This window comes from Sphingobium sp. BS19 (assembly GCF_027925545.1).
GTDB lineage: Bacteria > Pseudomonadota > Alphaproteobacteria > Sphingomonadales > Sphingomonadaceae > Sphingobium.
The window spans coordinates 1-112,584 of record NZ_BSEF01000014.1; the positions used below are offsets into that span (position 1 = coordinate 1).

Here is a 112,584-nt window from a genome sequence, read left to right on the forward strand (position 1 = left end):
GCTTTATAGACACTACCGTTACCAAGTCGTCGAGCACCGGGTGACCGAGGCAAGGACGCGCCGACCGTCAACTTTCTGCATGTGCACCGCACAAAGCGCTCCCGCGCGCCCGTTGGAGAAAATCCAACACAACCCCCCTTACACTACCGTCACCCCGGACTTGATCCGGGGTCCCGCTTCCCTTGAGGCGCGGACGAAGAAAGCAGGATTCCGGGTCAAGCCCGGGATGACGAAAGAGCGAATCGTCGGCACCTAAACCCAACCAGTGCCGATGCATATTGCCTGACCACGGCAATGTCCTCTACGCCTCGGAAATGGATGATCCCAATGATGCCGACCCAGCCACCCTGACACGCTGGGTGCGTGAACGCTTCGCGGTGCTGATGGGGGTCGTCGCCCTGTTCGCTTGGCTCGCCTTGCTGTGGTTCATGTTCGGCGACGTGCTGTAAGCGTTACCCGCCCCGCACAGCATCCATAATCTGCCGGATCGGCGACAGGTCATATCCCGCCGCCGCCGCTTGTCCCGCCAGCGCATCGGCGTCATCCCCCGCCCGCGCACGGGTCAGCGCCCACAGCAAAGTGCTGCGCGTACCGGATCGGCAGAAGGCCAGCACCTTGCCGTCCCCCGCCTGTTCCAGCGCCGCATCCATCCCGTCCAGTTGCCAAGGCGCAAAACCCGCGTGGGTCACCGGCACCGCAGCATAGCTCAGCCCCGCTGCCGTCGCCGCTGCTTCGATCTCTGCGCCGGTCGGCTGGCCGGGTTCCTCGCCTTCGGGGCGGTTGTTGACCACCATCGTCACGCCCAGCGCCTTCGCTTCGACTATGTCCGCCACGCTGATTTGCGGCGCGACATAGAGCGTTTCGGTGACCTGACGGAACATAAGCGGCGTGTCCTTCTGCAATGCTCCCCGCGCCATGCCCAATATGCCGCCCGCTTTCAAGGGATCAGCCGAAGCGGCGCAGCACCGTCAGGAACGCATCGCCATAGGCTTCCAGCTTGCGCGTCCCCAAGCCACTGACGGTGCCCAGCGCCGAAAGGCTGTCGGGCCGATACTGCGCCATTTCCCGCAGCGTCGAATCGTGGAAGATCACATAAGGCGGCACCCCCGCCTCCAGCGCCAGTTCACGGCGGCAGGCGCGCAGCGCATCGAACAGCGGATCGTCGCTGGGGTTCGCGGCGCTGCCATCGCGGGCATTGCGCCGCCGCGCACGCTTGGGCGGCAGCACCAGCGGCACAGCCTCCTCCCCCCGCAGGATAGGCCGCGCATTGGGGCCAAGCATCAGCCCGCCATGCTCGTTCGTCTCCAGCGCATCGCGGATCAGCAGCGCGCGGGACACCGGACGCAACAGCGCAACCTCATCCCCCGACACGATACCGGAAACGGAGAGCTTGTCATGCCCCCGCTGCCGCACCTTGTCATTCGCTGCGCCAGTCAGCACCGCTTCGATATGCTGCACGCCAAAGCTCTGCCCGGTGCGATAGACAGCGGACAGGAACTTGCGCGCCGTCTCGGTCGCGTCGATGCTGGCGGGCGGCGTGATGCAATTGTCGCAATTGCCGCAGGTCGCAGGCGGGTCTTCGCCAAAGTGCCGCAGCAGCACCGCCCGGCGGCATCCGCCCGTTTCGACCAAGGCGCCCAGCGCCGATATCCGCACCCGCTCGCCTTGCTGCCGCGCCGCTTCCACTTCCATCACCCGCTGTCGAGCGCGCGCAAAATCCTCCGCGCCCCAGAACAGATGCGCCTCCGCCGGCTCGCCATCGCGCCCAGCACGGCCCGATTCCTGATAATAGCCTTCAATCGATTTCGGCAGCCCCGCATGGGCCACAAAGCGCACGTCCGGCTTGTCGATCCCCATGCCGAACGCAACCGTCGCCACCATCACCATATCCTCGCTGGCGATGAAGGCGGCCTGATTGGCGCTGCGCACCTTGGGGTCCAGCCCGGCATGATAAGCGCGCACCTGCCGCCCGCCGACCGACAGGCTCGCCGCCATCTTCTCGGTCGCGGCGCGGGTCTGCGCATAGATAATCCCCGGCCCCGGCTGCACCGCCAGCAAGTCGGCGATCTGCTTACTCAGGCCATCGCGCGGATGCACGGCATAGCGGATATTGGGCCGGTCGAAGCCCGATATAATCATCCCCTCAGCCGGAATGCCCAACTGCTTGAGGATATCCGCCCGCGTATGCGCATCCGCCGTCGCCGTCAGCGCAAGCCGCGGGACATCGGGAAACTCGTCGAGCAAGGGCCGCAGCAGGCGATAGTCCGGGCGGAAATCATGCCCCCATTCAGACACGCAATGCGCTTCGTCGATGGCGAACAGCGCGATGTTGGCGGAGCGCAATAGCGACCGGAAGCCTTCGCCACTCGCCCGCTCCGGCGCGACATACAGCAGGTCGAGATCGCCACCGCGCAACCGGTCCTGCGTCTCCCGCCAGTCCGCATCGACGCTGGTCAGGCTGGCAGCACGGATGCCCACCGCCTGCGCCGCCCGCAACTGATCGTGCATCAGCGCGATCAGCGGCGAGACCACCACGCAGCATCCATCGAACGCGACGGCCGGAAGCTGATAGCAAAGCGACTTGCCTGCCCCGGTCGGCATGATCGCCAGTGTCCGCTGCCCCGCCATGACCCGCGCAACGACATCCGCCTGCACCCCGCGAAAAGCCGGAAAGCCGAAAATGTCGTGCAGAAGCTGGCGGGGATCGCGGGGCATTAGGACAGGATGACTTTACTGTGAGGCATTAACTTGCCGCCGTTCGTGTCGAGCGTAGTCGAGACACCTCGCGCACCGCGCGCCACCTGTCCCTCGACTGCGCTCGGGACGAACGGATCGGTTAGTGGTGCCGCTTTAGATAGGGCAGGACGTAGGCGCAACCGTGGTCAAGCCTCCACCACCTCACCCGTCTCGCGCTCCTGCGCCTGCCGCGCCCACATCGACGCATACAGATCGCCGGCCCGCAGCAATTGCGCATGTGTCCCGCGCTCCCGCACGCTCCCGGCATCCAGCACAATGATCTCGTCCGCCTCCACCACCGTCGACAGCCGATGCGCGACAATAATGGTAGTGCGCCGCCGCGAAATCTCGCCCAGCACGCCCTGAATCGCTTCCTCGGTCCGGCTGTCGAGTGCACTGGTCGCTTCGTCCAGCACCAGAATCGGCGGGTTCTTCACCAGCGTCCGGGCAATCGCCACGCGCTGCTTCTCGCCCCCCGACAGCTTGAGCCCTCGCTCACCGACCCGCGTGTCATATCCTTCCGGCAGCGACAGCACGAATTCATGGATCGACGCGCCCTTCGCCGCTGCCTCGATCTCCTCGCGGCTCGCCCCGGCACGTCCGTAGCCGATGTTATAGCCGACCGTGTCGTTGAACAGCACCATGTCCTGCGGCACGATACCGATGGCGGCGCGCAGGCTGTCCTGCTGCACCTTGGCGATATCCTGCCCGTCGATCAGGATGCGGCCCGACTGAATATCGTAGAAACGGAACAGCAACCGCGCGATGGTCGATTTGCCCGCGCCCGACGGCCCCACAATGGCCAGCGTCTTGCCCGCCGGGATCGTAAAGCTGATCCCGTGCAGGATTTCGCGTTCCTTGTCATAGCCGAACACCACATTATCGAACCGCACTTCACCTTGCGCCACATTCAGCGGCGGGGCGGTGGGCACGTCGACAATCTCCTGCGGCGTATCGACCAAGGCGAACATCGCTTCCATGTCGATCAGCCCCTGCCGGATCGTGCGATACACCATGCCCAGCAAATCGAGCGGCCGGAAAAGCTGCGTGAGCAGACCATTGACCAGCACCACGTCGCCCGTGCTGAACGTGCCCCGGCTCCAGCCCCACACGGTATAGCCCATCGCGCCTGCCATCATCAGATTGGTGATCAGCGACTGACCGATGTTGAGCCACGCCAGGCTGTTCTCCGACTTGACCGCCGCCGCCGCATAGAGCCGCATGGCACTGCCATAGCGATCCGCCTCGCGCCGCTCCGCCCCGAAATATTTGACCGTTTCGAAATTGAGCAGGCTGTCGACGGCATGGGCCACGGCGCCGGTATCCAGGTCCACCATGTCGCGCCGCAACTGATTGCGCCATTCGGTCACGGTCCGCGTGAACCAGATATAGAGGCCGACCATCGCCAACGTAGCGGCGACCATGCCAAAGCCGAACTTGATCTGAAAATAGATGCACACCGCCGCCAGCTCCAGCACCGTCGGCGCAATGTTGAACAGCAGGAAATACAGCATCGTGTCGATGCTCTTGGTCCCGCGCTCGACGATCTTGGTCACTGCGCCGGTCTTGCGATCCAGATGGAAGCGCAATGACAAGCGATGCAGATGCCCGAACACATGTTCGGCCAGCCGCCGGGTCGCTTCCTGCCCCACCCGTTCGAACACGACATTGCGGACATTGTCGAACACCACCGATACGAAGCGCGCAAACGCATAGGCACCGACCAGCGCAATGGCGAGGCCTGCTACCGGCTCCAGCCCCGGCGTCATCCGGTCGATAACGGCCTTGTACAGGAACGGCATCGCGAACGCGGTCGCCTTCGCCGCCACCACCAACAGCATCGCCAGCACCACCCGCACCCGCAGGGCGCGCGAATCCTTCGGCCACAGATAAATGAAGAACCGGCGGAGCGTCGTCCAGGCGGGAGGCGCGTCGGCGCGGGGCACCAATGTGGCTGCATAATCGGGAGGCATGGCGTCCCTGTAGGCGAGATCGGGCCTGAAACCAACTGCGCCGCATAGAAACCTGCGGTGCGGGGCTCATCCATAAAAACAGCCCGGATCGAACATGGGGAGGGTGGGGATCCTCCATATTCGATCCGGGCGGCAGGTGCGTCGCCACCGGTTTTCCTCGCGGTCCACCGCTAACGGCATGCATCAACGATGTCGGTTTGCCGAGCTTGCCGAGGTGTGGGGACACAGCAAGACGATCGAAGCCGCGCATCGCCGCTGTACGTTGAAACGTACAGCGCTGAACATGCAGACTTCGCTGTATCGCGCGCCCTTTGCTGAACAAGTCACATCAAATGATGTAACGGTAACATGTCCTGATCCGGATCAACCTCAATCTTCTGGAAACACATGGTAATGTGGTGCTATGACAAGGGCATTCAGCCGAAATCGAAATTACCATATTGGGAAGAGCGTGGCACAGGTCGACGAGCCAACCAACGCGGATGCTGCCATTACATCGAGTGACGTAGTATACCATGCCGAAGTCGAACGCATCTGTGCGAGCGCGGCATTTCAGCGTGCGCCGGTCATGCGCCGGCTTTTGCGCTTTCTGGTAGCGGAAACTTTCGCAGGACGCGGCGACAATCTCAAGGCCTATGGCGTAGCTGTCGATGGGCTGGGAAAGGACAGCGGTTTCGATCCGCAGTCGGACAGCTATCCTCGTGTCCAGGTAGGACGCCTGCGTCGCATGATCGCGGAATTTTATGAGCATGCTGGCGATGGCCCCGATGGGATCCGCGTCGCCATCCCCAATGGCAGTTACAAGGTACATTGGCTGATCGGCACGCTCACTTCTCCCTGCCCAGACACGATATCGCCGGAGCTGCCTTCTCCCGTCCCCATACCCCTGTATCGCAGGCCGGCCGTCGCTTTCGCCACGGCGGCAGTCGCCATCCTCTTGCTCGTGACCGCCTGGGCGATCGTCGACAGATCGAAAGGCACGCCAGGTCGTCCACCTGCCGTTGCCGTGCAAACTGCTTCGCTTGCCCCTTCGCCTGTAATGGATATCGCGCCTGTCGATGCGGTCGATGGCGCCGACCCACTCCTCGCGGAGCGTATCGATCGTGTGTTGGGCGATGCCCTGCATCGCTCCTGGTCGCTTTCGGTACGACCGCTTGCGACGCGCGGGAAAGGAAGCACTCGACCCGCGAGCGATTATCGGCTGACAGGAACGCTGGTCGGTGCAGAGCGGAAACTGCTGTATCTCACCTTGTCGAACAGCCGCGACGGGACGCAATTTTGGTCCCAGCGCTTGGAAATGGCCGATGTCGGGTCGTTGCGCGAAGCACTCAGCCCCACCATTGCAACGATCATGTCGCCATTCGGCGTCATCGGCGCGCGTGAGCGGAACATCCTTTCCGGGGACTTCTCACCCGGTTTTCCGTGCATGATGCGCTACACCGAATACTATACTGCCAATGCCGTGGAACTTCAGGCGCCGGTGCACCGGTGCCTGCAGGAGACATTGACGCGCGACCCTGGCTACAGCCCTGCCTTGTCCGCTGAAATCGTGATGCGCTTCAGGGATGCGACTCAGCAGCCGGAAAATAGCGAGACGATCCGGCGTGAGGCGTTGCCGCTGGCACGGCAGGCTATCGATGCCAACCCGCATTCCGCCGAGGCTGCTATGGCCATGGCCCTTGCGGCCTATGCCAACGGCATGTGCGAACTGGGCCGGGCAAATGCCCTCCGTGCACTGGAGCGCAACCCCTTCGACAGTCTTGCCTACGCCCAGACCGGGCTGTTCATGTATCAGTGCGGGGACAAGGATTATGAGGAGACGTTGAAGCGGGCATGGTTGCTCGACCCGTCCTTACCTGCGTTCATGGCCATGCCGATCCTGGTCAGCATGGGCAATCGAGGCGAAGGCGAAGCGGCGTTGCGCTTTGCGCTCGGCCTGCCGATGGGCCAGGAATATCGCAAGCCTGCCTATGATGTAACTCTGGCGGTCGCCTATGCCGCTGCAGGCGACCGCGCAATGGCACGAACGAAATGGCAGTCCGCAGCGCGCGCCGTTAACGCCGCCCCGGACGCCGCGCCCGAGGCGGTACTGCAAAAGATCGTACTCACGCCGCAACTGGCCGATCGGATGGTGCGGTATTTGCGCGACCGCGGCGTATTTGGCTGACGCGGACTGCGCTTAGTCGCGCAGCAGTTCGTTGATCGCCGTCTTCGACCGCGTCTGCGCGTCCACCCGCTTGACGATGACGCAGCAAGCCAGGTTCGGGCCGGGCGTCCCATCGGGCAGGGGATTGCCGGGCAGCGAACCGGGAACGACCACGGAATAAGGCGGTACTTCGCCGATGAACACTTCGCCTGTGCTGCGGTCCACGATCTTGGTCGTCTTGGTAATGAACACACCCATAGACAGCACCGATCCCTTGCCGATCCGCACGCCCTCAACCACTTCGGACCGCGCACCGATGAAGCAATCGTCCTCGATGATGACCGGATCGGCCTGCAACGGCTCCAGCACGCCGCCGATACCCACGCCGCCCGACAGATGCACGTTCTTGCCAATCTGCGCGCAGCTACCCACCGTTACCCAGGTGTCGACCATCGTTCCCTCGTCCACAAACGCGCCGATGTTGACGAAGCTGGGCATCAGCACGACATTCTTGGCTACATAGGCCCCCGCCCGAACGATTGATCCCGGCACGGCGCGGAAGCCCGCAGCGCGGAACCGCGCTTCGTCCCAGCCGTCGAACTTGCTCGGCACCTTGTCCCACCAGAAGCTGCCACCGGGACCGCCGGGGATCAGCGCGTTGTCGTTTAGCCGGAACGACAGCAGCACCGCTTTCTTCAGCCATTGATTGACCTGCCAGCCGCCCTCGACCGGCTCCGCCACCCGTGCTTCGCCTGCATCGACCATCCGCAGCGCGGTGGTGACAGCGTCGCGCACTTCGCCGGTGGTGGTCACACCGATGTCGGCGCGTGCCTCCCAGGCGGCATCAATCGTGGCAATCAGTGCGTCGTGCATGTCAGTCCCCATGGATATCCGCCAGAAACGGCGTCAGATGTTCGATTTCATAATCGATATGGTCGGCATGGGCATCGACATTGCCCGCTTCCGATCCGTTGTTCACCCACACCGTTGTCATCCCCAGCGCCTTGGCGGGGATCAGGTTGCGGGCCATATCCTCAAAGAAGATACTGCGTGTCGGGTTGATACCGTGGATGTCGCACAGCATGGCATAACCCGAAGGATCGGGCTTCGGCACATAGGCGCAGGCATGGATGTCGTGAATAAGTTCAAATGCGTCGCTCAGGCCCAGCTTCGCCAGCACCCGCGCCGCATAGGCCGCGTCGCCATTGGTGAAGATCAACCGCCGTCCGGGGAGCTTTGCGATATGGTCGATCAGATCATGATCCGCGACGATCCGGTCCAGCGATATGTCATGCACATAGTCCAGAAACTCACGCGGATCGGTATCATGGTCGCGCATCAACCCGGCCAGCGTGGTGCCGTGCGCCATGAAGTAGCCCTTCTGCACCCGCCGCGCCTCAACCGGGTCGCATCCCAGCAGCGTCTGGATAAACTCGCCCATCTTTATGTCGATCAGGCCGAACAGGTCCGCCTTCGCCGGATACAGCGTGTTGTCCAGATCGAAGATCCAGCTGTCGATATGAGCGAAGTCCGCGCGCATGGCGGCTGATTAGGCGGGCAAAGCAATCCGGGCAAGCCGCGTTTAAATTAATGTTCATCGCTTGCGGTGCAGAGTAAAGATCGAGGCAGCAGGGGAACATGGAAATGACATTACTGCGTCAGCGTGCCGCGCTCTTCGCGTTGCTCCTTGCCGGAAGCGCCCTTTCGGCCTGCGGAGGCGGCGGTGGCGGGGGCGGAGGGATTGCATCCACTCCTGCACCTCCAGCCACACCGACGCCGACACCTGCGCCGGCTCCAGCCCCTACGCCCACGCCCACGCCCACCAACTACGATACGACTGAATATCGCGGCTCGGATGGTCCGGCGCAGCATGGCGCGATAGTGGCGTACCAAGCAGGCGCCAGCGGCAAGGACGTGACCGTCGGCGTGATCGACAGCGGCATCGCCACCGCCAACGCTGAATTTTCCGGCCGGATCAGCCGCGCCTCGCGCGATTTTGCCGGCAATGGCTCCATTGAGGATACCGGCGGGCATGGCACAGCCGTCACCACCGTGCTGGCGGCGGCACGCAACAACAGCAAGACGCTGGGCATGGCATGGGACGCAACGATCCTTGCCTTGCGCACCGATACCCCCGGAAGCTGCGCGACCGAAAGCCCCAGCGACCCGAAAAGCGGATGTCAGCACAGCACCACCGCCATCACGCAAGCGCTCGATCATGCGCGCGTCAGCGGTGCGCGCGTGGTCAACATCTCGCTTGGCGGGGGCGCAGTGCCCTCCAACCTCGCCGCAGCGGTCGATCGCGCCACCGCCGCCGGGGTCATCATCGTCGTGGCATCGGGCAATGACGGCGTGGCCGCACCCGATTCCTTCGCAACCTCCATTGTCGATGCAGGAGGGGGACGCGGTCTCGTCATCATCGCCGGTTCGGTCGATGCGAGCGGCACGCACAGCAGCTTCTCGGACGGCGCCCTGGGCTATGAGCAATCGACACTGAACGCCTTGGGGGAGCGCGTACTGTCGCAGGACAATAAGGGTGTGCAGTATCTCTACACTGGGACGTCCTTTTCCGCGCCCCAGATTGCGGGCGCAGCGGCATTGCTGGCGCAGGCTTTCCCCAATCTTACGAGCCAGCAGATCGTCTCGCTCCTTCTCAGCAGCGCCAACGACGCAGGCGCTCCGGGCGCGGACGCGGTCTACGGACGCGGCGTGCTGAACATCGCGCGTGCCTTTGCGCCATCGGGATCGACCAACCTTGCGGGCAGCGCTCTTTCAGTTTCGCTCACCAGCAACGGCACATTGTCCCCCGCTATGGGTGACGCCACCGGCACGGGCACATCCCAGACGATAGCCCTCGACAGTCTGGGTCGCGCCTATAGTATCGACATCGCCCCGACCGTCGCCGCCGCAACGCCCAGCCTCAGCCTCGCCCCCGCGCTGCAAGGCCGCACCCGCAGCTTCGCCAGTTCCACCGGCCCGGTCAGCATCGCCTTGTCGATCGCACCTGGCCGGGATGGCGCCATCACCAGCCAGCGGCTCATGCTCTCGCAGCAGGACGCCGACCGCGCGCATGTGCTGTCCAGCGCGATCCTGACGCGCATCGGGCCGGACACGACGCTGGCGCTCGGCTTCGCACAAAGCGCCGCCAGCCTCACCGCACGGATGGGCGACATAGCGCAGCCGCCTTTCCTCATCGCCAACGGCGCGAACACCAGCACCGGCTTCGAGGGAGCGACCGGGACAAGCATGGCCCTGCAGCATCGCATCGGCGCACGCTTGACCCTGACCGCCTCCGCAGAAAACGGGCGCGTATGGCAGCAGTTCGACGATACGCTGGCTTTCGAGCGCCTGCGCAACGACCGTCAGCGTTATGCCAGTTTCAGCGTCGCCGCGACGCGCGACGCCGGCCCCGTGCAACTGTCCACTGGTTTCACCTACCTGCGCGAGAACGGCACCTTGCTGGGCGCGCGTTTTGCTCCCGTGATCGGCGCGCTGGCCGGACGCAGCCTGTTCCTGGATGCCTCGGCGCGCTTCGATGCTGGCGAAGGCTGGAATGTCGGTGCATCATACCGGCAAGGCTGGACCCAAGCCGGGTCGCAAGCTCACCTCACCACCAACGCCTGGGCGCTGGATGCCGAACGGCGCAGCCTGTTTCGTCGAGCCGATCGCTTCGCCCTGCGCCTTTCACAACCATTGCGCGTGGAAACGGGCGGCCTGAGGCTGTTGCTACCCACGGCTTATGACTATGCAACGCAGTCCGCGACGATGGGGCGTGTCGATCTCAATCTCGCACCGACGGGGCGGCAGATCGATCAGGAAATGGTCTATGCGCTACCGTTAGGTAGCGGCTGGCTGACATCGAACCTGTATCGCCGCCAGCAACGCGGCAACCTCGTCTGGTTCCCTGACGAGATCGGCGGCGCGATGCGGTTCAATATGGAATTTTAAATCGTAAAGCTCTCGCCGCAGCCGCAGCTTCCCTTGGCATTGGGGTTGGCGAACACGAACCCTGCCGTGAAATCGTCCTCGACCCAGTCCATCGTCGATCCGATCAGGTACAGCACCGACCCACCATCAATGTAGAAGGTGCCGCCCGGCGTTTCGATCTTCTCGTCGAACTTGGCTTCCTCGCTGACATAATCGACCGAGTAAGCCAGCCCCGAGCAACCGCGCCGCGGCGTCGACAGCTTCACACCAATGGTGCCTTCAGGTGCCTTGCCCATCAAATCGGCAATCCGCTTCTCTGCGCTTTGCGTCAGGATCACGGCAGCAGGGCGGACCCGTGTTTTGGTCTGAACGTCAGTCATCTGGTTTTCCTATTTATCCGTTCAACATGACCGCAACTAAGAGCCACGCAGACGGCAAATCCCAACTCGTTCAAAGTACCACTTTGAACGAAACCTATAGCATTCCCAGTTCGAGCTTGGCTTCGTCGCTCATCTTGCCCGGATCCCACGGCGGATCCCAAACCAGATTGACTTCGACATCGCCCACGCCGGGCACCGCGCCGACGCGCAGTTCGACTTCTGCGGGCATCGTTTCAGCGACCGGGCAATGTGGGGTCGTCAGTGTCATAGATACCACCGCATGACCATCGTCGGTCACTTCGACGCCGTAAATCAGGCCGAGATCGTAGATGTTCACTGGAATTTCGGGATCGAATATGTCCTTCAGCGCCTCGATGATCCCATCATAGAGGGAACTACCTGGCTCCCCGACGGCAGCCTCGGTCGGCTTGGCGTTCAGGAATCCGTCCAGATAATCGCGCGTGCGCTCCGGGCTCTCCCCCGGAGACTCGATATCCTCCACCCGCGCCTTGGGCGGTGCATCGACTGCCGAAACTTCCTCGATGGCTATTTTCGTTTCTTCGTTCATCCGAAGATTTTCCTCACTCGTTCGATCCCGCGCACCAGCGCCGCGACATCGCTTTCATCGTTGTAAATGCCAAAGCTGGCCCGCGCGGTCGCTTCGACGCCCAGATGACGCATCAGCGGTTGCGCGCAATGATGCCCGGCGCGGATCGCCACGCCTTCCTCGTCCAATATGGTGCCGACGTCGTGCGGATGCACCCCCTCGACTTCGAAACTGAGAATGCCTGCGCTGTTATCCGGCCCGAATACACGCACGGAATTCAACCCCTGCAACGCTTCCCGCGCCTGCGCGACTAACCCGCATTCATGCGCATGGATCACGTCCAGCCCGATGCCCTGTACATAATCGATGGCCGCCGCCAGCCCCACGACGCCCACAATATGCGGCGTCCCCGCTTCGAACCGGGTCGGTGCGGGCGCATAAGTGGTCTTTTCAAACGTCACCTTGTCGATCATCGACCCGCCCCCCTGCCACGGCGGCATCGCATCGAGAATATCCTGCCGCGCCCACAGCGCGCCGATCCCGGTGGGGCCATAAAGCTTGTGCGCGGACATGACGTAGAAATCGCAATCCAGCGCCTGCACATCGACCGCCAGTCGCGGCACAGCCTGACAGCCATCGAGCAAGATCTTCGCACCGACACTATGCGCAATGCCGGCGGCGCGACGCGCATCCAGCACCGATCCCAGCACGTTCGACACATGCGCCAGCGCCACCATCTTGTGCGCCGGCGTGATCATCGCCGCCATCGCGTCCAGATCAATCTGTCCGTCGGCGGTCAGCGGAACAACATCGATATGCGCGCCGACTTTCTCGGCAATCAACTGCCACGGCACGATATTGCTGTGATGTTCCAGCATCGACAGCAGAATGCGATCACCAGACTGAAGGCTCGCCCCGCCCCAGCTTTGCGCGACCAGATTGATCCCCTCGGTCGCGCCCCGCACGAACACGATCTCGCTGTCCGACGCCGCGCCAAGGAACGCCGCAACCTTCCGCCGCGCTGCTTCATAGGCCAGCGTCATATTGGCGGATCGCGCATAAACGCCGCGATGGACAGTGGCGTAATCCTCGCCATAGGCCCGCGCGATAGCATCGATCACAGCTTGCGGCTTCTGCGCAGTGGCAGCGGTATCGAGATAGTGCCAGTCGAGTACACCGGGGAAGTCGTGGCGATATCCTCCGTTCGTCCCGAGCGGGAGGGTTGTACCGATATTCACGACAACGCCTCCAGCTTCGCCAACGCCGCCGTTTCCAGCATCGCCCGCACATCCTCGTCCGCCACAGTGTCGAACACACCCGCAATGAACGACTGCAACAACAATGTCCGCGCCGTCACCGGGTCCATGCCGCGCGAAGCCATGTAAAACAACGCCGCCTTGTCCAGCTCGCCAACCGTCGCGCCATGCGCGCACTTCACGTCGTCAGCATAGATTTCCAGCTCCGGCTTGGCGTTCGCGGTCGCTGTCCGGTCGAGCAACATGGCCTTTACCGACTGCGCCGCGTCGGTCTTTTGCGCGCCGCGCGCCACCGCGATCTTGCCCAGATAGCTGCCTGTCGAATGCCCCGCCAGAATCGACCGGATCGTCTGCTGGCTGGTCGCATTCGGCAGAGCGTGGTTCAGCGTCGTGACGATCTCCAGCGTCTGATGCCCGCCACCGATGATCGCCCCGCCCAGCTCAAAATGCGCGCCTTCACCCAGCGTCACGTCCAGCGTCACGCGGCCCAGCGCACCACCGATGTTGAGCACATGGAAATGGCACGCCGCACCATCGGCAATGTCGATCACATAATCATGGATCGCCGTCGCGCCGTCGGCAGCATCCTGCACCAAATGCCGATGCGTCGTCTCACCCGCACCAACGGCGATATGCGTTGGCGCTGCAACCGGCCAAACGCTTTTGACCGCCTCCAAGTCACTATACCGCCACGCTTCGTCACGCCACGTAGGAAGGGCTAGCGCCGTCATCGAAGCAAACCCTTCTCCGCGTCTCCGCGTCTCCGCGCGATAATATTGTGTTCGCGCGGAGACGCGGAGACGCGGAGGAATAAGGTGCCTGCGGCGCTCATGCAGCCAACTCTGTGCCGACCACATCGGCATAGCCTTCGCGCTCCAGCTCCAGCGCCAGTTCCGGCCCGCCGGATTTCACGATGCGGCCACCGGCCAGCACATGTACGAAATCAGGCTCCACATAATCCAGCAAACGCTGATAATGGGTAATCAGCAGCACTGCCTTGTCCGGCTTGCGCATGATCGCATTGATCCCAGCACCTACGATCTTGAGCGCGTCGATATCGAGGCCGCTGTCTGTCTCATCGAGAATCGCGACTTTCGGATCGAGGATGCCCATCTGCACCATCTCGTTCCGCTTCTTCTCGCCACCCGAAAAGCCGACATTCACGGGCCGCTTGAGCATTTCCATGTCGAGGCCAAGCAGCGCCGCCTTTTCCTTGGCCAGCTTGATGAACTCACCACCGGTCAGGTCTTTCTCCCCGCGTGCGCGCCGCTGACTGTTCAGGCTCTCACGCAGGAATTGCAGGTTGGAAACGCCCGGAATTTCGACCGGATACTGGAAGCCGAGGAACAGCCCTGCAGCGGCCCGCTCATGGGGGTCCATCGCGAACAGATTCGCCCCGTCGAAGGTCGCGGAGCCGCCCGTAACCTCATAACCGGGGCGCCCGCCCAGCGTATAGGCCAAGGTAGACTTCCCCGCCCCGTTCGGCCCCATGATCGCATGGATCTCGCCCGCGTTGAGGGTGAGGGACAGGCCCTTGAGGATAGCCTTGCCGTCGATGGCGTTAGTTAAGTTGTTTATCTGGAGCATTGTCATTCCGTTATCTCGGCCAAGAAGGCCCATCTCTGTTCGTCGCCCCGGACTTGATCCGGGGTCCCGCTGCCTTCACGCACAAACGACGGAGAAGCGGGATGCCGGATCAAGTCCGGCATGACGGAGTAAAAGTGCGCCGCAATCACCCCACCGACCCCTCAAGGCTGATCCCCAGCAGCTTCTGCGCCTCGACCGCAAATTCCATCGGCAGTTGCTGCAGCACTTCCTTCGCAAAGCCATTCACGATCAGCGACACCGCGCTTTCCGCGTCCAGCCCGCGCTGCATCGCGTAAAACAACTGATCGTCCGAAATCTTGGACGTCGTCGCCTCATGCTCGATCTGCGCGCTCGGGTTCTTCACCTCGATGTACGGCACGGTATGCGCGCCGCACTGGTCGCCCAGCAGCAGGCTGTCGCACTGCGTGAAGTTGCGCACGCCCTCCGCAGTCGCCGCCACGCGCACCAACCCGCGATAGGTGTTGTTAGACCGCCCCGCGCTGATCCCTTTGGACACAATGGTCGATCGCGACCCTTTGCCCAGATGGATCATCTTGGTCCCGGTATCGGCCTGCTGCATATTATTGGTCAGTGCGACGGAATAGAATTCCCCAACGCTGTTCTCGCCCGCCAGCACGCAGCTTGGATATTTCCATGTGATCGCAGAGCCGGTTTCCACCTGCGTCCAGCTAATCTTGCTGTTCTTGCCTTGGCACAGCCCGCGCTTGGTCACGAAATTGTAGATACCGCCCTTGCCGTCCGCATCGCCCGGATACCAGTTCTGCACCGTCGAATATTTAATCTCCGCGTCGTCCATCGCGACCAGTTCGACCACAGCGGCGTGCAACTGGTTCTCGTCACGCATCGGCGCGGTGCAGCCTTCGAGGTAGGAGACATAGCTGCCCTTCTCCGCGACGATCAGCGTCCGCTCGAACTGGCCGGTATTCTCCGCGTTGATACGGAAATAGGTGGACAGCTCCATCGGGCAACGCACGCCCTCCGGAATGTAGACGAACGTACCGTCCGAAAAGACCGCGCAATTCAATGTCGCGAAGTAATTGTCATGCATCGGCACGATCTTGCCGAGCCACTTGCGCACCAGATCGGGATATTCCTTCACCGCTTCGCTGATCGAGCGAAAGATGACGCCTGCTTCCTCCAGCTCCTTGCGAAAGGTGGTGGCGACGCTCACGCTGTCGAACACAGCATCGACCGCGATCTTGCGACTGCCCTTCACCCCGGCGAGCATTTCCTGCTCAGCAATCGGAATACCCAGCTTTTCATAGGTGCGCAGGATTTCGGGATCGACCTGATCCAGCGAATCGATTTCCGCGCGCGGCTTCGGCGCGGCATAGTAATAGGCGTCCTGATAGTCGATCGGCGGCACATTCAGCTTCGCCCAATCCGGCGCTTCCATCTTCTGCCACATGGCGAAGGCTTTGAGCCGCCAGTCCAGCATCCACTGCGGCTCGCTCTTCTTCGCGCTGATGAACCGAACGGTGTCCTCGTTCAGCCCCTTGGGCGCGAAGTCCTGCTCGATGTCGCTCGCCCAGCCGAATTCATAGGTGGAGGCGCGATCGACGGCCTCCTGCGCTTCGGCATTACGAACAGTGGTTTCAGTGTCGGTCATACGGCTTCTCTCGAAAGGCTGGTCAGCGACACACCGGCAAGCGCACCGCGAATGGCACCGTTGACGGCACTCCAATGCGGACGGACGCGGCACGTGGTTTCCAGCGCGCAATCATGGCGATCCGCACCTTCCTCGACACAGGCGGTCATGGCGATCGGGCCTTCGACCGCTTCGACGATATCCGCTAGGCTGATGGTTTCGGCTGTGCGAGCCAATGCAAATCCCCCGCCCGTGCCGCGTGCGGATTCGAGCAGTCCCGCCGCGGCGAGCCGCCCCAGTAATTTCTGGGCCGTCGGCAACGGCACCCCGGTTTGCACCGCAATGTCGGTTGCCGACAGGCGCACGTCGCCATCCGCACGCGCGGCGGCGGACATTACGACAATGGCATAGTCGGCAAGGCTGGACAGTCGCATGGCGAATCCCAATCGGAGTAAATCGTTCCGATTGGCATGTGGTCCCAAAAGGGCGCGAAATCAACCCTTGCGGGTCAACTGATCCGATTGATCTCCGCCATGGCCATGCCCATGTCGCGCCGCTGCAGGGTCAGGCGCGCGACTTCGGTAGGGTCGGTCATCAGCTGATGCGGGGTCAGACCGACGAAATGTTTGATCTCGCGAATGAAATGCGACTGATCGTAGAATGTCGATGAATCGCACAGTTCCTGCCAAGGCGTATGATCGACCGCGATCCTCACGGCGCACCTTAACGCGCGATACTTACGGGCCAGCAGCTTTGGCGGACCGCCATATAGCCGGTTGGTGATTCGCGCGACCTGCCGATCGGAAAGCCCGGTCGCTGTGACCAGATCGGCGACGCGCGGCGAATGTTCGTCACTCAGCCACGCATCGACGCTTTCGATGACTCCCTGCCTGGTCGAAGAGACTGGCTGCAACCGCGATCCCAAAAAGGCCCAGATGCGGGCAGCACTTTCGACATTATCCGTTCTGATATCGCGCAACTGCTCGAGCAATGTCGCATAGTCGGGACCATGCTCCACCGTCATGTCGGCCAAACCATCCACCATGCGGCTAACATCGCCGCCATCCAGCGCGAACCACCCAAGAGGCAATAGCGAAACGCCCCATACATCCGAGGGGCTGTCCAGACAGAAACTCGTTGCCCCCATTGTAGGGCCCAGCAAGCACACCTCCGGCGTCGCCACATCGCGTCCGTCGTGAAAGGTGTAGTGGCCATCACCCGACATCATGAAGCGCAACTGCCCGGCATCCGCCCGCGTAACGTCGCGATAGGACGGCAAAGTTACGGTGAAACGGTACAAGGATCCGAAATAGCTGCGCAGCGCCACAGGAGGCGCAAAATAGTGAAGATCGACGGGCGCAAGGTCCGGGGCAGGTGCCGGGTTAGGATGCGTAGCCATGGGCTTCAAAGCCGAACAGGGGACCGGAGGAAAACGCAGGGCAGCAAAATTATCCCTTCACGGACTGCTGCAATTGCCATGCTCCCATCCATGCGCATCTCTACCCCCCCCATTTATGCAATACGCTCCGTTGCATCCTAAGCAATGTCTTTGTGATTGTCGGCAACATTCGAGCACCGATACTCGTTCCGCAAACCCCCCAGATGAATCCAGAAAACATACTAAAAAAGGCCCGGACGGTTTTCCGTCCGGGCCTAGGAAAAGGTCTCTTTGTCAATGACTAGAGTCCTTCGGGTCGCAGGAGCCCTGTAAGTTATTATTGCTGCAATTTTATTGTATGGATTCGACATTTGACGCATCTAAACATCACGGCCGTACAACTTTCCGTGTTCAGATGTTGCGCACTTGTCACAGGTAACACGGCCATAGTCGCGCTTTGACGCACAACCGGTCGGCTGGCATAGGGCAAGGATGATTTACCCCCTCCTTCGCCCATTTCTTTTTCGTATCGATTCAGAAACAGCGCATGGTCTGACGCTCAAGTTGTTGCATATGCTGCCCCTCGGGGCGCGCCAAAAGCCCGAACCGATGTTAATCAGCCAAGTCGCCGGCCTCACCTTTCCCGGCCCGGTGGGTCTGGCCGCTGGCTTCGACAAGGACGGCATGGTCGCGCACAAGATGCACGGGCTAGGCTTCGGCTTCGCGGAACTTGGGACGCTGACGCCTCTGCCCCAGGGTGGCAACCCTGCCCCGCGGCTTTTCCGACTGGTCGAGGATCGGGCAGTCATCAATCGCATGGGCTTCAACAATGGTGGGCAGGCCGCAGCGGCAGCGCGCATTTCCAGGCGCCCCAAGGGTTCGGGAATCGTCGGCATCAATATCGGCGCGAACAAGGACGCGACCGATCGCATCGCCGATTATGCGACGGGCGTGCGGGCAATGGCTCCGCTTGCCGATTATCTGACCGTCAACATATCCTCCCCCAATACACCGGGCCTGCGCGCCTTGCAGGATAAGGCTGCTCTGGACGCCTTGCTGGCTGCGGTCATGGATGCCCGTGGCGCCGACAGAACGCCGATCTTCCTGAAGGTCGCGCCAGATCTCGAACCTGCCGACATCGCCGATATAGCGGATGCATGTATCACCCACCGGATCGACGCGCTCATTATATCCAACACTACGATATCGCGCCCATCTTTAACCTCTGCGCATGCTGCCGAGAGCGGCGGCTTGTCAGGCGCGCCGCTTCACGACCTGTCGCTGCAACGGCTGCGCGATTTTCGCCAGGTCGTCGGCACGACCCTTCCGCTGATCGGGGTCGGTGGCATATCGACCGCCGAGCAAGCCTATGCGCGCATCCGGGCAGGCGCGTCGCTCGTCCAGATATACAGTGCGATGGTGTATGAAGGGCCAATGCTGGCGCGCAGCATCCATAAAGGTCTCAAAAGCCTGATGGCGCGCGATGGCTTCACCAACATCGCACAAGCGGTCGGGATCGACGCCTGATTGCCAAGCGCCACAAAAGACTTGCCGGACCACCGCCAGCCGATAGTCTGGCGCGCATGATCCAACGCCTCTTCGTTTCGCTCGCCCTTCTCATCCTCCCGGTGCCCGCCCTTGCCCAAGGGGTTGTTACATCTGCCGATCCGCGCGCCAGCGACGCGGGCATGGAAATTCTGCACAAAGGCGGCAGCGCCACCGACGCCGCTATGGCGATGATGCTCGCGCTGACCGTTGTGGAACCGCAATCCAGCGGCATCGGCGGCGGCGGGTTCCTCGTCCATCATCAGGCGTCCACTGGCCTGATCGACACTATCGACGGACGCGAGACGGCACCCGCCGCTGCGACGCCGACACGCTTTGTCGGCGCGGACGGCGCACCACTCTCTTTCATCGACGCCTGGCCGGGCGGCTATTCGGTCGGCGTACCGGGCAATGTCTCACTAATGGCGAAGGCGCATGCCAAATGGGGGAAGCTGCCCTGGGCGGACCTCTTCGGTCCCGCTATCAAGCTGGCGGAAGGCGGCTATGACGTAACGCCCCGACTGTTCAACTCGCTGACCGCCGTCCAGAAAATCCATGCCGATTTCCCCGAGGTGCAAAAGTTATACTGGAAGGACGGCGCGCCAGTTCCGGTCGGCACGCACATCCGCAATCCGGCGCTGGCCGCGATCTTGAAGGATGTTGCCGCGAAAGGGCCGGAGGCGTTCTACAGCGGCGCTAACGCAGAAGCGATCAGCGCAGCGGTTTCCGGCGCGCCAAAAAACCCCGTCCCGCTGACTGTTGCCGATCTTGCAGGCTATCAGGCGAAGGAGCGCGCTGCCGTATGCGGCCATTATCGCGTCTATACCATTTGCGGCATGGGTCCGCCGTCTTCTGGCGCTACCACTGTGCTGCAGATTCTCGGCATGGTCGAACGGTTCGACATGAAGGCATTGGGCAAGGACAATCCTGTCGCCTGGCACCTTATCGCCGAGGCCATGCAACTGGCCTATGCCGACCGTGAGACCTATCTGGCCGACCGCGACTTCGTGGACGTGCCGGTCGCGGGGCTGATCGATCCAGCCTATCTGACGTCCCGGTCGCGGCTTCTGTCCGAAAAGAAGAGCTTGCCCGCTTATGAAGCCGGTACGCCTCCCGGCGCCAAACCCCGGACGGCTGCGATTTCTTCCGAAGTCCACGGGACAACCCATTTCATCGCCATAGACCGCGCAGGCGACATCGCCACCATGACCTCCACCGTCGAAAGCCCCTTCGGCAGCCAGTTGGTAGCCAACGGCTATATGCTGAACAACGAACTGACCGACTTTACCTTCGCCCCGGAAAAGAACGGCGCGCCGGTCGCCAACCGTGTCGAGGCCGGCAAACGTCCGCTTTCTTCGATGTCCCCTACAATCGTCTACGACGAAACGGGCAAGGCGATATTCACCGTAGGCGCGGCGGGCGGCAAGACGATCATCATGCAAGTCGCCAAGGCGCTTATCGCGCGGCTCGACTGGGGGTTGTCGGCAATGGATTCGATTGGGCTTGGCCTCGTCTACTTCAATAAGAACGGCATCATTCTGGAGCAAGGCACCACGCTGGAGCCGATGAAAACCGCGATGGAAGCGCTGGGCCACAAGGTGACGGTCGCGAAACTGGGCCTTAAGGCCAACTCCGCCGCCTTTGAAAACGGTCACTGGGTAGGTGCCGCCGATCCACGCGGTCCGGGCGAATCGCGAACCGAATAACAACCAAGCACAACTGGCTCTTACGACACGCCGACATTATACATCAACGGATCGGCAACCCTTCCGGCAGGATGGGCGTATAAGCCGCAGGAGATCAGATGCGCACGATTGAACGCTTTCCCAGCCTGACCGCCATGTTCTTTGCCCGCGCACAAGCAGGCGGCGACGCGCCGTTCCTGTCGCGCAAACGTGATGGAATGTGGCAGTCGCTAAGCTGGCGAGATGTCGCGCAACAGGTCGCTTCCCTGGCGGCAGCGTTAAAGGCGGAAGGTTTGCGGCCCGGCGACCGTGTGATGCTGGTCAGCGAAAACCGACCGGAATTCTGCATCGCAGATCTGGCAATCATGGCGGCGGGCTGCGTCACCGTGCCGACCTACACCACAAACACCATACGCGATCATGCGCATATTCTGACCGACAGCGGCGCGACAGCCGTCATCGTGTCCACCGCCAAGCTCGCCAAGACCTTGCTCCCCGCCGTCCTGCGTTCGCAGGCCCGTCTGGTCATCGGGATGGAACCGATCCGGGGGATGCAGGGCGATTCGGTACGCTGCGCGCTGTGGGACACGCTGATCGCCGCGCATCCCGCAGACGTCGCCGCCTGCGCCGCCGCGCAGACGGCAACGCGCGACGACCTCGCGTGCATCATCTACACCAGCGGCACGGGCGGCGCCCCGCGCGGGGTGATGCAGCATCACGGGTCCATTCTGTGCAATGTCGAAGGCGCGCTCAAGCTGCTGATCGAGGATTTCGGCGGTTGGGAAGACGAGATTTTCTTATCGTTCCTCCCCTTAAGCCATGCTTATGAGCATAGCGGTGGTCAGTTCCTTCCGATCATTTCCGGCGCACAAATCTATTATGCCGAAAGCCTGGAGAAACTGGCCGGGAATATCGAGGAAGTTCGTCCGACCCTCATGGTTGTCGTCCCCCGCCTGTTCGAAGTGCTGCGCGCCCGCGTACTCAAGGGCATAGAGAAGCAGGGCAAGGTGCCGATGATGCTCCTCAACCAGGCGCTGCGCGTTGGTGAGAAGCGCCTGACCGGGCGATCCAGTCTGCTCGACTTACCCATGCGTCTTTTGGTCGATCGCACCATCCGGCCAAAAGTGCAGCAGCGCTTCGGCGGGCGAATCAAGGCGATGGTGTCAGGCGGCGCGCCGCTCAATCCCGATGTCGGCATATTCTTCCATTCGCTCGGTATCACCATGCTGCAAGGCTATGGCCAGACGGAGGCAGGTCCGGTCATCAGTTGCAACCGACCTAAAGTCGGCATCGCTATGGACACAGTCGGGCCACCGCTCGACGGCGTAGAAGTCAGGATCGCCGAAGATGGCGAATTGCTGGTGCGCGGCGAACTGGTCATGCACGGATACTGGCGCAACCCGGCGGAAAGTGAGCGCGTACTGATCGACGGATGGCTCCATACCGGCGACATCGGCGAGATCGACGCCAAAGGTCGCATCAAGATCACAGACCGCAAGAAAGATCTGATAGTCAACGACAAGGGCGACAATGTGGCACCTCAGAAAATCGAAGGTATGCTGACGCTGCAACCGGAAATCGGGCAGGTGATGGTGTCGGGCGACAAGCGGCCCTACATCGTCGGCCTTATCGTGCCGGATGCCGAGTGGGTCCGCGACTGGGCCAAGGCAAAAGGCGTGGCAAGCGATCTGCCCAGCCTGAGCCAGAACACAGACTTCATCGCAGCCATACGCGAAGCCGTGGACAAGGTGAATGCCGACCTGTCCGTCACCGAGCGCGTGAGGCGCTTCGTTTTGGCCGACGAGCCGTTTAGCGTCGACAATGAAGAAATGACGCCGTCGATGAAAATCCGCCGCCACGTGATCCGCACGCGCTATCAGCAGCGAATGGACGCCTTGTATAAAGCGTAACGCTAGAAAGCGTCCTTCGCGGCGCGCAATTGCCCGAGATGCTCGGCATCCTTCGCGCGCAGAAACACGTTGGTCGCGCGTTCCAGGCCGATGGTGGTGGGCACCGTGCCCTCTCCTTGCGCACGGGCGGCATCGACATGCACCATTCGCGTACGGATCGCCTCATTGTCAGGCTCGGCGACCAGCGCAAATCGCCCGTTCGACTGCGTATACTCATGCGCGCAATAAACCGTCGTCTCATCGGACAGCGTGGTGAGCCATTGCATGTTGGCAAACATCTGCGCCGCCGTCCCTTCGAACAGACGCCCGCAACCCATCGCAAACAAGGTATCGCCGATGAACAGAATGTCGTCGCCTTCCATGTGGTAAGCAATATGACCCGCCGTATGCGCTGGCACCGCTTTCACCATCGCGCTATGCGCACCGATCCGAACGACATCGCCTTCGGTTACGGTGCGGTCCAGCGTCGCGATCTTGTCTGCCTCCGCCGCCGGCCCGGTTATGCGACAGCCCGTGGCATCCCTTATCGCCGCATTGCCGCCAACATGATCGCCGTGCCAATGTGTGTTCCAAATCTGGGTGATGGTCCAGCCGCGCTCCGCCGCTACGTTCAGGACCGGATCGGCGACAGCGGGGTCGACCACCACCGTCTCCCCGCTCACATCATCGTGCATCAGCCAGACATAGTTGTCCGACAGTACCGGTATCCGAACGACTTCCAGCGCCATGGTGCTCACCATATCCCGGTGTTGGGCATGGACGCCCAAGGTTCGGCAGGCTCCAGATGTCCGTCCTGCAGCAATTCTATCGAGATATTGTCCGGCGTGCGCACGAACGCCATATGTCCGTCGCGCGGCGGACGGTTGATCGTCACCCCTGCGTCCATCAACCGCTGGCACGTGTCGTAGATATTCTCGACTCGGTACGCCAAATGCCCGAAATTGCGCCCCCCATCATATTCCTGGGGATCCCAGTTATACGTCAACTCGACCTGCGCGTCCTCGTCACCGGGCGCTGCAAGAAAGACTAACGTAAAGCGCCCTTGCGCATTGTCGAAACGCTTTTGCTCATCCAAGCCAAGCAATTTGAAGAAACGCACGGTAGCTTCGATGTCCGTCACGCGGATCATGGTGTGCAGGTATTTGGGCATTAGAACTCCATTCGCCGTCATCAAGCAACGGTTCATCTCTCTGATGGCAGTAGCTGCCAAGGCTTACCGAGGACATAGGGTTCTCATGGCCCATGATGAAGAGCGGGAGAGAGATAAATGACCGGCGTATTGGAAAAGCGCAACCTGATGCTGCTGGCGAGCGCTGCAGTGCTTAGCGTAGGCGTTGTCGTGGGCGGATACTTGCTGGGCGACGGCCTGACCCGCGCCAAGGCGGCCGACCGCTCCGTCACGGTCCGCGGCCTTGCCGAAAAGGATGTGACCGCCGATCTTGCCACCTGGACCATCGCTTACTCTGCGACCGGGTTCGATCTGCCCACGGTCCGCGCGGAGATCGATGCGAACAGCAAGGCGCTGCAGGACTATTTCCGTGGCCTCGGATTCAAAGTCGAAGAGCTTCGCCCCAGCGGCGTCAACGTCAATCAGTTCTACAATAACGGCGTGAACACCATCACGATCAACCAGCGTATGCAACTGCGCACCAATGACATTGCCCGCGCGCAAAAGGCTGTTGCCGGACAGTTCGATCTCGTCCGTCGCGGCGTCGTGCTGCAGGAAGGATCGGGCATGGTATACAGCTTCACCAAGCTAAACGACGTCAAGCCAACCATGGTCGCCGAAGCCACCCGCGATGCCCGCAAGGCCGCCGAACAATTCGCCAAGGACAGCGGCACAGGCGTCGGCGGCATCAAGAGCGCCACGCAAGGCTATTTCTCCATCGACGCACGCGACGGCGAACAATCGGGCAGCGGCAGCGACACACCCTACAAAAAGGTACGCGTCGTCACGACCGTCGACTTCTATCTGGACTGAGGGGTCGTTTTCACCGGCGCGGCGGGGGCTGGCTTCGCATCAAGCCGCGTAAGGCTGTCCGCCGCCGCCTTGCCCGCAATACTCTGCGGCGCGAGGCGGACGGCGCGCTGCCATGCCGACCGGGCGACATCGGCATGATCGCTAAGCACAGCGATATTGCCTTCCTCCAGCGCGACGGAGGCATCGTCCGGCGACATTTGCACGGCACGCGCAATATGCTGCTGCGCCAGACCTATCTGCCCTGCCCGGCGCGCCAGCGTTGCGGATAGCAGCCAGGCGAGCGGATCCTTGGGCGCCTGATCCAGCGCCACGTCCAGATCGGCCCGTGCCGGGCCCAGTTCGCCCAGCGCCACAAGCGTCCGCGCCCGATCGAGATAGGCTTCCCCCTTTTCCATGCCATCGGGCAGACCGCGTGCCAGCGCCGCATCGAAATAGGTGCGCGCCTTGGCGGCGTCGCCGCTGGCCAGCGCGGCATTGCCTGCCTGCGCCCACAACCGTGCACCACTGGGAATGTCGCCCGCGCGCTCGGCCTCGTCCGCCGACTGTTCGAACGCGACCATCGCAGGCGCCCATCGCTCCGCATTGGCATAGGCAAAACCCAGACATTGCCGCGCATGGAAGGTGCCGCCATCCAGACGCCACGCATTGGCAAAACGAATGCCTGCCTCAGGGTCGCCGGTGGCCGTATCGACGCAGGCTTGAAACTTCGCCGCCATTTCTGGCGTCATGGGCAATTTAGGCTGCGGCGCGACTGGCGCAGAATTGGAAGTGCGGGCGGCAGCCGCTTCGCGTTTTGATCGATCCATGACGGCATTGGTTTCAGGACTGAAGCCCTGGAGCAAAAGGAGAGTAGCGAGGATCATGAAGTCTCCGGCAGGCTGGCAACGGCGCGAATGAGGAGCGCAATATCGCTCTCACGCGACAGGCGATGGTCGCCGTCCTTAATCAGCAGCGTCTGCACATCCGATGAACGCAGTGCAGAGGCAATATCCAATGCTGTCGACCACGGCACATCGGGATCGACTTGCCCTTGCAACAGGCGCACCGGGCAATCGATCGCAATCGGCGCGCGCAGCAACAGGTTCGCCTGCCCCGATTCCCAAAAGGCGCGCGTAGTCACATAAGGCTGATCGCCATAAGGCGTTGGTTCGACGATCTGCCCTTCATCGCGCAACTGCGTCTTCTGCGCCTCGGTGAAACCCCATTCCGTAAAGTCCGGCGCGGCGGCAATGCCGACCAGTCCGACAACACGTTCGGGAATCGTCAGAGCGACCAGCAGCGCTAGCCATCCTCCCATGGACGATCCCACCAACACCACCGGCCCCTCGATCAGCCGATCGATCAACAACAGCACGTCGTCCCGCCAGATTGCCAGCGTACCATCGGTAAAGGCACCATCGCTCGCGCCATTGCCCGAATAATCGAGCCGCAGCATCGCCCGTCCGCACGCACCGGCCCACGCATCGAGCGCGATCGCCTTCCCGCCTTCCATGTCGGACATATAGCCGGGCAGGAACACGATCGTCGGTCCGGAACCTTGCCGATGACGATAGGCAAGACGCAAGCCATCGGGCCGGGCGAGAAAATGGAATGGCGCAAGATCTGTCATAGGGTCGCTATGCACCCACACTGATGTTTTTTCGACCCCCCCGATGCACTTAACCCATTGGCAAGGAAGCCGAACTAAGCCGGACATAGGGAGGATCACGATGTATAGCATTACTGTAGATACAACGAACAAACTTCTGCGCGTAAAGCTATCGGGCTTTTTGATGGCTGACGAGGTCAAAGCCTTCGGTAACGAAGTCCAGGTCATGGTGGCAAATCTAGGCTATCGCTCCGGCGAGCACAGCATGCTGGTCGACACCAGCGAATGCACATTGCAGGCGCAGGAGGTGGTTGCCTGCTTTCAGCATGTTATCGCAAGCGCCCCGATCAAGTCCCGCCGAATTGCCGTCGTCACCGGCAGCTCGCTCTCGCGCATGCAGACGCGGCGCATATTGGTCCGCGATCAGGCGATGATGTTCGACAGCGCTATCGACGCCGAACATTGGGTACTGACGGGCAACGCCGGAGAAATAGCCGCCTAACGTTGCCAGCCCCAGCCCGATTTCACGGTCGGGTCGCTCTTGCACATTGTTCTTAAGGCCTGCCATTCGCGTGGCGAAAGCGCGGGCGCATATCGATGCCCTTTGACCGCGCTGCCCGCGAACAGCGCGCGCCGTTTGGTCGACAGGGGATGCGAAGAGAGCCAGGTCATCGCTTGCGCCATGCGCCCAGCTTCCGGTTCGCCTTTACTCATGCGCGCGAAAAATTGCGCGGTATCGGCGGGCGATATGTTCGCAGCCTTCATCGTCGCAATCGACGCCACATCGGCGCGCGCCTCGGCGTCGCGACCGTAGCTGAGCGACAGCAACCCGTTCACATATCCGCCGACATCGCCAGAAAACCCGCCCAGCACGACACTGAGCCCAAGTTGGCGCATCAACCCCGCCATCGTATCGCGATGCCGGACATGACCCAGCTCATGGCCCAGTACGCCTGCGACTTCATCGCCCGATGCCGCCGCCTGGATCAGCCCGTCGAACAGGATGATGCGGCCACCAGGCAGCGCCACCGCGTTCACCATCGGCACATTGGCGATCTCGATTGCACGCGCGTCGGCATCGGGGTCCATCTTCGCGATCAGCGCATCCAGCGCCTTGACCCCCTGCGGCGTGCGGCAGAAGCGTCCGCCGAAATCGCCGACCATCGCTTCACCCAGCTTTTCTTCCCAACTGCGCGGTACGAGCGGCGCGATCCAGCCCGGTGCCTCCACGCCGATGTAGATCACCGCCGCCGCCACGACCGCGAATGCCGCTACAGCGCGTGTCAGGCCAACGCCATCGATCCACCCGCCATAACGGGCGGGCTTGGGCAAATGCGCAGCGAAGTCCGACGGCGGCGGCCCGTCGAAACCCAGCCGCCAGCCGCTTTCGTCCTTCAGACCGTAAATCGAACGTCCGCCCGTACCATCCAGCGCGATCAGATCGGCCCACAGATAGGGACCGCTCTCCCAATCCTCACCGATCAGTCGAAAGCTGTCGTCAGCGATTGCAATGCGCGGATGCCACCGGCACGCATTGCGCCCGTCATAATGCCAAGGCCGTATGTCGGGCGCGCCCTCTTCCATATCAGATCGCACCAACATCGAATGCGTCGAGCAACCCTTCGCCTTGACCCGGCGTGCGAGTGGTCGATTGGGTGAGGCGGTTCAAGTCGATTTCGCCGGTCGCTTCCATATGCCGGATAAAGAACGCCCAATGACGATAGGTGAGAAAGATCGCACCGACCCCCAACGTACAGATCACCAGAGCGACGTCGCCCAGAAACAGCTTGAGCCATTGCTTGGTGCTGGCCGTGAACTGAAAATCAAGATCGGAAAGCGCCAGTCCGCCAACCGCCACGCGAAAGAACTTGGCGTAGAAGGCCAAGGCTATCAGGCCGAGCAGGATGTAGAAACCGAACACCAATAGGAAGATTGCAAGGATGCCTGCCGCTACACCGCTGCCGGAGCGCTCGGCATTCATCAAGCTTGGCATCATGGACATAGCCACGACACCTCCGGCAATCGCGATGACAAACGGCAGGATATAAAACAGCAAAAACCGCTTCATCGTCGCGCTTGCATTGCCGTCTGACCGGAATTGAAACGGGCCGAAGCTCATCGCGCTCCACCGCTGGTTCCACAGCGACATCATTGCCCAGGGAATCAAGAGGCCAAGCGCGATGTAGCCAACAAATGTTTTCCCCATATAGGACAGGCCGTAAGACCAGCCCTGATCGTCAGACCCGCCACGAATACCATGCCAATAACTGCGGCTGAGGCGATAGCGCAGCGCCCGATATCGCGCGATCCCAACGAGATAGAAGATGAAGAGCGTCGCAACGAAACCAAGCGCTGCGGCAACGCCGGGATAGCCTTGGAAAATCAGCGCCTGCGCGCCGAACTGCAGGAAGATGAACGGAATACCGAACAGCACCAATACCAATAGGAAGCCGACGAACAGTTCCTTGCCTGTCCCCGTCCATTCCAGCCTATCGTCGATAAAGCGCGTCTGCGCCCACAGGTAACGCCGCGTCCGTGTCGTCGCCCAGAACCGGTAGATGCCCAGCGTCACGATGGTAAGCAGCAGATTGGTGAACGCAATCGGCGCATATTCCCGCCAGCTTCCGTGAAACGCAAAGGCGCTATGCTGTTCGTCCTGCAAAACTGTTCCCCCTGATCCGACCCCGCAGCTAGGAAGCCGGGACGCGCCATAGTGTCAAGCGAGAGTTGGCCTCGCCCTTGACTTCGTGGCCACTGCTGGACACATGCAACGCTCATAAAACCCCGCGAATAAAGGCAATGCCCTCCTCATGTCCCAGTTGCTCAAGATCAGCCTGCCCGATGGTTCCGTGCGCGAAGTCGCGCCCGGCACTACCCCGGCGGAGATTGCAGCGGCCATCGGGCCGGGGCTTGCCAAGGCAGCGCTGGCGGCCAAGGTCGACGGCGAGCTGCGCGACATCATGCGCCCGCTGGACGCCGATGCGCAGCTTTCGCTCGTCACCGCGCGCGACGAAGTCGACGCACTCGAACTGGTACGCCACGATTACGCGCATATCCTGGCCGAAGCGGTGCAGGCGGTGTTTCCGGGTACGCAGATCACCTTCGGCCCGTCCACCGACGACGGCTTCTATTACGACTTCGCGCCGAAGGATCGTCCGTTCACCGACGAAGATCTGCCCGCCATCGAAGAGGCGATGCGCAAGATCATCGCCGCCGACAAGCCCTTGCGCCGCGAAGTATGGTCACGCGAAGACCTTATCGCGCGCTGGACGGCCGAAGGCGAAAGCTTCAAGGCCGAGTGGGCAGCCGGTCTGCCCGATGGCGAGGAACTGACGGTCTACTGGTCCGGCAACGAATGGCTCGACATGTGCCGCGGGCCGCATCTTGCCTCCACCGGCAAAGTCGATCCGCAGGCATTCAAGCTGACGCGCGTTTCGGGTGCCTATTGGCGCGGCGATCAGAACAATGCGATGCTCAGCCGCATCTACGGCACCGGCTGGCTGAGCAAGAAGCAGCTCGACGCGCATCTGATACGCCTCGAAGAAGCCGCCAAGCGCGACCACCGCAAGATCGCGCAGGAAATGGACCTGTTCCACCTTCAGAGCGAAGCGCAAGGCTCGGTCTTCTGGCATCCCAAAGGCTATATCGTCTGGCGTCAGCTTGAAGCGTATATGCGCCGCAAGCTCGACGACGCAGGCTATCGCGAAGTCAAAACTCCGCAATTGATGGATGCGCGCCAATGGGAGCAATCCGGTCACTGGGGCAAATATCGCGAGAACATGTTCGTCGTGCCGGACGAAGTGCCGAACACCGAAGATGAAGGCCCGGTGCTGTCCGGCAAGTCGGACCTGATGGCGCTGAAGCCCATGAACTGCCCCGCGCACGTCCTGATCTTCCGTCAGGGTATCAAGAGCTACCGCGACTTGCCCCTGCGGTTGGCCGAGTTCGGCTGCTGCCATCGCAATGAGCCGCATGGCGCGCTCCACGGCATCATGCGCGTGCGCCAGTTTACGCAGGATGACGCACATATCTTCTGCCGCGAGGATCAGATCGTCGAGGAAGTGCGGCTGTTCTGCAACCTGCTCGACACGATCTACAAAGATCTGGGCTTCGAAAGCTATGCGATCAAGCTGGCGTTGCGCCCCGAAAAGCGCTTCGGCACCGAGGAAATGTGGGACAAGGCCGAACAGAGCCTGCGCGACGCGGTGGCGCAGGCCGGTCGCGCCGGTCCCGAATATGGCTGGGAAGAGCTGCCCGGCGAAGGCGCGTTCTATTCGCCCAAGCTGGAATTCCACCTGACCGACGCGATCGGGCGGACGTGGCAGTGCGGCACGATCCAGCTCGACTATGTCCTCCCCGAACGACTCGACGCCAGCTATATCGGCGAAGACGGCGAACGGCATCGTCCCGTCATGCTCCATCGCGCCATTCTTGGCACGTTCGAGCGGTTCATCGGCATATTGATCGAGCATCATGCCGGTCGTTTCCCCGTCTGGCTCGCGCCCGTACAGGCGGTCGTCGCGACCATCGTGTCCGACGCCGATGACTATGCCCGCGACGTAGTGGAGAAGCTGCGCGCCTCAGGCATCCGAGCCGAACTCGACCTGCGCAACGAGAAAATCAACTACAAGGTGCGCGAGCACAGCCTTGCAAAAGTCCCCAAACTGCTGGTCGTGGGCAAGCGGGAAGCAGACGAAGGCACGGTCGCGATGCGGACCCTGGGCGAGCAGGCGCAGGCCGTGTTGTCGCTGGAAGACGCCATCGAAAGCCTTGCAAAATTGGCCACACCACCCGATATGCAGTGAGGCGCTGATGTCACAGGCCGCTGCCCTTCGAGTCTCGTGGGGCACGCGGCCCTTTTCGACATTCTTTAAACGCGCTATATGTCCGCTGTTTCAACGACCACAGGAGAGTCTGCTATACGTCCCCCGATGATGCGCCGCCCATTGGCGCCGATGCCGAAATCCGGCCCCCGCTACAATGAATTCATCAGCGTTCCGAAGGTGCGCGTGATCGACGAAGAGGGCGAAAATCTGGGCGTGATGTTTACGCAGGAAGCGATCGAACAGGCCGCCGAAGTGGGCCTGGACCTGGTCGAAGTGTCCCCGAACGCCGATCCGCCAGTGTGCAAATTCCTGGACGTCGGCAAGTTCAAATACGAAGCCCAGAAAAAGGCGAACATCGCTCGCAAGACTCAGAAGACGCAGGAGATCAAGGAGATCAAAATGCGTCCGAACATTGACGATCATGATTATGATACGAAGATGAAAAAGGTCCATGCGTTCATCGAGGAAGGCGACAAGGTGAAAATCACCCTGCGTTTCCGCGGTCGTGAGCTTTCGCATCAGCAACTCGGCATGGCCCTGTTGCAGCGTGTGGCGGAAAATGTAGTCGAAATCGCCAAGATCGAAGCCTATCCGCGCATGGAAGGCCGTCAGATGCTGATGGTGCTCTCGCCGAAATAAGAGATCACTGGCGGATGGCAGGGTTGCTGTCCGCCTTTATCGTGGCCCCATTCGTGGCTCCATTCGTGGCGATGACGGAACGATTGGGTGGACTTGACGTTTCATTTCTAAGTCTCGGCAAGTGCCGACGGCAGGAAAGGAAACGCACATGATCTGGACGATCGCAATCATCTTGCTGATATTGTGGGCTTTGGGCTTTTTCGCCTTCCACATTGCAGGCGGACTCATCCACATTCTGCTGGTGCTGGCGCTGATCGTTGGCATTTATCAGCTCTTTACCGGGCGTCGCGGCGTTTAGGCTGAGATACAAGAAACCCTTCCCTGACAAAGGGAAGGGTTTCTCGCTATCGGCTAACTCAGCTTACCCAGTTCGGGCTGTAATTCTGCGGAAAAATCTGTTTGAACGCCGCCACTTTCGGCGCATCCCACCGCAGGATGTAGGGGTGGCGCGGATTGTTCTTCATGAAATCCTGATGATAGGCATCGGCTAGCTGAAAGCCGTTAAGCCGCTCCACCTTCGTCACGATCTTGCCTTTCCACACACGCCCCTGGCCAAGCTGGGCCAGATAGGCGCTGGCCGCTTTCGCTTGAGCGGGATTGGTGGGGAAAAGCGCACTGCGATATTGCGTCCCATGGTCGGGGCCTTGGTAATTCAGCGTCGTAGGGTCCGCGACGACCGAGAAGAACACGCGCATCAACGTGCCATAGCTCACTTGGCGAGGATCGTAGGTCACACGCACGGCCTCGGCAAAGCCGGTGTCGCCGTTGCTGACAATGTCATAGTTCACTTTGCGATTCGCGGGGCCGCCCGCAAATCCCGGCTCGACTCGGCGTACGCCTTTGACGTGGCTGAAAACGCCTTCGACGCCCCAGTAGCACCCCCCGGCAAATACCGCCGTTTCCATCTTGCCCGATGGCGGTGCGTCTACACGCGGAACTGGAGCAGTAACGACCTTTTCGGCGGCCATTGCCGCTGGGATCGCTCCCGGTGCATAGAGCCACACAGCACCCATCATGCCGCCACCGACGGCTATTGCGAGAACAAGGCTTTTATAGGTCTGCATAACTCCGCTCCTGAACGTGGGCAGCAGGTCGGTCATCCTGATGCGATTGTGCTCCGGCAGGATTAAGGGTCAAAAACCCCACCGTGCCAAGAACAAAACCGCCCATGAATTTCATGAACAGGTCCGATTTCAAGAATGCGACCATGTCGCGTACCTTTCTTGTCTGCTTCACTTCCAGTTACGGTGACTGGTTAGGAAAAGTTGCATTGCCCCTACGTGAATGCGGTGATCGACATCACAACCGAGCTACAAAGCCGCCGGAAAAGTCGATGAACTGCATTCCAACAAGGTTGCTGTTGGAAACGCATATAACGCTGCACCCGCACCAAACAAGGTGCGGGAATGAAACTGATCGTTTCGAATCGCCCTTATTTCAGGGCGGCGCAGGCTTCCTGAATGCGCGTGCAGGCCTTTTTCAGGATTTCTTCGGACGTCGCATAGGAAATCCGGAACGCCGGGCTAAGGCCGAAGGCCCCGCCGTGGACTGCTGCGACCTTGGCTTCGTCGAGGAAATAGGCAATTAATTCCTCGTCTGTCGTGATCTTCACGCCCTTCGGCGTCGTCTTGCCAATCACGCCCGATGCATCGGGATAGACATAGAACGCGCCTTCGGGCGTCGGGCAATTGAGACCCGGTGCATCGTTCAACATGGCGACCACCATGTCGCGGCGACGCTTAAACGCTGCATTGCGCTCTTCGAGGAAATCCTGCTCACCGGTCAGCGCTGCGACCGCTGCAGCCTGTGAGATCGAGCAGGGGTTGGACGTCGACTGCGACTGCAGCTTGCTCATTGCCTTTATGATCCACGCGGGTCCACCGGCAAAGCCGATGCGCCATCCGGTCATCGAGAACGCCTTCGAACAGCCATTCACCGTCAGGGTGCGATCGTACAATTCCGGGCAAACCTGCGCGATGGTCGCAAAGGGGGTCGGCGCGTACCAGACATGCTCGTACATATCGTCGGTCATCACCAGCACATGCGGGTGCCGCAGCAGCACTTCGCCCAGCGCCTTCAATTCGTCCGCCGAATAGGCGGCACCCGAGGGGTTGGAAGGCGAGTTCAGCATGACCCAGCGCGTCTTTGGCGTGATCGCGCGCTCAAGCTGCTCGGCGGTGATCTTGTATCCCTGTGCCGCCGGGCCTTCGATGAACACCGGCGTCCCGCCTGCATAGTTCACGATGTCGGGATAGCTGACCCAGTAGGGCGCGGGAATGATGACTTCATCGCCCACATCCACGGTCGCCACCAGCGCGTTGAACAAGGTGTGCTTGCCGCCCGAATTGACGCTGATCTGGCTACGCTCGTAAGTCAGGCCATTGTCACGCTTGAACTTCAGCGCAACGGCATCCTTCAACGCAGGCGTACCGTCGACATCGGTATATTTGGTCTGGCCGCCACGGATCGCGGCAATCGCGGCTTCCTTGATGAAATCGGGTGTATCGAAATCCGGCTCGCCCGCTGACAACCCAATCACATCCACGCCCGCGGCTTTCAGCGCATTGACCCGCGCACTCATGGCGAGGGTGGCGCTGGGCTGGATGCGGCCAAGGGCGGCGCTGGTGCGGGTCATCGGACAAGATTCTTTCGTAAAAAGGGTGTGCGGTCGCAGGTAAAGCGAACGCCCGGTCCCTTAATGCGCAATCTAGTGAGGGGCAACCGGCTTTGGTGGCGAATTATCCGCCCACGGGCACCTTTTGCGCCGCAACCATCCCGCGCGACGCATTGCCGATGTAGAAGCCGTTTTCCAGATCGTAGGGCCGCAAGTCGCCTTCGATCGCATGGCCCTGATCGATCAGGCTCTGCCGCAAAATACCGGGCAAGAGGCCACGGCGCAGCGGCGGGGTAACCAGCTTGTCGCCCCGCTCCACGAAAATAGAGGAGAAACAGCCTTCGGTCAGATAGCCCGACGCATCGGTCATCAATACTTCGTAGGTGCGTCCAGCTTTAAGCGCTTGCCTGTAGATGGACCGATCGGTGGTCTTGTGCGCCAATCGGAAATCATCTGCAGGAACCGGACAGCGCACCACGGCGACTCGCATGATCGCTTCGGGCCAGGTCCGATGCTCGCGCACTTCGATCGCCACCGATCCTCGCCGCGACACCAGCATCCGCACCCGGCTGCGTTCGCGCAGGCGAAAGGTCGCCGCCTGCAATTCATTGCGCGCATTGTGCCGGTCGAACGTGAAACCCAGCGCTTCGGCGCTGCCTTTCAGCCGATCCATATGCAGGTCGAGCAGGCGAACTCCTTCCAGCGGATCGAACGCCATTGTCTCCATCAGATCGTATCGGGCTTCGACTTCGTCCGCGCCGGGTCGTGCATCTGCCGTGATCGTCGTCGTTCCACTCATTCCATATTCGCCTGCAAGGGATCGAGGAACCGTCCTTTGTCGAGGCATTCGCGCCATTCCGCATCGCGCGCGGAATCCACGATAACCCCCGACCCAAGCCCAATCCGTCCGGTTTTCGATCCTGTTTTGACGGAAATGGTACGGATGGCAACATTGAAGGCGGCATTGCCGTCGACATCGATTCGCCCGATGGCCCCGGTATAGGGTCCGCGCATGTACGGCTCGACTGCGCCGATCACTTCCATCGCCCGCACTTTTGGGGCGCCGGTAATCGATCCACAGGGGAAGATCGTGCGCAGGACATCGATTGCCGACAATCCGGGCAATATCCGGGCACGGACGGTCGATGTCATCTGATGCACCGTCGGATAGGTTTCGACATGGAACAGCTCCGGCACCGTAACGCTCCCCGCCCGCGAAACCCGCGACAGGTCGTTCCGCAGCAGATCGACGATCATCAGATTTTCGGCACGCTGCTTGGGATCTTCGCGCAGGTGCGTCATCGCCGCCTCGTCTGTGGCAGCATCGACACCCCGCAACGCCGTTCCCTTCATGGGTCGCGCCGTCAGCTGCCCCCGCACCAGCGTAAAAAACAGTTCGGGCGAGAAAGAGAGCAGCCAGTCGTCACCCGTAAACAGGATACCGCCGTAACCTGCCCGTGCATGCGGACGTATCGCCGCATAAATTTCCCGGGGATCGCCATGCAGCGGCACATCGCAAGGGAACGCCAGATTCACCTGATAGATATCGCCGGACCGGATCGCTTCCTGCACCTCGGCAAAGGCCTGCGCATAAGCTGCTTCGTCGATCAGCGGCACCGGCGATCCGGCATGGGCGTCGGCCACCGGAGGCAGCATCGCAGGCACATCTTCCGGTGCCACAAAGCGGAAGCCATCGAATAGGCCGAACCAGATCAATGGCATATCATGCGCGCCAGGGGCGCGCTGCAACGACGCGAGGCGACTTTCCAGCGCGAAGGCAGCATCATAGCCGATGTACCCGGCAGCATGAAGGCCGCGGTCAGCCGCTTCGCCAATACGGTCGAGTGCAGGCTGCACCTCGGCATAGGTGCGCGCAACGATCGTCTCCACCGGATCGCGATACAACCGCGCAGGCGCGGCATTATGCGTACGGGCGTCGTCGAACAGGATGAAGGGATCGGGCGGATCGGGCAAATGCATGGGTTGCCTGTTGTGGCAAGGATCGCAGGGAATGGCTAGGGCAACGTTGCGACTTTCCGCGTTCGCCCCTATCTAGGTAACATGCCTCAGAACAACCTGCCTGCCGATCCGGCCCGCCCCTTCGGCCCGGCGCTGCTCCGCGCCCTCCGCAATCGGTGCCCTGCATGTGGCGAAGGCAAGATGTTCGGACGGTTCCTGAAGCCCGTTACGGCTTGCAGCCATTGCGGGACAGCGTGGGACCAGCATCAGGCGGATGACTTCCCATCCTATATCGTCATCATTCTGCTCGGCCACATTCTCGTGCCCATCATGATCGAGACTGTGCATCTGGGCGTGCCGATGGGCGTGCAGATTTTCCTGTGGCCGATATTGGCGCTGGTGCTGGCGGCGGCCCTCATCCAACCGGCGAAGGCCGCCGTGATTGCGTTCCAGTGGAGCCGCCGGATGCACGGCTTCGCCCGTTAAGCCGCGGCGTCTTTCCGCAACAGCTTCTCACCGACCAACGCCACTACCATCGTCGCCCCCGTAAGGGGGAACAGCGCACCGATTGCCAGCATGGCCGTCGCAACGCCTTTCATCCCATGCTCGGGAACGGCGCGTGGCGGGGCCGACAGACGACCATCGCGACGGCGTTGCCACCACAGCATCAGCGACGATGCTGCCAGCAACCATATGCCGACGCATCCGGCCAGCATGATCAGACGATTGATCTCACCATATTGCTGGCCCTGATGGGTGTAGATGCCCCATTCGATACCCTGCGCACCCGCGCCGAAATCGGCAAAGCGCGCGTCCTGCAATATGCGCCCGTCGGCGGGATCGACGAACAGCACATGGCTGTCCTGCACCCGCGTTACCGGAACGGTCGCGACCCACGGCGCACCAGGCGCTTTGGGGAACGACAGGCTGAGCGCACCGACCATCCCCCGCCCCGCCGCGATTGCCGCAACCCGGTCGGGTCCAATCGCATGAGCATGATGCGCCATCGGCATGGCCCCATCGCGCATCGACCAGGGCAACGTCTGCGTCGTTTCATGATCGGCATGTTCGCTCGCTGACGGGACCGGCGCGGCAGGACGGCCCAAGCCTGCCGCATTCACGCCATCGCGCAACCATCCGCCCCACACGCCCGACCACGGCATACCCGTCAGCGCGAGGAACAGCAGCACGCCGCCGACCAGCGCGCCTATGGACGCATGGAAATCCCGCCAGAACCGGCGGTGTCTGGGCGAACCGCGCAGAGCCAGCGCGCGATTGGTCCCACGCGGCCACCACAGGATGAAGCCCGTGATACAAAGCAGAATCGCCCACCCCGCCACGATCTCCACCAGCCTATTGCCGACCGGTCCTGTGATCGCGAGGCTGTGCAGTTCCTTCACGGTCTCCATCAACCCGCCACCGTTCATGGAACCGAGCACCAGACCCATTGCCGGATCGACAAAGGCCGTGCGCTTTGCACCGTCCGGCATCGCCACGCCGACGCGCCAGCTTTCGCCCGGATCGGCTGGCCGCTCGATCCGGGTCACCTTGCCATGCGTCTGGATTTCGACATTGCGGGCAATCTGCGCGAGGCTGACCGGCGGACCGGCCAGGTGTCGCTGCGTCCATCCGCCATAATAAGCGCGCTCGATCTCCGGCTTGTAGAGATAGAGCGCGCCGGTCGTGGCGAGCCACAGCAGCACGGGCATAACGATCAGCCCGGCATAGAAATGCCAGCGCCACACAGTCCGATAAAAGGATCTGCTGTCCATGACTCGCCCTTCCTTTAAAACGCTGCCCGGACGCCGAGCGAGAATGCCCGACGCTCGACAGGGTAATAAAGCGCCTGCGTACTCGGCTGGCCAGCAACGGGATTAGGTGTCACCGTGACGACAGCCGAAATATCGCCCACCGCCTTTTTACCTGTCAGATTGCGCGCATCGGCGAACAGCGTAACGCCAGGCATAACTTCTGCATGTGCAGTCAGGCCGAACAACACATAGCCATCTGGGCGAACGGTGTTCGAGTAATCCGCATAAGCCGCACGCGGCACCCACTCAAGATTGGGCGCGACCTTGAATGCCTCCGTCCCCAGCCGCAATTCCGCACGATAAAGATGCGTCGCGATCACGGGCAGGCGGTTGTTGCCGAACTGCACATCGTTGCGGAAGGTAAAGTCGGACAGGGTATAGACCTGACGCAAGGTCGCCCAAGGCATCAATGCAAGGTCCAACCCCGCCTCGATCCCCTGATGCCGCGTCTTGCCTGCATTGAACGTGGAGACGGGAATCACGCCCGGCACCACGGAGTATTGCAGCAGCTCTTTCTTCAGGTCGGCGCGGTAGAAGCTGACATCCCAGGACGCAATGCCCACCTTACCGCGCGTGCCGAACTCGGCGGTCCATGCCGTCTGCGGCTTCAACGCTACGAAGCCCGGATTGGGCTGCGCTGCGGCCAGTTCGCTGAAACCGGGCAACTCGGCCGACCGGCTGTAATTGGCATAAAGCTGAATGGCGGCGGAAGGTTGATACAGCACGCCGAACTTGGGCGTGAATTCGGAGAAGCTCTCGCCATCGCTAGCCAGCGGATTAAGGCGATTGTCGACAGTCCGCCGACCGTCGATATACACGCCGCCCGCGATCAGCCACAGGTCCGCAATCGGCGCGACGCGTACCTCGCCATATATGTCTGTCGTCCGCGCGGTCTGCAGCGCACTGGCCTTCGGCGCGCCGACTGCTCGACCATTGACGTTGGTATATTGCAACGCGTTGACCCGGCCCCAGCGGCTCGTCGCACCGGCAGTCAGCGCCACCCGATCCCAGCTTTGTTCATAGCGGCCATAGACGCCGTAATCGGTAGAATCCTGATCGATCACCTGAAAGATCGGATGGAAAAGCGACTTCTGGTTCAGGAAGACACCGACATCCAGCGTCCCTGTGTCACCGATGGAAATGCGCGTGCGGTTCTGCAGACGCAGCGAATCGATATCGCGCTTCTGGTTACCGACGAAATTCCCGGTTTCAGGCTTGCTCAGCACCGTTGCGAGGTTGAGCGCACCGGCCAGTTCCTGCCGGATCGTCTGTGCACTGGCATAAAAGCGCGTTTCGATTCGGTCGGTCAGGCGCAGGCCGACATTGCCGTTGAACCGGAACGCATGTCGGTCGCCATGCTGGCGGTCACTGCTGGAGGTATCGCCTGCGACGGCAACCCATACATCTGCGCGATCATCGGCATACCCCACGGTGGCAAGCCCGCGAAATGTATCGAAACTCCCGCCGTCGACGCGCAGCGTAACGCCCGGCGCCGTCCGTCCAGTCGGCGTCACGCCATTGATTGCACCGCCTAAGGTCGCGCTGCCGAAACGCAAAGCATTGGCACCGCGATACACTTCCAGATGCTGAAAGATGGTGGGGTCGAGTTCCTGAAAGTCGCCATTATTGTCGGCAAGGTTGATCGGAATGCCGTCCTGCAACAGCGTCAGCCCACGCATGTGGAATCCACGCGACAGACCCGAACCGCGGATCGACACACGCACTTCCTGCCCGAAACGCGGCTGCGTATAAACGCCCGGCGAAAAGCCCAGCGCATCGCGCAGGTTGACGGCGGCCTTGTCCTTATAGTCTTCCGCCGCCACGACATCGGTTCCCCCCGGCGTGCGCGCGGCTTGCGCCTGCGCTTCGGCCAGAATGCGCTCGGCCGTAACAATGATGGGGCCATGTGCATTTGCTTCATCGGCAAAGGCGGGCGTGGAAACGAGAACGGCAAGCAACGACGCGCCGGCAAGGGCGCGAGCAAAATTCTTCATGGAAATATCCTCTGGAAACAAAAAGCGCCCCGCGTCACGCAGGGCCAAATGTGTCAGAGGATGGCGGGCGGTCCGGTAGGCGGTGGCGGCGGTGCGGCAAGACCGCGCCCGATCGCCACGCTGACGATGGGCAGCACGCCCTGCGGCAGAACGAACAGGACAAAGCGTACGGCCTGCCCGACCGGATCGGCCAGCGCGACGATATTGAGGAACCCGGCAAAGGCGCAGGGCTGATCGGTACGGTCGCTGGTCGCAGGCTTGTTCTTGCGAACCGTGCCATCGGCATCGACCCAGGCCGCCATCGCGCCAGACCCGGTACACAATGTAATCGTGTAACCCCGGCCGACATCGGTGGACGGCATCCAGCCCGCAGGCACCAGCAAGCGCGCAAACATCGCAAGCAGCAGCACCGCCAGTATCCACTGGTGTCGCGCTTGTGCGCCGATGGCCCCCCGCCGGTTCATGCGCAGCCCCTTAACGCCTTGATCGCTTGTTGGCTACCCGGACATATGGTCCTACCGTGGCAACGCATGACAAAGCATCGAACCAGGGGACTGAGCGTGGCAGAGGATATCATCGGCAGGCTGGATGCCAGCCCGCATTATCATTCGCTGGTGCGGCGCCGGTCCCGACTTGGCTGGTTGCTGGCGGCAATCATGCTGGGGGCGTTCACCGTGTTCACCCTGCTGATGGCGTTTGAAAAGCAATGGATGGCATCGCCCATCGGCACGGGAGTCACGTCCATCGGCGTACCCATCGGCATGGGCCTCATCCTGTTCGCCATAGCACTGACGGGGCTGTATGTCTGGCGGTGCAATACCGTGTACGATCGCGAACTGGCGTTGATCGTGGCGGAAGTGAGCGCATGAAGCGGCGTTTCATCGCTGCCGCCCTGCTCATTGCCCCTGCCCCGGCGCTTGCCGATGCGTTGACCGGCGATATGCAGCAGCAACCCATCAACTGGGTCGCCATCGCCATGTTCGGCGCGTTCGTCCTCCTGACGCTCTGGATCACGAAGGTTGCTGCCGCCCGAACCCAGACCGCCAGCGATTTCTATACCGCAGGCGGCGGCATCACCGGCTTTCAGAACGGCCTTGCTATGGCAGGCGACTATATGTCCGCTGCGTCCTTCCTCGGCATTTCCGCCCAGATCTTCGTCGATGGCTATGACGGGCTGATCTACTCCACGGGCTTCCTCGTCGGATGGCCGATCCTGCTGTTCCTGATGGCCGAACGGCTGCGTAACCTCGGCAAATATACCTTTGCCGATGTCGCCTCCTATCGCTTTGCCCAGCCGCCGGTGCGCAGCTTCGCGGCGGGCAGCACCTTGCTGGTCGTCTCCTTTTACCTCATCGCGCAGATGGTCGGCGCTGGGCAGCTCATCAAATTGCTGTTCGGATTGCCGTACAGCTACGCTGTCGTGATCGTCGGCGTACTGATGATGCTCTACGTCCTGTTCGGCGGTATGCGCGCAACGACATGGGTGCAGATCATCAAGGCAGTGATGCTGCTGTCCGGCGCGACCTTCATGGCGATATCCGTCCTCGCGCAATTCGGCTTTTCGCCCGAGGCCCTCTTCGCCCGCGCGGTGCAGGTCAAGACGCAGCTTGCCGCCGCCGGTGGCGCCGACGCTACCGACGCGGCCGCCAAAGGTCTGTCCATCATGGGGCCGGGGGGCTTCATCAAGGATCCTATTTCCGGCATGTCGCTGGGTCTCGCGCTCATCTTCGGCACCGCGGGCCTGCCGCATATCCTGATGCGCTTCTTCACCGTTCCGGATGCGAAGGAAGCGCGCAAGTCGGTGCTGTGGGCAACGACATGGATCGGCTATTTCTATATTCTGATCTTCATCATCGGCTTTGGCGCAATCGTGCTGGTGGCGACCAATCCTTCCTATCTGGATGCGGACGGCGCGTTGCGCGGCGGTGGCAACATGGCGGCGATGCATCTGGCGCACGCCATTGGCGGCAACCTGTTCCTTGGCTTCATCTCCGCTGTCGCTTTTGCGACCATCCTTGCGGTCGTGGCGGGCCTCACCCTTTCCGGCGCATCGGCGGTCAGCCATGATCTTTATGCCACTGTGATTCGCAAAGGCGCGGTGACATCGGCGGAGGAACTGAAGGTTTCGCGCATCACGACGCTGGCGCTCGGCATCGTTGCCGTGGCGCTGGGGATCGCATTCGAAAAGCAGAATGTGGCGTTCATGGTCAGCCTAGCCTTCGCGCTTGCTGCTTCGGGCAACTTCCCGGTGCTGATCCTGTCGCTGCTGTGGAAAGGCTGCACCACGCGCGGCGCGGCATGGGGCGGTGCCATCGGCTTGCTGACGGCGTTCGTCCTGACCGTGCTGTCCCCTGCAATCTGGGAAAAGGTGCTGGGGCTGGCAAACGCGCCTTTCCCTTATTCATCGCCCGCGATCTTCTCGGTGCCTGCCGGTTTCATCGCGATCTGGCTCATCTCGCGGCTCGACACCGGCCCGCGCGCTGCCATCGACAAGGCGGGATATGATGCACAGCGCATTCGTTCCGAAACCGGGATAGGGGCGCACGCCGCATCCGATCACTGACCGCGCGCCGGAACATGTCAAAAAGTTCATTCAGCCGTCAGCGTGCCGACTGACGGGATGCTTCATAAGGGCTGTGCGATCCACGATGGGCCGCCTGTTTTGATGGAGAGTTTATTATGAACAACCGCATGATCCTGTCCGGCCTCGTTGCCGTTGCCGCCATTGCCACCCCGATGATCGCTTCGGCTGCGACTGCCGCCCCCAAGACCACGGCCGTCAAGCAGCACACCGCCGTCAAGCACCACAAAGCGAAGCCGGTGAAGGCAGCCAAGGTCACGAAAAAGACCGTAACGACAACCACGGCCACCCCCGCGGCTAACTAACCGCATGGGGTTCAGGCGATCGCGGCACGGCCCCCAAGGCGTGCTCCGAAGCGTGCCGCGATCGTTTGAACATCTTGACTTCCCCGGTTCAGGCCGGAAGGCACATTTCCACGGCAAAGGTGCCGTTGCCCCGCACCAGCCGCATCGTTCCCCCATGCAATTGCGCGACAGCGGCTACCAGCGACAGGCCAAGGCCTGCGCCGCTTTCGCTACGCGCCGCATCCAGCCTCCCAAACCTGCGGGTCGCTTCACGTTCCCGCTCTGGCGGAATCCCCGGCCCTTCGTCGCTCAGGGCGATCACGACCCCTTCGGCGTCCTGGCTTAGAGAGAGCGTCAACCGCCCCGCCCCATATTTCAGCGCATTGTCGATCAGGTTGGACACGGCCTGACCCAGCAATTCGCGATGCGCTTGCACGACAGGACGCGCAGTGATCGCCAGCACCAACTGCCGCCCGCCATCCTCGACCAGAGGCTCGTACAGCTCAGCCAGATCGGTCAGTGCTTCGGCCAGATCCACACCCGAAAAGCGATCCCGCCCGATACCCGCTTCGGCCCTGCTGATTTCCAGCGCCGTCGTCAGCATCGCCAGCAATTGATCCGCCTCGCGCCCGATCCCCTCGATCGCACCGCGCAACGCTTCAGGATCGTCGCTTAGCATCGCCCGGTCGATCCGCGCGCGCAGCCGGGTCAGCGGTGAACGCAGATCATGCGCCATGCTATCCGTCAGCAATCGCAATTCGGATAGCAGCCCGCCGATCCGGTCCAGCATCCCGTTGATCGCGCCGCCCAGTTGATCGAAACTGTCGCCCGATCCATCCAGTGGCACGCGGCGGGCAATGTCGCCTGCACGCACTTGCCCCGCCGTCAGCACGATCCGCTCAATTCGCCGATCTATGATGTGCACCGCGAACCACGCACCAGCCAATGCCAACGGAAGGGCCATCCAGAGCGCGGTCGTTAGCGCGCTTTCGACCCTTTGCCGGAACTGAGCGCTTTCGTCGACGCGGTGCCCCGCCAACAGCCGCACGCCACCGGGCAGGCGCGCGGCCAATATGCCGAACTGGCCCGGCTGATCGTCACCCGTGCGATACAGGTCCACCGTTGTCCAGCGGGTAGCCGGCGGAACGACAGGCGGCCATGTGCTGAGATTACCGGCAATCCGCCTGCCATCGGGGCGACTCAGCAGAATCACTTCATCGCTGTCGTCGGCAACGCGCGCGGCAATCATTCGCGCGAGCGCTTCGATCCCCTGTTCCCGCGCCACAGCCGCCAGATCGCTATGCAACTGCCCTGCCAGATCGCTGTCCGCTGCGTCCAGTTCGGCGCGGATCAACTGCGTCACCGATAGCATCACCGCCGCCCCGAACAGCAATTCAAGCAGCAGGATGAGACCCAGAAACCGCACATGAGAGGAGCGCAGCCATCGTGTCACACGATCCCAAAGCGCCATTACAGCAGCGCTCACCCGCCCAGCCTGTATCCCGCGCCGCGCACGGTATGGATCAGCGTAAGATCACCCTCGCCATCCACCTTGCGGCGCAGACGACTGATATGGACGTCGATGACATTCGTTCCGGGATCGAAGTGATAATCCCACACGCCTTCCAGCAACATGGTGCGCGTCACTACCTGCCCCTCATGCCGCATGAGATATTCGAGCAAGCGGAACTCGCGCGGTTGCAGGTCGAGCGGTCGGTCGCCGCGTTTCACGTGGCGCTTCAACAGGTCCATGGCCAGCGTTCCAGAGGTGAGAACCGTTTCGACCGGCGTGCCGCTACCCCGTCGCCGCATAAGCAGTTCGAGCCGCGCCAGCAGCTCGGCAAAAGCGAACGGCTTGACCAGATAATCGTCCGACCCTGCGGTCAGCCCCGCAACCCTGTCGTCCGTCGATCCCAGCGCGGACAGGAAGATCACGGGCGTTTCGATCCCCGCCGCGCGCAGCGCCTGCAACACACCCATGCCATCCATGCCGGGCAACATCCGGTCCAGCACAATCGCGTCATAGCCGCCATCCGTGGCAAGGAAGAGGCCATCGCGGCCTGTCGCCGCATGATCGCCGACATGGCCATGCTCGGCCAGGCCTTTCAAAATGAATTCAGCCGTGGTGCGATCGTCCTCGACCACCAATATTTTCCGCCCCATCGCGTCGCGTTCCTCTTACCCGGTCGTTCGGCCGCAGCGACCCACTGTTGCCACAAGCGGACGACCGCCGCGACGCAAATCTATCGCGACATTGCAGTGTTGGGCATGGCGCAAATCGTGCCGCACCGACGCTGCCCCGCGCACGCGATGGCCATCCACCGCCTGCACCTCATCGCCCACCGCCAGGCCGCCGCGCTCGGCAGGGCCGTCGCTGCGCAGGCTGGTGACGATGGCGCTGTCCCGCCGCCCGTCGGCCAGAGTCAGGCCGACGGGTTCGGGCGCAGCGGCGGATACGGCGTGCAAACGACCGACGCGCCCTGCCAATGCCAGCGGGCTGGCAGAGAGCACCAATGCAGCGAGCCAACGGCCCATATCCGGCGTGCGATTCATGTCGATGATCTACGCGCAGGCCGGTCACGCAGGACTGACGGCCACATGAAAAAACTTTCATCTTGGCGTCACCGCACAGACCAAGCCGGGTGGTAAAGCCGCATCAGTCGAACGGAAGGACGTGCCCCATGAAAAGCCAAAGCATCCGCCGTGTCGGCATCGCGATAGTCAGCTTGCTCGTCGCTGCGCTCATCGGCTTTTTCTATCTCGGTTACCTCAGTAGCGATCCGTTCACCACCATCCGCCCCACCGCGCCTGCGCGACGCGATGTCGCTGCCATCATCCTTTCTGGCGATATGGGCTTTCGCGTGGGAATGGGGCCGCAGATCGCCAAGCGATTGACAGCGGACGGCATTCCCGTCGTCGGCGTCAACTCGCTGAGTTATTTCCGCACGACGCGCACCCCGGCAGAGGCGACGGCTTTGTTGACGACCGCCATTGGCAAGGCAGACGCTGCGTTTCATCCCCGTAAACTGGTCCTGATCGGACAATCCTTCGGCGCAGACATGTTGGACGTCGCCCTCGCCGGACTGGCACCAGATCTTCGCCGCAACATCGCTATGGTCGCTTTGATCGTGCCGGGCGCGACGGTCGAGTTTCGCGCATCGCCCAGTGAAATCTTCACCTTCGCCATGAACGAAGAACCCGCATGGCCCACGGCCAAACGGATCGACTGGGTGCCCCTGCTGTGCGTGTACGGCAGGGAAGAAAGCGCCAGCCTCTGCCCGCTTCTGCATCAGGCCAATGCCCACGTCGTTGGACTGCCCGGCGGCCACCCCCTCCATTACAATTCGACAGCCGTCTATCGCCAGCTCACGGACGCCATGCGGCGCTCGGGTGTTGAGACGACGACGCATTCCTAGAGGCTCCCATGCACATGAACCCCAAACGCGCATTCGCGATGGCCACCAGTTTTGCTGCCGCCCTGCTCGGGCTGTCACCCGCCATAGCCCAGCCCGCTGACGCAATGGCGCTGGCATCCGGCACATGGATGAACCCCCATGGCACCGTCGCGGTAAAGGCCGGGCCATGTCAGGAACGTCTGTGCGGATGGGTCAGTTGGGCCAGCCCGACAGCGACGGCCGATGCCAAGGACGCGGGGGTCAGCACGCTGATCGGCACCGAACTGCTGCAGGAATATAAGCTGACGGGCAATGGCAAGTGGACCGGACGGGTCTATGTGCCCGATCGCGGCGAAACCTATTATTCGACGATTCAGCAGCTCGACCCCAATCGTCTGAAGATTTCAGGCTGTATCTTGCATGGCTGGCTGTGCAAGAGCCAGGTTTGGCGCCGGGTGGGGGCGTGAACGGGGATAGTGCGATGAAGCTCTGGATACAGCGTTATCGAACGCAACTGGCGGTCGCTGGCGTGCTTGCTCTTGCAGCGCTTGGTTTTCTCGCGCTCGACCATTTGCTCGATGAAGTCCATTTGCGTGATGTGCGTGCGGCCTGGCATGCACTCAGCCCCCGGCAACTGCTATTGTCGATCCTGCTTGCAGGGGTCAGCTACCTCGCGCTGACGCTTTACGATGTCCTGGCGTTGATTGCGATAGGACGCCCCCTGCCTTACCGGACGGCGGCTTTCGCTTCCTTCACCAGCTACACGCTCAGCCACAATCTTGGCCTCTCGCTGCTCACCGGCGGATCGGCACGCTATCGCGTCTACAGCGCTGCGGGCCTTGGAGTCGGCGATGTCGCACGGGTTGTCACCATCGCCAGCGGCACTTTCTGGGGTGGGGTTATCACCCTCGCCGCGCTGATGCTGGCAATGGCACCGAAAAGCATTTCGCTCTTCGGCATGTCGCCAGCAGGCGTGCAAATCATAGCCGTGGCGATACTCGTCCTGATCGTGGGCTTCATCGTCTGGCTCGGCAGGGCAGGACGGCATGTCCGGTTCAAAAAACTATCGCTGCCCTTACCCCGCGCGCCCATTGCCATTGCCCAGATCGGGGTTGCAGCCGTCGATCTGGCGGCGGCAAGCGCGGCGCTGTTCGTGCTGGTTCCGGGCGCCGATGCCAGCATATGGCCCCTGTTCTTCATGGGCTACACCTTGGCAATCATCGCGGTGCTCGTGACCCATGTGCCCGGCGGCATCGGCATTTTCGAAGCTGTCATGCTGGCTGCATTGCCATCGACCAACCGACCGGAACTGGTCGCCGCGTTGCTCGCCTACCGCCTGATCTACTATATCGCGCCGCTCGTCGTCGCCATCGCGCTCGTTGCATTTCAGGAAGGGCGACGGTGGCACAAGCCGATCGCGCGGACCGTGCGCGGCGTGCATATCGTCGCGTCGGGCCTGTCCCCCACGATGATCGCCGCACTGGTGTTCCTTGGCGGATTGGTCCTGCTCGTGTCGGGATCGCTCCCCGCCGTGCCCGGGCGCATGCTCACACTCTATCGCGTCTTGCCGCTTCCCTTCGTGGAAGCCTCGCACATGGCCGCGAGTCTTGTCGGGGCGGCGCTGCTGCTGCTCTCTGCAGGGTTGTACCGCCGCCTTGATGGTGCCTTTTGGCTGACACGCACGCTGCTTCTGGCAGGCGCAGGCTTCTCTCTGCTCAAGGGGCTGGATTTCGAGGAAGCGAGCGTGATGCTGGCGATCACAGCGCTGCTACAATGGACTCGCCCCGCTTTCTATCGCCGCACCCACCTGACGAGCGAAGCGCTGACGCCCGGCTGGCTGGCGACGGTCGCGGTCGCTCTGGGCGTGTCGATCTGGATCGGCTTTTTCGCATACAAGCATGTCGATTATCAGACGGACCTGTGGTGGCGCTTTGCCCAGCGGGGCGATGCGTCCCGCTTCCTGCGCGCCAGCTTCGCCGTTGCCGTTATGACAGCCGCCGTCGCTTACTGGCAGCTTTTCCGCCCCGTGGCTCCCGAACCTGAACCGGTCGATGCATCGAACCAGCCGACATCCCAGGCCATTGCTCTTGCCCAGCATACGAACGCGCAACTCGCCTTTACCGGCGACAAGCGTTTCCTGGTCTCGTCCACGGGGCAATGCTTCGTCATGTATCAGATCCGCGGCCATAGCTGGATCGTGATGGGCGATCCTGTCGGTGCGCGCGCCGAATGGAGCGACCTTTTGTGGCGTTTGCGAGAACGGGCGGATGCCGCGCAGGGACCTCTCCTGCTCTATCAGATCAGCGCCGAGACGTTGCCGCTCGCGGTCGAGCTCGGGCTCCAGATCGTCAAATATGGAGAGGAAGCGCGCGTCGATCTTGCCACCTTCACGCTCAACGGCCCCGCTGCCAAGCCGCTGCGCTATGCCGAACGCCGCGCTTTACGCGATGGCGCGACGTTCGAAGTTGTCGCAGCGGCAGACCTCCCAGCCATATTGGGCACCCTGTCGGACATTTCGACACACTGGCTGCAGGCCAAAGGACATCGCGAAAAGGGATTCAGCGTCGGTCGTTTCGACAATGCCTACATGTCCCGCTTCGACTGCGCGGTGGTGCGGCAGGGGGAGCGTATCGTCGCGTTCGCCAATATCTGGGCAGCCGAAGACAAGAGCGAACTGTCAGTCGATCTGATGCGGCATGAAGAAGACATGCCCTATGGCACGATGGATTTTCTGTTCGTGCGCCTGATGCAATGGGGACAGGCCAACGGCTATCGCTGCTTCAATCTGGGCGTCGCGCCGCTTTCCGGGCTGGAAGCGCGGCGGCTTGCCCCGCTCTGGTCGAAGCTCGGCTCCCTGCTCTACCGCCACGGCGAATCGCTTTACGGCTTCGAGGGGCTGCGGGCGTACAAGGACAAATTCTCTCCCGAATGGGTACCTTGCTTCGTCGCCGGGCCGCAGGGGATATCCTTTGGTCGAGCGCTTATCGATTTGCAGGCGCTGATCTCTGCCAAGGTTCCGGCCTGACCAAGGCAAGATGACATTTATGTCATGCTGCGGACAAACGACCGTACAGGCGCCCGCGCTAAAAGGATGGCCTAACAGGGACATTCTGCCATGGGCCTCTACCGTCACATTCGTATCGCCGCCGCCATGCTGCTCAGCCTGTCCTGCGCAGGCGGAGCAGCATGGCAATCGGCTGTTGCCGCTCCCCCCGCCGTGCGCGAAAGTCGCTATCGCTTGGCACCGTTCGGAACGGTGCATGTCTATAGCCCGGCACATGGGCCGCACGGCGTCGTTCTGTTCCTGTCGGGCGATGGCGGATGGGACCGCCCTGCGACGGTCCTTGCCCATGCCCTTGCCGATCAGGGGCTGCTGGTAGCCGGGGTATCGACGCCTTCGCTGATGCAGACCCTTGAACAGAACAAGGCGAAGTGCATCGATCCGAACTACCCGCTCGTCGATCTGGCTCGCGATGTTCAGCATCGCATGGCCGTTCGCGCCTATATGAAGCCGATTGTCGTGGGCTATTCGGCGGGCGCGACCGTGGCTTATGCCAGCCTCGCGCAGTGGCCCAATGGCGGTTATCGCGGTGTGCTGTCCATCGGGTTCAGCGCCGACCTGCCCGGCCACAAGCACTGGTGCGCCGCGCCCGGCTTCGTCGCACACCCGATCACGCGGCCCACCAAGGGCTGGATGTTCGCACCCGGCAAGCGGATCAAGGTGCCCTGGACGGTATTGCAGGGGCAGGCCGACGCCGTCGTCAGCCCGTCCGCCGCGCGCCGGTTCGTGTCGGCCATCCCCCACGCCCGTTATGTCGAGCTGCCCAAGGTTGGCCACGGCTTTGCCGTCACCGCCCACTGGCTGCCCCAGTTGCGCAGCGAAATCGACCGCATGTTGCCTGCACCCATCGCCGCAGGGCCGCTTGCCCTGCCCGACATGCCGCTCACCATCGTGCCATCAACTGTGCCAGCCAGACCGGGCGGCAATGCCGACACGATGGCCGTCATCTATTCGGGCGACGGCGGCTGGGTCGGGATCGACCGCGACGTGGCCCAGCATCTTGCCAGTGCGGGCATCCCCGTCGTCGGCGTCGACAGCCTCTCCTATTTCTGGAGCCAGCGCACCCCATCAGGCGCCGCAGCGGACCTCGACCAAGTCGTCGCCAGCTTCGCCCAGCGCTGGCATCGGCCAAAGGTGCTGCTGATCGGCTACAGCTTCGGCGCGGACACGTTACCGCACATCGTCGGCGCGCTGAACCCGCAAACCCGTAGCCGCATTGCCAGCATATCGCTGCTCGGTCTCAGCCCGACTGCCGATTTTCAGTTCCATCTGAGTAGCTGGCTCAATGTCTCCTCCGCGCAGGCCTTGCCGACCGTGCCTGCCGTCGCGGCGCTTCACGGCATGACGATCCGCTGCATACGCGGCGTGGCCGAAAGCGACAGCGCATGCCCCGCAATTCCCCGCGGCGTAGCGCAGAACTACGTGGTGCCGGGCGGCCATCATTTCGACCGCAACAGTGCCTTGCTGGCCAGCATCATATTGGGTCAACGTCCGGCAGGCATCGTCCAGAGCTGAGCGCCTCCCCCACCGATGCTGTAACGCTGCCTTTACGCGCGCCTAACGGCATGCTTTATCATGACGATGAGCAAAACCCTCCGCACGGCACCGCGCCGCTTCGCCTCTCTTCTCCTCCTGTCCAGCGCCCTTCTGCCCGCAACGGCGTTGGCGCAAAAGGAAACATTCAGCGTCATTTTCGGCGCGAAGAATGTCGGCCATGTGAAGACCGATACGACAAAGGCGCCAAACGGCAGCGCCACTACCGCGATAGATTTCGATTACAAGAACAACGGTCGCGGGCCGACCATGGCCGAAACCTTGACGACGGACGCGAACGGCCTCCCCACCGCCTGGACGATCAAAGGCACGACGACCTTCGGCAGCAAGGTCGATGAACGCTTCACGCTGAAGGGCAAGTCCGCGCAATGGGTCGATTCGACCGGTCCCGGCAAAGCAACCGTCAAGGAACCCAGCCTTTATGTCGGCCAAAGCGCCAGTCCCTGGGCGCTCGGCGTCTATGCCCGCGCGCTCCTCAAGGATGCAGATGGCAAACTTCCCGCGCTACCCGGCGGCACGCTTACGCTCACAAAGGGCGCTGGCCTGACGGTCGATGGCAAGGGCGGCCCCGTGCAGGTCACTACCTACACGCTGTCGGGCATCGATCTGACGCCAACTTATATGCTGCTGGACGGCGACAATGCGCTGTTCGCGTTCATGACCCCCGAATTCGTCATTCTGCGTGCCGGTTACGAGAAGGAAGAGGCGCGGCTGCGTGACATCGCAGAAAAGCTGTCGACCGAACGCTATGTCGACATCCAGAAAACCACTGCGCATGATTATGGCGCCCCCGTCCGCATCCGTAACGTCCGTTTGTTCGATCCGAAGACCGGCACGCTGACCGAAGCCAGGTCCGTGCTTATATCCGGCAACCGCATCGCCGCCGTCGAGCCGCTCGATAGTCCTGCGACGCCTGGCGAAGTCGCCATCGACGGCGCGGGCGGCACTTTGGTCCCCGGCATGTACGAAATGCACGGTCACATCGGGCAGGACGACGCGCTGCTCAATCTGGCGGCGGGCATCACTACGGTCCGCGACATGGGCAATGACGATGCCGTGCTCGACACGCTGATCAAGCGGATCGACAGCGGCACCATCGGCGGACCCCGCATCGTGCGCAGCGGTTTCATCGAAGGCAAAAGCCCCTACAGCGCCAACAATGGCAAGGTCGTTGCGAGCGAGGCCGAAGCCATCGACGCCGTCCGCTGGTACGCCGCGCGCGGTTTCTGGCAGATCAAGATCTACAACAGCATGAACCCAGCATGGGTGCCGGCAATGGTCGCCGAAGCCCATCGCCTCGGCTTGCGCGTGTCAGGCCATGTCCCGGCTTTCTCGACCGCCGACGCGATGATGGCCGCGGGCTATGACGAAATGACGCACATCAACCAGTTCATGCTGGGCTGGGTGCTGAAAGACGGCGAGGACACCCGCCAGCTTCTGCGTCTGACAGCGCTCAAGCGGCTCCCCGCACTCGATCTAAACAGCGCGCCGGTCCAGAAAACGATCAACACGCTGATCGACAAGAAGATTGCCATCGACCCCACCGTCGGCATCCACGAAGCCCTGACCCAGAATCGCGACGGCCAAATTCCGCCGGGTGCCGCCGATTACATCTCCAATATGCCCGTGGGTACGCAACGCGGTATGAAGCAAGCCTGGATCGACACCTCTGCCCCCGGCGATGACAAAGCCTATCGCGCGGCTTTCGATCAAATCATCGCAACGCTCAAGATCCTGAATGATCGCGGGGCGTTCATTGTACCCGGCACCGACACCGGCGGCGCGCTTACCTATCATCGGGAGCTGGAACTCTATCAGAAATTCGGGATGACCCCGGCGCAGATCCTGTCGCGCGCCACGCTCGATATGGCGCGCTACATGGGTCAGGATCAGTCGCTCGGCTCCATCGAACGCGGCAAGCTGGCCGACTTCTTCCTGATCGCGGGCGATCCGGTAAAGGACATCAAGGCCATCAAGAGCATCCGCATGGTCGTGAAGAACGGCACCGTTTTCTATCCCAGCGAAATCTACGGCTATTTCGGGATCAAGCCTTTCGCCGATGCACCCAAAGTGAAGCTGTCGAAATAATCTCTCGCCGCTGGTGGCGGCGCAACAGCATCCCCATATTGGCGACATGGCGACGCTGACAGTCTGGTTCGATGGGCAATGCCCGCTGTGTCGCCGCGAAATCGCGCTGATGCAGCGGCTGGACAAGCGCGGGTCGATAGACTTCGTAGATGTTGCGGCAGAAGCGACGGATTGCCCTATCGACCGCGACGCGCTGCTGGCCCGCTTTCACGCGCAGGAGGATGGCGTGATGCTATCGGGCGCTGCGGCATTCGCAGCCATGTGGCGCGCTATCCCGCTACTTCGCCCGCTCGGACTCCTCGCCCGCAACCGCTTCGCCCTCGCCGCGCTGGAACGCCTCTACCGCCAGTTCCTGAAGATACGCCCGAAATTGCAACGTCTCGCGCGCCGCGCCGCCTAGCTGATCTTGCGCGCCAGTTCCTTATTGATACCCAGCGCCACCAGCGTGGCCAGCGCACCCGACAACAAATAACCGCCCGCCGCCAGCAACCCATAGCTGCTCGCCAGCCACAACGCCGCCAAAGGCGCAAAGCCTGCACCGAACAACCACGCCAGATCGGACGTCAGCGCCGCTCCGGTATAGCGATGGCTCGTCGGGAAATTGGAATTGACCGCGCCCGAAGACTGACCGAACGACAGGCCGAGCAGGATGAACCCGCCGACCATGAAGACGACTTCCCCTGCGGACCCGCCATCCAGCAATTGTGGCGCGAAACCGCTGAACACGGCAATCGCAGCAGCCGTCACGCCCAACAGATAGCGCCGCCCGACACGGTCCGCGATCAGGCCCGACGCAATCACCGCCAGAATGCCGAACACCGCGCCGATGATCTCGATCACCATGAAGCGCGCCGGGCTTTCCTTGGTATACAGGAACACCCAGGACAGCGGGAACACCGTGACCATATGGAACAGCGCAAAGCTGGCCAGCGGCGCGAACGCCCCGATGACGATGTTGCGCCCTTCGCTGCGTACCGTTTCGATGACTGGCGCAGGCTGCAACTCGCGGCTTTCGAACAGTTCGGCATAATCGGGCGTCGATACGATGCGCAGCCGCGCAAACAGCGCCACGACGTTGATCGCGAACGCCACGAAAAACGGATAGCGCCATCCCCAGTCGAGAAAATCTTCCGCCGAAAGCGCGCTCACCAGAAACGCGAACAGCGCGCTCGCGACGATCAGGCCCAGCGGCGCCCCAAGCTGGGGGATCATGGCGTACCAGCCGCGCTTGCCCTCCGGTACGTTCAGCGCCAGCAACGAAGCCAACCCATCCCATGCGCCGCCCAGTGCCACGCCCTGCCCCAGCCGGAACAGCGCCAGCAACAGCGCGGACCCCACGCCGAACACCGCATAGCTTGGCAGGAACGCCACCGCCGCTGTCGATCCGCCCAGCAGGAACAGCGCGATGGTAAGCTTCACCCCGCGCCCATATTCGCGGTCCACCCACATGAAGATCAACGTGCCGACCGGCCGCGCGATGAACGCCAGCGCAAAGATCGCAAAGGAATAGAATGTCCCCGTCAGCCTGTCGACATAGGGAAACACCAGCGCCGGAAACACCAGCACCGAAGCGATGGCATAGACGAAGAAGTCGAAAAATTCCGATGTGCGCCCGATCACCACGCCGATGGCTATTTCGCCCGGGGCTATCGTACCGTCGTTGATGGCGCGCGCATCGCGCTCGATCTCACGCGAACCGAGGTTCGGGCTGCGGGTAGAGGACGTAGGGGCACTTCCGGCTGTCATCGAAGGCAATGCTCGCTGATCTGTCACCCCCATATGATCTAGGCGGGCAACAAGGAGGATATTATTGAGGTTGCACCCACTTTAGCATGTTTGCACCTGCGAAGGGATGGGACAAAATGTCCAATGTCATGCGGGAAGGCAGAGGCCTAGGAGGCTGCAATGCGCACATCGCTCTCATTTGCCGGCCCTTTCTCCCGCCCGCATCGTGTTTTTCTGGCCCTGCCGTTACTGGCGCTGCTTGGCGCATGTGACGCGGTTGTCCTCAGCCCCTCTGGCGATGTTGCGATGCAGCAACGCGATCTGGTGCTGATTTCGACTGGACTGATGCTGCTCATCATCCTGCCCGTCATGGCACTGACCGTTCTTTTCGCATGGCGGTATCGCGCCGCGAACAAGGAAGCGCGCTACGAGCCGGACTGGGACCACTCGACCCAGCTCGAACTCATCATCTGGGCCGCGCCGCTGCTGATCATCATCTGCCTCGGCGCGCTGACTTGGGTGGGGACGCATATCCTCGACCCATATCGCCCCCTTGGTCGCCTCGATGCGAGCCGCCCGACGCAAGTCTTGGGCAAACCGCTGGAGGTGCAGGTCGTTGCGCTCGACTGGAAATGGCTGTTCTTCTATCCCGAATATGGCATCGCGACGGTCAATGAACTGGCCGCACCGGTGGATCGCCCGATCATGTTCCGTATCACCTCGTCATCGGTCATGAACTCCTTCTACATCCCTGCGCTCGCCGGACAGATTTACGCGATGCCGGGCATGGAAACGAAACTCCACGCCGTCATCAACAAGCCGGGCGATTATGCAGGCTTCTCCGCCAATTACAGCGGCGCGGGCTTCTCCGGTATGCGCTTCCGCTTCCACGGGCTTTCGAACGCCGATTTCGGCAAGTGGGTGTCGGGCGTAAAGTCCGGTAAATCCGCACTGGACCGCGCCGCCTATCTCAAGCTGGAACAACCCAGCGAGAATGTCCCCGTTCAGCGCTTCGCCAGTGTCGAAGCAGGGCTGTATGATGCGGCACTCAATATGTGCGTCGAACCGGGCAAGATGTGCATGAACGAAATGATGCATATCGATGCCAAGGGCGGACTGGGCATGGCCGCCGTCCACAATGTTCGCCCACTCGCTTATGACAAATATGCGCGCCGTGGCTCGGTACTCGGCACCAATGCGGGTTACGTCGCCGCGCTCTGTACGCCGGGCGACGCAAAGGCGATGCTGGCGGCGAAACATGACCGCCCCGTTCCGCTCCCCGATCCCGGGGGCCTGATTGGCGCAGGCCTTTCGCGTCCTGCGCTTCTCTCCTCCGCGTCCACCGACGCTGCAAAGAACCTCTAAATGGTCACCCCGATGGAAACCCCGAATCCCGCCGACTTCGTGGCCGTCAGCCCGATTTTCGGACGCTTCACGATCGAAGCGCTGCCGCTGCACGAACCCATCGTCGTCGCGACCTTCGTCGTGGTCGCGCTGGGCGGCGGCGCGCTGCTGGCGGCACTCACTTATTTCAAGGTCTGGGGCTATCTCTGGAAAGAGTGGTTCACCAGTGTAGACCACAAGAAAATCGGGCTCATGTATATGATCCTTGGCCTCGTCATGCTGCTACGAGGCTTTGCCGATGCGATCATGATGCGCTTGCAGCAGGCAATGGCCTTCAACGGCTCCGAAGGCTATCTGAACGCCCATCATTACGACCAGATTTTTACAGCGCACGGCGTCATCATGATCTTCTTCGTGGCAATGCCGCTGGTGACGGGCCTCATGAACTACATCGTCCCGCTGCAGATCGGCGCGCGCGACGTATCCTTCCCGTTCCTCAATAATTTCAGCTTCTGGATGACGACCGCAGGTGCCATCATCGTCATGATGTCGCTGTTCGTCGGCGAATTTGCGACGACCGGCTGGCTCGCTTATCCGCCGCTGTCGGGCATCGGTTACAGCCCCGGCGTCGGCGTGGATTATTACATCTGGGGGCTGCAGGTGGCGGGCGTCGGCACAACGCTGTCGGGCATCAACCTGATCGCGACCATCGTAAAGATGCGCGCGCCGGGCATGGGCATGATGAAGATGCCGGTGTTCACCTGGACCTCGCTCTGCACCAACATCCTGATCGTCGCGTCCTTCCCCGTGCTGACTGCCGTCCTCGCACTGCTGACGCTCGATCGCTATGTCGGCACCAACTTCTTCACCAACGACTTCGGCGGCAACCCGATGATGTATGTGAACCTCATCTGGATCTGGGGTCACCCGGAAGTTTACATCCTCATCCTGCCGCTGTTCGGCGTGTTTTCCGAAGTCACTTCGACTTTCTCCGGCAAGCGCCTCTTCGGCTACACTTCGATGGTCTATGCGTCGGTGGTCATCACCATCCTGGCCTATGTCGTCTGGCTCCACCACTTCTTCACCATGGGATCGGGGGCCAGCGTCAACAGCTTCTTCGGGATCACGACGATGGTCATTTCGATCCCGACAGGCGCGAAGATCTTCAACTGGCTCTTCACCATGTACCGCGGCCGCATCCGCTTCGAACTGCCGATGATGTGGACGATTGCCTTCATGCTGACCTTCGTGATCGGCGGGATGACCGGCGTGCTGCTTGCGGTGCCGCCTGCCGATTTCGTGCTGCACAACTCGCTGTTCCTGATCGCGCATTTCCACAACGTCATCATCGGCGGCGTGTTGTTCGGCCTGTTCGCCGGTATCAACTACTGGGCGCCCAAAGCGCTTGGTTTCCGGCTCGATCCCGTCTGGGGCAAACGGTCCTTCTGGCTGTGGGTCATCGGCTTCTGGGTCGCATTCATGCCGCTCTATATCCTCGGCCTGATGGGCGTCACCCGCCGCCTGCGCGTGTTCGACGATCCCTCGCTTCAGATCTGGTTCCAGATCGCAGCATTGGGCGCGTTCATGATCGCCGGTGGCATCGCCTGCATGCTCATCCAGTTCTACGTCAGCTTCCGCAATCGCGAGGCGCTGCGCGACACCAGCGGCGATCCGTGGGAAGGCCGGACCCTCGAATGGTCCACCTCCTCACCGCCGCCGGAATACAACTTCGCATTTACGCCGGTCGTGCATGACAATGACGCATGGTCCGACATGAAGGCGCGCGGCTACGCCCGTCCGCTCGACGGCTATCGCCCGATCCACATGCCCAGCAACACCGGCACCGGCGTTATCATCTCGGCATTGAGCGTCGTCTTCGGTGCGGCGATGGTCTGGTATGTCTGGTGGCTGGCGGGCCTCAGCTTCATTGCGATCCTCGCCACTGCCATCGGCCACACGTTCATTTACAAGCGCGACTATCACATCCCGGTCGCAGACGTGGAACGCACCGAAGCCGCGCGGACCCAACTGCTCACGGCGGAGGCACGCTAATGTCCAGCCGCACCCTCGCCGTCGATCCGAACGAACCGGTCGAATTCTACCTCCGCGAAGAGCATGACCATCCCGAAGGGTCCAGCACCATGCTGGGCTTCTGGATCTATCTGATGAGCGATTGCCTCATCTTCGCGATCCTCTTCGCCTGCTACGGCGTGCTCGGTTCCAACTACGCCGCCGGCCCCGCCCCGCGCGACCTGTTCGACTTGCCGCTGGTCGCACTCAACACTGCGATGCTGCTGTTCTCGTCCATCACCTATGGCTTCGCCATGCTGGCGATGGAGGACAAGAAAGTCGGACAGACGCAGATGTGGCTGGCGATCACCGGCCTTTTCGGCCTCGCCTTCCTCAGCATCGAACTCTACGAATTCAGCCACATGATCCACGAAGGCGCCACGCCGCAGCGCAGCGCCTTCCTGTCGTCCTTCTTCACGCTGGTCGGCACCCACGGCATCCACGTCACCTTCGGTCTGATCTGGCTGGTGACGCTAATGGTACAGGTGGCGAAACGCGGTCTGATCGCTGCCAACACGCGTCGGCTTATGTGCCTGTCGATGTTCTGGCATTTCCTCGACGTCATCTGGATCGGCGTCTTCACCTTTGTCTATCTGATGGGAATGCTGCGATGAGCACCGACACCCATGTCGACCATGAGGATATCGTCGAGGCCCACGGCTCCCGCAAAGGCTATCTGATCGGCTTCGCGCTCTCGGTCGTCCTGACCGCGATCCCCTTCGCGCTGGTGATGACCGGCACCCTGCCGCAGCAAGTGACGGCTTATGCCATCATGATCTTCGCCGCGGTGCAGATCGTGGTCCACATGATCTACTTCCTCCACATGACCGGCAAGTCGGAGGGCGGCTGGACGATCATGGCGCTGATCTTCACCGTCGTAATGATCGGTATCGCGTTCAGCGGGACGCTGTGGGTCATGTATCACCTCAGCACCAACATGATGCCGATGTCACCGTCCGACATGCGCCAGATCCCGTGACGCGCCCGCGCCGACCGGCCTGGGCGCTCGGCGCGCTGGCCGTGCTGGCGCTGGCGCTGTTCGTCGGACTGGTGGCGCTTGGCACATGGCAGGTGCAGCGCCGCGCCTGGAAACATACCCTGATCGCGCAAGTCGATGCGCGGGTACATGCTCAGCCGACTGCCGCGCCCGGACCGGCAGCATGGCCAACCGTCACCGCAGAAAAAGACGCCTACCGCCGGGTGACGGTGCGCGGCACCTACCTCAATACACGCGAGACCTATGTGCAGGCCACCACGGCACTGGGTGGTGGATATTGGGTACTGACCCCGCTGCGCACCGACCACGGCCACACCATCCTCATCAACCGCGGCTTCGTCCCCCCCGAAAAGCGCACTCGCCACAGCCGGATCGAAGGCGTCACCGCCGTAACCGGCCTCCTGCGCATCACCGAACCCGGCGGCGGCTTCCTGCGCCGCAACGATCCGGCGGCGGACCGCTGGTACTCCCGCGACACAGCCGCCATCGCCGCGACCCAAGGCCTACCGAACGTCGCCCCCTATTTCATCGACGCCGATGCAACGAAAGCGCCCGACGCCCCAGTCGGCGGCCTCACCGTCATCGCTTTCCCCGATAACCACCTCGTCTATGCGCTCACATGGTATGGCCTCGCCTTGATGGTGCTGGGCGGCGCATTTATCGTCGGGCGGGAGGAATGGCGTATCCGCGCCAAGGGGTCTAAACCAGCCGAATGACCGGCACCCCGCCCAACCCTATTGCCAAACGCCTAAGTCGCTTGTCCGGCGTCGCCTCGCGCGTGTCGCCCGATGCGGCGGGGCATCGCAACATGGTGCAGCTTGTCCAGCTCCGCTGGCTGGCCGTGGCGGGACAACTCGCGACGATCCTCGCCGTGCATTTCGGCATGGGCGTGCGCCTTCCGCTGGTGCCGATGCTCGCGCTGCTGCTCGCCCTCGCCGCGCTCAACATCGTCAGCATGGGCGTCCTGCGCAAAAGGCGCGGGATCGCCAATGCGGAACTGTTCGCTGCGCTGCTCCTCGATGTGGCGGCGCTTACGGTGCAACTCTTCCTGAGTGGCGGCGCAACCAACCCCTTCGTCTCCCTCTTTCTGCTACAGGTCGTGCTGGGATCGGTGCTGCTGGATCGCTGGTCGAGCTGGGTGATCGTCGGCGCGACCAGTCTCTGCTTTGCCTTGCTGATGATCGTCTATCGCCCGCTTGAAGTACCGCGTTTCTACACAGAAAATCTCTTCGGCTTGCATGTGCAGGGGATGTGGGTGTGCTTTGCGCTGATGGCCGTGCTGCTGGTGCTGTTCGTCACCCGAATCAGTGGCAACCTGCGCGCGCGCGACGCCTATCTGGCCGACATGCGACAGCAGGCAGTCGAGCAGGATCATATTGTGCGTATCGGCTTATTGGCCACCGGCGCCGCGCACGAACTCGGCACCCCCCTCTCGTCGCTCTCGGTCGCGCTCAACGATTGGCAGCATATGCCGCAAATCGCGAACACCCCCGACATGGTGCAGGAAATTGCCGAAATGCAGGCGGAGGTGCAAAGGTGCAAAGCCATCGTCACCGGCATCCTCCTGTCCGCCGGCGCCGCACGGGGCGAATCGTCGGTGGCGACGAGCCTTCACGCCTATTTCGATACGCTGGTCGCCGAATGGCTCGTCACACGGCCTTATGCCGATCTGCATTATGACAACCGCTTCGGCGACGATGTGGAGATCGTGTCCGACACCACGCTTAAGCAAGTCATCTGCAACTTGCTCGACAATGCCTCCGAAGCCTCGACCGGCTGCATCGCCCTCACGGTGGAACGGCAGGATGACACGCTGCGCCTCTCCGTCCGCGATACCGGCCCCGGTTTCCCGCAGGATATTCTCAGCAATATCGGCAAACCCTATTATTCGACCAAGAGCCGCCCCGGCGCAGGCCTCGGACTATTCCTCGTCGTCAATGTGATGCGCAAGCTGGGCGGCGACGTCACTGCGAAAAACCGGGGTCAGGGCGGCGCGGAAGTGATCGTTACGCTCCCCCTCTCGGCACTGGCGCTTGCAGACGTGAAGGATGCTCATGATGCAGGATGATCGCCTTCTCGTAATTGTCGAGGATGACGAAGCCTTTGCGCGCACCCTGCGCCGGTCGTTCGAACGACGCGACTACACGGTGCTGACCGCCGCCGATCCCGACGCACTCACGACGCTGCTCGCGGACCATGATCCGGGCTACGCGGTGGTCGACCTGAAACTGGGGCAAGCGTCCGGCCTGCTGTGCGTGCGGGCGCTCCACGCCCATGACCCCGCGATGCTGATCGTCGTTCTCACCGGCTACGCCAGCATCGCTACGGCGGTCGAAGCGATCAAGCTGGGCGCCTGCCACTATCTCGCCAAGCCGTCGAACACCGACGACATAGAAGAGGCCTTCCGCAAGGCCACCGGCGAAAAGGCGGACGGCGATGTCGACGCGCCTCTCGATACGCGCCCGACCTCCATCAAGACGCTGGAATGGGAACGTATTCACCAGACGCTGGCGGAAGCCGGCTTCAACATTTCGGAAACCGCCCGTCGCTTGGGCATGCACCGCCGCACGCTGGCACGAAAACTGGAAAAGCGTCAGGTAAACTGACGGGCGGCGCGCCCCTTCAGTTCGCCACATTCCCCACCGCTGCGGCAGGCTCAGGCGCTTCAACCGCATTGTCGGCATTGCCCGCCGCACCGGCGGAACCAGTCTTGGGTTTCGCCCCTGCCTTCAGCGTATCCGGCCCGGTTTCTGGCCACGTCATCCGGCACTCACGCACCCACACATCGTAAATCGGATGCTGGACGACATTGCGTTCCGGCCGGTTCTTGAACAGCCAGCCGGAAAACTGCCGATACCATTTCCCATTGCCGGGGCTGCGCACGTCCAGTTGTACGAACGCCCCCACTTCCGGCGTATTTTCCCACGGCGCGGTCTGTTCGCAGGCCCGCACCCGCACGACGGCGTCGCCCACACGCAATGCCATGCCGGGTTTCATCACCAGATCGCGTGTCTGGCCGTTGCGTTTGTTGAGCAAGCCGATCACGGCCACGCGCTCCGCCATCGGCGTACCGGGCAACGTGTCGCTCGCTTCGCGGCCCCGCGCGATCGCCGCGTTCTGCGCCGCGAGGCCCGCCGCCTTATCCTTGGGCGTATCGCGGCCGTCGCACGCCGCCAGCGCCAGCAGCATCGCCGCTCCGCATACCGCCTTGATAGAAACGCCTGTCATGCCATCGGGCCCTTTCGTGTCGGGCGATATAGGCGGGGAGCGCGCACACTGGCAAGCGACGCCACCTTCACGCCAGCACTTCCTCCAGAAAATCGGCCATCGCCTTGAAGCTGCGCCGATCCGCATCGGGCTGATAGGCCATGCCCCGCTCGGGCATCTTCGCATCGTGATCGGTAAAGGCGTGACCTGTTCGTCCATAAGCATGAATCTGCCAGTCGCAGCCTGCCTGCGTCAGCTCCTGCCCCAGCCCAACCATCGCTTCGGGCGGCGCAATCGGATCGTCCCAACCGTGACAGATCAGCAGCTTTGCCGTGATCGCGGCATTGGGAAAAGGTGGCGCGTCATAGACACCATGAAAACTCACCCCACCCCGAATATCCGCGCCGCACCGCGCCAGATCGAGAACGCATTTTCCACCAAAGCAATAGCCGATGGCCGCAACCCGCGCGCCATCGACATCCGGAAATTCGCGCAACACCTCCAGCGACCGCAGCAACCGTGCCTTCAGCAAGGCGCGGTCGGCGTTCAATTCCGTCATATAGCGGCCCATATCGGGATCGGCACGACTCGTCCGCTTGCCCTGACCGTACACATCGGCGACCAGCACGACATAGCCCAGCGCCGCGACTTTCTCCGCCATTGCGAAATCGGCTTCCTTGGTGCCCAGCACATTGGGGATCAGCAGAATGCCCGGCTGCGCGCCCACAACATCGGCATCGCCTACCGCCATCGCTTCGAACAAGCCCCCCGGTCCTTCGTGGATTATGGTGGTGCGGGTGATCGCCATGACTGTCTCCTTCCTGTCGCAGTGCATTGCATGGCGGGATTTTGCCGCTAAGGAAAGCGCGTCCGCTGACCCTTTGGGAGATTTCAATGCCCACGCTCGTCCTCATCCGTCATGGCCAGTCGTCATGGAATCTGGAAAACCGCTTCACCGGCTGGTGGGATGTCGATGTGACCGAAAAGGGCGCAGGCGAAGCGCGCGCCGCCGGACAACTGATGAAAACCAAGGGGCTCGATTTCGACACCTGCTTCACCTCGCTGCAAACCCGCGCGATCAAGACGCTCAATCTCGCGCTCGAAGAAATGGGTCGCCTGTGGTTGCCGGTGGAAAAGGACTGGCATCTCAATGAGCGCCATTATGGTGGCCTCACCGGTCTCGACAAGGCGGAGACAGCCGCCAAGCATGGCGCGGATCAGGTCCACATCTGGCGCCGCAGCTTCGACATTCCCCCGCCGCCGCTCGAAGCCGGCAGCGAATTCGACTTGTCGAAGGACCGCCGCTACGCCGGGATCGCCATCCCTTCGACCGAGAGCCTGAAAGACACCATCGCCCGCGTGCTCCCTTATTGGGAAAGCCGCATCGCGCCGGAGCTGAAGGCCGACAAGCGCGTCCTCATCTCCGCTCACGGCAATTCGCTCCGTGCGCTGGTCAAGCACCTGTCCGGCATTTCGGACGACGAGATCACCAGCCTTGAAATCCCCACCGGCCAGCCCATCGTCTACGAACTGGACAATGATCTGAACGCGCTGGATCGCTATTATCTGTCGGAGCGGTAAGCGCGTTCCCCGGCGAACGCCGGGGTCCAGAGCACCATGCGCTTCCCTCCGAACCCTGGGCTCCTGCTTTCGCAGGAGAACAGCGTATGTAGGTTGTCGACAATGCGCGAGCACCCGGTTAAGGCCCTCTCCTTCCGGGGCGCGTGCCTCGCATACAGGAAGCGATCATGGTGGATCAGGTTCAGGTCGGTATCATCATGGGCAGCCGGTCCGATTGGGACACGATGCGCCACGCCGCCGACACGCTGACCGCGCTCGGCATCGCCCATGAGTGCAAGGTCGTCTCCGCGCACCGCACCCCCGACCGCCTCTACGACTACGCCAAATCCGCTGCGTCACGCGGGCTGAAAGCCATTATCGCGGGCGCAGGCGGCGCAGCGCATCTCCCCGGCATGGCCGCTGCAATGACGCGCCTGCCGGTACTGGGCGTGCCGGTAGAATCCAAGGCGCTGTCGGGCATGGACAGCCTGCTTTCCATCGTTCAGATGCCCGCCGGCATCCCCGTCGGCACGCTCGCCATCGGCAAGGCGGGCGCAACCAACGCCGCACTGCTTGCCGCCGCGATGCTCGCCACCACCGACGACGCGCTGGCCACCCGCCTCGACGCCTGGCGCGAAAAGCAGACGGCATCGGTCGCCGAAACGCCGGTGGACGAAGCATGACGGCGATCCCGCCGGGGTCCATCATCGGCATATTGGGCGGCGGGCAACTGGGCCGGATGATCGCCATGGCCGCCGCGCAGCTTGGCTATCGCACCCATATCTACGCGCCTGAAACCAGCGGCCCCGCTGCCGACGTCTCGCCGCGCTGGACGCAGGCCAGCTATACCGATGCCGACGCGCTCGCGCGTTTTGCCGACAGCGTCGATGTCGTCACCTATGAGTTCGAGAATATCGACACGGCTGCCGTCGACGTACTGAGCGCCCACGGCCTCGTTCGCCCCGGCGTAGCGGCGCTACGTGTTGCACAGGACCGGCTCGCCGAAAAACGCTTCGTCAACAATCTGGGCGGCGTCACCGCGCCCTTTCTGGCGGTCGACAGCCTCGACGATCTGGATAACGCCATCGACCGTATCGGCTGCCCCGCCATCCTCAAGACCAACCGCATGGGCTATGATGGCAAGGGGCAGGCGCGTATCCTGGTCCCGGGCGACAGCATCGGCGCATGGAACGCGATCCAGCGTGCACCGGCTATTCTGGAAGGCTTCGTAACCTTCGATCAGGAATTTTCCGTGCTGGCCGTGCGCGGCGCAACCGGCGAAATCCGCTTCTGGGACAGCCCCGCCAACGTCCATGTCGATGGCATCCTCGCCACCTCCACCGTCCCGGCAGGCGCGCTGATCGAAAGCCAGACCGACGAAGCCCGCGCCCTTACCCGCCAGTTGCTCGAAGAACTTGATTATGTCGGCGTCCTCGCCGTCGAATTTTTCGCGTCGTCCGAGGGGCCGGTGTTCAACGAAATGGCTCCGCGCGTCCACAATAGCGGCCACTGGACCATCGAAGGCGCGCTCACCAGCCAGTTCGAAAATCACGTCCGTGCCATTTGCGGCCTGCCGCTGGGCGACACCGCGCTCGCCGCGAGCCGCGTGGACATGCACAACCTCATCGCCGATCAGGCGGACGATTGGCCACAAATTCTTGCCGACCCTTCCAATCACCTCCATCTTTATGGCAAGGGCGAAGCACGAGCGGGCCGCAAGATGGGGCATGTGACCCGCCTGACCATTTGACCCCATAGAATTGTAGGGAAAGGGAGCGACCGACATGCCGACGACCCATCCCGAAATCGTCCTGATTCTCGCCCGCGCCGACAATGGCATCATCGGCCGCGACGGCGCGCTCCCCTGGCACCTGCCCGCCGATCTGCGCCATTTCAAGACACTGACGCAGGGCCGCCCGATGATTATGGGCCGCAAGACCTTCGACAGCCTGCCGGGCCTGCTGGGAGGGCGCCGCCACATCGTCCTCACGCGCGATCCCGACTGGTACGAGGATGGCGCGGAAGTCGTGCGCGATGTCGACGCTGCCATCCGGCTGGCTAATGCCCCGATCATTTCGGTCATCGGCGGTGCGGAGATATATCGCCTGTTCATGCCCGTCGCGGATCGCATCGAACTGACGCAGGTGCATGTCGATGCGGAAGGCGACACCCGCATGGCTGCGTTCGACTCCGCGATCTGGCGCGAGATAGCGCGGGAAGACCACGCCGCGGAAAACGGACGCCCCGGATACAGTTTCGTGACATTGAGGCGCGTCTAATTCCCTCTCTCACCGGAAGAGAGCACACCCCCTCTCCAACTGCGGTAAGCCTTCTACAACTCCCAATTGCCCTTCGCGCCCCATCCCCCTATAGCCCGCCCCATGCAGCGGCTGGGTAGCGGCGAGGCAGTGCCGGCGGAACTTCGCGGGGCTATTGTCGCGCTGGGGAATTTTGACGGGTTTCATCTGGGTCATCAGGCCGTGATCGGTCGTGCCGTCGACTGGGCGCGCAGCGAGGGCCGCCCGGTCATCGTCGCCACTTTCGATCCGCACCCGATGCGCCTCTTCCACCCCGATGCGCCGCCTTTCCGGCTCACCAGCCTCGATCAGCGTGAACGGCTGTTCGCGCAGGCTGGAGCAGACGCGATGTTCGTCTTCCATTTCGATAAAGCTCTCGCCGCGCTGACACCTGAAGAATTCGTCCGCAACATGCTCCACGACCTTCTCCGCCCGGCGGGTGTCGTGACGGGCGAGGATTTCACCTTCGCCAAGGACAAGGCCGGGACAATCGCTCGCCTGGCCGAGATTGGCGCGCCGCTGGGCATCGCGGCACAAGCCGTCGGCGCGGTTTCCACGCCCGATGGCCAGCCCGTCTCGTCCAGCCGCATCCGCGCCGCGCTGCAATCGGGCGATTGCGCCACGGCCACCCGGCTTCTCACCCGCCCCTTCGCTATCGAAGGGATCGTCCAGCATGGCGACAAGGTCGGCCGCACCATCGGCTACCCCACGGCCAATCTCGACATGGGCAACTATCTTCGCCCTGCCTATGGCATCTATGCGGTGCGCGGTGTGCTGCCGGATGGCCGCGTGCTGGACGGTGCCGCCAATCTCGGCATCCGCCCCACCTTCGATCCGCCCAAGGAATTGCTCGAACCTTTCTTCCTCGATTTCTCCGAAAGCCTGTACGACCAATGCATCGAAGTGCAGTTGATCGAACGCCTCCGCCCCGAAGCCAAGTTCGACAGCCTCGACGCCCTCGTCGCGCAGATGGACAAGGATATCGCCCGCGCGCGGCAAATCCTTGCGGCTAGCCCCCGCGTCGCCTAAGCACCGCGCTAATCTGCTCCCATCAGTATAAGCGCACCCATGACCGATCAGCCCACCGCCCCAGACTACAAATCCACTGTCTTCTTGCCGCAGACCGACTTCCCGATGAAGGCCGGCCTTGCGCAGAAGGAACCCGCCATCGCCGCGCGCTGGGCGGAGATGGACCTGTACGGCAAGCTGCGCGAAAAGCGCGCCGGGCGCGAACGCTTCATCCTCCACGACGGCCCGCCCTACGCCAATGGCGACATCCATATGGGCCACGCGATGAACAAGGTGCTGAAGGACATCATCGTCCGCAGCCAGACTCTGCTGGGCAAGGACGCGCCGTACGTCCCCGGCTGGGACTGCCACGGCCTGCCGATCGAATGGAAGATCGAGGAGGAATATCGCAAGAAGAAGCTGAACAAGGACGAAGTTCCCCCGCAAGAATTTCGCGCCGAATGCCGCGCCTATGCCGACAAATGGGTGGGCGTGCAGAAGGAACAGTTCAAGCGTCTGGGCGTGATGGGCGACTGGGACGATCCCTATCTGACCATGAAGTTCGAAGCCGAAGCTACCATCGTCGGCGAAATCCTGAAATTCGCGGAGTCGGGTCAGCTTTATCGCGGTGCAAAGCCCGTGATGTGGTCGCCCGTGGAAAAGACCGCGCTGGCCGAAGCCGAAGTCGAATATGAGGACGTCGTCTCGACCCAGATCGACGTGGGCTTCGAGATCGTCGACGCGCCGAATGCACCTGCAATCCAAGCTCTGCTGAGCAAGGGCCATCTAAAGACGTTCGCGGTAATTTGGACCACTACCCCTTGGACTATCCCGGTCAATCAGGCGCTAGCCTATGGGCCAGACATCAACTACGTCCTCATTCCTGAAGGTGGAACGGTCAACACCTACTTGGTAGCTGAAGCACTCGCGGCAGAGTTTATAAAGCGTTGCGAAGATAAGAAGCCGGGTATCATCTCACTTCACGAAAGCGAGTGGGAAACCGTCAAAGGCTCTGACCTAGCCGGAGCCACCGCTAGTCACCCGATGCACCACCTCGGCGGCTTCTTCGCCAAACCCCGCCCCTTCCTCCCCGCCGACCATGTCACCACCGACGCAGGCACCGGCCTCGTCCACATGGCCCCCGATCATGGCGAGGAGGATTTCCTCGTCTGTAAGGCGCATGGCATCGATCCCGTCTTCGCGGTGACCGGCGAAGGCAAATATCGCGATGACTGGCTGTGGCTGGGCGGGCAAGGCTCCGTAATCAACATGAAGTTCGTCAGCAAGGACGGCCCGATCTGCACCGACCTGCGCGAAGCCGGTGCCCTCCTCGCCGCGTCGGACGACTTCAAGCACAGCTATCCGCATAGCTGGCGGAGCAAGGCGCGCATCATCTACCGCTGCACCCCGCAATGGTTCATCCCGATGGACAGGGCGACAACGCGAGGTGTCTCGACTGCGCTCGACACGAACGGGGAAGGAGATGCGGCACCACAGCCGTTCGTCCCGAGCGAAGTCGAGGGACGCTCGAACAACCCCACCCTCCGCGACATCGCCCTCAACGCCATCGCCCAGACACGCTGGGTGCCGGAACGCTCCACCAACCGCATCCGCACGATGGTCGAAGGCCGCCCGGACTGGGTCATCTCCCGCCAGCGCGCATGGGGCGTGCCGATTGCGCTCTACGTCCACCGCCAGAGCGGCGACTATCTGAACGACCCCGCCGTCAACGCCCGCATCATCGAAGCGTTCAAGGGCGCAGGTGCGGACGCATGGTTCGGCGCGGATCATCAGGCCTTGCTCGGCCCGGATTACGATCTGGCCGACTATGAGGTCGTGAACGACATTCTCGACGTGTGGTTCGACAGCGGTTCCACCCACAGCTTCGTGGTCGAGGCCCGCTACGGCAAGGGCGTGCGCGCAGACCTCTATCTCGAAGGGTCGGACCAGCATCGCGGCTGGTTCCAGTCCTCGCTCCTCGAATCGAGCGGCACGCGCGGCGGCGCGCCGTACAAGGCGGTGCTGACCCACGGCTTCGCGCTGGACGGTCAGGGCCGCAAAATGTCCAAGTCGCTCGGCAATGTCGTCGATCCGCTGAAAATCATGGGCGAGAGCGGCGCGGACATCCTGCGCGTCTGGGTGGCCTCCACCGATTATTTCGACGACGTAAAGATCGGCAAGGAAGTCCTCGCCGGGGCAAGCGACGCCTATCGTAAATTACGCAATACCTTCAGATACTTACTTGGCGCACTCTCCGACTTCACCGACGCCGAGCGGGTGCCGGTGAGCGCCATGCCGGAGCTGGAACGCTACATGCTCCACCGCCTCGCCATGCTTGACTCGGAACTGCATGGGGTCGTCGCTCTGGGCGATGATAGAGAAGTTTGGCCAAATGAACCCTGGCTGGAATTTAGCCGCTACACCCGCGCGCTGATGGACTTCGCGAACATCGATTTGTCCGCCTTCTTCTTCGACATCCGCAAGGACTGCCTCTACTGCGACGCGCCCACGGACATGAAGCGCCGCGCCTATCGCACCGTCCTCGACACCCTGTTCCACGCCCTCGTCCGCTACGCCGCGCCGATCATCCCCTTCACAGCGGAAGAAGTGTGGCAGAGCCGCTATCCCGATCCGGATGCCAGCGTGCACTTCCTGGAATGGCCGGAAGTCGAGAAAAGCTGGCGGGACGAGTTACTTGCCGACAAATGGGAGGTTTTGCTGTCCTACAGGAATGCAATCAACGAAAAGATCGAACCATTGCGTCGTGACAAGATTGTTCGATCAAGCCTAGAGGCTGATGTAACGGTTGATGTCGAACAGCATGATACTGAAGGCCGAGACCATTTGGATTTGTTACAATCCGTCGATATGGCTGAAATAGCAATTGTTGCGTCAGTGACCATAACTGCCCACGATCCTCAGGCACAGGGTGAATGGGATCAGGCAACTAAAGCAAAGATTGGCGTGCATCGGACGGGTAAAAACAAATGCGGCCGTTGCTGGCGCTTGCTCCCGGAAGTGACCGCAGACGGCGCACTATGCGACCGCTGCGACACGGTACTGAACGGATGACAATCCTCTGCCGTCATCCTGAACTTGTTTCAGGATCCATCGTGCCGCACGCACCCACCGCGCGGATGGCGGGATGGATGCTGAAACCGGTTCAGCATGACGACAGAATAGAAGGCTAATAGAAGGCCCATCGATGACAAGCGCTCCCGTCCCCAACTACCGTCCGCTCGGCCTTGCCGTCGCTGCGCTGATCGTCCTCTTCGATCAGCTTATCAAATATATCGTCACCGTGCCGCTCGCACTCAAATCGCGCGCCGATATCGGGATCGAATTGCTCCCCATCTTCCGCCTGCGCTGGCTGGAGAACCGGGGCGTCTCGATGGGCTTCTTCCACGCGGACAATGAAACCGCGCGCTGGGCGCTGGTGGGCATGACCGCGCTGATCGCGTTGTTCGTCGCGATCTGGATGTGGCGCGAAAAGGCGCGCGACGATGTGCTCGCCCTCGGCCTCGTGCTGGGCGGTGCCATCGGCAACATCATCGACCGCAGCCGCTTTGGCTATGTCGTCGACTATGCCGACCTGCACTTCGGCGAGTGGCGGCCCTTCCTCATATTCAACCTGGCAGACGCCGCGATCACCATCGGCGTGCTGATCCTGCTTGCGCGAGCGCTGCTGCTGCGCGAGAAGGGCGCAAATACGGAGTCATGATGAAAATGCGTAAAATTGTTCTCGCCTGTGGCCTGATCGCCGGGATGTCGGCGCTGTCGGCATGCGGCTCGACTGGCCTGTTCAACCGCGAACGCCCCGATGAATTCGCGGTTTCGCGTCAGGCACCACTGGTGATTCCGCCCGACTTCGCGCTCGTGCCTCCTGCGCCCGGCGCCGCTCCGGTGGCCACTGCGGATTCGACCCGTCAGGCGATGAACGCCATGTTCGGTGGCGCCGCCGCCCGCAGCAGCACGGAAACGTCGGCTCTCACCAGCGCCGGTCGCGGCAGCGCCGATCCCGGCATCCGCTCCTCGGTCGCCGATCCCGACACGAATGTCGTAGACAAGGGCGCAACGACCCGCGACATCATCGCCGCTCCCGAAGGCGACGGCCAGAACGCACGGGCTGCTACACCCAACTGATTGTGAGACGCGGCGTCAGCGCGCCGCGTCTTCACCATGCGCTGCGGCCAGCATATCCTCGACCGTCGTGAACTTTTCACGCGGCGCACCGTCCCGCGCCCGATCGCGTTCCGCCGCGTCGATCCGCTGCCAGTCGCTGAAATATACCGGCGCGACACCCCGTTCGTTCAGCAACGCATCCAGACCGCTATCGCCCGATCGGTCGGTAACCCCGGAGGCAAGGTCGGACGCAATACGCTCGACAATGTCATATCCATCAGGCCTGTTCGTGCCGATGGTCCCGGTGGGGCCGCGCCGCGCCCATCCAACGCAATACAGACCCGGCTCGATCCTGCCGTCCTGATTGGCGAAACGGCCATGGTCGACATCGTAAGGGACGCCTTCGATAGGTGGGGTGCGGTATCCGATGCAGGATATGATCATATCGGCCTCGATTGCATACTGCTCTCCCGTACCCGCTAAATGGCCGTCCTCGTCGACCTGCGTCTGCTCGACAATCAGCCGCTCTACCTTCCCTTTGCCTTCCACCGCGACTGGCATCGCAAAGAAATCGAACGTTACGCGCATCGGCTTATTCACGGTGTCCCGACCGGCGAACGTTCGCAGCAACCCCACTGATTTGCGCAAGCCCGGTTCCAGTGCAGCGTCCTCCGCAACCGGGGGAAAATCGCTCGCCGAAACCTGCATGTCCGCGCGTTCCAGACGTTCCAGCTCCTCAAGCTCCTTGGGCGTCATTGCGATTTGATGCGGTCCCCGGCGTCCGATGATCGTAATTTGCGTTAAGGACGATTGCGCCAGCACATCCAGAGCATGCCGCGCAATGTCGCTTCCGGCGAACTCTTCAGGCGTTTTGGCAAGTATCCGGGCAACGTCCAGCGCGACATTGCCATTACCGAGTATCACGGCATGATCGCCATTCAGGGGCGGGCTGAGCGTTGCATGGTCCGGGTGGCCATTATACCAGCCGACAAATGCCGCACTGCCGATGACGCCAGGCAGATCGTCGCCCGGAACGTCCAGAGTGCGATCATTCGGCGCGCCTGTCGCGAGCACTACGGCATCGTATAGCGACAGCAATTCGGCAATCGACACGTCCTGCCCAATCGAGACATTGCCGATGAAGCGCACATTGTCGCCCAGCGATACCGCGTCATATCTCTGCGAAACGGCTTTGATCGATTGATGGTCGGGCGCAACGCCCGTTCGGATCAACCCGAACGGCACAGGCATGCGGTCGATGATATCGACCCGTGCATTCTCACCGAAGGTCTTGGTGCAAGCCTCGGCGGTGTAGTAGCCCGCTGGCCCCGATCCGACGATCGCGATGTGGCGCATACAGGTCTCCTCTCATGGTTTTGCCTATCCTAGCGCCGGATGGCCTCCGTGCAAAGCGCAAGGGCGTTCGTTACGTAACCAGATATCAATTAGTCACAGGCAATTAGCGTCTATGTCTTTATCCCGCGCGTTCCTGCACCGCCGACCCGAATCGCGTTCTGCATCGCTGATGATGTCGCTGGGGCTTGCCGATGGCGGACATGATGCGCCGCCCCTGTGGATCATTGCGGCACTTCGGTCGCTGGCCAGACTTTGGCCCGTTATGATCGCAGCGCGCCTGCTTGTGGCGGCAGCGATCGTGGCGACAGTCCCCGGCATCAAATCGGCATTTCTAACGCCCGCTGCTGTTGCGATAGTTGGCACGATCCTTGTGCTCGATGCGGTTATTTGTCTTGCCCCCCGCGTATCGACAATCAATCGAAAGCGCCCGCATGTGCAAATGTGGATCATGCTACAAGCCATGGTGCTTTCCGGGGCTACGTACAGCATTGGCTTATGGACGATCGTACCGGCAGTGCACCTGTCTCTTTATGCGCTGCTAACGCTTGTGGTCGGATTGCTGGCCATGGGCATCTGCGGCGGCCAGCGTATCCTTGGCCTGGCCTATGTTCCGGGGCTGGCGCGGTCATGGCCATTGCGAGCGGGAGTTTGCTGTTAGGGATGGCGGTGCTGGCGCTCGTCCTGTCCATGGCACTTGTGACTGTGTGTCAGGCGTTCGTCGATCAACAGCGGTTGCAGGCACGCCATGCGAACGAGCACAGGGGGCGGCGGGCCGAACGGCTGCTGTCTGACTTCGAACGATCGGGGCGCGGCTGGTTCTGGGAAACGGATCGCACGGGTGCGCTCACTTATATTTCCGAAACCTTGGCGCAAAGTCTGGGAAAGCCGGGCGAGGCGCTGATAGGTCAGCGATTGATCGATCTCGTTACGCAGGGATATTCGCAAAAAGACGACGGGGAGCGATCCCTGGGTTTCCACTTTTCCGCTCGTACAGCTTTCTCGGAAATCTCCGTTCAGGTGGCCAGCGTAGCAGAGGATCGGTTCTGGGCGGTATCGGGACAGCCCATTGTGGATGATTTCGGCCAGTTCAAAGGGTTTCGCGGGAGCGGCAGCGATCTGACGGAAATCCGTCGCAGCCAAGCGGAAGTCACGCGGCTGGCGCAATATGATTCGCTGACCGGTTTGGCGAACCGGGTTCAAATGATGCGGACATTGGAACAAGCTGTATCGGGTGCACAGGGCAAACCGGGCGAATGCGCACTGCTCATGCTGGATCTCGACAGGTTCAAAATCGTCAACGATACGCTTGGGCATCCTGCAGGCGACCAATTGCTGCGCAATGTCAGCCAGCGCCTTCAGCGGATAATCGGTGAAAAGGGTCGTGTCGGTCGGCTTGGGGGCGACGAGTTCAAGGTGGTGCTGCCAGCCTGCATCGACCATCGGGAATTGGCGTCCTTGGCCACGGCGATCATTGCCTCATTATCGCAACCTTATTCCATTGACGGCAATCAGGTGGTCATCGGTGCCTCGATTGGCATAGCGCTGTGTCCTGCCGACGGCGTGACATCGGACGCATTGATCCGCAACGCCGACCTGGCGCTGTATGCCGCAAAGGGCGAGGGTCGCGGCATATTCCGATTTTACTCAGCCGAGATGCATGCGGACGCGGAAGATCGGCGACAGTTGGAAGAGGACTTGCGCAAGGCACTGGCCTCCGAAGGCCTGCATTTGGTCTATCAGCCGGTTGTCAGCGCAATAACCGAGCGGATTTCGGGTTATGAAGCGCTGCTGCGTTGGGAACACCCCACGCGCGGTGCCATTTCGCCAGCGCTGTTCATTCCCATTGCGGAAGAAACCGGCCTGATCGCGCAAATTGGCGAATGGGTGTTGCGGACCGCTTGTGCAGACGCCGTCGGTTGGCCGGAACATATTCGGGTGGCCGTCAACGTCTCTCCCATTCAGTTCACCAATCCAGCTTTTCCCGGCATTGTTGTCAGCGCGCTGGCCAGCACAGGCTTGGCACCCCCACGGCTGGAACTGGAAATCACTGAAGGCGTATTCCTGAACGACGATGCGGACACCGATCTCATGTTTGCCCGGCTTAAGAAAATCGGGGTTCGCCTCGCTCTGGACGACTTCGGCACCGGCTATTCCTCGTTGGGGTATCTGAAGAAAGCGCCATTCGACAAGATCAAGATCGACCAGAGTTTCGTGCGTGGTGCCGCGATAGCGGGAAGCCGCAATAGCGCGATCATCAAATCCATCGTCAGCTTGGCCGAAGCGCTGTCGATGGATACGACGGCGGAAGGCGTTGAAACGCATGACGAACTGGAGCTGATCCGGTCATTAGGCGTGAGCCATGTGCAAGGCTATATTTATGGCAAGCCGAAGGAAGCGGACGCTACGAAAGAAGCCCTGAAAGACGTCCACGCCGTCGTGCCGCGCGATGGCTTCCAATCCAGCCGACCCGTACGCAAGGCGATGCTACGGTCCGTGGCCGTCACCCATGATGGACATCGTTACAATGGGCGCATCCGTAACATATCGTCGACCGGCGCGCTGGTGGACGGATTGTGGAACGTGCCAACCGGAACGACATTCCAGATCGAGCTGGCGGAAGGCTATGTCCTGCCGGCACAATGCCGATGGTCCGTAGAAGATCGCATGGGCATTGAATTTCTCGTGCAGGCCGATCTCAATCGCATGAAGACCGTGGGGCTCCGCGCCTTGGCCTCCTAATGGCCTGTGACACCAGTCACTGCGAACTGGAACCGTTCAGCGTAACCATCTATACGATGGTAGTTGAAGGTTGGGGAAGTATTCATGCGTAGTGGTTCTGTAATTTGTCCTATAGGCATGATGCTTGCGGTTGCAGCGGTAATTCCAGCGCCTGCGTTCGCGCAATTTGGGATCTTGAACGATGTTGCCCGTGGCGCACGCGATAGCGGCGACAGCAGCGATACCAAATGTAAAAGCGATAAGAGCAAAAAGGGAAAGGCCATGCTGGGTAGCGTCTTGGGCGGTATCGCCGGACGCACCGCAAGCCGTGCCGGCGTCAGCAGCTTCGTGCCAGTGTCGCAGTTCAGCGACACCTTATCCGAAGCCATTGCCTGCCGCCTCGATCCGCAGGAACAGGAACAAGCCGCCACAGCCACCACGCAAGCGGTGGAAGAAGCCGAGCGTTCGGGCGGCGCGGGCAGTGCAATCTCCTGGGAAAGCGGCACCCGTGCCAACGTGTCCGGGTCATCGACAGTCGATTCGTCGACCAAACTTGCGGATGGCAGCAAGTGTATGATGGTAACCGACGTCGTCATCGTGGAAGGCGAAGAGACGCGCGTGCAGAAACGCATGTGCCGCGGCCCCGGTCAGCCGCGCTACGTCCTGCAGGCATAGCGGGTGCGCAGTGTCTTAGCGGCTGTTTGCGGCGTGATGCTCACTGCCGCCGCTGGCCCAACCGTGGATCCCAAGAACCCGACCTGCCCGATGCAGCCCGATTGGTCGACCAACAAAACCATGCAACTGACGGTGAAGAGCCAGAGCGGCATGAAGGTGCTGATGGCGGAAGGCGCCATCGACAAGGGCTTGATGCCGCGCCTCTTTCAAACGCTGCAGGCCAATCCGGATATCAGCGAGATCTGGCTCCGCTCCCCCGGCGGCGTGGCATCGGTCGGTAACGTGGCGGGACGACTGATCCGGAAGAATTACCCGAACGTCGTGACGCGCATCCCGAAGGGCTGGGCGTGTTTCTCCGCATGCAACTTCATGTTCATGGGCGGCACGGTGCGGATCGTCGAGCCGGGTGGCCTGTATATGGTCCACATGTTCACGCATCTGGGCGATCGCGCTGCGATCAAGGAAGAGATACAGGAAGACGCCGATAGCGCCGTCGATATGATCGGCGACATCGAACAAAGCTCTGCGCTGCTGGCGAGCGACGACAATGATTTTCTGATCCGCATGGGTGTATCGCGCAAGCTGTTGACCGATGTGATGTACCGTCAGAAGGCCATCGAAGGATCGGGCGACGACAAGTCCACCCGCCGCTGCCTGACGCAGGCGGAGTTGTTCCAGTATAACGTCGCCAACGCATCGGACTGACAGGTTGTCGATACTCGAAGGGATTGCCGTGGCCCTGGGCCTGGCCAACATCGTGCTGCTGGTACGACGGAGCGTATGGAATTACCCGTTCGGTATCGCGATGGTGTCGCTGTATGCGCTGATCTTTTTCGAAGCGCGATTGTATAGCGATGTGCTGTTGCAAGGCTTCTTCCTGATCCTCAACATCTATGGCTGGTGGCACTGGCATGGGACTGGCCAGGGGCAGGAAGTCCCCGTGCGCTGGCTTTCCAGGCCAGGGCGCGTGGTTGCTGTTTCAATGGCCATAGCAGCGAGTGCGGGATGGGGCAGCATGATGGCCCGCTATACCGATGCAGCGGCACCGCACTGGGACGCGACGGTCGCGATGCTAAGCGTGCTGTCGCAGTTTCTGCTGGCAAAGCGCTTCATCGAGAACTGGATCGGCTGGATCGTCGTCGATGTGCTTGCGGTTGGCTTGTACTGGAGCCGGGGGCTGCATCTGACGGCGGGGTTGTATGGCGTGTTCCTGATCCTGTCGATCGTCGGGCTGAGGCAATGGATGCGCGCGCGCCGTGCGTAACATTGTGCTGCATGGGCCGGAGAGTACGGGCAAGTCGACTTTGGCGGCACGCCTTGCCGCGCACTTCGGCACCGTCTGGGTGCCGGAATATGGCCGGACCTATTGTGAGACACATGGCACCGACCTGACGCCCGACGATCTGGTGGCGATCATGGAAGGCCATATCGCGCAACGCGCCGCGATGGCGCACAAAGCCAAGGGCATGCTGTTCCAGGATACCGATCCGCTGATGACGGCGGCGTGGAGCATGATGCTGTTCGGTGAGCGGAACCCGACGCTCGATGCCTTTCGCGATGCCGGCGATCTGTATCTGTTGATGAACGTCGACCTGCCGTGGGTGGGGGACGAGGTGCGCATGTTTCCTGACCGCGCCGATCAGCTTCGCTTCTTCGATCTGTGCCGCGCGGAGCTGGAGCGACGAGGCGTGCGGTGGGTGATGATCGGCGGCGACGGGGATCAGCGGTTCGATGCCGCAATCGCTGCAATTGCGGGCGCCTGCTGACAGCGCGATTGCTTGCTGCTATCGGCGCTCCATGACCGAACTCAGCCGCATCCGTAACTTCTCCATCATCGCCCATATCGACCATGGCAAATCGACGCTGGCCGACCGCCTGATCCAGCGCTGCGGCGGCCTGACCGACCGTGAAATGTCGGCGCAGGTGCTCGACAACATGGACATCGAGAAGGAACGCGGCATCACGATCAAGGCGCAGACCGTGCGCCTCGACTATACCGCGCAAGACGGCCTGCTCTATGAGCTTAACCTGATGGACACGCCGGGGCATGTCGATTTCGCCTATGAAGTGTCGCGCAGCCTTGCCGCGTGCGAAGGCGCGTTGCTGGTCGTGGATGCCGCACAAGGCGTCGAAGCGCAGACGCTGGCGAACGTGTATCAGTCGATCGAGCATGACCATGAGATCGTGCCGGTCATCAACAAGATCGATTTGCCCGCCGCCGAACCGGAAAAGGTGCGCAAGGAAATTGAGGACGTCATCGGCCTGGATGCGTCCGAAGCGGTGCTGGCGTCCGCCAAATCCGGGATCGGCATCGACGATATTCTGGAAGCCATCGTCAAGAAAATCCCGGCGCCCAAAGGCGACCGCGACGCACCGCTGGAAGCGATGCTGGTCGATAGCTGGTACGATCCCTATCTGGGCGTCGTCATTCTGGTCCGCGTCGTCAATGGCGTGATCAAGAAGGGCCAGAACATCAAATTCATGATCGGCGGGACCGAGCATCTGATCGACCGGGTCGGCTGTATGCGTCCCAAGATCGAGACGCTGCCGGAAATCGCAGCCGGCGAAATCGGCTTTATCACGGCGCAGATCAAGGACATCAGCCAGACGCGCGTCGGCGACACCATCACCACGGTCAAGAATCCCGCTGCCAAGCCGCTGCCGGGGTTCAAGGAAGTGCAGCCGGTGGTGTTCTGCGGGCTCTTTCCCGTCGACGCCGCAGACTTCGACAAACTGCGCGACAGCATTTCCAAGCTGCGGTTGAACGACGCCTCTTTCAGTTTCGAGATGGAAAGCAGCGCGGCGCTGGGCTTTGGCTTCCGCTGCGGGTTCCTGGGCCTGTTGCATCTGGAAATCATTCAGGAGCGGTTGACGCGCGAATATGATCTGGACCTGATTACGACGGCGCCGTCGGTCGTCTACAAAATCCAGTTGACGCACAATAATGGCGAGATCGAACTGCATAATCCCGCCGACATGCCTGATCCCACGAAGATCGGCAGCATCGAGGAGCCGTGGATCGAAGCGATCATCTATTGCCCCGACGAATATCTCGGCTCCATCCTGAAGCTGTGTCAGGACCGGCGCGGTATCCAGAAGAACCTGACCTATGTCGGCGGGCGCGCGCAGGTGACATATGAACTGCCGCTCAACGAAGTCGTGTTCGATTTCTACGACCGCCTGAAGAGCATCAGCCGCGGCTATGCCAGCTTCGATTATCACCAGATCGGCTATCGCGAAGGCGATCTGGTCAAGATGAGCATCATGGTCAATGCCGAGCCAGTCGATGCGCTGAGCATGATCGTGCATCGCGGCACGGCGGAAACGCGCGGACGCGGTATGTGCGAACGGCTGAAAGACCTGATCCCCCGCCACCTGTTCAAGATCCCGATTCAGGCAGCCATCGGCGGCAAGGTGATCGCCCGCGAGACGATTGCGGCGATGCGCAAGGACGTGACCGCCAAATGCTATGGCGGCGACATCAGCCGCAAGAAGAAGCTGCTCGACAAGCAGAAGGAAGGCAAGAAGCGGATGCGCGAATATGGCAGCGTTCAGATCCCGCAGGAAGCCTTCATCGCCGCATTGCGGATGGGCGAAGAGTAAGCGCGTCGCAGCGTTTTGATGGGCCAGAACCCGCGAGCCTGAAAGGCTCCGGTCGCACGTAAGTAGCGCTGCGATTGCTCCAGCGAATCTGGGGCAGAATAATATCCAGGCTGTTGCATTGTGAGGGCGACGCCATGCGCGTAGTCTCACGCGATGTTGGCGAATCCCTGTCGTTATAATGTGGTGCGAACGCGCGCAGGCGCGCTGTTCGCGCTTGGCCTGCTATGCGTATCGACGAGCATCGGCGCAGCCCCACCCGCGCGAAAATTCGACCCGGCAGCGTTTTTCGCCGGACGAACGGTGGGCGATGCACGATTGAAGGTCATGATGTCCCGCGCCAAGGCCATCCATGTCGACAGCACGGGCCGCGTCGAAGCCGATGGCGCCCTTGCCGTATCGCAAGTCGTCGCCGAGGAAGGCAAGCCGGTCAAGCAACGGTCCTGGCGCATTCGCATGGTCGCGCCGGGCCGCTATGAAGGAACGCTCAGCGATGCGTCCGGGCCAGTCAAGGGCGTGATGACCGACAATGTCCTGAACCTGCGCTTCGCCATGAAGGGCGGATTGCAGGCCGAACAGAAACTGACGCTGCGGCCCGACGGCCTGTCGGTCCACAATGCGATGACCATCCGGAAATTCGGAATGACCGTCGCCACGCTGGAAGAGACAATCCGCAAGTTGGATTAATGACCGCTTTCGCCGGATGTGCGGCGGTTGTGCGCCCGCACAGGCCATCCCAAAGACAGAAAAGGCCGGGATCGCTCCCGGCCTTTCCGTTCGTCGTATGAAACGCCCGATCAGTTGCCGACCGGCTGCGCGTCCGTGCGGCTCACCACGATGGTGGAAGAGCGCGGCAGCTGCCCCGCCACCGGCCAGTTACCCGTGGGGTGCTGGATGTTGATGAAGAAGTTCTTGAGGTCCGGCGTATAGGCAATGCCGGTGATCTCGCAGCCGACCGGGCCCACCAGGAACCGCTTGGACAGCTTTGACGTCTGGTCGACATGATACATGCTGTTGTTGCCGAACGCGCTTTCCTGCGTCTGCGCCACACCGCCGATAGTCCCTACAGAGCCAGTCAGATTGTGATCGGTCTGCACCCACAGGCGGCCCTGCGGGTCGATACGCAGGCCGTCGGGGCTGGAGAAGATATCGCCGTTGATGTTGCCCTTCAGATTATCCTCGGCAAGCGCGGGGTTACCGGCGAGCAGGAACACTTCCCAGGTGAAGCCTGTGGCGAGCGGCGAATCGTCGGTCTCCCGGAACTTCAGGATATGGCCGCACAGGTTGGCCGTCCGCGGGTTCGGCGCGTCGACGTTGCGACGGCCGCTATTGTTGGTCAGCGTGACGTAGATCGCCTGCTTGTTCGGGGCTACCGTGATCCACTCCGGACGGTCCATCTGCGTACCGCCAGCGACGCGGGCGGCCGAGGCGGTGTTGACGAGCACATCGGCCTGATTGTTGAAGTTGACAGTCGCCGGGGTCGGCGCCGTGGCACTGTTGGGAACGTTGAGCGGATCGGAGGCACCGGGGACGAGGCCATTCTGGCCCTGTACCAGAGCGCGCCACTCGCCTGTGCCGTTTGCGTTGAAACGCGCGACGTACAGAGTGCCGTTGTCCAGCAGATCGGTATTCGCGGCGCGGTTCTGCGGGTTATAGGCCCGGTCGGGGACGAACTTGTAGATGCAGCCAGGCGTAGAGTCGTCACCCATGTAGAAAGCGACGCGGTTGGCGTTATCGGTCAGGAACGCCACGTTTTCGTGACTGAACCGGCCCATCGCGGTGCGCTTGGTGGCCGGTGCCAGTTCCAGCAGCGGATCGATCTCGCATACCCAGCCATAGCTCGTCGCGGGCTGTGCGGGGTCGATGTAGTTGTTCGTCGTTTCCTCGCAGGTGAGGTAGGTATCCCAAGGCGTGCGGCCCGACGCGCAGTTGTTCAACGTGCCCTTGATCGTGCCGGGCAGGACACCGGCGGCGGGGCCCGAAACGCGGAAGTTGGTGTTGCCGCTGTACCGTTTGTTGTAGCGCGAACCGGCCTTGACCGCGAACTTGCCGTCCGTACCCTTCGCGACTTCGACCACGGCGACACCGACTGCGGACAGGACGATGGCCTTCTCATCCGCTGTGCCGCTGCCGACCGTGAAGGCACCGGGGAACAGGATGTTGAGGTCGGGATATTCGAAGTTGATCGCCAGCAGACCGCCGGTGTTCGGATCGACGCCCGTCAGCGGGAAATATTCCATGCCGTCATGGTTGCCGCCAGCCCAGGCGTTGGTCTGGGTCGCGCTGGACGGGAAGCTGCCCGGCGCATAGGCCGTGCCCGCTTCAACCAGATCGCCAGCCTTCAGCATAACGTCCACGGTGTAGCCGGTAGGCACGCTGACCATGTCGTTGCGGTTGAGGGCGACCGAGCCAAAGCCAATCGCATAGCTGGGTGCGGGCGGCGGCGGCGGGGGCGGCGGCGTGGGGGTTGGCGTAGGAGTGACGTCATCGTCGTCGTCGCAGGCGGCAAGCGCACCCAGCGCCGGCAGCATGGTGAGGCCGAACAGGCTGTTCTTCAAAATCGAACGGCGCGATGGATTGGCCGCAACGATCGCTTCCAGGCTATTGTCGCCCGCTTCGATCGCAAGATGGGTGTCACGGAACGGCGCACGCGCCGCGTCGGTCAGATGAGACATTGGTTTTTCCCCATGTTTGTCCGTCTTGCGAAGACGGGGCGGCAAGACGCCGCGATTGCGCGGGGAGACCTATTGCAGCAATCCATGACGTGCAGATGGCTGCACCGTGAAAAGGGGATGACGCTTATGTTGCGTTCATGTGTCGCGTGGTTTTTGGGCAGCTAATGGGGGCATTCAGCCATGCATCGCCCTATCGCAGATGCGGATACAGCCCATATAAAACGCCCATTTTCTTGTGTCATTTCCAGCAGTTCGCATAATGACGAAGGGCGGAAGAGCGTAAAAGGGCTTCAGAACACGTCATTGGAGCAGGTCGACCGATGCTATCGGATACCGACCTGCTCCAGACTTTTTACGATTAGCGCATGTCGCCTTCGGTTACCGGGACGATCTTGATTTCGACGCGGCGGTTGGCGGCCTTGCCTTCTTCGGTTGCGTTGGACGCGATGGGCTGGGTTTCGCCATAGCCGCGCGTCGCGATGCGCGCAGACTGCACGCCCTTGCTGTTCAGATAATTCGCCACCGAAGTCGCGCGGCGCTCTGACAGAGTCTGGTTATACGCATCCGATCCATCGCTGTCCGTATGACCATATACGTCGATATAGGTCTTGGGATATTGCGCCAGCACTGCTGCGACATCGTTCAGCGTCGGCTGAAACTGCGGCTGCACTGCCGCGTCGTTATAGGCGAAGGTGATGCCAGAGGGCATACGCAGCAACAGGTTGTCGCCATCGCGGATCACGTCCACGCCCGACCCTGCGGTTTGTTCGCGCAGCTTGCGTTCCTGTGCGTCCATGTAGGCGCCGATACCCGCGCCCGCGAGCCCGCCAATGCCTGCGCCCACGATCTTTTCCGTGCGGTCGCGGCGTCCGCCGACCAGATCGCCCAGCAGATAGCCGCCCAACGCGCCGCCGATGCCGCCGATGGCTGCCTTCGAAATGGTGCGCTGGCCCGTGTTCGGATCGGTCGTGCACGCCGCCGTGAGCATCATCGCGCCCAGACCGGCGGTGCCAAGAATTTTCTGTGCAATTTTCATAGTAAAATGTCCCTCTCTAAGCGTGTCCAACGCGCCTTGGTGCGGCGATAAACAGCCTGTACCGGCCTTTGTTCCACAAGCGAACTGAACGGGGGATGAGGTAGCTGTTGTGAAACCGACAGAATAGCGGCATTAGGGTAATCGACCACCATGGCCGATCTCCCAACCACGCTCCCACCGCTGACGCCCTTTCCCTGGGCAGACGTCGTCATCATCCTGGCGCTCATCGCCCTGAATGGCGTATTCGCCATGTCGGAACTGGCCATCGTGTCGGCGCGCAAGGCACGGTTGCAGGGGCTTGAGAAGAGCGGAAACAAAGGCGCGACCGTTGCCTTGATGCTATCGGCGGACCCCGGCAAATTTCTTTCGACGGTTCAGATCGGCATTACGCTGATCGGCATTCTGGCGGGTGCCTATTCGGGAGCGAGCCTGGGTGGCCCGGTGGGTTCGCGCATTGCGCGGCTGGGGCTGGGCATCGATCCGGACACGGCGCAGTCGGTCGGGTTCGCCCTCGTGATCGGCATCACCACTTATGCGTCGCTGATCGTCGGCGAACTGGTGCCCAAGCAATTCGCGTTGCGCGCGCCCGAACCCATTGCCGTCATCATGGCGCGCCCGATGCTGTGGCTGTCGAAAGTCACTGCGCCGGTCGTCTGGCTGCTGGATGGCAGCAGCGCGCTGATCTTCAGGATATTGGGCATGAAGCGCGAATCCGAAAGCCATGTGACGGCGGAGGAACTGCACCTGATCGTCGCCGAAGCCAGCAAGTCGGGCGTGATCGAGGAAAGCGAGCGCGCAATCATTTCGGGCGTCGTGCGTCTGGCCGACCGCCCGGTGCGCGAAGTCATGACGCAGCGGATGGAGGTCGACTGGATCGACGTAAATGCGGACGGCGATGCGATTCGCGCGCGGTTGCTGGAAACGCCGCGCACTCGCCTGCCCGTGGGGCAAGGATCGGTCGAGGACATCGTCGGCATCGTCCAGGCGCGCGACATCATGTCCGCGCTGTTCCGCGGCGAAATGCTCGATCTGCGCGCGCTGATGCGCCGCGCCGAAGTGGTGCCGGATCAGGTGGATGCGATGGACGCGCTGGAAGTGCTGCGCCGCGCCGATGTGCCGATGGTCATGGTGCATGACGAATATGGGCATTTCGAAGGTATTTTGACGCCCGCCGATCTGCTGTCCGCGATTGCCGGAGAGTTCGCATCCGACCGAGATCTGTATGACGAACCCGATGTCGTCGAGCGGGAGGATGGCAGCTTGCTGGTCTCGGGGCAAATGCCCGTGGACCTGCTGGCCGACCGGATCGGCATCGAACTGTCGGAGGATCGCGATTACGCCACCGTCGCGGGTCATGCGCTGTGGGTGCTCAAGCATCTGCCCGAAGTGGGCGAGCATTTCGACGATCAGGGATGGCGGTTCGAGATCGTCGACATGGACGGGCGCAAGATCGACAAGCTGCTGGTTGCGCGGCGGTAGAAGCATAAGGGGGGCGCCGGACACCGGTGCAGTGACATTACCCTCATCCGTTCGTCCCGAGCGAAGTCGAGGGACACATGGCGCGCGCTAGGCGCGAGGTGTCTCGACTACGCTCGACACGAACGGGATTTATAAGAGCCTCTTAAAGTCGTCGCCCCTCAGATCGTCGGAACAGGTTCCGCACCCGAATAATCATAGAAGCCCCGGCCCGTCTTGCGGCCATACCAGCCCGCTTCGACATATTTGACGAGGATCGGTGCGGGACGATATTTGGGATCGCCAAAGTCGTTCTGCAGGACGCGCAACACTTCGAGCAGCGTGTCCAGCCCGATCATGTCCGCAAGGGTGAGCGGACCCATGGGATGACCCGCGCCCAGTTTCAGGCCCATGTCGATGTCCTTCACCGATCCGACGCCTTCGCCAAGCGCGAAGAACGCTTCGTTGAGCATGGGAACGAGGATGCGGTTGACGACGAAACAGGGGCTGTCCTTCACGATCACCGACTGCTTGCCGACTTTCGTGGCGAAGTCGCTTGCGACCTTGACCGTCTGCTCGCTGGTGGCCAGCCCGTGAATGACTTCGACAAGGCCCATCAGCGGGACAGGGTTGAAGAAATGGATGCCGACGAAACGGCTGGGATCGGAGGATGCCTGCGCCAGCCGCGTGATCGAAATGGAGGACGTGTTCGTCGCCAGCACCGCGTCGGGGGCGAGCACTTCGGCGGCCTTGGCGAAAATGACGCGCTTGATCTCTTCACGCTCGGTCGCCGCTTCGATGATGAGACCAGCAGCATGCATGCTGGAATAGTCGCCGACGGGCATGATCCGCGCGATTGCAGCGTCCGCCGCATCGGCCGTCAGCTTTTCCTTTTCGACCAGCCGCTTGAGCTGCTTGACGATACCATCCTTGCCCGCCTGAGCACGCGCGACGTCCACATCGGCCAGAAACACGTCATAGCCTGCCTGCGCTGAAACCTGCGCAATGCCTGCGCCCATTTGCCCCGCGCCGATGATACCCACAGCCTGCATTGTCATTCCCTCTCGATATTATGCCGTTCCGCCATCTACCCGGACAGGCAGGCGGAGGCTATGGCAAAAATCAGAGGGGACGCGCAACGCGCGGCACAATAGGGTCGCGCATTACGCTGCCGTAGCCAGCATCAGCGCAAACTGATCGCCCGCATCGGTCCATTCATGCGTCGGCAGCCAGCCGCCGGCACGCAGCAGCAGGCGGGCATCGCGGGGGCCATATTTGTGGCTGTTCTCGGTGTGGATGCTTTCGCCCTCCTCCAGCGCAAACACGACGCCATCGACCGTGAATGCCGTGCTGCGCGTCGCGACCAGATGCATTTCGATCCGGGCCGCTGCGTCGTTCCAGATCGCCTTGTGCGCGAAGGCATCCATGGGAATGGTGCCATGCAGTTCGCGGTTGATTCGGGTCAGCAGATTGAGGTTGAAGGCCGCCGTAACGCCCTGCGCATCGTCATAGGCGCGAACCAGCACGGCTTCGTCCTTCACCCGGTCCATGCCGATCAGCAGCATCGCGCCGTCGCCCAGCGATGCCCGCATGGCGCGGAGCAGATCGACCGCTTCATAAGGCGTCATGTTGCCGATGGTCGATCCGGGGAAGAAGCCGAGTTTCGGCATGCCCCGCACCGCATCGGGCAGCGTTACCGCATCGGTAAAGTCCGCCTCGACCGGCAGCACCGGAAGATCGGGGAATTGCCCCGCCAGCACGATGCTGCTTTCGCGCAGAAAATCGCCGCTGATATCCACTGGCACATAAGCGCCTGGCGCAATGGCGGACAGCAGATGCGGCGTCTTGATGGCGCTGCCTGCGCCAAATTCGATGACTGCCCGTCCCGCGCCTGTCAGCGCGCCCACTTCCCGGCCATGCGCTGCCAGCAACGCCGTTTCGGTGCGGGTGGGATAATATTCGGGCAGATCGGTGATGGCTTCGAACAATTCCGACCCGCGATGGTCGTAGAACCAGCGTGCGGAGGTGCGTTTGGGGCTTTGGCGCAGGCCGTCGATGATATCCCGGCGAAAGGCGGGGTCGACAGTGGTGGTCGGGGCGTCCCGGTCGAGCGTCAGCAGCATCGTTCTAAATATCCTTTGCGAGACGCAGACCGGTGAACTGCCAGCGCTGATGCGGGTAAAAGAAATTGCGGTAGGATGGGCGCATATGGCCGCGGGGCGTGGCGCAACTGCCGCCCTTCAGGATGAACTGGCCCGACATGAACTTGCCATTATACTCGCCCACGGCCCCTTCCGCTGCGCGGAAACCGGGATAGGGGCGATAGGCACTGCCGGTCCATTCCCACACATCGCCGAACATCTGCGCCAGCCCATCGGCCTGCTCGCAGGCACGGGGACGGGGGCAGCGGGCTTCGTCGAGCTGATTGCCACCATCGGGATCGAAACCTTGCGCCGCACTTTCCCATTCCGCTTCGGTCGGCAAACGCGCGCCTGCCCAACTGGCATAGGCGTCGGCTTCGTACAGGCTGATATGCGCGACCGGCGCAGCAGGATTGACCGGGCGGCGACCGTCATGGCCAAAGCGCGTCCAGCCCTGTGCGTCCTTGCGCCAATAGAGCGGCGCCACGATGCCTTCACGCTGTACCCATGCCCATCCGTCGGACAGCCAGTGGCGCGCATCGGCATATCCGCCATCGGCAATGAATTCCATCCACTCGCCATTGGTGACGGTGCGATGGGCCAGCGCGTGCGGGGTTAGCAGCGTATCGTGCGCCGGCCCTTCGCAATCGAAGGCAAAACTATCGTCGGCATGGCCGATCGTCACGACCCCCCGCCGCCCTTCGATCCACTGGATCGGCCGGGGCATCGGCGCCGGCAGAGCGCTCGGCGCATCCCACATGGCAGGTTCGATAGGGTTCTGGGCAAACAGATGGAGGATATCGGTAAGGAGCAATTCCTGATGCTGCTGCTCATGATGCAGGCCGAGCGTCACCAATGCCGTCATGTCAGGCGATAGCTTTGGCAATGCTTGGACAAGCGCTGCGTCGACATGCCGACGATAGCTGAATATCTCCGCCAACGAAGGGCGCGTCAGCAATCCGCGATGGGGCCGCGCGTGCCGCGCACCTTCTGCTTCATAATAGCTGTTGAACAGATAGGAGAATTTCGGATCGTACGCGACATAGCCCGGCACATGATCGCGCAGCACGAACGTCTCGAAGAACCACGTGATATGCGCCAGGTGCCATTTTGCCGGAGAGGCATCGTCCATCGACTGCCCGGTGGCGTCGGCATCGGAAAGAGGGTGGACCAGCGCTTCGCTCAGCGCACGGACCGAGGCAAAATGGCTGGCCGGATCGGACCGATGCTGTTTCTGAAATTCGATGGTCACTGCCAACTCTCCCGACGCGGTTGACCGCTCTTCCGGTTATGAAGCGCACGAAATCGAAATTATGTCCCGCCTTTGACGATATTTATCAGCGCGAAGCGCCGGGCACCCACTTCACATCGGCGGCACCATTATCATTTACCCGCCGCGCGAGCACGAACAAATAGTCGGAAAGCCGATTGATATACGCAAGCGCCTGCGGGTTAAGCGACACGCTCTGCGCCGCCAGCGTAGCACTGCGTTCCGCGCGGCGCACGATGGCGCGCGCCAGATGCACGGCGGCTGCGGCATTCGATCCGCCGGGCAGGATGAAGCTGTTGAGCGGGGATAGACTCTCGTTCATCGCGTCGATTTCCGCTTCCAACCGGGCGACCTGCGTCGCAATGATGCGCAGGGCCATGGGGCTGGGTGTAAAATCTTCGCCGGGCGTCGCCAGATCGGCGCCCAGATCGAACAGATCGTTCTGGATCACGCGCAGCGCAGTGGCTTCCGCCGTGTCACCCAATGCTACGACGGCCACGCCGATGGCGCTGTTCGCTTCGTCGACATCGCCAATCGCCGCCATGCGCGGATCATGCTTGGCAACGCGCGATCCATCGACAAGGCCGGTGGTCCCCGCATCGCCGGTGCGGGTGTAGATGCGATTGAGCTTTACCACGCGCTATTGCTTGCCGTTCAGCAACATCAACAATGCCACCAGCAGCACTGCCACTGCCTGAAAACCGATACGCGCGAACATCGCCTTGTTCTGTTTCAGGCTCGACGCGCTGGGACCGACCTGATCCGATTTCAATTCCGCCTCCGTCGTCTTCAGGAAGGCGACGACACCGCGCACCAGCATGAAAACCGTCATGAAGGCTGCAGCGATGATGAGGATGACGAGAAATGTGTTCATGGGTCTAATCTAGGTATTCTGCAGCGAAATTCCAGCCGGAAACACCCCGGCGCGCAAATCGTCGCGCAAGCGGGAAGGATCGACGCCACTTGCACGCAATTCCGCCAGTTGGATGCCGCCGGTGCGCTTGGCCAGACGCTTGCCGTCCGGCCCCACCAGCAGGCCATGATGGCGATAGACCGGCGTCGGCAGATCGAGCAGCGCCTGCAACAGCCGGTGGATGTCCGCCGCTGCAAGCAAGTCGCGCCCGCGCAGCACCAGCGTGACGCCCATCGCCGCATCGTCCAGCGTGGCGGCCAGATGGTAGCTGGTCGGCGCATCCTTGCGCGCCAGCACGACGTCGCCCGCCGCCAAAGGATCGGCGGGGATCGGGCCGCGATCGGCATCCTCCCATGTCAGCGGCCCGGCCATCGCCACCGCGCGCGCCATGTCGATCCGCCAGGCATGGGGTTCGCGTGCGATCCGGTCGGCCCGCACATCGTCGGGCACATGGCGACAGGTGCCGGGATAGATTGCCCCTTCCGGTCCGTGCGGCGCCGACGCACTCGCGGCGATATCCGCGCGCGTGCAGAAACAGGGATAGGCAAGGCCCATCGCTTTCAGCCGGTCCAGCGCTGCCGCATACGCTGCCAGTCGCTGGGACTGGAACACGACCGGCCCGTCCCAGCCAAGGCCCAACCATGCAAGATCCTCCATGATCCCTGCCACATGCTCGGGCCGACTGCGCGCGCCGTCGATATCCTCGATCCGCAAGTGGAACCTGCCCCCGGACCCTCCCGCCAGATCATGCGCCATCAGCGCCGACCAGCCATGCCCCACATGCAACCGCCCGGTGGGGCTCGGCGCAAAGCGCGTAACGATATGCTGTGGCAAGTGCGGCGGCATCATACAGACTCTTGACGGGCGATGGTGGTAATGCTGTCATGCGCATGTCACGTTTATCGGCGATCAGCGCGACAGATAGGGGGTAGAGGCTTTTCTATGTACCATCCCGACCTGATACGGCATCCGGAAAATTGCCCGGCGCTGGTTCTCAATGCGGACTACACCCCGCTCAGCTATTATCCTTTGAGCCTGTGGCCTTGGCAGACCGCAATCAAGGCGGTGTTTCTGGACCGGGTGGACATCGTCGCGACCTATGAACGCGAAGTGCATTCCCCCAGTTTCCAGATGAAGATTCCTTCGGTCATCGCGCTCAAACAATATGTGCGACCGTCCGAACACCCCGCCTTCACCCGGTTCAACCTGTTCCTGCGCGACAAGTTTGCCTGCCAATATTGCGGATCGCTGCACGACCTGACGTTCGACCATGTCATCCCGCGCCGCGCAGGCGGGCGAACGACGTGGGAGAATGTCGCGACGGCGTGCTCGCCGTGCAACTTGCGCAAGGGCGGGCGCACCCCGCGCGAGGCCGGGATGCGCCTGCATATTCAGCCGATCCGGCCGACGACCTGGCAATTGCAGGAACATGGCCGCGCCTTCCCGCCCGGCTATCTGCACGAAAGCTGGCACGACTGGCTCTATTGGGACATCGAACTGCTGGCCTAAGCGTCAGGCAGAGGGCAGCCAGTCGAGATTGAGGTCGCTGTAGCGGTCCGTATAATGGCCAATCTCGGTCAGTTTCTTCTCGTCCAATATGGTATACAGCCCATCCGATCGAGCGATCAGACCTTCAGTCTCCATTTGCCGGACCATGCGGTTTACATGAACCGAGGTCAGGCCCACCGCGTCCCCGATTTCTTCCTGCGTCAGCTTGAGGTCGAACGTGTCCGTAACGTCGTCATTCATCACCCGCAGGCGATGGACGATATCCAGCAGGAACGCAGCAACCCGCGCTTTGGCCGACGTGCGCCCCAGCGACGCAAGGCGGTCGGTCAGTGCCACTCGCTCCGTCTGCGACAGCACGAACATCAATGCAGCGACGCGCGGATATTCCTCAAGCAACACACGAAGGCCCGCCTTGTCGAAGGGACACAGAACGGAATCGGCCAGTGCGACCAGCGACTCCGGTGCCTTGCTGTAAATCGTGCTGGCCGATCCGATGAAATCGCCGGGAAAATACACGCGCAATATCTGGCGGCTGCCGTCGGGCAGGATGATATAGCTCATCACACGACCGTGGCGCAGCACGAACAGCTCGTTCACCGGCTCATTCGTGCGCTGGATTATGACGCCGCGCTTAACCTTGCGCTGCGATTCCTCAAGACGCGCAAGGGCGCGCCGCTCCGCTTCGTTCAGCGGAATGTGCTTTTCCAATCTTTCTGCGAAACAACTGCCTGTCACGCGCTCACCTTTTTACCAATTGTTACGACGTCAGAACGCCCGGATTGGCTTTTGGCTGCATTTCCTGGCGCTGCATCAACATGGATTAATCGGCGTTTCGCAATTCATGATTTATCGTCAAATAGTTGCGCGCCGCGCGGCATTCGAATTTTTTTGCGAGGGGTGGATGCCTTGCATGGCCCGCAATAGGGCTTATGAAGCGGGATAATGGACCAAATTCACATTCGCGGCGGTGCCCGTCTTAACGGCCGTCTTCCCATCTCCGGCGCCAAGAATGCAGCGCTGACTTTGCTGCCTTGCGCGCTGCTTACCGATGAACCGGTGACGCTGCGCAATCTGCCGCGCCTCGCCGATGTCGACAGCTTCGGCCATCTGCTTAATCAGCTTGGCGTCTCGACCATGATCGAAGGCGCACGGCCCGAAGATTTCGGCCGTGTGATGACGCTGCGCGCGGGTCGGGTCACGTCGACCGAAGCACCCTACGATATCGTGCGCAAGATGCGCGCGTCGATACTCGTGCTGGGGCCATTGCTGGCACGTGCAGGCGAAGCGACCGTGTCGTTGCCCGGCGGCTGCGCCATCGGCAACCGGCCCATCGACTTGCACCTGAAAGCGCTGGAGGCCTTTGGCGCGATTATCGAAATCGCGGCAGGCTATGTGCGTGCCAGCGCGCCGGACGGTGGACTTCCCGGCGGCACGTTCAGCTTCCCCGTAGTCTCGGTGGGCGCAACAGAGAACGCGCTGATGGCGGCGGTGCTGGCGAACGGCACTTGCATCCTGGAAAATGCCGCGCGGGAACCGGAAATCGTCGATCTGTGCCGCTTGCTCGTCGCCATGGGTGCAGAGATCGAAGGAATCGGCGGCGGTACGCTGACCGTGCACGGTAAAAAGCGCCTGCATGGCGCGACCTACAGTGTCATGCCCGACCGTATCGAGGCTGGCAGCTATGCCTGCGCGGCCGCGATCACGGGCGGCAGCCTCGACCTGATCGGCGCGAATCCGGGGGATATGCACGCCATTCTGGCGGCGATGCGTGAAGCGGGCGTACATATCGAGGAACTCAAGGACGGTATCCGCGTTGTGTCGGATGGAAAATTGAGGCCTCTGACGATTTCTACCGCTCCCTTCCCCGCCTTTCCGACGGACATGCAGGCGCAATTCATGGCCATGCTCACGCTGGCCAATGGCGCAAGCGTGCTGACCGAAACGATCTTCGAAAATCGGTATATGCATGTGCCGGAGCTGGCACGCATGGGCGCGGACATCAGCGTCAACGGTCGCACCGCAATTGTCCGCGGCGTCAGCCAACTGACCGGCGCACCCGTGATGGCGACCGATCTGCGCGCGTCGATGAGCCTTATTCTGGCGGGCCTCGCTGCAGAGGGCGAAACGCTCGTCAGCCGCGTCTATCATCTGGACCGCGGCTATGAGCGTCTGGAAGAGAAACTATCGGCTGTGGGAGCAGACATCGAACGCATAAGCGATGGCTGAGACGCCCGCGCTGATACCTTCAGGCAAGATGACCGAGACCGATCGTCTGGCGCTGTTACGCCAGTACGACCTCGGCGCCGAGGGGTTCGATGAACTGGATGAAATAACCGCTTTCGCCAGCGCGCTGTGCCATACGCCGACGGCTGTCGTCAGCATCGTCGAGGATACACGCCAGCGTTTCATCGCGCGCACCGGAATAGATGCGAGCGAGACGCCACGCGAACTGTCGTTCTGCGTACACGCGATGCGTGGAGAGGGGCTGTTCACGGTGCCCGACGCGACGCTGGACCCGCGTTTTTCGGACAATATGCTGGTTACGCAATCCCCATATATCCGCTTCTACACCGGCGCGCCCTTGCTGTCGGCGGAGGGTGTGCCTCTGGGAGCATTGTGCGTCATAGATTACACGCCCCGCGAAGGCCTCACTCCATTGCAGGCGCAGGGCCTGTCGCTGCTGGCCCGTCAGGTCACGGCATTCCTTGAGGCCCGTCGCAAGGACGGTGCTTTTCGGAAAGAAGCAGCCGACCGCGCCCGCGCGCTGGAGGACAGTCAGGGCCGGTTTCGCACGCTGGCCGATGCGATGCCGCAAATGGTGTGGTCCACCCTGCCCGACGGCTATCACGATTATTACAATGCCCGTTGGTATGAATTTACCGGCATGCCGGAGGGATCGACTGACGGAGAGGAATGGAACGGCATGTTCCATCCTGACGATCGGGAAAAAGCCTGGCAGCTATGGAGCCATTCCCTGGCCACCGGGGCGCCATATGAGATCGAATATCGCCTGCGTCATCATAGCGGTCAGTATCGCTGGACGCTCGGTCGCGCTTTACCGATCCGGGATGTCAACGGGACGATAACCAGATGGTTTGGGACGTGCACGGACATTCATGAGCGCAAAATGGAGATGGAAGAGCGCGAAGTCATCACGCACGAGTTGTCCCATCGCATCAAGAACATCTTTTCCGTGATCGCGGGGCTGATCAATCTTTCCGCCCGCGAGCATCCGGAAATGGCGGATATCGCAGGCGAGCTGCGCGATCGCGTAATAGCGCTGGGCCGCGCGCATGATTTCGTCCGTCCGCACAGTTCTGCATCAGCATCGGAAATGGGCCAGACCAGCCTGTTTGGCGTGATATTGCAGCTTTTGGCGCCCTATCAGTCGGATCGGCAATCGCGCGTCACGCTGTCCGGTGAGGATCAGGTGGTCGATGACCGTTCGGCCACGCCTCTTGCGCTTCTGTTTCACGAACTGGCAACCAACGCCGCCAAATATGGCGCCTTGTCCACTGCCGAGGGCCATATCGACCTTCATGTTTCACGGGACGGCGCCGATTGCGTTCTGCTTTGGCGCGAACATGGCGGGCCAGTCGTCCGGGCACCGGAAAAAGCTGGCTTTGGCACGCGCCTGATATCCTTGAGCGTCGAGCGACAGCTTGGCGGAAAGATCGTGCGGGAATGGTTACCAAATGGTCTGGCTGTTACTCTGCATATTCCGAGCCGCGCAATGAGCCGGGTCTGGGCAGAAACGGCGTAAATCCGGCAATCGACTGATATTCGAACTGCTCGGCGTCATTATCGGCTCTGGCAAAGGCCAATACCGCTTTTACCGTCTCACTACGAAATGGCTTGGTAATGACACCCAGGGCCGCGTCGGCGGCATCGCCAATCTGCGCAGGATTCGCAGTGACGTAGATGACACGGATGCCGAACTCTTTGGCCAATATTCTGCCGATTTCGGGACCGGTGGGGCCATCGCGCAAGTTGAGATCTACAAGCGCTATATCGCAAAGTGCGGCGGATTCGATCGCTGCGGCCCTGTCAGCCGCGATGGCACCCACGGATAGCCCGGCTTCGGCCACTATCTCTTCGATTCCCAGAGCAACGAATATTTCGTCCTCAACGATCAGAACACGCATTGTCATTTCATATTGCCAGTTTGAGCAACGAAAATGCCCAATTGCACCAACAGTTCCATACCGGGCGTAATTTTTAGCATGGGCTGTACATCATTATAGCAATGTATCCACCGCATGGAGTGCAAGGCCCACCAGTCCGCCGACCAGAGTGCCGTTGATACGGATATATTGAAGGTCGCGTCCCACGGCGTTTTCGAGGCGACTGGTAACGGTAATGGCATCCCATCCCCGCACCGTTTCGCTCACCAGCTTGACGATATTGTCGCCATAGGCCGCTGTCGCGCCGACCGCCGTGCGGCGTGCGAAGCGATTGAGCACGGCGCGCAATTGCACATCGTCCTGCAACGTGCCGCCCAGTTGACGCAGCGCTTCCCCGAAACGTCCGGCCATCGCGCCGGAAGGATCGCGCGCAGCGCGGAGCAAACCTGCGCGGCCCTGTTCCCACAATCCACCGATCCACCGTTGCATTGCCGGGTTCTCGACGATCTCGTCCCGAATCTTGGCCACGCGCGCTTGCATGTCGGGATCGAACTGCAGATCGAAGGCCAGCTTCTGCAATCCCTCCTCCGCCTTCGCCCGCAAGGGATGTCCGGGGTCTTCGGCCATGTCGTCGAGCAGCTTCTGCAAACCGCTGATGATCGCATTGGCGACATTCTCGTCCAGACCCGTCCAGCGCAAAACCTTGCCCGCCCGCGCATGCACCATTTCGCGGATGAGATGGTCGTTCGCTTCGAGCGTACGTCCCGCCCAGCGCACGATGCCGTCCAGCACCGGGGCGTGTCGACCGTCCCGCATGGCGGCTTCCAGCGCTTGCCCCACCAGCGGCCCGATATTGAGCGCGCGCAGGCGCTGGGCGATGGCCCCTTTGACCATCCCGCCAAGACGTTCCTCATCCAGCGCTTCCAGCAGGTTGGCGGCGAGGCGGGACGCGCCCTGGCGCAATCGTCCGTCGCCGGCGGCAGGCTGGCTGAGAAAGCGGCCCGCTGCCGACGCCACGTCGACGCGCCGCATCCGGCGCGCCACGACAGCGGAGGTAAGGAAATTGTCGCGCAGAAAGGCGGCAAGCGTATCGCCGATGCGGTCCTTGTTGCGGGGAATGATCGCAGTGTGCGGTATCGGCAGGCCGAGCGGATGGCGGAACAGCGCGGTGACAGCGAACCAGTCGGCCAATCCGCCCACCATCGCCGCTTCGGCAAAGGCCTGCACATAGCCGATGGCGGGGTGCACATGAGCGAAGCTGCGCGAGATGGCGAAGGTCAGCGCCATGACGATGAGGACGCCGGTGGCGATGGTCCGCATACGCCGCGCGCCATTGACGGGAACCGGCGCGGGATCGAAGCGAAACAGTTTCATGTTCCGCTCAACGATCCGCGCGCCGTTTCGTTCAGGCAACAACAGCCCGAAATATCCGGTTCATTCGGCAGGCTGCGCCGCTTCGCCATGTGGATGCGCGCCATCCTGTTCGACATCGTCGCCTTTGCGGTAGGTCAGCAGGCCGCGCGTCAGGCGGGGACCGAGCCAACTTTCGACGCCGATGGCCAGGCTGAAGGTCGCAGGGACGATCACCAAAGTCAGCACGGTCGAAAGGATCAACCCGCCGATAACGGTAATGCCCATCGGCTGACGCCATGCGCCGTCCCCGGTTAGCGACAGGGCAGTCGGCACCATGCCGGCGACCATCGCCACGGTCGTCATCACGATGGGCTGCGCGCGCTTGTGCCCTGCATCGATGATCGCCTCATGCTTCGGCACGCCCTTGTAGATTTCCTCCAGCGCGAAATCGACGACAAGGATCGAGTTCTTCGCCACGATGCCCAGCAGCATCAGCAATCCGATGAACACCGGCATCGAAACTGGCTGGCCGGCGATGTGCAGCGCGATGAGGCCGCCCAATGGCGCCAGCAATAGCGACCCCATGTTCACGAACGGCGGCATGATCCGCTTGTAGAGCAACACCAGCACCGCGAAGACCAGCAAGACACCGGACAGCACGGCAATAACGAAATTCTGGATCATTTCGGCCTGCCACTTGGCATCGCCGACGTTCAGCTTCTGAACGCCCTGCGGCAGGTTCTTCATCGTGGGCAGGGCATTGATTAATTTCGAGGCATCGCTGGTCACGACGCCGGGCGCATAATCGGCACCCACGACGATACGGCGAATCTGGTTATAGCGACGGATTTGCGTCGGCCCGGCCCCGAATTCGATATCGGCGACGACCTTGAGCGGAACCGATCCGCCGTTTGCCGTCGGCACGGGCAGATTCTCGATCGTCGACAGATCCTTGCGCGATCCTTCCTGCAGCGACACCCGGATCGGCACCTGCCGGTCGCTCAGCGAGAATTTGGCGCTGTTCTGATCGATATCGCCCAGTGTGGCGATGCGGATCGTCTGGCTGAGGGCAGCCGTCGTGACGCCCATGCTGGCGGCGAGGTCCATGCGGGGTTTGATGATGATTTCAGGCCGCTGCATGTCGCCTTGCACCCGCGGATCGCGCAGTTGCTTCAGCCCGGCCATTTCCTTGACCAGTTGATTGGCGGTCTTTTCGAGCAACTCAGGGTTGTCGCTGCCGAACATCATGATCTGATCGCGACCGAAGCCCCCGCCCGATTGCGACTGGAAATTCACTCGGGCGTCCGCGACCTCACGGAACTTGGGTGCCACCGACCGCTCCCAGTCGACCGAGGACATGGGCCGATCTTTACGCAGCGTCAGGAAAATGTCGGCAGAGGTCGGCTCGATATCGGCAAAGGCCGCATCGACGACCCGGCCATCCCCCGTCACCATTTCCGACACCTGTTGCGCGACCCTGCGGGTCTGTTCCAGCGTGCTGCCCGGCACCATTTCGATCTTGACCTGACTGAAGTCATTATTGGTCGTGGGCTGAAACGCCATCGGCAACGTGGCGAACGCAACGATCGTCAGAACGAACGCCAGCACACCCAAAGCGCCTGTCCACACCCGGTGATCGACGAGCATCGAGCGGACGCGGCGACGCAGCCTGATCCAGGCGCGCGAAAAGCCATTGCGGGCATTGTCGAGCTTATGCTGCCACTTGTCCCAGCCACGCACCCGGTCGGCCGCGCGCTGATCGAGGGACCAGCGCAGAACACTCATATAGCGATCCATCATCCAGCCTTCGCCATGCGTGGCCTCGCCATGCGCCTTGAGGAAATAGGCGGCCACCATGGGCGTGATAAGGCGCGCGACGGCCAGGCTGAGCAGCACGGAAACGACGACGGTCATACCGAACTGAATGAAGAACTGACCCGAAATGCCCGGCATCAGCGCGACGGGAAGGAACACGGCAACGATGGCCATCGTCGTCGCCAGCACCGCAAGGCCGATTTCGTCGGCGGCGTCGATCGATGCCTGATAGGCGGATTTGCCCATGCGCATGTGGCGTACGATGTTTTCGATTTCCACGATGGCGTCATCGACCAGCACACCGGCCACCAGGCTGAGCGCGAGAAGGGAGATGCTGTTGAGCGTGAACCCCATCATGTCCATGAACCAGAAAGCCGGTATCGCAGACAGCGGAATGGCCAGCGCGGAAATCATCGTCGCACGCCAGTCCCGCAGGAACAGGAAGACGATGACGACGGCCAGCAACGCGCCCTCGACCATAGCGGCCATGGCCGATTCATATTGGCCCTTGGTGTAATCGACGCTCGTAAAGAGCTGTTTGAACGTGATTTTCGGATTTTCTTTCGAAAGCTTATCCAGCTCCTTCATCGCTTCGTCGTACACCACGACGTCAGACGAGCCCTTTGCTTTTTCCAGGCTGAAGCTGGTAACCTGACGCCCGTTCATCAGCCCCAGCGAGCGCTGTTCGGCAAACATGTCGCGAACGTCGGCAATGTCCGCCAGCTTGACGGTTTGTCCGCCATTGATCGCGATCTGGGTCTGCCCGAGGGCGTAAGCGTCCTGCGCATTGCCGAGAACGCGCACGGACTGTTCCGCTCCGGCGATTTCGGCGCGTCCCCCGGCGGCGTTCAAATTTACTTGCCGCAATTGCTGGTTCACTTGCGACGCGGTTATCCCATGCGCCTGCATCCGGGCAGGGTCCAGAATCACTCGGATTTCACGACTGACGCCGCCACTGCGCTTGACCGCAGCCATGCCCTGAATGCCCAGCAACCGCTTGGCAACAGTGTTATCGACATACCAGCTCAGCTCTTCGAGCGTCATGTCGGTCGCTTCGGCGCTGAAATAGGCGATTGGGCCGCCGTCGATATCGACGCGGGTGACCTGCGGTTCCAAAATGCCATCGGGCAAATCGCTGCGGACCTGATCGACGGCATTCTTCACATCCGCCACCGCGCGATCGACCGGCGTTCCGATGGCGAACTGCACGAATGTGCTGGAACTGCCTTCGCTGGCGACCGACGTGATTTCATCGACCCCACTGATGGCGCGAACAGCCGCCTCGATCCGCTGGGTCACTTGCGTTTCCAGCTCCGACGGCGCAGCGCCCGGCTGCGTCACGGTGACGTTGACGGCCGGAAAGCTGATGTCCGGATTATTGTTGACGTCCATCCGCATGAAGCTGACGACACCTGCCAGCAGCAGCGCCACGAACAGCACGATGGGCGTGACCGGATTGCGGATGGCCCAGGCCGATATGTTGCGAAAGCTCATGTCTTTGCCTCTGTTCGCGCGGTGCGCGGCTTAACCGGCTGTCTTCTGTGAATCGGTCTTCTGCAGTTCCGGCTTCACCTTTTGACCCGGATTGAGGAACGCGCCTGCCGAAGCGACGATGCGTTCCTTTCCGTTCAACCCACTGGTGACGGCAACCCCGGCGCTCGATACCTGACCGACCGTAACGGCGCGACGCTCGACCTGATTCTTGGCATTGACGATATAGACGTAATTGCCAGCAGGATCGCTTTGCACCGCCGATTCCGGCAGGAGCGGCGCGTCGCCGGTGCTGGTGACGATGCTGACGGCCGCGAAACCGCCCGGACGGATCGCAGGGGTATACGGCACGGCGACACGGGCAATGCCCTGACGGCTCACCGGATCGATCACGGGGGAAACCTGCCACACATGGCCTGCCACGCTTTGCGTTCCGCCGACGGGCGTAACGCTGGCAGGAACGCCAGACCTGACACGCGCCAGATCGGCTTCGCTCAGCATCGCGCGCAATTCCATTTCCCCATTCTTGGCGACACGGAACAGGACACCGCTGCCGGTGCCGACCACCTGCCCCGGCTCGACGGCGCGCGTCAGCACGAGGCCCGATGCCGGCGCCCGTATATCGAGACGTCCGTTGCGCGCGCGCTGTTCGGCGAGCTGCGCCTGCGCGACGCCCACCCGCGCGTTAGAGGCAGCAAGCGTCGCCTCCCGCTGGTCGATATCGGCTTGCGAGATAAATCCGCGGCCCACCAGTTGCCGCGCACGGTCCAGTTGCGCCTTGGCGAGCTTGGCATCGGCCTGCGCTACAGCAATCTGTGCCGCGAGAGACTTGGCCTGTTCGGATTGCACCGAGCGTTCGATGACAGCGAGCGTCTGACCCGCGCGCACCCAGTCGCCCGGTTGCACCAGCACGCGCACCACCTGCCCGCCTTCGCCGACGACACCCACGGGCATGTCGATACGGGCGTTGAGCGAACCGGTTGCCGTCACAGTACGCTGCACCGAGCTTTGGCCTGGGCTGAGCACGGTCACGACCGGCGCGCTGACAGCGGCACCGCCCGCCGAATCGGCGGCACCGTCGCTCTTTTTTCCAAAAGCCAGGGCAGCGGCGATCAATACGACCGCAGCAATCACGATGGCGATAATGATCCGCCGCCGCTTGCGCGCGCGATCTTCGTCGATGCCCATCGGTTCCATGTTCACATCGCTCGCGAACTGTGTCTCGTAATTCATGCCCGTCCACTTTTATGCGCGGTGGCCAAATCCCCAGATCTGGCCCCGACTGCCCGCAGCTGTATTATCTGAATATAGCACCGTTCTCAAGCGAGAAAAGTGCCCCGTCGTTTACGATAGATTATGCAGCGAACCCAGCGCTGAATGCGCTGGTTTTGCGGCGTTTGCAAGCCCTCTGGCCGCTCCGCCACATGCCGCCGGGGTGCTGTGGTAACGCAAACACAGTTCGATCCGAAACGATGGGTAATGATCCTGTCGTTTCGCTTTCGCACAAATTGATTCTTTGCAAAGCGCAGATACCGAAAAAGGCCCGCCCCACAGGGGCGAGCCTTTCAGAAAATCAGATGTGTCGGAAATTTAGCGGACGCGACCGCGACGCACCAGATTCACGATTGCCAGCAGCACGACCGCGCCGACGAACGATGCCAGCAGCGACGACAGGCTGAAATCGCTGTTGTTGATGGTGCCGCCCGACAGGAACAGACCGGCCAGGAACGCACCGACGATACCGACGATAATGTTCAGGAATATGCCCTGCTGCGCATCCGTGCGCATGACGATGCTCGCGAGCCAGCCGATGACGCCGCCGATGATGAGCCAGATGATAAGATTCATGATATTCTCCTCCGCCGAGCCCCTCTGCCCGGATAATACGAGGAGCTAAACGGCGAAAACCGCGGCGCGTTCCACGCTTTTCAGAAAAGATATTTCGGTTGGCGATCTATTCCCGGCGGGCCTTTCGCTGGCTTGCGCACGAAAAAAGCCGCCTGCAATGGGGGCGCAGGCGGCTTCCTCAGCATCCTCTCACGAACGTTGGCTCCTGGGGGAGATCAGTATTTCTGCTGGCGCTCGTACAGCGATTTATAATGCTGGATGCGCGTGACGCGCAGCCCCGGCATCCCCGAACGATCGACGGCGCGCTGCCATCCGGCGAATTCTTCCAGCGTCAGCGAATAGCGGGCGCACGCTTCATCGACGGTCAGCAGACCCCCGTTGACGGCAGCCACAACCTCTGCCTTGCGGCGGACGACCCAGCGGGTCGTTCCTGCGGGCGGCAGGCTGTCGAGGGTCAGCGGCTCCCCTAGCGGCCCAACCACTTGGGCGGGGCGGATTTTTTGGTTCTCGATCATTCTCACCTCAATAACGGCACCGGCATTCCAAACCCTTTGGCTTTCGCTGTTCGGATCATGTGGCCATTGTGGACCACAGCATTGAACAACGACTAAAGCGCCACGGTAAACGCCAAATTCATCACTTTTGTCCCACCGTTAACTCCTTCGCGACCCGCGGGTTGAAACTGCCCGCCAGGCAATTGGCGTCGATCACGCCCAGTGTGCGTGCCCCGAAAATCCGGGCCAGCACATGAACTCTGTCGTCTTCCCGATCCTGCCCCCGCAGGAAGGATATCATGCACTGTCCCGTCGGGCTGGCCGCCTGCTGCGCGGCCGATGCCGCCAGCAGGACGGAAAGCTCCACCGGGCGAACGGCATCCGCTGGCAATGCAGCGGAGCCTTTCGGGGCAGCTATCCTGGAAAAACTCAAATCCATGAGTCTCTCGTAGAGGGGAAAGGATAAGGTGCGGTAAAAACAGCGGTCATAACCTGTTAGGCGATCTGAAGACGGCGTTAAGCAGGGTGGAAAAGTCCCGTATTCCGGGCTATGGGCAAGCGATCATGCAGGGTGATTTTCAACTGGAAGCGCCGATTTCGGCGCGCCGCATCGTCGTCGCCATGTCTGGCGGGGTGGATTCGAGCGTCGTTGCGGCGCTCGCGGCGCGTACCGGCGCGGAGACGATCGGCGTCACCTTACAGCTTTACGATCATGGCGCAGCGACCGGACGGACCGGCAGTTGCTGTGCGGGGCAGGACATTCGCGATGCGCGCGCGGTCGCCGACCGACTCGGTATCGCGCATTATGTCTTCGATTATGAAAGCCGTTTTCGCGATTCGGTAATCGCCGATTTTGCCGACGAATATATGGCCGGGCGCACGCCCATCCCCTGCGTCAAATGCAATATGGGGGTGAAGTTCACCGATCTGTTCGCGCTGGCCCGCGATCTGGGTGCCGATTGCCTCGCCACCGGTCATTATGTCCGCCGCGTGATGGGGCCGCACGGCGCGCAGTTGCATCGCGCTGTCGATCCCGCGCGCGACCAGAGCTATTTCCTCTTCGCCACCACCGCCGCGCAGCTCGATTACCTCCGCTTCCCCCTGGGCGGCATGCCCAAGCCGCAGGTGCGCGCAATTGCCGAGGAACTGGGCCTGTCGGTGGCGCTCAAGCCGGACAGTCAGGACATCTGCTTCGTCCCCGATGGCGATTATGCCAAGATCGTGCGCAGCGTCCGCCCCGATGCGGACGACGGTGGCCCCATCGTCCATATCGACGGGCGCGTTCTGGGCGAGCATCGCGGGTTGATTCACTACACCGTGGGACAGCGCAAGGGGCTGGAAATCGGCGGACAGGCGGCACCGCTCTACGTCATCCGCATCGATCCCGCGCAGCGCGCCGTGATCGTGGGACCGAAGGCGGCGCTGGCCGTGGCTTCCGCCACGCTCACCGATATCAACTGGCTGGGCGACGATTTTACCGGCCCGCTGACTGCCAAGGTCCGCTCGATGGCGCGCCCGGTACCTGCCCGGCTGGAGGACGGACGCCTCATCTTCGATACGCCGGAGCTAGGCGTCGCGCCGGGTCAGGCGGCGGTGCTGTACGATGGCGAGCGCGTTCTGGGTGGCGGCTGGATCGCGGAAACGCAGGCGGCGGTGCTGGAAATCGCCTAGCGATCCTCCAGCAAACAGCCGAACCCCTTGCGCCAGCGTGCCGTGCGCTTCGCCATCAGTGGCACACGCCCCGTCACTGCTTTATCCTCCGGCACATCGCGGATCGACACGATTTCCATCCCCGGCTCGGTATCGCCTTTGCAGCTTTCCATGCTGCGCCCTTCGACATAGCGGCAGGAACAGGTCATGCGTGCGCCATAGGCTGCCCCCACCTGCGCCTGCGCGGTCCAGCCGCGCCAATGCCATGCGATGAACGCCAGCAGCGCCACACTCAGGATCGACGCGCCGATGCGCCATTTGCGACTGTTCGACATGTCTCCCCTTTCCGCCCCTTTCCGCAATGCCATGCCATGCTATGAGCGGCGCCATGAAGACGAAATCTCTGCTGCGCGCAAGCCTGTGCTTGGCGCCCCTCGCCTTGTTGGCCTCCGCCGTACCGGGCCAGAGCGAACCGGCGGGCCAATACACCGTGACCGCCGATAGCGACGTATCGGAAACCGCACTGCGCGGTGCCATCGACGCGATTTTCGATGCGGACGATATGGGCGACACGCGCGCGCTGCTGGTGCTGCACGATGGAGAGATCGTCGCGGAACGCTATGCCCCCGGCTTCGGCCCGGAAACGAAGCAGTTGTCCTGGTCGATGGCAAAGAGCGTGACGGCGGTGCTGATCGGCCTGATGGTGTCGGACGGTCGCCTTGCACTCGATTCGCCTGCGCCCGTCCCGGCGTGGAATCAGGCAGGCGACCCACGTGGCGCGATCACGCTGCGCCAATTGCTCACCATGTCATCGGGCCTCGCCCATGCCGAGGATGCGAGCGAAGCAGGCGGCGCCATCGCCAGGACCGACACGGCACGCATGCTCTTTACCGATGGCGCGGGCGACATGGCCGGCTATGCCGAGGCCAAGCCGATGGCGCAGCAACCCGGCGCGCAGTTCAACTACAGCAGCGCGACCAGCGTGATCCTGAGCGACATTCTCACCCGGATGCTGACCGACAGCCCGGACCCGGAAACCCGCCGCGCCGCAATGATGCAATTCGTCGAAGGGCGGCTGAAACAGCCTGTCGGTCTACCCAGCCTGACCCCCGAATTCGACGCGCGCGGCACGATGATCGGCGGCAGCATCATGCACATGACCGCGCGTGACTACGCAAAGTTCGGCGAGTTCCTGCGCAATCGCGGCCGTGCCAACGGACGACAGATCCTCTCCGCCCGCTGGGTCCAGTTCATGACCGCGCCCAGCGCCCGCGAACCGGCCTATGGCGGCCACATCTGGCTCAACCGCGAGAGCGAAAACGCCACCCTCTTCCCCGGCACCGGCCCGCGCAGCCTGTTCGCCTGCGTCGGGCACAACGGTCAATATATCCTGATCTCCCCCCGCCAACGCCTGACCGTCGTGCGCTTGGGCGTATCCGATAGCGAAGAGCGCAAACCCTTGCGCAAAGCACTGGGGCGATTGGTGGAATTGTTTCCAGGGTAGATCCCGCAAAGAAATAGCGACGCTTACACGCTCAAACGCTAGTCATACTTTCGATAAGGTCGGCCGCGACCAATTTCACGGGCAGTTCGATGCGGAAGCCTTGTCTCAAACCGTTTAAGTTGTTTGAGGCAGTCGGGATCATACTTCGCCGTGCGCCGCAGCCAACGGCGATAAGATGCTAAGTCACCTCTATTGAATGCACTCATTGCTAGATGCTGGGCAGCATATTCGTAACCGCCCTGATCGGCCCGGTAGAGGAGACCTGCTTGACTGAATTGGTCGCACATCCGTCCCGCATAATCGAAGGTACCGGCCAAGGTCGCCATTGCACCAAAATCTTTGCCCAACGCGAGGTGCCAAAGGATTGGCGTAAATAGGCCACATCCATGATCATCCTTGATCGACCAATATCTCTTCCAGAGTACGTCGCGCTTGGCAGGATCACTACGGGCTTTCATACCAGCAAACTAAGCAGGCTATTGCTCACATGAAAGCCCCATTAGTATCCCTAAACCCGAAACGTCCCCTCGATCACCGTCACGCACTGCCCGCCCAGCACGGCACGGTCGCCGTCCAGTCGGCAGGTCAGCCGACCGCCGCGCTTACTTGCCTGAAACGCAGTGAATCTGTCGCGACCCAATCGCTTTGCCCAATAGGCCGTGAGCAATGCGTGCGCCGATCCCGTTACCGGGTCTTCGTCGATCCCCGCGCCGGGCGCAAAGACGCGGCTCAGGATATCCGTATCGGTGCCGGGTGCGGTGGCGATGTAGAGGATATCGCCCGGATCGATGGCGCGCAGCCGATGAAAGTCCGGCGTCAGCGCCAGTATCTCCTCCGCGCTGGCATAGACGAGCAGGCTGTAGCCGCCGTCGCGCCAATGCGTTTCGACCGGCGCACCGCCCACTCCCGCAACGATCTCCGGCAATTCCTGTGGCACCATATCCCATGCAGGCAAGTCGAGCGCATAGCCCGCGCCATCGCGCCGCACTTCCAATATACCCGCCTTGCGCGTGCGGAAGCGGATGCTGTCGCCTTGCATCAGGGCATGACCGCTCGCCAGCGTCGCATGGCCGCACAGCGCCACCTCAACCGCTGGCGTGAACCAGCGCAGTTCATACTCCGCCGCCCCGGTCGTGTCGGGCACGGTGAAGGCGGTTTCAGCGAGGTTATTCTCCGCCGCCATCGCCTGCAGCAGGTCGTCGGGCAGCCATGCGTCGAGCGGCATGACCGCTGCAGGATTGCCGGTGAACGGCGCGTCGGCAAAGGCATCGACCTGAAAGAAGGGGATTGTCAGCATGATCGGGTCCAGATGTTGGCAGGCATAGGAAAGAAGCGGACGAAACGTCGCACAACCATCCGCGCTCACCAAGAGCCAGTCAGGTCGAAATGGCTACCGGGGGAGCAGACGGATCGACATGCCCTTCGGGATCGGGATGGATCAGGATTTCGACACCCGGGAAATCCCGCTCCAGCCGCGCTTCCACTTCATCCATCACCCTATGCGCTTCGAACACCGACATCGCCGGATCGACCCAGACGTGAAACTGCACGAACCGCTGCGTCCCACTGGATCGGGTGCGCAGATCGTGAATGCCTTTCAGTTCGGGATGCTGCGCGGCGATCGCCAGAAAGCGGTCGCGCTCCTCCAATGGCCACTCCCGGTCCATCAGATGGTCGATGGCGGTATTGGCGGATGTCCACGCCCCCCATGCCAGCCACAACGCAATCGCGACTCCGAACAGCGGATCGGCACCGCGGATTCCGGCATATTGCTCCAGCGCCAATGCTGCGATGACGGACAGGTTCAGCACCAGATCGGACTGATAATGCAGGCTGTCGGTCCCGATGGCGAGCGAACCCGTCCGCATGACGACATGCCGCTGATAGGCGATCAGGCCGATACTGAAGACAATCGCGATTACCGACACGCCGATGCCGTAATCCGCCGATGCGACGACATGCTGCCCGGTGAAATGATGTGCTGAGCGCCAGCCGATGGCCACCGCCGCCACCGCGATCAGCGCAACCTGAAACAACGCCGCCAGCGCCTCTGCCTTGCCATGGCCGAAACGGTGATTGTGATCCGCCGGTGTCGCCGCCACCCGCACGCCCAGCAAGGTGACTAGGCTGGCGACCAGATCAAGGCCCGTATCCGCCAGCGATCCCAGCATCGCCGCCGACCCCGTGCGCGATACTGCGAGCAGCTTCAGCACCAGCAGCAGCGACGCGACCAGCACGCTGGCCATCGCTGCCCGCTGCGCAAGATTACCCGTCACGGGTAGAGCAGGCATTCGGTCCAGCCGTCCTCGGTCCGCATGAACAGCCGCCGCTCATGCAGGCGATGTGCGCGATCCTGCCAGAACTCGATACGCTCCGGCACCACGCGAAAGCCCGACCAGTGCGGCGGGCGCGGCACGCTGCCGCCGTCGAACCGCGCCTGCATCTCTTCAAAGCGCGCCATGAAGGTTTCGCGCGCATCCAATGGCCGCGACTGATCCGAAGCCCAGGCCCCCAGTTGCGAATCGCGCGAGCGCGTTGCGAAATAGGCGTCGGCGGTGGCGTCATCGACTCGCTCGACCGGGCCTTCGATCCGGATCTGCCGCCGCAGCGATTTCCAGTGGAACAGCAGGCCGACATGCGGATTGGCGATGATCTGCGCGGCCTTGCGGCCTTCCAGATTGGTGTAGAACACGAACCCGTCCGGCCCATGACCTTTCAGCAGCACCATCCGCACGGAGGGAAAGCCCGTGCCATCCGCCGTGGCCAGCGCCATGGCATTGCTGTCGTTGATCTCGCTTTCCCGCGCCGCTGCATACCAGCGGTCGAACAGAGTGAAGGGATCGTGGATATCGGCGTCGTTATCGGTCATGCAGGCTATGTAGGCACGGCGCATCGCACTGTCGAGCGACGGTTGGGGCACGGATTTCTTGTTTTGCAGCGCGCTTGAAGCGCGACAGGCGGCTTTCCACATGATAGCCCCCCGTCACCCTTCAAAACGAGACATGTAAAAAGGCGAAAATGGCTGATCCCTACAGCACACTGGGCGTAGCGCGCGGCGCGAGCGAGGCGGAGATAAAAAAAGCCTATCGCACGCTGGCCAAGACGCACCATCCCGACCGGAACAAGGACAATCCCAAAGCGGCGGAACGCTTTTCGGAGATTACCCAGGCCTATGACCTGCTGACCGACAAGGACAAGCGCGCGCAGTTCGACCGGGGCGAGATCGACGGCAACGGCAATCCGACCAGTCCTTTCGGCTTTGGCGGCCATCCCGGCGGCGGACGCCCCGGCGGGAGCGGCGATTTCGAATTCAGTCAGAGCGGTGGCGACTTTGGCGATATATTCGAAGGCCTGTTCGGCGGCGCGCGTGGCGCATCGCCTGGCGGCGGCTTTGGCGGTTTCGGACGCGGCGGTCGCGCGGCCCCTCCCGCCAAAGGCGCGAACATCGCTTATCGCCTTGCCGTCGGCTTCATCGACGCAGCCACCCGCGCACCGCAACGAATCACGTTGCAGGATGGCAAGACCATCGACGTCAAGCTGCCCGCGGGCGTCGAAACCGGCACGCAAATGCGGCTGGCGGGCAAGGGCCAGCCGGGACCGGGCGGCGCGGGCGATGCGATCATCACCATCGACGTCGGCACCCACCCTTTCTTCACCCGCGACGGCGACAATGTGCGCCTCAACCTGCCCATCACGCTGGACGAAGCGGTGCGCGGCGGGAAGGTGAAAGTGCCGACGGTCGAAGGGCCGGTGATGCTCGGCATCCCTGCCGGATCGGCATCGGGCAAGACGCTGCGCCTCAAGGAACGCGGCTTTACCGCCAAGGATGGCAAGCGCGGCGATCAGTTCGTCACGCTGATGATCGACGTGCCTGCCGACGACGCAAAGCTCAACGACTTCCTGTCCAACTGGCAGGACAAGCGCACCGTGCGGGCACATTTGGGCGTGTAAGCGCGTTGCACACCCGATGAGAGACGTTTCCCCCGAATCACCCGAAGCGCGCCGCGAACGGCTGATCGTCGAGCCGGAGGTAGCACGCCGGTCGCGCCTGTCGCGCCTGCGCCCCGGCGCAAACGCGATTCAGGTGATGAAGCGCGTTGCCGTCGGCGTCTATACCGACGGTTTCATCCATGCCGGCAATCTGGCCTATATGTCGTTGCTGACGCTGTTTCCCTTCTTTATCGTGGCGGCGGCGATCACCAGCGCGTTCGGGCGCACCAGCGACGGCCTCGCCACCGTCAATGCGTTTCTGCTGACTGTGCCGCCGGGCGTCGGCGACGTGCTGCGCGGTCCGATCAATCAGGTTATCAACGCGCGCCTGTCCGGCGGCGTGCTGTGGCTGGGCGCGCTGGTGGGCCTCTGGTCCGTCGGCAGCCTGATCGAGACGATCCGCGACATCCTGCGCCGCGCCTACGGCACAAAGAGCGGCCATGCCTTCTGGCAATACCGCCTCGGATCGATCGGCATCATCTTCGTCAGCGTCTTTGCCGCCATGTTCGCGCTATCCATGCAACTGGCGCTGGCGGGTGCGGAGGAGTTTCTGGTCCGCGTCCTGCCCTTTGCCGACGATGCCATCCGCATCGTCACCGCCAGCAAGCTGGTGCCGATGGCGATCCTCACTCTCGCGCTCTATTCGCTGTTCGTGTCGCTTACCCCCAGCAAATATCGCGGATCGCAGTTCCCCAAATGGCCCGGCGCGATATTGACGGCGGGCTGGTGGTACGGCACGCTGATCCTGCTGCCCATCGCGCTTTCCAACCTTTCGAGCTACGACTTGACCTATGGCAGTCTTGCCGGTGTCATGATCACGCTCATTTTTTTCTTCCTCGTCGGGCTTGGCGTGGTAATTGGCGCCGAACTCAATGCGGCGCTGGCGGATTTCCCCGATGGGGAAACACCCCCGGCGGCGCAAACACCAAAGGATTGAACGGCAATGACGGACGGGAACACGGGCACCCTCATGCAGGGCAAACGCGGTCTCATCATGGGCCTTGCAAACGACAAGTCGCTGGCCTGGGGCATTGCCAAGGCATTGCATGCCCAGGGCGCGGAACTGGCCTTTTCCTATCAGGGGGAGGCGCTGGAAAAGCGCGTACGTCCCCTCGCGGAACAGGTCGGTTCGGATTTCCTGATCCCCTGCGACGTGTCCGACATGGCGCTGCTCGACGCGACCTTCGCAACGCTCAAGGAACGCTGGGGCACGATCGACTTCATCGTCCACGCCATCGGCTTTTCGGACAAGAATGAGCTGCGCGGCAAGTTCTACGACACCAGCCTCGACAATTTCCTGATGACGATGAACATCTCGGCCTACAGCTTCGTCGCGGTCGCCAAGCGCGCGCGCGAGCTGATGCCCGATGGCGGATCGCTGCTGACGCTCAGCTATTATGGCGCGGAAAAGGTGATCCCGCATTACAACGTCATGGGCGTGGCCAAGGCCGCGCTGGAAACCAGCGTCAAATATCTGGCGATGGACATGGGGCCGGAAAATATCCGCGTGAACGCCATTTCCGCCGGGCCGATCAAGACGCTGGCCGCCAGCGGCATTGGCGACTTCCGCTATATCCTGAAATGGAACGAATATAACTCGCCCATGCGCCGCAACGTCACCATCGACGATGTCGGCGGCGCGGGGCTATACTTGCTCAGCGACCTCGCCAGCGGCGTCACCGGCGAAATCCACCATGTCGATGCAGGCTACAACGTCATCGGCATGAAAGCCGAAGACGCACCGGACATCGCACTGGACAAGTAACCCATGCCCACGGTTTGGCGCGATGGGAATTTGCGCGTCGTTATCTACACGGACGACCATCCCCCGCCCCATGTTCATGTGTTCGGGGATGGCGAGACAAGGATCGCTCTCACAGGCCGCAACGGCCAGCCGGAGGTGGTTCGCATCGTGGGCGCAAATCTGCGCGAGAGTCGACGGGCGTTGGGAATTGTGCAAGAAAAGCACGACTATCTGATCGAGAGATGGAACAGCATTCATGGGTAAATTGACCCAATCCCAGTTCGAAGCCGCGGTGCAACGCGGCGACCGCGATCTTGCGACCAAGCCGCGCGCGCGCGCGGTGCGTTATGATCGCACCACCGGACAAATCGTGATCGATCTGGTCAACGGTGCGATTTTTGCTTTGCCTGCCACGCTTTTACAGGGATTGGAGCACGCCAGCGCAGAGCAACTGGAGCAGGTCGAAATTGCCGGTGCTGGCTTTGCCCTCCATTGGGAAGAACTGGATGCAGACCTGACGGTGGAAGGACTGCTCGCCGGTCGTTTCGGAAGCGCGCGCTATATGGCGGAACGCTTCGGCGCGGGTTGGGATAGCGAAGCCGCCGAATGAGCTTCAACACATTCGGTCGCGTATTCCGCTTCACCACCTGGGGTGAGAGCCATGGCCCTGCCATCGGCGCAGTCGTGGACGGTTGCCCTCCCGGTCTCCTGATCGACGCCGAAGTCGACCTTCAGCCGTTCCTCGACAAGCGCCGCCCTGGCACCTCCAAATTCACCACCCAGCGACAGGAGCCCGACCGGGTCCGCATCCTGTCGGGCGTGTTCGAAGGGCGCACCACCGGCACACCGATCAGCCTGATGATCGAGAATGTCGATCAACGGTCGAAGGATTATTCCGACGTCGCCAAGGCTTACCGCCCCGGCCATGCCGACTATGCTTATGACGCCAAATATGGCTTTCGCGATTATCGCGGCGGCGGGCGTTCCAGCGCGCGCGAGACTGCCTCCCGCGTGGCGGCGGGCGCCGTGGCGCGGCTCGTCATCCCCGACGTCGACATCTTCGCCTATGTCAGCGAGATTGGCGGCGACGCCATCGATCCGGCCCGCTTCGACGCGGCACAAATAGACGAGAACCCCTTCTTCTGCCCCGATCCGGTCGCAGCCAAACGCTGGGAAACGCTGGTCGATGGCGCGCGCAAGGACGGATCGTCGCTTGGCGCAGTCGTCGAGTGCATTGCCATGGGCGTGCCCGCAGGCTGGGGCGCGCCGCTCTATGCCAAGCTCGACAGCGAACTCGCCGCCGCGATGATGAGTATCAACGCGGTGAAGGGCGTCGAGATCGGCGACGGTTTCGCCGCCGCGCGCCTACGCGGCGAGGACAATGCCGACCCGATGCGCCCCGGCGCGGACGGCAAGCCTGCCTTCATGGCCAATCACGCCGGCGGCATCGCGGGCGGCATCGCCACGGGTCAGCCGATCAAGCTGCGCGTGGCGTTCAAGCCCACCAGCTCGATCCTGATCCCCGTCGACACCGTCACCCGCGAAGGCGAAGCCGCCGACATCATCACCAAGGGTCGCCACGACCCTTGCGTCGGCATTCGTGGCGTACCGGTAGTGGAAGCGATGATGGCGCTGGTGCTGGCGGATCAGCGACTGCTCCACCGGGCGCAGTGCGGGGAAGCCGGGGACTGAGGCTTTTGCGCGATGGGAGCGGAAGCAAGCGCCCGACAGCGCCCCTCTATCGAGGGGTATGACCTAGCGCCCTCCGCCCCGACATCGCGCCTCTCAAAAGCTGTACCGCGCACGCGCGATCAACCGATTGCCATCGTGCCGGTTGTC

General features: G+C 62.0%; 111 protein-coding genes (1 of these 111 only partly in view). 56 read left to right on the forward strand and 55 right to left on the reverse strand.

Annotation, left to right across the window (positions count from 1 at the left end; translation table 11 throughout):
- Positions 1-314 precede the first annotated feature (314 nt).
- Positions 315-449: a hypothetical protein gene (locus QMG56_RS16045; protein WP_281823297.1), complete on the forward strand. Its 135-nt coding sequence runs from the start codon at positions 315-317 to the stop codon at positions 447-449.
- 3 nt (positions 450-452) lie between these two features.
- On the opposite strand, the gene QMG56_RS16050 is transcribed toward QMG56_RS16045, so the two are convergent.
- The 3 genes from QMG56_RS16050 to QMG56_RS16060 all read right to left on the reverse strand — a co-directional run bounded on the left by QMG56_RS16050 (position 453) and on the right by QMG56_RS16060 (position 4,709).
- A complete protein-coding gene (locus QMG56_RS16050; protein ID WP_281823419.1) occupies positions 453-881 on the reverse strand; it encodes a TIGR01244 family sulfur transferase in 429 nt (142 codons plus the stop codon).
- Between the two features lie 64 nt (positions 882-945).
- On the reverse strand, positions 946-2,715 hold the full coding sequence (gene recQ / locus QMG56_RS16055; protein WP_281823298.1) for a DNA helicase RecQ: 1,770 nt from the start codon (positions 2,713-2,715) through the stop codon (positions 946-948).
- Between the two features lie 167 nt (positions 2,716-2,882).
- A complete protein-coding gene (locus QMG56_RS16060) occupies positions 2,883-4,709 on the reverse strand; it encodes an ABC transporter ATP-binding protein/permease (RefSeq protein WP_281823299.1) in 1,827 nt (608 codons plus the stop codon).
- A 451-nt stretch (positions 4,710-5,160) separates the two neighbouring features.
- On the opposite strand from QMG56_RS16060, the gene QMG56_RS16065 reads away from it, so the two are divergent.
- A complete protein-coding gene (locus tag QMG56_RS16065; protein ID WP_281823300.1) occupies positions 5,161-6,876 on the forward strand; it encodes a hypothetical protein in 1,716 nt (571 codons plus the stop codon).
- Between the two features lie 12 nt (positions 6,877-6,888).
- Here the strand turns inward: QMG56_RS16065 and dapD are convergent, their stop codons facing one another.
- Both dapD and QMG56_RS16075 read right to left on the reverse strand, forming a co-directional pair.
- Positions 6,889-7,728: a 2,3,4,5-tetrahydropyridine-2,6-dicarboxylate N-succinyltransferase gene (dapD, locus tag QMG56_RS16070; RefSeq protein WP_281823301.1), complete on the reverse strand. Its 840-nt coding sequence runs from the start codon at positions 7,726-7,728 to the stop codon at positions 6,889-6,891.
- 1 nt (position 7,729) lies between these two features.
- Positions 7,730-8,395 carry a pyrimidine 5'-nucleotidase gene (locus QMG56_RS16075; RefSeq protein WP_281823302.1) on the reverse strand — a complete coding sequence of 222 codons (666 nt, stop codon included), beginning with the start codon at positions 8,393-8,395 and terminating at the stop codon, positions 7,730-7,732.
- A gap of 104 nt (positions 8,396-8,499) precedes the next feature.
- On the opposite strand from QMG56_RS16075, the gene QMG56_RS16080 reads away from it, so the two are divergent.
- Positions 8,500-10,803: a S8 family serine peptidase gene (locus QMG56_RS16080; RefSeq protein WP_281823303.1), complete on the forward strand. Its 2,304-nt coding sequence runs from the start codon at positions 8,500-8,502 to the stop codon at positions 10,801-10,803.
- On the opposite strand, the gene QMG56_RS16085 is transcribed toward QMG56_RS16080, so the two are convergent.
- From QMG56_RS16085 to QMG56_RS16120, 8 genes are all read right to left on the reverse strand, one after another.
- On the reverse strand, positions 10,800-11,162 hold the full coding sequence (locus QMG56_RS16085; protein WP_281823304.1) for an iron-sulfur cluster assembly accessory protein: 363 nt from the start codon (positions 11,160-11,162) through the stop codon (positions 10,800-10,802). The two genes, QMG56_RS16080 and QMG56_RS16085, sit on opposite strands and share 4 nt — an antisense overlap.
- A 94-nt stretch (positions 11,163-11,256) precedes the next feature.
- Positions 11,257-11,730 carry an SUF system Fe-S cluster assembly protein gene (locus QMG56_RS16090; RefSeq protein ID WP_281823305.1) on the reverse strand — a complete coding sequence of 158 codons (474 nt, stop codon included), beginning with the start codon at positions 11,728-11,730 and terminating at the stop codon, positions 11,257-11,259.
- The gene (locus tag QMG56_RS16095) at positions 11,727-12,947 is read right to left on the reverse strand and encodes a cysteine desulfurase (RefSeq protein ID WP_375713712.1); all 1,221 of its coding nucleotides are present in this window, start codon (positions 12,945-12,947) and stop codon (positions 11,727-11,729) included. The genes QMG56_RS16090 and QMG56_RS16095 overlap by 4 nt, the downstream gene beginning before the upstream one ends.
- Positions 12,944-13,696, reverse strand: a complete 753-nt coding sequence (locus tag QMG56_RS16100) for a SufD family Fe-S cluster assembly protein (protein ID WP_281823306.1) — start codon at positions 13,694-13,696, stop codon at positions 12,944-12,946. Before QMG56_RS16100 ends, QMG56_RS16095 begins: the two co-directional genes overlap by 4 nt.
- A gap of 97 nt (positions 13,697-13,793) precedes the next feature.
- The gene (sufC, locus tag QMG56_RS16105; protein WP_281823307.1) at positions 13,794-14,552 is read right to left on the reverse strand and encodes a Fe-S cluster assembly ATPase SufC; all 759 of its coding nucleotides are present in this window, start codon (positions 14,550-14,552) and stop codon (positions 13,794-13,796) included.
- A 145-nt stretch (positions 14,553-14,697) separates the two neighbouring features.
- Positions 14,698-16,182, reverse strand: coding sequence for a Fe-S cluster assembly protein SufB (gene sufB, locus QMG56_RS16110; protein ID WP_281823308.1), 1,485 nt, complete (start codon positions 16,180-16,182; stop codon positions 14,698-14,700).
- Entirely contained in the window at positions 16,179-16,595 is a 417-nt protein-coding gene (locus tag QMG56_RS16115) for an SUF system Fe-S cluster assembly regulator (RefSeq protein ID WP_230186538.1), read from the reverse strand. Before QMG56_RS16115 ends, sufB begins: the two co-directional genes overlap by 4 nt.
- Before the next feature lie 74 nt (positions 16,596-16,669).
- A complete protein-coding gene (locus QMG56_RS16120; RefSeq protein WP_281823310.1) occupies positions 16,670-17,560 on the reverse strand; it encodes an AraC family transcriptional regulator in 891 nt (296 codons plus the stop codon).
- Between the two features lie 471 nt (positions 17,561-18,031).
- Here QMG56_RS16120 and QMG56_RS16125 point away from each other — a divergent pair, with 471 nt between their 5' ends.
- The 3 genes from QMG56_RS16125 to QMG56_RS16135 all read left to right on the forward strand — a co-directional run bounded on the left by QMG56_RS16125 (position 18,032) and on the right by QMG56_RS16135 (position 22,679).
- Entirely contained in the window at positions 18,032-19,066 is a 1,035-nt protein-coding gene (locus QMG56_RS16125; protein ID WP_281823311.1) for a quinone-dependent dihydroorotate dehydrogenase, read from the forward strand.
- A 56-nt stretch (positions 19,067-19,122) separates the two neighbouring features.
- Positions 19,123-20,790, forward strand: coding sequence for a gamma-glutamyltransferase (gene ggt / locus QMG56_RS16130; protein ID WP_281823313.1), 1,668 nt, complete (start codon positions 19,123-19,125; stop codon positions 20,788-20,790).
- Between the two features lie 98 nt (positions 20,791-20,888).
- Positions 20,889-22,679 carry a long-chain fatty acid--CoA ligase gene (locus QMG56_RS16135; RefSeq protein ID WP_281823315.1) on the forward strand — a complete coding sequence of 597 codons (1,791 nt, stop codon included), beginning with the start codon at positions 20,889-20,891 and terminating at the stop codon, positions 22,677-22,679.
- Positions 22,680-22,681: 2 nt separating this feature from the next.
- Here the strand turns inward: QMG56_RS16135 and gloB are convergent, their stop codons facing one another.
- The gene (gene gloB, locus QMG56_RS16140; RefSeq protein ID WP_281823316.1) at positions 22,682-23,419 is read right to left on the reverse strand and encodes a hydroxyacylglutathione hydrolase; all 738 of its coding nucleotides are present in this window, start codon (positions 23,417-23,419) and stop codon (positions 22,682-22,684) included.
- Positions 23,413-23,829, reverse strand: coding sequence for a VOC family protein (locus tag QMG56_RS16145; RefSeq protein ID WP_230186532.1), 417 nt, complete (start codon positions 23,827-23,829; stop codon positions 23,413-23,415). The genes gloB and QMG56_RS16145 overlap by 7 nt, the downstream gene beginning before the upstream one ends.
- 117 nt (positions 23,830-23,946) lie before the next feature.
- Between QMG56_RS16145 and QMG56_RS16150 the strand changes: the two genes are divergently transcribed.
- Positions 23,947-24,660: an SIMPL domain-containing protein gene (locus tag QMG56_RS16150; protein WP_281823318.1), complete on the forward strand. Its 714-nt coding sequence runs from the start codon at positions 23,947-23,949 to the stop codon at positions 24,658-24,660.
- On the opposite strand, the gene QMG56_RS16155 is transcribed toward QMG56_RS16150, so the two are convergent.
- Both QMG56_RS16155 and QMG56_RS16160 read right to left on the reverse strand, forming a co-directional pair.
- The gene (locus QMG56_RS16155; RefSeq protein WP_230186530.1) at positions 24,648-25,523 is read right to left on the reverse strand and encodes a tetratricopeptide repeat protein; all 876 of its coding nucleotides are present in this window, start codon (positions 25,521-25,523) and stop codon (positions 24,648-24,650) included. The genes QMG56_RS16150 and QMG56_RS16155 overlap by 13 nt on opposite strands.
- Complete coding sequence (locus tag QMG56_RS16160) at positions 25,520-26,269, reverse strand: alpha/beta fold hydrolase (RefSeq protein WP_281823319.1); 750 nt, start codon at positions 26,267-26,269, stop codon at positions 25,520-25,522. The genes QMG56_RS16155 and QMG56_RS16160 overlap by 4 nt, the downstream gene beginning before the upstream one ends.
- A gap of 100 nt (positions 26,270-26,369) precedes the next feature.
- Here QMG56_RS16160 and QMG56_RS16165 point away from each other — a divergent pair, with 100 nt between their 5' ends.
- Positions 26,370-26,750 (forward strand): hypothetical protein, encoded by a 381-nt coding sequence (locus QMG56_RS16165; RefSeq protein ID WP_230186528.1) that lies wholly within the window; start codon positions 26,370-26,372, stop codon positions 26,748-26,750.
- Here QMG56_RS16165 and QMG56_RS16170 read toward each other — a convergent pair.
- Together QMG56_RS16170 and QMG56_RS16175 are read right to left on the reverse strand one after the other, a co-directional pair.
- Positions 26,747-27,850 (reverse strand): M48 family metallopeptidase, encoded by a 1,104-nt coding sequence (locus QMG56_RS16170; protein ID WP_281823321.1) that lies wholly within the window; start codon positions 27,848-27,850, stop codon positions 26,747-26,749. The two genes, QMG56_RS16165 and QMG56_RS16170, sit on opposite strands and share 4 nt — an antisense overlap.
- On the reverse strand, positions 27,834-28,910 hold the full coding sequence (locus QMG56_RS16175) for a YjgN family protein (protein ID WP_281823322.1): 1,077 nt from the start codon (positions 28,908-28,910) through the stop codon (positions 27,834-27,836). Before QMG56_RS16175 ends, QMG56_RS16170 begins: the two co-directional genes overlap by 17 nt.
- Before the next feature lie 148 nt (positions 28,911-29,058).
- On the opposite strand from QMG56_RS16175, the gene thrS reads away from it, so the two are divergent.
- From thrS to QMG56_RS16190, 3 genes are all read left to right on the forward strand, one after another.
- Positions 29,059-31,053 carry a threonine--tRNA ligase gene (thrS, locus tag QMG56_RS16180; RefSeq protein ID WP_281823323.1) on the forward strand — a complete coding sequence of 665 codons (1,995 nt, stop codon included), beginning with the start codon at positions 29,059-29,061 and terminating at the stop codon, positions 31,051-31,053.
- Between the two features lie 126 nt (positions 31,054-31,179).
- Positions 31,180-31,713, forward strand: coding sequence for a translation initiation factor IF-3 (gene infC / locus QMG56_RS16185; RefSeq protein WP_230186524.1), 534 nt, complete (start codon positions 31,180-31,182; stop codon positions 31,711-31,713).
- A gap of 148 nt (positions 31,714-31,861) precedes the next feature.
- Positions 31,862-32,011, forward strand: a complete 150-nt coding sequence (locus QMG56_RS16190; RefSeq protein ID WP_230186523.1) for a lmo0937 family membrane protein — start codon at positions 31,862-31,864, stop codon at positions 32,009-32,011.
- Positions 32,012-32,069: 58 nt separating this feature from the next.
- On the opposite strand, the gene msrA is transcribed toward QMG56_RS16190, so the two are convergent.
- The 4 genes from msrA to pabB form a co-directional block, all read right to left on the reverse strand.
- Positions 32,070-32,681 (reverse strand): peptide-methionine (S)-S-oxide reductase MsrA, encoded by a 612-nt coding sequence (msrA, locus tag QMG56_RS16195; protein ID WP_281823422.1) that lies wholly within the window; start codon positions 32,679-32,681, stop codon positions 32,070-32,072.
- 464 nt (positions 32,682-33,145) lie between these two features.
- Complete coding sequence (locus tag QMG56_RS16200; protein WP_281823325.1) at positions 33,146-34,348, reverse strand: pyridoxal phosphate-dependent aminotransferase; 1,203 nt, start codon at positions 34,346-34,348, stop codon at positions 33,146-33,148.
- A gap of 103 nt (positions 34,349-34,451) precedes the next feature.
- On the reverse strand, positions 34,452-35,126 hold the full coding sequence (locus QMG56_RS16205) for an aminotransferase class IV (protein ID WP_281823327.1): 675 nt from the start codon (positions 35,124-35,126) through the stop codon (positions 34,452-34,454).
- On the reverse strand, positions 35,123-36,307 hold the full coding sequence (gene pabB, locus QMG56_RS16210; protein ID WP_281823329.1) for an aminodeoxychorismate synthase component I: 1,185 nt from the start codon (positions 36,305-36,307) through the stop codon (positions 35,123-35,125). Before pabB ends, QMG56_RS16205 begins: the two co-directional genes overlap by 4 nt.
- An 81-nt stretch (positions 36,308-36,388) precedes the next feature.
- On the opposite strand from pabB, the gene QMG56_RS16215 reads away from it, so the two are divergent.
- On the forward strand, positions 36,389-36,772 hold the full coding sequence (locus tag QMG56_RS16215; RefSeq protein WP_230186519.1) for a DUF983 domain-containing protein: 384 nt from the start codon (positions 36,389-36,391) through the stop codon (positions 36,770-36,772).
- Here the strand turns inward: QMG56_RS16215 and QMG56_RS16220 are convergent.
- Genes QMG56_RS16220 through QMG56_RS16230 form a run of 3 tightly spaced genes read right to left on the reverse strand, consistent with a single transcriptional unit; the run spans position 36,769 to position 40,555 of the window.
- Positions 36,769-38,058, reverse strand: a complete 1,290-nt coding sequence (locus tag QMG56_RS16220) for a PepSY domain-containing protein (RefSeq protein ID WP_281823330.1) — start codon at positions 38,056-38,058, stop codon at positions 36,769-36,771. The two genes, QMG56_RS16215 and QMG56_RS16220, sit on opposite strands and share 4 nt — an antisense overlap.
- 14 nt (positions 38,059-38,072) lie before the next feature.
- Positions 38,073-40,091 carry a TonB-dependent receptor domain-containing protein gene (locus tag QMG56_RS16225; protein WP_281823331.1) on the reverse strand — a complete coding sequence of 673 codons (2,019 nt, stop codon included), beginning with the start codon at positions 40,089-40,091 and terminating at the stop codon, positions 38,073-38,075.
- Between the two features lie 53 nt (positions 40,092-40,144).
- The gene (locus tag QMG56_RS16230; RefSeq protein WP_281823332.1) at positions 40,145-40,555 is read right to left on the reverse strand and encodes a hypothetical protein; all 411 of its coding nucleotides are present in this window, start codon (positions 40,553-40,555) and stop codon (positions 40,145-40,147) included.
- Positions 40,556-40,651: 96 nt separating this feature from the next.
- On the opposite strand from QMG56_RS16230, the gene QMG56_RS16235 reads away from it, so the two are divergent.
- The 3 genes from QMG56_RS16235 to QMG56_RS16245 all read left to right on the forward strand — a co-directional run bounded on the left by QMG56_RS16235 (position 40,652) and on the right by QMG56_RS16245 (position 42,977).
- On the forward strand, positions 40,652-40,960 hold the full coding sequence (locus tag QMG56_RS16235) for a DUF485 domain-containing protein (protein ID WP_281823333.1): 309 nt from the start codon (positions 40,652-40,654) through the stop codon (positions 40,958-40,960).
- Complete coding sequence (locus QMG56_RS16240; RefSeq protein ID WP_281823335.1) at positions 40,957-42,654, forward strand: cation acetate symporter; 1,698 nt, start codon at positions 40,957-40,959, stop codon at positions 42,652-42,654. Before QMG56_RS16235 ends, QMG56_RS16240 begins: the two co-directional genes overlap by 4 nt.
- Before the next feature lie 116 nt (positions 42,655-42,770).
- Complete coding sequence (locus QMG56_RS16245) at positions 42,771-42,977, forward strand: hypothetical protein (RefSeq protein WP_281823337.1); 207 nt, start codon at positions 42,771-42,773, stop codon at positions 42,975-42,977.
- Positions 42,978-43,065: 88 nt separating this feature from the next.
- Here QMG56_RS16245 and QMG56_RS16250 read toward each other — a convergent pair whose 3' ends face one another.
- From QMG56_RS16250 to QMG56_RS16260, 3 genes are read right to left on the reverse strand one after another with little or no spacing between them, the layout of a single operon-like run.
- Entirely contained in the window at positions 43,066-44,442 is a 1,377-nt protein-coding gene (locus tag QMG56_RS16250) for a HAMP domain-containing sensor histidine kinase (RefSeq protein WP_230186512.1), read from the reverse strand.
- The gene (locus tag QMG56_RS16255) at positions 44,439-45,119 is read right to left on the reverse strand and encodes a response regulator transcription factor (RefSeq protein ID WP_230186511.1); all 681 of its coding nucleotides are present in this window, start codon (positions 45,117-45,119) and stop codon (positions 44,439-44,441) included. The genes QMG56_RS16250 and QMG56_RS16255 overlap by 4 nt, the downstream gene beginning before the upstream one ends.
- A gap of 15 nt (positions 45,120-45,134) precedes the next feature.
- Positions 45,135-45,509 carry a PDZ domain-containing protein gene (locus QMG56_RS16260; protein ID WP_230186510.1) on the reverse strand — a complete coding sequence of 125 codons (375 nt, stop codon included), beginning with the start codon at positions 45,507-45,509 and terminating at the stop codon, positions 45,135-45,137.
- Positions 45,510-45,637: 128 nt separating this feature from the next.
- Here QMG56_RS16260 and QMG56_RS16265 point away from each other — a divergent pair, with 128 nt between their 5' ends.
- The 6 genes from QMG56_RS16265 to QMG56_RS16290 all read left to right on the forward strand — a co-directional run bounded on the left by QMG56_RS16265 (position 45,638) and on the right by QMG56_RS16290 (position 53,454).
- Entirely contained in the window at positions 45,638-46,372 is a 735-nt protein-coding gene (locus tag QMG56_RS16265; protein WP_281823341.1) for an AcvB/VirJ family lysyl-phosphatidylglycerol hydrolase, read from the forward strand.
- A 14-nt stretch (positions 46,373-46,386) separates the two neighbouring features.
- Positions 46,387-46,818 carry a DUF2147 domain-containing protein gene (locus tag QMG56_RS16270; RefSeq protein WP_281823343.1) on the forward strand — a complete coding sequence of 144 codons (432 nt, stop codon included), beginning with the start codon at positions 46,387-46,389 and terminating at the stop codon, positions 46,816-46,818.
- 14 nt (positions 46,819-46,832) lie between these two features.
- Entirely contained in the window at positions 46,833-49,376 is a 2,544-nt protein-coding gene (gene mprF, locus QMG56_RS16275) for a bifunctional lysylphosphatidylglycerol flippase/synthetase MprF (RefSeq protein ID WP_281823345.1), read from the forward strand.
- Between the two features lie 90 nt (positions 49,377-49,466).
- On the forward strand, positions 49,467-50,927 hold the full coding sequence (locus tag QMG56_RS16280) for an AcvB/VirJ family lysyl-phosphatidylglycerol hydrolase (protein ID WP_281823347.1): 1,461 nt from the start codon (positions 49,467-49,469) through the stop codon (positions 50,925-50,927).
- A gap of 66 nt (positions 50,928-50,993) precedes the next feature.
- Positions 50,994-53,054, forward strand: a complete 2,061-nt coding sequence (locus tag QMG56_RS16285) for an amidohydrolase family protein (RefSeq protein WP_281823349.1) — start codon at positions 50,994-50,996, stop codon at positions 53,052-53,054.
- A gap of 46 nt (positions 53,055-53,100) precedes the next feature.
- Positions 53,101-53,454 carry a DUF393 domain-containing protein gene (locus tag QMG56_RS16290; protein WP_281823350.1) on the forward strand — a complete coding sequence of 118 codons (354 nt, stop codon included), beginning with the start codon at positions 53,101-53,103 and terminating at the stop codon, positions 53,452-53,454.
- Here QMG56_RS16290 and QMG56_RS16295 read toward each other — a convergent pair.
- Entirely contained in the window at positions 53,451-54,800 is a 1,350-nt protein-coding gene (locus tag QMG56_RS16295; protein WP_230186503.1) for an MFS transporter, read from the reverse strand. The genes QMG56_RS16290 and QMG56_RS16295 overlap by 4 nt on opposite strands.
- 159 nt (positions 54,801-54,959) lie before the next feature.
- Between QMG56_RS16295 and cyoA the strand changes: the two genes are divergently transcribed.
- The 7 genes from cyoA to QMG56_RS16330 are packed head-to-tail and all read left to right on the forward strand — an operon-like array spanning position 54,960 to position 61,796.
- On the forward strand, positions 54,960-56,144 hold the full coding sequence (cyoA, locus tag QMG56_RS16300) for a ubiquinol oxidase subunit II (RefSeq protein WP_230186502.1): 1,185 nt from the start codon (positions 54,960-54,962) through the stop codon (positions 56,142-56,144).
- 12 nt (positions 56,145-56,156) lie between these two features.
- Positions 56,157-58,175 (forward strand): cytochrome o ubiquinol oxidase subunit I, encoded by a 2,019-nt coding sequence (cyoB, locus tag QMG56_RS16305; RefSeq protein ID WP_281823352.1) that lies wholly within the window; start codon positions 56,157-56,159, stop codon positions 58,173-58,175.
- Entirely contained in the window at positions 58,175-58,807 is a 633-nt protein-coding gene (gene cyoC / locus QMG56_RS16310) for a cytochrome o ubiquinol oxidase subunit III (protein WP_230186500.1), read from the forward strand. Before cyoB ends, cyoC begins: the two co-directional genes overlap by 1 nt.
- The gene (cyoD, locus tag QMG56_RS16315; protein ID WP_281823353.1) at positions 58,804-59,172 is read left to right on the forward strand and encodes a cytochrome o ubiquinol oxidase subunit IV; all 369 of its coding nucleotides are present in this window, start codon (positions 58,804-58,806) and stop codon (positions 59,170-59,172) included. The genes cyoC and cyoD overlap by 4 nt, the downstream gene beginning before the upstream one ends.
- Positions 59,169-59,906, forward strand: a complete 738-nt coding sequence (locus tag QMG56_RS16320; RefSeq protein WP_281823354.1) for an SURF1 family protein — start codon at positions 59,169-59,171, stop codon at positions 59,904-59,906. Before cyoD ends, QMG56_RS16320 begins: the two co-directional genes overlap by 4 nt.
- The gene (locus QMG56_RS16325) at positions 59,903-61,258 is read left to right on the forward strand and encodes an ATP-binding protein (protein ID WP_375713713.1); all 1,356 of its coding nucleotides are present in this window, start codon (positions 59,903-59,905) and stop codon (positions 61,256-61,258) included. Before QMG56_RS16320 ends, QMG56_RS16325 begins: the two co-directional genes overlap by 4 nt.
- Entirely contained in the window at positions 61,248-61,796 is a 549-nt protein-coding gene (locus tag QMG56_RS16330; protein WP_281823425.1) for a response regulator transcription factor, read from the forward strand. Before QMG56_RS16325 ends, QMG56_RS16330 begins: the two co-directional genes overlap by 11 nt.
- Before the next feature lie 16 nt (positions 61,797-61,812).
- On the opposite strand, the gene QMG56_RS16335 is transcribed toward QMG56_RS16330, so the two are convergent.
- Both QMG56_RS16335 and QMG56_RS16340 read right to left on the reverse strand, forming a co-directional pair.
- On the reverse strand, positions 61,813-62,418 hold the full coding sequence (locus tag QMG56_RS16335) for a DUF2155 domain-containing protein (RefSeq protein WP_375713714.1): 606 nt from the start codon (positions 62,416-62,418) through the stop codon (positions 61,813-61,815).
- A 67-nt stretch (positions 62,419-62,485) separates the two neighbouring features.
- Entirely contained in the window at positions 62,486-63,205 is a 720-nt protein-coding gene (locus QMG56_RS16340) for a dienelactone hydrolase family protein (RefSeq protein ID WP_281823356.1), read from the reverse strand.
- Positions 63,206-63,291: 86 nt separating this feature from the next.
- Here QMG56_RS16340 and gpmA point away from each other — a divergent pair, with 86 nt between their 5' ends.
- The 8 genes from gpmA (at position 63,292) to QMG56_RS16380 (ending at position 71,405) form a co-directional block, all read left to right on the forward strand.
- Positions 63,292-63,978: a 2,3-diphosphoglycerate-dependent phosphoglycerate mutase gene (gene gpmA, locus QMG56_RS16345; protein WP_281823358.1), complete on the forward strand. Its 687-nt coding sequence runs from the start codon at positions 63,292-63,294 to the stop codon at positions 63,976-63,978.
- 167 nt (positions 63,979-64,145) lie between these two features.
- Positions 64,146-64,640: a 5-(carboxyamino)imidazole ribonucleotide mutase gene (gene purE, locus QMG56_RS16350; protein ID WP_281823360.1), complete on the forward strand. Its 495-nt coding sequence runs from the start codon at positions 64,146-64,148 to the stop codon at positions 64,638-64,640.
- Entirely contained in the window at positions 64,637-65,707 is a 1,071-nt protein-coding gene (locus QMG56_RS16355) for a 5-(carboxyamino)imidazole ribonucleotide synthase (protein WP_281823361.1), read from the forward strand. Before purE ends, QMG56_RS16355 begins: the two co-directional genes overlap by 4 nt.
- Positions 65,708-65,741: 34 nt before the next feature.
- Positions 65,742-66,236 carry a dihydrofolate reductase gene (locus QMG56_RS16360; protein WP_281823363.1) on the forward strand — a complete coding sequence of 165 codons (495 nt, stop codon included), beginning with the start codon at positions 65,742-65,744 and terminating at the stop codon, positions 66,234-66,236.
- A gap of 102 nt (positions 66,237-66,338) precedes the next feature.
- Positions 66,339-67,283, forward strand: coding sequence for a bifunctional riboflavin kinase/FAD synthetase (locus QMG56_RS16365; protein ID WP_281823365.1), 945 nt, complete (start codon positions 66,339-66,341; stop codon positions 67,281-67,283).
- 39 nt (positions 67,284-67,322) lie between these two features.
- Positions 67,323-70,334, forward strand: a complete 3,012-nt coding sequence (gene ileS / locus QMG56_RS16370; RefSeq protein WP_281823367.1) for an isoleucine--tRNA ligase — start codon at positions 67,323-67,325, stop codon at positions 70,332-70,334.
- A 133-nt stretch (positions 70,335-70,467) separates the two neighbouring features.
- A complete protein-coding gene (gene lspA / locus QMG56_RS16375; RefSeq protein WP_230186489.1) occupies positions 70,468-70,983 on the forward strand; it encodes a signal peptidase II in 516 nt (171 codons plus the stop codon).
- A 5-nt stretch (positions 70,984-70,988) separates the two neighbouring features.
- Positions 70,989-71,405 (forward strand): DUF3035 domain-containing protein, encoded by a 417-nt coding sequence (locus tag QMG56_RS16380; RefSeq protein WP_230186488.1) that lies wholly within the window; start codon positions 70,989-70,991, stop codon positions 71,403-71,405.
- Between the two features lie 15 nt (positions 71,406-71,420).
- Here QMG56_RS16380 and QMG56_RS16385 read toward each other — a convergent pair whose 3' ends face one another.
- Positions 71,421-72,740, reverse strand: a complete 1,320-nt coding sequence (locus QMG56_RS16385; protein ID WP_281823369.1) for an FAD-dependent oxidoreductase — start codon at positions 72,738-72,740, stop codon at positions 71,421-71,423.
- A gap of 112 nt (positions 72,741-72,852) precedes the next feature.
- Here QMG56_RS16385 and QMG56_RS23375 point away from each other — a divergent pair, with 112 nt between their 5' ends.
- The 8 genes from QMG56_RS23375 (at position 72,853) to QMG56_RS16420 (ending at position 80,420) form a co-directional block, all read left to right on the forward strand.
- Entirely contained in the window at positions 72,853-73,398 is a 546-nt protein-coding gene (locus QMG56_RS23375) for a hypothetical protein (RefSeq protein WP_309298576.1), read from the forward strand.
- Positions 73,368-75,479: an EAL domain-containing protein gene (locus QMG56_RS16390; protein WP_309298577.1), complete on the forward strand. Its 2,112-nt coding sequence runs from the start codon at positions 73,368-73,370 to the stop codon at positions 75,477-75,479. The genes QMG56_RS23375 and QMG56_RS16390 overlap by 31 nt, the downstream gene beginning before the upstream one ends.
- 174 nt (positions 75,480-75,653) lie before the next feature.
- Positions 75,654-76,133 (forward strand): hypothetical protein, encoded by a 480-nt coding sequence (locus QMG56_RS16395; protein WP_281823370.1) that lies wholly within the window; start codon positions 75,654-75,656, stop codon positions 76,131-76,133.
- A 36-nt stretch (positions 76,134-76,169) separates the two neighbouring features.
- Positions 76,170-76,838, forward strand: coding sequence for a hypothetical protein (locus tag QMG56_RS16400; protein ID WP_281823427.1), 669 nt, complete (start codon positions 76,170-76,172; stop codon positions 76,836-76,838).
- A gap of 28 nt (positions 76,839-76,866) precedes the next feature.
- The gene (gene pnuC / locus QMG56_RS16405) at positions 76,867-77,397 is read left to right on the forward strand and encodes a nicotinamide riboside transporter PnuC (protein WP_375713715.1); all 531 of its coding nucleotides are present in this window, start codon (positions 76,867-76,869) and stop codon (positions 77,395-77,397) included.
- Complete coding sequence (locus QMG56_RS16410) at positions 77,390-77,899, forward strand: ATP-binding protein (protein WP_281823374.1); 510 nt, start codon at positions 77,390-77,392, stop codon at positions 77,897-77,899. Before pnuC ends, QMG56_RS16410 begins: the two co-directional genes overlap by 8 nt.
- A gap of 31 nt (positions 77,900-77,930) precedes the next feature.
- Complete coding sequence (gene lepA / locus QMG56_RS16415; protein WP_281823376.1) at positions 77,931-79,736, forward strand: translation elongation factor 4; 1,806 nt, start codon at positions 77,931-77,933, stop codon at positions 79,734-79,736.
- A gap of 153 nt (positions 79,737-79,889) precedes the next feature.
- On the forward strand, positions 79,890-80,420 hold the full coding sequence (locus QMG56_RS16420; RefSeq protein WP_281823377.1) for a DUF3833 family protein: 531 nt from the start codon (positions 79,890-79,892) through the stop codon (positions 80,418-80,420).
- Positions 80,421-80,530: 110 nt separating this feature from the next.
- Here QMG56_RS16420 and QMG56_RS16425 read toward each other — a convergent pair whose 3' ends face one another.
- Both QMG56_RS16425 and QMG56_RS16430 read right to left on the reverse strand, forming a co-directional pair.
- Positions 80,531-82,408 carry a PhoX family phosphatase gene (locus QMG56_RS16425; protein WP_281823379.1) on the reverse strand — a complete coding sequence of 626 codons (1,878 nt, stop codon included), beginning with the start codon at positions 82,406-82,408 and terminating at the stop codon, positions 80,531-80,533.
- Between the two features lie 358 nt (positions 82,409-82,766).
- The gene (locus QMG56_RS16430; RefSeq protein ID WP_230186478.1) at positions 82,767-83,444 is read right to left on the reverse strand and encodes an OmpA family protein; all 678 of its coding nucleotides are present in this window, start codon (positions 83,442-83,444) and stop codon (positions 82,767-82,769) included.
- Positions 83,445-83,594: 150 nt separating this feature from the next.
- On the opposite strand from QMG56_RS16430, the gene QMG56_RS16435 reads away from it, so the two are divergent.
- Positions 83,595-84,923, forward strand: a complete 1,329-nt coding sequence (locus QMG56_RS16435; protein WP_281823381.1) for a hemolysin family protein — start codon at positions 83,595-83,597, stop codon at positions 84,921-84,923.
- Positions 84,924-85,081: 158 nt separating this feature from the next.
- On the opposite strand, the gene QMG56_RS16440 is transcribed toward QMG56_RS16435, so the two are convergent.
- The 6 genes from QMG56_RS16440 to gluQRS all read right to left on the reverse strand — a co-directional run bounded on the left by QMG56_RS16440 (position 85,082) and on the right by gluQRS (position 90,069).
- Positions 85,082-85,951 carry a 3-hydroxyacyl-CoA dehydrogenase NAD-binding domain-containing protein gene (locus tag QMG56_RS16440; protein WP_281823382.1) on the reverse strand — a complete coding sequence of 290 codons (870 nt, stop codon included), beginning with the start codon at positions 85,949-85,951 and terminating at the stop codon, positions 85,082-85,084.
- A 111-nt stretch (positions 85,952-86,062) separates the two neighbouring features.
- A complete protein-coding gene (gene egtD, locus QMG56_RS16445; RefSeq protein ID WP_281823383.1) occupies positions 86,063-87,022 on the reverse strand; it encodes an L-histidine N(alpha)-methyltransferase in 960 nt (319 codons plus the stop codon).
- A 4-nt stretch (positions 87,023-87,026) separates the two neighbouring features.
- Entirely contained in the window at positions 87,027-88,292 is a 1,266-nt protein-coding gene (gene egtB, locus QMG56_RS16450) for an ergothioneine biosynthesis protein EgtB (protein ID WP_281823385.1), read from the reverse strand.
- Between the two features lie 85 nt (positions 88,293-88,377).
- The gene (locus QMG56_RS16455; protein ID WP_281823386.1) at positions 88,378-88,947 is read right to left on the reverse strand and encodes a cob(I)yrinic acid a,c-diamide adenosyltransferase; all 570 of its coding nucleotides are present in this window, start codon (positions 88,945-88,947) and stop codon (positions 88,378-88,380) included.
- 3 nt (positions 88,948-88,950) lie between these two features.
- On the reverse strand, positions 88,951-89,184 hold the full coding sequence (locus tag QMG56_RS16460; RefSeq protein WP_230186473.1) for a twin transmembrane helix small protein: 234 nt from the start codon (positions 89,182-89,184) through the stop codon (positions 88,951-88,953).
- 9 nt (positions 89,185-89,193) lie between these two features.
- Positions 89,194-90,069, reverse strand: a complete 876-nt coding sequence (gene gluQRS, locus QMG56_RS16465; RefSeq protein WP_281823428.1) for a tRNA glutamyl-Q(34) synthetase GluQRS — start codon at positions 90,067-90,069, stop codon at positions 89,194-89,196.
- A gap of 96 nt (positions 90,070-90,165) precedes the next feature.
- Here gluQRS and QMG56_RS16470 point away from each other — a divergent pair, with 96 nt between their 5' ends.
- Positions 90,166-90,732 (forward strand): HNH endonuclease, encoded by a 567-nt coding sequence (locus tag QMG56_RS16470; protein ID WP_230186472.1) that lies wholly within the window; start codon positions 90,166-90,168, stop codon positions 90,730-90,732.
- Positions 90,733-90,735: 3 nt separating this feature from the next.
- On the opposite strand, the gene QMG56_RS16475 is transcribed toward QMG56_RS16470, so the two are convergent.
- Positions 90,736-91,440 carry a Crp/Fnr family transcriptional regulator gene (locus tag QMG56_RS16475; RefSeq protein ID WP_375713716.1) on the reverse strand — a complete coding sequence of 235 codons (705 nt, stop codon included), beginning with the start codon at positions 91,438-91,440 and terminating at the stop codon, positions 90,736-90,738.
- Positions 91,441-91,674: 234 nt separating this feature from the next.
- Between QMG56_RS16475 and murA the strand changes: the two genes are divergently transcribed.
- Both murA and QMG56_RS16485 read left to right on the forward strand, forming a co-directional pair.
- Positions 91,675-92,958: a UDP-N-acetylglucosamine 1-carboxyvinyltransferase gene (murA, locus tag QMG56_RS16480; RefSeq protein WP_230186470.1), complete on the forward strand. Its 1,284-nt coding sequence runs from the start codon at positions 91,675-91,677 to the stop codon at positions 92,956-92,958.
- 28 nt (positions 92,959-92,986) lie between these two features.
- Positions 92,987-94,495: a PAS domain-containing protein gene (locus tag QMG56_RS16485; RefSeq protein ID WP_281823390.1), complete on the forward strand. Its 1,509-nt coding sequence runs from the start codon at positions 92,987-92,989 to the stop codon at positions 94,493-94,495.
- Here the strand turns inward: QMG56_RS16485 and QMG56_RS16490 are convergent.
- The 7 genes from QMG56_RS16490 to QMG56_RS16520 form a co-directional block, all read right to left on the reverse strand.
- Entirely contained in the window at positions 94,440-94,883 is a 444-nt protein-coding gene (locus tag QMG56_RS16490; protein ID WP_281823392.1) for a response regulator, read from the reverse strand. The two genes, QMG56_RS16485 and QMG56_RS16490, sit on opposite strands and share 56 nt — an antisense overlap.
- Before the next feature lie 87 nt (positions 94,884-94,970).
- Positions 94,971-96,230: a DUF445 domain-containing protein gene (locus QMG56_RS16495; RefSeq protein WP_281823393.1), complete on the reverse strand. Its 1,260-nt coding sequence runs from the start codon at positions 96,228-96,230 to the stop codon at positions 94,971-94,973.
- Positions 96,231-96,290: 60 nt separating this feature from the next.
- Positions 96,291-99,518 (reverse strand): efflux RND transporter permease subunit, encoded by a 3,228-nt coding sequence (locus tag QMG56_RS16500; protein ID WP_281823395.1) that lies wholly within the window; start codon positions 99,516-99,518, stop codon positions 96,291-96,293.
- 30 nt (positions 99,519-99,548) lie between these two features.
- On the reverse strand, positions 99,549-100,748 hold the full coding sequence (locus QMG56_RS16505) for an efflux RND transporter periplasmic adaptor subunit (RefSeq protein WP_230186465.1): 1,200 nt from the start codon (positions 100,746-100,748) through the stop codon (positions 99,549-99,551).
- 357 nt (positions 100,749-101,105) lie between these two features.
- On the reverse strand, positions 101,106-101,363 hold the full coding sequence (locus QMG56_RS16510) for a GlsB/YeaQ/YmgE family stress response membrane protein (RefSeq protein ID WP_230186464.1): 258 nt from the start codon (positions 101,361-101,363) through the stop codon (positions 101,106-101,108).
- A 215-nt stretch (positions 101,364-101,578) separates the two neighbouring features.
- Positions 101,579-101,878: a DUF1153 domain-containing protein gene (locus QMG56_RS16515; RefSeq protein ID WP_230186463.1), complete on the reverse strand. Its 300-nt coding sequence runs from the start codon at positions 101,876-101,878 to the stop codon at positions 101,579-101,581.
- Between the two features lie 121 nt (positions 101,879-101,999).
- Positions 102,000-102,296, reverse strand: a complete 297-nt coding sequence (locus QMG56_RS16520; protein ID WP_281823398.1) for a hypothetical protein — start codon at positions 102,294-102,296, stop codon at positions 102,000-102,002.
- A gap of 125 nt (positions 102,297-102,421) precedes the next feature.
- Between QMG56_RS16520 and mnmA the strand changes: the two genes are divergently transcribed.
- Positions 102,422-103,528, forward strand: a complete 1,107-nt coding sequence (gene mnmA / locus QMG56_RS16525; RefSeq protein ID WP_230187220.1) for a tRNA 2-thiouridine(34) synthase MnmA — start codon at positions 102,422-102,424, stop codon at positions 103,526-103,528.
- Here the strand turns inward: mnmA and QMG56_RS16530 are convergent.
- A complete protein-coding gene (locus tag QMG56_RS16530) occupies positions 103,525-103,842 on the reverse strand; it encodes a hypothetical protein (RefSeq protein ID WP_281823400.1) in 318 nt (105 codons plus the stop codon). The genes mnmA and QMG56_RS16530 overlap by 4 nt on opposite strands.
- Positions 103,843-103,895: 53 nt before the next feature.
- Between QMG56_RS16530 and QMG56_RS16535 the strand changes: the two genes are divergently transcribed.
- Positions 103,896-105,011 carry a serine hydrolase gene (locus QMG56_RS16535; RefSeq protein WP_281823402.1) on the forward strand — a complete coding sequence of 372 codons (1,116 nt, stop codon included), beginning with the start codon at positions 103,896-103,898 and terminating at the stop codon, positions 105,009-105,011.
- Positions 105,012-105,049: 38 nt separating this feature from the next.
- Here the strand turns inward: QMG56_RS16535 and QMG56_RS16540 are convergent, their stop codons facing one another.
- From QMG56_RS16540 to pdxH, 4 genes are all read right to left on the reverse strand, one after another.
- On the reverse strand, positions 105,050-105,469 hold the full coding sequence (locus tag QMG56_RS16540) for a hypothetical protein (RefSeq protein ID WP_281823403.1): 420 nt from the start codon (positions 105,467-105,469) through the stop codon (positions 105,050-105,052).
- A gap of 50 nt (positions 105,470-105,519) precedes the next feature.
- On the reverse strand, positions 105,520-106,308 hold the full coding sequence (locus QMG56_RS16545; RefSeq protein WP_281823405.1) for a PhzF family phenazine biosynthesis protein: 789 nt from the start codon (positions 106,306-106,308) through the stop codon (positions 105,520-105,522).
- A 79-nt stretch (positions 106,309-106,387) separates the two neighbouring features.
- Positions 106,388-107,302, reverse strand: a complete 915-nt coding sequence (locus QMG56_RS16550; RefSeq protein WP_281823406.1) for a cation diffusion facilitator family transporter — start codon at positions 107,300-107,302, stop codon at positions 106,388-106,390.
- The gene (gene pdxH / locus QMG56_RS16555) at positions 107,284-107,859 is read right to left on the reverse strand and encodes a pyridoxamine 5'-phosphate oxidase (RefSeq protein WP_281823430.1); all 576 of its coding nucleotides are present in this window, start codon (positions 107,857-107,859) and stop codon (positions 107,284-107,286) included. The genes QMG56_RS16550 and pdxH overlap by 19 nt, the downstream gene beginning before the upstream one ends.
- A gap of 170 nt (positions 107,860-108,029) precedes the next feature.
- On the opposite strand from pdxH, the gene QMG56_RS16560 reads away from it, so the two are divergent.
- From QMG56_RS16560 to aroC, 6 genes are read left to right on the forward strand one after another with little or no spacing between them, the layout of a single operon-like run.
- The gene (locus QMG56_RS16560) at positions 108,030-108,962 is read left to right on the forward strand and encodes a J domain-containing protein (RefSeq protein ID WP_281823408.1); all 933 of its coding nucleotides are present in this window, start codon (positions 108,030-108,032) and stop codon (positions 108,960-108,962) included.
- Between the two features lie 16 nt (positions 108,963-108,978).
- Positions 108,979-109,938, forward strand: coding sequence for a YihY/virulence factor BrkB family protein (locus QMG56_RS16565; RefSeq protein WP_230186456.1), 960 nt, complete (start codon positions 108,979-108,981; stop codon positions 109,936-109,938).
- 33 nt (positions 109,939-109,971) lie between these two features.
- On the forward strand, positions 109,972-110,766 hold the full coding sequence (fabI, locus tag QMG56_RS16570; RefSeq protein WP_230187218.1) for an enoyl-ACP reductase FabI: 795 nt from the start codon (positions 109,972-109,974) through the stop codon (positions 110,764-110,766).
- A gap of 3 nt (positions 110,767-110,769) precedes the next feature.
- Positions 110,770-111,009 (forward strand): DUF4160 domain-containing protein, encoded by a 240-nt coding sequence (locus tag QMG56_RS16575; protein ID WP_281823411.1) that lies wholly within the window; start codon positions 110,770-110,772, stop codon positions 111,007-111,009.
- A complete protein-coding gene (locus QMG56_RS16580; RefSeq protein ID WP_281823413.1) occupies positions 111,002-111,355 on the forward strand; it encodes a DUF2442 domain-containing protein in 354 nt (117 codons plus the stop codon). Before QMG56_RS16575 ends, QMG56_RS16580 begins: the two co-directional genes overlap by 8 nt.
- Positions 111,352-112,437 carry a chorismate synthase gene (gene aroC / locus QMG56_RS16585; protein ID WP_230186453.1) on the forward strand — a complete coding sequence of 362 codons (1,086 nt, stop codon included), beginning with the start codon at positions 111,352-111,354 and terminating at the stop codon, positions 112,435-112,437. Before QMG56_RS16580 ends, aroC begins: the two co-directional genes overlap by 4 nt.
- A 93-nt stretch (positions 112,438-112,530) precedes the next feature.
- Here the strand turns inward: aroC and QMG56_RS16590 are convergent, their stop codons facing one another.
- Positions 112,531-112,584: the 3' end of a TorF family putative porin gene (locus tag QMG56_RS16590; RefSeq protein WP_281823415.1), read on the reverse strand. It continues 747 nt past the right edge of the window; 54 of the gene's 801 nt are visible here — the last part of the coding sequence; its start codon lies off the right edge, out of view — the gene reads right to left on this strand; the stop codon is at positions 112,531-112,533.

What these genes read in the sequence shown, in the direction of transcription:
- QMG56_RS16045 (WP_281823297.1), top strand. Translation starts at nt 315, where the DNA reads ATGGATGATCCCAATGATGCCGACCCAGCCACCCTGACACGCTGGGTG.
- QMG56_RS16050 (WP_281823419.1), bottom strand. Translation starts at nt 881, where the DNA reads ATGTTCCGTCAGGTCACCGAAACGCTCTATGTCGCGCCGCAAATCAGC.
- recQ (WP_281823298.1), bottom strand. Translation starts at nt 2,715, where the DNA reads ATGCCCCGCGATCCCCGCCAGCTTCTGCACGACATTTTCGGCTTTCCG.
- QMG56_RS16060 (WP_281823299.1), bottom strand. Translation starts at nt 4,709, where the DNA reads ATGCCTCCCGATTATGCAGCCACATTGGTGCCCCGCGCCGACGCGCCT.
- dapD (WP_281823301.1), bottom strand. Translation starts at nt 7,728, where the DNA reads ATGCACGACGCACTGATTGCCACGATTGATGCCGCCTGGGAGGCACGC.
- QMG56_RS16075 (WP_281823302.1), bottom strand. Translation starts at nt 8,395, where the DNA reads ATGCGCGCGGACTTCGCTCATATCGACAGCTGGATCTTCGATCTGGAC.
- QMG56_RS16080 (WP_281823303.1), top strand. Translation starts at nt 8,500, where the DNA reads ATGACATTACTGCGTCAGCGTGCCGCGCTCTTCGCGTTGCTCCTTGCC.
- QMG56_RS16085 (WP_281823304.1), bottom strand. Translation starts at nt 11,162, where the DNA reads ATGACTGACGTTCAGACCAAAACACGGGTCCGCCCTGCTGCCGTGATC.
- QMG56_RS16090 (WP_281823305.1), bottom strand. Translation starts at nt 11,730, where the DNA reads ATGAACGAAGAAACGAAAATAGCCATCGAGGAAGTTTCGGCAGTCGAT.
- QMG56_RS16100 (WP_281823306.1), bottom strand. Translation starts at nt 13,696, where the DNA reads ATGACGGCGCTAGCCCTTCCTACGTGGCGTGACGAAGCGTGGCGGTAT.
- sufC (WP_281823307.1), bottom strand. Translation starts at nt 14,552, where the DNA reads ATGCTCCAGATAAACAACTTAACTAACGCCATCGACGGCAAGGCTATC.
- sufB (WP_281823308.1), bottom strand. Translation starts at nt 16,182, where the DNA reads ATGACCGACACTGAAACCACTGTTCGTAATGCCGAAGCGCAGGAGGCC.
- QMG56_RS16115 (WP_230186538.1), bottom strand. Translation starts at nt 16,595, where the DNA reads ATGCGACTGTCCAGCCTTGCCGACTATGCCATTGTCGTAATGTCCGCC.
- QMG56_RS16120 (WP_281823310.1), bottom strand. Translation starts at nt 17,560, where the DNA reads ATGGCTACGCATCCTAACCCGGCACCTGCCCCGGACCTTGCGCCCGTC.
- QMG56_RS16125 (WP_281823311.1), top strand. Translation starts at nt 18,032, where the DNA reads ATGATTTACCCCCTCCTTCGCCCATTTCTTTTTCGTATCGATTCAGAA.
- ggt (WP_281823313.1), top strand. Translation starts at nt 19,123, where the DNA reads ATGATCCAACGCCTCTTCGTTTCGCTCGCCCTTCTCATCCTCCCGGTG.
- QMG56_RS16135 (WP_281823315.1), top strand. Translation starts at nt 20,889, where the DNA reads ATGCGCACGATTGAACGCTTTCCCAGCCTGACCGCCATGTTCTTTGCC.
- gloB (WP_281823316.1), bottom strand. Translation starts at nt 23,419, where the DNA reads ATGGTGAGCACCATGGCGCTGGAAGTCGTTCGGATACCGGTACTGTCG.
- QMG56_RS16145 (WP_230186532.1), bottom strand. Translation starts at nt 23,829, where the DNA reads ATGCCCAAATACCTGCACACCATGATCCGCGTGACGGACATCGAAGCT.
- QMG56_RS16150 (WP_281823318.1), top strand. Translation starts at nt 23,947, where the DNA reads ATGACCGGCGTATTGGAAAAGCGCAACCTGATGCTGCTGGCGAGCGCT.
- QMG56_RS16155 (WP_230186530.1), bottom strand. Translation starts at nt 25,523, where the DNA reads ATGATCCTCGCTACTCTCCTTTTGCTCCAGGGCTTCAGTCCTGAAACC.
- QMG56_RS16160 (WP_281823319.1), bottom strand. Translation starts at nt 26,269, where the DNA reads ATGACAGATCTTGCGCCATTCCATTTTCTCGCCCGGCCCGATGGCTTG.
- QMG56_RS16165 (WP_230186528.1), top strand. Translation starts at nt 26,370, where the DNA reads ATGTATAGCATTACTGTAGATACAACGAACAAACTTCTGCGCGTAAAG.
- QMG56_RS16170 (WP_281823321.1), bottom strand. Translation starts at nt 27,850, where the DNA reads ATGTTGGTGCGATCTGATATGGAAGAGGGCGCGCCCGACATACGGCCT.
- thrS (WP_281823323.1), top strand. Translation starts at nt 29,059, where the DNA reads ATGTCCCAGTTGCTCAAGATCAGCCTGCCCGATGGTTCCGTGCGCGAA.
- infC (WP_230186524.1), top strand. Translation starts at nt 31,180, where the DNA reads ATGATGCGCCGCCCATTGGCGCCGATGCCGAAATCCGGCCCCCGCTAC.
- QMG56_RS16190 (WP_230186523.1), top strand. Translation starts at nt 31,862, where the DNA reads ATGATCTGGACGATCGCAATCATCTTGCTGATATTGTGGGCTTTGGGC.
- msrA (WP_281823422.1), bottom strand. Translation starts at nt 32,681, where the DNA reads ATGGCCGCCGAAAAGGTCGTTACTGCTCCAGTTCCGCGTGTAGACGCA.
- QMG56_RS16200 (WP_281823325.1), bottom strand. Translation starts at nt 34,348, where the DNA reads ATGACCCGCACCAGCGCCGCCCTTGGCCGCATCCAGCCCAGCGCCACC.
- QMG56_RS16205 (WP_281823327.1), bottom strand. Translation starts at nt 35,126, where the DNA reads ATGAGTGGAACGACGACGATCACGGCAGATGCACGACCCGGCGCGGAC.
- pabB (WP_281823329.1), bottom strand. Translation starts at nt 36,307, where the DNA reads ATGCATTTGCCCGATCCGCCCGATCCCTTCATCCTGTTCGACGACGCC.
- QMG56_RS16215 (WP_230186519.1), top strand. Translation starts at nt 36,389, where the DNA reads ATGCCTCAGAACAACCTGCCTGCCGATCCGGCCCGCCCCTTCGGCCCG.
- QMG56_RS16220 (WP_281823330.1), bottom strand. Translation starts at nt 38,058, where the DNA reads ATGGACAGCAGATCCTTTTATCGGACTGTGTGGCGCTGGCATTTCTAT.
- QMG56_RS16225 (WP_281823331.1), bottom strand. Translation starts at nt 40,091, where the DNA reads ATGAAGAATTTTGCTCGCGCCCTTGCCGGCGCGTCGTTGCTTGCCGTT.
- QMG56_RS16230 (WP_281823332.1), bottom strand. Translation starts at nt 40,555, where the DNA reads ATGAACCGGCGGGGGGCCATCGGCGCACAAGCGCGACACCAGTGGATA.
- QMG56_RS16240 (WP_281823335.1), top strand. Translation starts at nt 40,957, where the DNA reads ATGAAGCGGCGTTTCATCGCTGCCGCCCTGCTCATTGCCCCTGCCCCG.
- QMG56_RS16245 (WP_281823337.1), top strand. Translation starts at nt 42,771, where the DNA reads ATGAACAACCGCATGATCCTGTCCGGCCTCGTTGCCGTTGCCGCCATT.
- QMG56_RS16255 (WP_230186511.1), bottom strand. Translation starts at nt 45,119, where the DNA reads ATGGGGCGGAAAATATTGGTGGTCGAGGACGATCGCACCACGGCTGAA.
- QMG56_RS16260 (WP_230186510.1), bottom strand. Translation starts at nt 45,509, where the DNA reads ATGAATCGCACGCCGGATATGGGCCGTTGGCTCGCTGCATTGGTGCTC.
- QMG56_RS16265 (WP_281823341.1), top strand. Translation starts at nt 45,638, where the DNA reads ATGAAAAGCCAAAGCATCCGCCGTGTCGGCATCGCGATAGTCAGCTTG.
- QMG56_RS16270 (WP_281823343.1), top strand. Translation starts at nt 46,387, where the DNA reads ATGAACCCCAAACGCGCATTCGCGATGGCCACCAGTTTTGCTGCCGCC.
- mprF (WP_281823345.1), top strand. Translation starts at nt 46,833, where the DNA reads ATGAAGCTCTGGATACAGCGTTATCGAACGCAACTGGCGGTCGCTGGC.
- QMG56_RS16280 (WP_281823347.1), top strand. Translation starts at nt 49,467, where the DNA reads ATGGGCCTCTACCGTCACATTCGTATCGCCGCCGCCATGCTGCTCAGC.
- QMG56_RS16285 (WP_281823349.1), top strand. Translation starts at nt 50,994, where the DNA reads ATGAGCAAAACCCTCCGCACGGCACCGCGCCGCTTCGCCTCTCTTCTC.
- QMG56_RS16290 (WP_281823350.1), top strand. Translation starts at nt 53,101, where the DNA reads ATGGCGACGCTGACAGTCTGGTTCGATGGGCAATGCCCGCTGTGTCGC.
- QMG56_RS16295 (WP_230186503.1), bottom strand. Translation starts at nt 54,800, where the DNA reads ATGACAGCCGGAAGTGCCCCTACGTCCTCTACCCGCAGCCCGAACCTC.
- cyoA (WP_230186502.1), top strand. Translation starts at nt 54,960, where the DNA reads ATGCGCACATCGCTCTCATTTGCCGGCCCTTTCTCCCGCCCGCATCGT.
- cyoB (WP_281823352.1), top strand. Translation starts at nt 56,157, where the DNA reads ATGGAAACCCCGAATCCCGCCGACTTCGTGGCCGTCAGCCCGATTTTC.
- cyoC (WP_230186500.1), top strand. Translation starts at nt 58,175, where the DNA reads ATGTCCAGCCGCACCCTCGCCGTCGATCCGAACGAACCGGTCGAATTC.
- cyoD (WP_281823353.1), top strand. Translation starts at nt 58,804, where the DNA reads ATGAGCACCGACACCCATGTCGACCATGAGGATATCGTCGAGGCCCAC.
- QMG56_RS16325 (WP_375713713.1), top strand. Translation starts at nt 59,903, where the DNA reads ATGACCGGCACCCCGCCCAACCCTATTGCCAAACGCCTAAGTCGCTTG.
- QMG56_RS16330 (WP_281823425.1), top strand. Translation starts at nt 61,248, where the DNA reads ATGCAGGATGATCGCCTTCTCGTAATTGTCGAGGATGACGAAGCCTTT.
- QMG56_RS16335 (WP_375713714.1), bottom strand. Translation starts at nt 62,418, where the DNA reads ATGACAGGCGTTTCTATCAAGGCGGTATGCGGAGCGGCGATGCTGCTG.
- QMG56_RS16340 (WP_281823356.1), bottom strand. Translation starts at nt 63,205, where the DNA reads ATGGCGATCACCCGCACCACCATAATCCACGAAGGACCGGGGGGCTTG.
- gpmA (WP_281823358.1), top strand. Translation starts at nt 63,292, where the DNA reads ATGCCCACGCTCGTCCTCATCCGTCATGGCCAGTCGTCATGGAATCTG.
- purE (WP_281823360.1), top strand. Translation starts at nt 64,146, where the DNA reads ATGGTGGATCAGGTTCAGGTCGGTATCATCATGGGCAGCCGGTCCGAT.
- QMG56_RS16355 (WP_281823361.1), top strand. Translation starts at nt 64,637, where the DNA reads ATGACGGCGATCCCGCCGGGGTCCATCATCGGCATATTGGGCGGCGGG.
- QMG56_RS16360 (WP_281823363.1), top strand. Translation starts at nt 65,742, where the DNA reads ATGCCGACGACCCATCCCGAAATCGTCCTGATTCTCGCCCGCGCCGAC.
- QMG56_RS16365 (WP_281823365.1), top strand. Translation starts at nt 66,339, where the DNA reads ATGCAGCGGCTGGGTAGCGGCGAGGCAGTGCCGGCGGAACTTCGCGGG.
- ileS (WP_281823367.1), top strand. Translation starts at nt 67,323, where the DNA reads ATGACCGATCAGCCCACCGCCCCAGACTACAAATCCACTGTCTTCTTG.
- lspA (WP_230186489.1), top strand. Translation starts at nt 70,468, where the DNA reads ATGACAAGCGCTCCCGTCCCCAACTACCGTCCGCTCGGCCTTGCCGTC.
- QMG56_RS16380 (WP_230186488.1), top strand. Translation starts at nt 70,989, where the DNA reads ATGCGTAAAATTGTTCTCGCCTGTGGCCTGATCGCCGGGATGTCGGCG.
- QMG56_RS16385 (WP_281823369.1), bottom strand. Translation starts at nt 72,740, where the DNA reads ATGCGCCACATCGCGATCGTCGGATCGGGGCCAGCGGGCTACTACACC.
- QMG56_RS23375 (WP_309298576.1), top strand. Translation starts at nt 72,853, where the DNA reads ATGTCTTTATCCCGCGCGTTCCTGCACCGCCGACCCGAATCGCGTTCT.
- QMG56_RS16390 (WP_309298577.1), top strand. Translation starts at nt 73,368, where the DNA reads ATGGCCATTGCGAGCGGGAGTTTGCTGTTAGGGATGGCGGTGCTGGCG.
- QMG56_RS16400 (WP_281823427.1), top strand. Translation starts at nt 76,170, where the DNA reads ATGCTCACTGCCGCCGCTGGCCCAACCGTGGATCCCAAGAACCCGACC.
- lepA (WP_281823376.1), top strand. Translation starts at nt 77,931, where the DNA reads ATGACCGAACTCAGCCGCATCCGTAACTTCTCCATCATCGCCCATATC.
- QMG56_RS16420 (WP_281823377.1), top strand. Translation starts at nt 79,890, where the DNA reads ATGTTGGCGAATCCCTGTCGTTATAATGTGGTGCGAACGCGCGCAGGC.
- QMG56_RS16425 (WP_281823379.1), bottom strand. Translation starts at nt 82,408, where the DNA reads ATGTCTCATCTGACCGACGCGGCGCGTGCGCCGTTCCGTGACACCCAT.
- QMG56_RS16430 (WP_230186478.1), bottom strand. Translation starts at nt 83,444, where the DNA reads ATGAAAATTGCACAGAAAATTCTTGGCACCGCCGGTCTGGGCGCGATG.
- QMG56_RS16435 (WP_281823381.1), top strand. Translation starts at nt 83,595, where the DNA reads ATGGCCGATCTCCCAACCACGCTCCCACCGCTGACGCCCTTTCCCTGG.
- QMG56_RS16440 (WP_281823382.1), bottom strand. Translation starts at nt 85,951, where the DNA reads ATGCAGGCTGTGGGTATCATCGGCGCGGGGCAAATGGGCGCAGGCATT.
- egtD (WP_281823383.1), bottom strand. Translation starts at nt 87,022, where the DNA reads ATGCTGCTGACGCTCGACCGGGACGCCCCGACCACCACTGTCGACCCC.
- QMG56_RS16460 (WP_230186473.1), bottom strand. Translation starts at nt 89,184, where the DNA reads ATGAACACATTTCTCGTCATCCTCATCATCGCTGCAGCCTTCATGACG.
- gluQRS (WP_281823428.1), bottom strand. Translation starts at nt 90,069, where the DNA reads ATGCCGCCGCACTTGCCACAGCATATCGTTACGCGCTTTGCGCCGAGC.
- QMG56_RS16470 (WP_230186472.1), top strand. Translation starts at nt 90,166, where the DNA reads ATGTACCATCCCGACCTGATACGGCATCCGGAAAATTGCCCGGCGCTG.
- murA (WP_230186470.1), top strand. Translation starts at nt 91,675, where the DNA reads ATGGACCAAATTCACATTCGCGGCGGTGCCCGTCTTAACGGCCGTCTT.
- QMG56_RS16485 (WP_281823390.1), top strand. Translation starts at nt 92,987, where the DNA reads ATGACCGAGACCGATCGTCTGGCGCTGTTACGCCAGTACGACCTCGGC.
- QMG56_RS16490 (WP_281823392.1), bottom strand. Translation starts at nt 94,883, where the DNA reads ATGACAATGCGTGTTCTGATCGTTGAGGACGAAATATTCGTTGCTCTG.
- QMG56_RS16495 (WP_281823393.1), bottom strand. Translation starts at nt 96,230, where the DNA reads ATGAAACTGTTTCGCTTCGATCCCGCGCCGGTTCCCGTCAATGGCGCG.
- QMG56_RS16500 (WP_281823395.1), bottom strand. Translation starts at nt 99,518, where the DNA reads ATGAGCTTTCGCAACATATCGGCCTGGGCCATCCGCAATCCGGTCACG.
- QMG56_RS16505 (WP_230186465.1), bottom strand. Translation starts at nt 100,748, where the DNA reads ATGAATTACGAGACACAGTTCGCGAGCGATGTGAACATGGAACCGATG.
- QMG56_RS16510 (WP_230186464.1), bottom strand. Translation starts at nt 101,363, where the DNA reads ATGAATCTTATCATCTGGCTCATCATCGGCGGCGTCATCGGCTGGCTC.
- QMG56_RS16515 (WP_230186463.1), bottom strand. Translation starts at nt 101,878, where the DNA reads ATGATCGAGAACCAAAAAATCCGCCCCGCCCAAGTGGTTGGGCCGCTA.
- QMG56_RS16520 (WP_281823398.1), bottom strand. Translation starts at nt 102,296, where the DNA reads ATGGATTTGAGTTTTTCCAGGATAGCTGCCCCGAAAGGCTCCGCTGCA.
- mnmA (WP_230187220.1), top strand. Translation starts at nt 102,422, where the DNA reads ATGCAGGGTGATTTTCAACTGGAAGCGCCGATTTCGGCGCGCCGCATC.
- QMG56_RS16530 (WP_281823400.1), bottom strand. Translation starts at nt 103,842, where the DNA reads ATGTCGAACAGTCGCAAATGGCGCATCGGCGCGTCGATCCTGAGTGTG.
- QMG56_RS16535 (WP_281823402.1), top strand. Translation starts at nt 103,896, where the DNA reads ATGAAGACGAAATCTCTGCTGCGCGCAAGCCTGTGCTTGGCGCCCCTC.
- QMG56_RS16540 (WP_281823403.1), bottom strand. Translation starts at nt 105,469, where the DNA reads ATGAAAGCCCGTAGTGATCCTGCCAAGCGCGACGTACTCTGGAAGAGA.
- QMG56_RS16545 (WP_281823405.1), bottom strand. Translation starts at nt 106,308, where the DNA reads ATGCTGACAATCCCCTTCTTTCAGGTCGATGCCTTTGCCGACGCGCCG.
- QMG56_RS16550 (WP_281823406.1), bottom strand. Translation starts at nt 107,302, where the DNA reads ATGCCTGCTCTACCCGTGACGGGTAATCTTGCGCAGCGGGCAGCGATG.
- QMG56_RS16560 (WP_281823408.1), top strand. Translation starts at nt 108,030, where the DNA reads ATGGCTGATCCCTACAGCACACTGGGCGTAGCGCGCGGCGCGAGCGAG.
- QMG56_RS16565 (WP_230186456.1), top strand. Translation starts at nt 108,979, where the DNA reads ATGAGAGACGTTTCCCCCGAATCACCCGAAGCGCGCCGCGAACGGCTG.
- fabI (WP_230187218.1), top strand. Translation starts at nt 109,972, where the DNA reads ATGCAGGGCAAACGCGGTCTCATCATGGGCCTTGCAAACGACAAGTCG.
- QMG56_RS16575 (WP_281823411.1), top strand. Translation starts at nt 110,770, where the DNA reads ATGCCCACGGTTTGGCGCGATGGGAATTTGCGCGTCGTTATCTACACG.
- QMG56_RS16580 (WP_281823413.1), top strand. Translation starts at nt 111,002, where the DNA reads ATGGGTAAATTGACCCAATCCCAGTTCGAAGCCGCGGTGCAACGCGGC.
- aroC (WP_230186453.1), top strand. Translation starts at nt 111,352, where the DNA reads ATGAGCTTCAACACATTCGGTCGCGTATTCCGCTTCACCACCTGGGGT.